111 protein-coding genes, 4 tRNA genes, 1 other RNA gene and 3 riboswitches are annotated in these 110,085 nt (G+C 66.5%); of the genes, 59 read left to right on the top strand and 57 right to left on the bottom strand.

The features are described 5' to 3' along the window. Window position 1: 1 nt before the first annotated feature. Window positions 2-781, top strand: coding sequence for a phosphate ABC transporter ATP-binding protein PstB (pstB, locus tag H9638_RS00580; protein ID WP_191745254.1), 780 nt, complete (start codon window positions 2-4; stop codon window positions 779-781). 119 nt (window positions 782-900) lie between these two features. On the opposite strand, the gene H9638_RS00575 is transcribed toward pstB, so the two are convergent. The 3 genes from H9638_RS00575 to H9638_RS00565 form a co-directional block, all read right to left on the bottom strand. Then, entirely contained in the window at window positions 901-1,911 is a 1,011-nt protein-coding gene (locus H9638_RS00575) for an inorganic phosphate transporter (protein WP_191745253.1), read from the bottom strand. A gap of 1 nt (window position 1,912) precedes the next feature. Then, a complete protein-coding gene (locus H9638_RS00570; protein ID WP_191745252.1) occupies window positions 1,913-2,530 on the bottom strand; it encodes a DUF47 domain-containing protein in 618 nt (205 codons plus the stop codon). 224 nt (window positions 2,531-2,754) lie between these two features. Beyond that, complete coding sequence (locus H9638_RS00565; protein ID WP_191745251.1) at window positions 2,755-3,399, bottom strand: hypothetical protein; 645 nt, start codon at window positions 3,397-3,399, stop codon at window positions 2,755-2,757. Between the two features lie 199 nt (window positions 3,400-3,598). Here H9638_RS00565 and H9638_RS00560 point away from each other — a divergent pair. Then, window positions 3,599-3,674 (top strand) — tRNA-Lys (locus tag H9638_RS00560). Between the two features lie 39 nt (window positions 3,675-3,713). Here the strand turns inward: H9638_RS00560 and H9638_RS00555 are convergent. Beyond that, complete coding sequence (locus tag H9638_RS00555) at window positions 3,714-4,412, bottom strand: helix-turn-helix transcriptional regulator (protein ID WP_191745250.1); 699 nt, start codon at window positions 4,410-4,412, stop codon at window positions 3,714-3,716. A gap of 73 nt (window positions 4,413-4,485) precedes the next feature. Here H9638_RS00555 and H9638_RS00550 point away from each other — a divergent pair, with 73 nt between their 5' ends. After that, a complete protein-coding gene (locus H9638_RS00550; RefSeq protein WP_191745249.1) occupies window positions 4,486-5,211 on the top strand; it encodes an alpha/beta fold hydrolase in 726 nt (241 codons plus the stop codon). Window positions 5,212-5,291: 80 nt separating this feature from the next. Here H9638_RS00550 and H9638_RS00545 read toward each other — a convergent pair whose 3' ends face one another. Genes H9638_RS00545 through H9638_RS00525 form a run of 5 tightly spaced genes read right to left on the bottom strand, consistent with a single transcriptional unit; the run spans window position 5,292 to window position 10,503 of the window. Continuing rightward, on the bottom strand, window positions 5,292-6,497 hold the full coding sequence (locus H9638_RS00545) for a winged helix DNA-binding domain-containing protein (RefSeq protein ID WP_263599395.1): 1,206 nt from the start codon (window positions 6,495-6,497) through the stop codon (window positions 5,292-5,294). A 14-nt stretch (window positions 6,498-6,511) separates the two neighbouring features. Then, a complete protein-coding gene (locus tag H9638_RS00540; protein ID WP_191745248.1) occupies window positions 6,512-6,826 on the bottom strand; it encodes a metal-sensitive transcriptional regulator in 315 nt (104 codons plus the stop codon). A 28-nt stretch (window positions 6,827-6,854) separates the two neighbouring features. Next, window positions 6,855-9,062, bottom strand: a complete 2,208-nt coding sequence (locus H9638_RS00535; RefSeq protein WP_404799614.1) for a heavy metal translocating P-type ATPase — start codon at window positions 9,060-9,062, stop codon at window positions 6,855-6,857. Window positions 9,063-9,121: 59 nt separating this feature from the next. Further along, entirely contained in the window at window positions 9,122-9,418 is a 297-nt protein-coding gene (locus H9638_RS17020) for a CDGSH iron-sulfur domain-containing protein (RefSeq protein WP_318241732.1), read from the bottom strand. Next, window positions 9,415-10,503: an iron-containing redox enzyme family protein gene (locus H9638_RS00525; RefSeq protein WP_191745247.1), complete on the bottom strand. Its 1,089-nt coding sequence runs from the start codon at window positions 10,501-10,503 to the stop codon at window positions 9,415-9,417. Before H9638_RS00525 ends, H9638_RS17020 begins: the two co-directional genes overlap by 4 nt. Window positions 10,504-10,642: 139 nt before the next feature. On the opposite strand from H9638_RS00525, the gene H9638_RS00520 reads away from it, so the two are divergent. From H9638_RS00520 to H9638_RS00510, 3 genes are all read left to right on the top strand, one after another. Next, the gene (locus tag H9638_RS00520) at window positions 10,643-11,233 is read left to right on the top strand and encodes a hypothetical protein (protein ID WP_191745246.1); all 591 of its coding nucleotides are present in this window, start codon (window positions 10,643-10,645) and stop codon (window positions 11,231-11,233) included. A gap of 168 nt (window positions 11,234-11,401) precedes the next feature. Next, a complete protein-coding gene (locus H9638_RS00515) occupies window positions 11,402-12,133 on the top strand; it encodes a hypothetical protein (protein WP_191745245.1) in 732 nt (243 codons plus the stop codon). Beyond that, the gene (locus H9638_RS00510; protein WP_191745244.1) at window positions 12,130-12,870 is read left to right on the top strand and encodes a hypothetical protein; all 741 of its coding nucleotides are present in this window, start codon (window positions 12,130-12,132) and stop codon (window positions 12,868-12,870) included. The genes H9638_RS00515 and H9638_RS00510 overlap by 4 nt, the downstream gene beginning before the upstream one ends. Window positions 12,871-13,035: 165 nt before the next feature. Here the strand turns inward: H9638_RS00510 and H9638_RS00505 are convergent, their stop codons facing one another. From H9638_RS00505 to H9638_RS00490, 4 genes are read right to left on the bottom strand one after another with little or no spacing between them, the layout of a single operon-like run. Beyond that, entirely contained in the window at window positions 13,036-13,314 is a 279-nt protein-coding gene (locus tag H9638_RS00505) for an HPr family phosphocarrier protein (protein WP_191745243.1), read from the bottom strand. Window positions 13,315-13,364: 50 nt separating this feature from the next. Continuing rightward, window positions 13,365-15,059, bottom strand: coding sequence for a phosphoenolpyruvate--protein phosphotransferase (gene ptsP / locus H9638_RS00500; protein WP_191745758.1), 1,695 nt, complete (start codon window positions 15,057-15,059; stop codon window positions 13,365-13,367). Window positions 15,060-15,092: 33 nt separating this feature from the next. Continuing rightward, entirely contained in the window at window positions 15,093-17,255 is a 2,163-nt protein-coding gene (locus tag H9638_RS00495) for a PTS fructose transporter subunit IIABC (protein WP_191745242.1), read from the bottom strand. After that, entirely contained in the window at window positions 17,255-18,316 is a 1,062-nt protein-coding gene (locus tag H9638_RS00490) for a 1-phosphofructokinase family hexose kinase (protein ID WP_191745241.1), read from the bottom strand. The genes H9638_RS00495 and H9638_RS00490 overlap by 1 nt, the downstream gene beginning before the upstream one ends. 147 nt (window positions 18,317-18,463) lie before the next feature. Here H9638_RS00490 and H9638_RS00485 point away from each other — a divergent pair, with 147 nt between their 5' ends. The 3 genes from H9638_RS00485 (at window position 18,464) to H9638_RS00475 (ending at window position 20,410) form a co-directional block, all read left to right on the top strand. Next, window positions 18,464-19,111, top strand: coding sequence for an alpha/beta hydrolase (locus H9638_RS00485; RefSeq protein ID WP_191745240.1), 648 nt, complete (start codon window positions 18,464-18,466; stop codon window positions 19,109-19,111). Between the two features lie 151 nt (window positions 19,112-19,262). After that, on the top strand, window positions 19,263-19,529 hold the full coding sequence (locus H9638_RS00480) for a GlsB/YeaQ/YmgE family stress response membrane protein (protein WP_066300776.1): 267 nt from the start codon (window positions 19,263-19,265) through the stop codon (window positions 19,527-19,529). A 134-nt stretch (window positions 19,530-19,663) separates the two neighbouring features. Then, entirely contained in the window at window positions 19,664-20,410 is a 747-nt protein-coding gene (locus tag H9638_RS00475) for a hypothetical protein (RefSeq protein ID WP_191745239.1), read from the top strand. On the opposite strand, the gene H9638_RS00470 is transcribed toward H9638_RS00475, so the two are convergent. Further along, complete coding sequence (locus tag H9638_RS00470; protein WP_225216903.1) at window positions 20,407-21,612, bottom strand: DUF445 domain-containing protein; 1,206 nt, start codon at window positions 21,610-21,612, stop codon at window positions 20,407-20,409. The genes H9638_RS00475 and H9638_RS00470 overlap by 4 nt on opposite strands. A gap of 320 nt (window positions 21,613-21,932) precedes the next feature. On the opposite strand from H9638_RS00470, the gene H9638_RS00465 reads away from it, so the two are divergent. Together H9638_RS00465 and H9638_RS00460 are read left to right on the top strand one after the other, a co-directional pair. After that, complete coding sequence (locus tag H9638_RS00465) at window positions 21,933-22,817, top strand: glycerophosphodiester phosphodiesterase (protein WP_191745237.1); 885 nt, start codon at window positions 21,933-21,935, stop codon at window positions 22,815-22,817. A 27-nt stretch (window positions 22,818-22,844) separates the two neighbouring features. Beyond that, complete coding sequence (locus H9638_RS00460; protein ID WP_318241731.1) at window positions 22,845-24,713, top strand: glycoside hydrolase family 15 protein; 1,869 nt, start codon at window positions 22,845-22,847, stop codon at window positions 24,711-24,713. A 64-nt stretch (window positions 24,714-24,777) separates the two neighbouring features. Here H9638_RS00460 and H9638_RS00455 read toward each other — a convergent pair whose 3' ends face one another. From H9638_RS00455 to pta, 4 genes are all read right to left on the bottom strand, one after another. Then, window positions 24,778-25,962 carry a zinc-dependent alcohol dehydrogenase gene (locus H9638_RS00455; RefSeq protein WP_191745235.1) on the bottom strand — a complete coding sequence of 395 codons (1,185 nt, stop codon included), beginning with the start codon at window positions 25,960-25,962 and terminating at the stop codon, window positions 24,778-24,780. Between the two features lie 127 nt (window positions 25,963-26,089). After that, on the bottom strand, window positions 26,090-26,491 hold the full coding sequence (locus tag H9638_RS00450; protein ID WP_191745234.1) for a hypothetical protein: 402 nt from the start codon (window positions 26,489-26,491) through the stop codon (window positions 26,090-26,092). A 163-nt stretch (window positions 26,492-26,654) separates the two neighbouring features. Next, window positions 26,655-27,791: an acetate/propionate family kinase gene (locus H9638_RS00445; protein WP_191745233.1), complete on the bottom strand. Its 1,137-nt coding sequence runs from the start codon at window positions 27,789-27,791 to the stop codon at window positions 26,655-26,657. Further along, window positions 27,792-29,864 (bottom strand): phosphate acetyltransferase, encoded by a 2,073-nt coding sequence (gene pta, locus H9638_RS00440; protein WP_191745232.1) that lies wholly within the window; start codon window positions 29,862-29,864, stop codon window positions 27,792-27,794. It abuts the gene before it with no gap. Between the two features lie 165 nt (window positions 29,865-30,029). Between pta and H9638_RS00435 the strand changes: the two genes are divergently transcribed. From H9638_RS00435 to H9638_RS00420, 4 genes are all read left to right on the top strand, one after another. Beyond that, complete coding sequence (locus tag H9638_RS00435) at window positions 30,030-31,547, top strand: amino acid permease (protein WP_191745231.1); 1,518 nt, start codon at window positions 30,030-30,032, stop codon at window positions 31,545-31,547. Window positions 31,548-31,609: 62 nt separating this feature from the next. Then, window positions 31,610-31,960 carry a thiamine-binding protein gene (locus H9638_RS00430; RefSeq protein WP_191745230.1) on the top strand — a complete coding sequence of 117 codons (351 nt, stop codon included), beginning with the start codon at window positions 31,610-31,612 and terminating at the stop codon, window positions 31,958-31,960. After that, the gene (locus tag H9638_RS00425) at window positions 31,960-32,649 is read left to right on the top strand and encodes an O-methyltransferase (protein WP_191745229.1); all 690 of its coding nucleotides are present in this window, start codon (window positions 31,960-31,962) and stop codon (window positions 32,647-32,649) included. Before H9638_RS00430 ends, H9638_RS00425 begins: the two co-directional genes overlap by 1 nt. Window positions 32,650-32,720: 71 nt before the next feature. Next, window positions 32,721-33,596 (top strand): spermidine synthase, encoded by an 876-nt coding sequence (locus tag H9638_RS00420; protein ID WP_191745228.1) that lies wholly within the window; start codon window positions 32,721-32,723, stop codon window positions 33,594-33,596. A 78-nt stretch (window positions 33,597-33,674) separates the two neighbouring features. Here the strand turns inward: H9638_RS00420 and H9638_RS00415 are convergent, their stop codons facing one another. Further along, entirely contained in the window at window positions 33,675-35,105 is a 1,431-nt protein-coding gene (locus tag H9638_RS00415) for an NCS2 family permease (protein WP_191745227.1), read from the bottom strand. A 198-nt stretch (window positions 35,106-35,303) separates the two neighbouring features. Here H9638_RS00415 and H9638_RS00410 point away from each other — a divergent pair, with 198 nt between their 5' ends. Continuing rightward, window positions 35,304-36,299 carry a universal stress protein gene (locus H9638_RS00410; protein WP_191745226.1) on the top strand — a complete coding sequence of 332 codons (996 nt, stop codon included), beginning with the start codon at window positions 35,304-35,306 and terminating at the stop codon, window positions 36,297-36,299. Between the two features lie 19 nt (window positions 36,300-36,318). Here the strand turns inward: H9638_RS00410 and H9638_RS00405 are convergent, their stop codons facing one another. Then, window positions 36,319-37,248, bottom strand: coding sequence for a cation diffusion facilitator family transporter (locus H9638_RS00405; protein ID WP_191745225.1), 930 nt, complete (start codon window positions 37,246-37,248; stop codon window positions 36,319-36,321). A 9-nt stretch (window positions 37,249-37,257) separates the two neighbouring features. Beyond that, window positions 37,258-37,617, bottom strand: a complete 360-nt coding sequence (locus tag H9638_RS00400; protein WP_191745757.1) for a metallopeptidase family protein — start codon at window positions 37,615-37,617, stop codon at window positions 37,258-37,260. Between the two features lie 221 nt (window positions 37,618-37,838). Between H9638_RS00400 and H9638_RS00395 the strand changes: the two genes are divergently transcribed. The 10 genes from H9638_RS00395 to H9638_RS00350 all read left to right on the top strand — a co-directional run bounded on the left by H9638_RS00395 (window position 37,839) and on the right by H9638_RS00350 (window position 43,061). Continuing rightward, window positions 37,839-37,911: transfer RNA gene (locus tag H9638_RS00395), tRNA-Glu, on the top strand. A 61-nt stretch (window positions 37,912-37,972) separates the two neighbouring features. Beyond that, window positions 37,973-38,046: transfer RNA gene (locus H9638_RS00390), tRNA-Asp, on the top strand. A gap of 57 nt (window positions 38,047-38,103) precedes the next feature. Continuing rightward, window positions 38,104-38,179, top strand: a tRNA-Phe gene (locus H9638_RS00385). Between the two features lie 188 nt (window positions 38,180-38,367). Next, window positions 38,368-39,972, top strand: a complete 1,605-nt coding sequence (locus tag H9638_RS00380; protein ID WP_191745224.1) for an MFS transporter — start codon at window positions 38,368-38,370, stop codon at window positions 39,970-39,972. 106 nt (window positions 39,973-40,078) lie between these two features. Continuing rightward, on the top strand, window positions 40,079-40,522 hold the full coding sequence (locus tag H9638_RS00375) for a pyridoxamine 5'-phosphate oxidase family protein (RefSeq protein ID WP_191745223.1): 444 nt from the start codon (window positions 40,079-40,081) through the stop codon (window positions 40,520-40,522). A 353-nt stretch (window positions 40,523-40,875) separates the two neighbouring features. Continuing rightward, window positions 40,876-41,274, top strand: coding sequence for an Asp23/Gls24 family envelope stress response protein (locus H9638_RS16680; RefSeq protein ID WP_318241730.1), 399 nt, complete (start codon window positions 40,876-40,878; stop codon window positions 41,272-41,274). Further along, a complete protein-coding gene (locus H9638_RS00365) occupies window positions 41,271-41,462 on the top strand; it encodes a DUF2273 domain-containing protein (RefSeq protein WP_066300812.1) in 192 nt (63 codons plus the stop codon). The genes H9638_RS16680 and H9638_RS00365 overlap by 4 nt, the downstream gene beginning before the upstream one ends. An 11-nt stretch (window positions 41,463-41,473) precedes the next feature. Continuing rightward, window positions 41,474-41,854, top strand: a complete 381-nt coding sequence (locus H9638_RS00360) for a hypothetical protein (RefSeq protein ID WP_191745221.1) — start codon at window positions 41,474-41,476, stop codon at window positions 41,852-41,854. Continuing rightward, window positions 41,851-42,453, top strand: coding sequence for a DUF6286 domain-containing protein (locus H9638_RS00355; RefSeq protein ID WP_191745220.1), 603 nt, complete (start codon window positions 41,851-41,853; stop codon window positions 42,451-42,453). The genes H9638_RS00360 and H9638_RS00355 overlap by 4 nt, the downstream gene beginning before the upstream one ends. Next, complete coding sequence (locus H9638_RS00350) at window positions 42,450-43,061, top strand: hypothetical protein (protein WP_191745219.1); 612 nt, start codon at window positions 42,450-42,452, stop codon at window positions 43,059-43,061. The genes H9638_RS00355 and H9638_RS00350 overlap by 4 nt, the downstream gene beginning before the upstream one ends. Here the strand turns inward: H9638_RS00350 and H9638_RS00345 are convergent. The 3 genes from H9638_RS00345 to H9638_RS00335 all read right to left on the bottom strand — a co-directional run bounded on the left by H9638_RS00345 (window position 43,058) and on the right by H9638_RS00335 (window position 45,957). After that, on the bottom strand, window positions 43,058-43,867 hold the full coding sequence (locus H9638_RS00345) for a hypothetical protein (protein ID WP_318241729.1): 810 nt from the start codon (window positions 43,865-43,867) through the stop codon (window positions 43,058-43,060). The genes H9638_RS00350 and H9638_RS00345 overlap by 4 nt on opposite strands. A 47-nt stretch (window positions 43,868-43,914) precedes the next feature. Then, a complete protein-coding gene (locus tag H9638_RS00340) occupies window positions 43,915-44,718 on the bottom strand; it encodes an exodeoxyribonuclease III (protein WP_191745217.1) in 804 nt (267 codons plus the stop codon). Between the two features lie 459 nt (window positions 44,719-45,177). Then, window positions 45,178-45,957, bottom strand: coding sequence for an IclR family transcriptional regulator (locus H9638_RS00335; protein ID WP_191745216.1), 780 nt, complete (start codon window positions 45,955-45,957; stop codon window positions 45,178-45,180). Between the two features lie 212 nt (window positions 45,958-46,169). Between H9638_RS00335 and H9638_RS00330 the strand changes: the two genes are divergently transcribed. Genes H9638_RS00330 through H9638_RS00320 form a run of 3 tightly spaced genes read left to right on the top strand, consistent with a single transcriptional unit; the run spans window position 46,170 to window position 48,639 of the window. Then, window positions 46,170-46,817, top strand: coding sequence for a CoA transferase subunit A (locus H9638_RS00330; protein WP_225216900.1), 648 nt, complete (start codon window positions 46,170-46,172; stop codon window positions 46,815-46,817). 5 nt (window positions 46,818-46,822) lie between these two features. Continuing rightward, window positions 46,823-47,473, top strand: a complete 651-nt coding sequence (locus tag H9638_RS00325; RefSeq protein ID WP_191745214.1) for a CoA transferase subunit B — start codon at window positions 46,823-46,825, stop codon at window positions 47,471-47,473. Continuing rightward, window positions 47,470-48,639 (top strand): acetyl-CoA C-acyltransferase, encoded by a 1,170-nt coding sequence (locus H9638_RS00320; protein ID WP_191745213.1) that lies wholly within the window; start codon window positions 47,470-47,472, stop codon window positions 48,637-48,639. Before H9638_RS00325 ends, H9638_RS00320 begins: the two co-directional genes overlap by 4 nt. Window positions 48,640-48,851: 212 nt before the next feature. Here H9638_RS00320 and nadE read toward each other — a convergent pair whose 3' ends face one another. Continuing rightward, the gene (gene nadE, locus H9638_RS00315; protein WP_191745212.1) at window positions 48,852-49,676 is read right to left on the bottom strand and encodes an ammonia-dependent NAD(+) synthetase; all 825 of its coding nucleotides are present in this window, start codon (window positions 49,674-49,676) and stop codon (window positions 48,852-48,854) included. 164 nt (window positions 49,677-49,840) lie between these two features. On the opposite strand from nadE, the gene pyrE reads away from it, so the two are divergent. After that, window positions 49,841-50,410, top strand: coding sequence for an orotate phosphoribosyltransferase (gene pyrE, locus H9638_RS00310; RefSeq protein ID WP_191745211.1), 570 nt, complete (start codon window positions 49,841-49,843; stop codon window positions 50,408-50,410). Window positions 50,411-50,434: 24 nt separating this feature from the next. Next, window positions 50,435-51,442, top strand: coding sequence for a thioesterase domain-containing protein (locus H9638_RS00305; RefSeq protein ID WP_191745210.1), 1,008 nt, complete (start codon window positions 50,435-50,437; stop codon window positions 51,440-51,442). Here H9638_RS00305 and H9638_RS00300 read toward each other — a convergent pair. Next, complete coding sequence (locus tag H9638_RS00300) at window positions 51,439-52,191, bottom strand: HAD-IIA family hydrolase (RefSeq protein ID WP_191745756.1); 753 nt, start codon at window positions 52,189-52,191, stop codon at window positions 51,439-51,441. The genes H9638_RS00305 and H9638_RS00300 overlap by 4 nt on opposite strands. A 204-nt stretch (window positions 52,192-52,395) precedes the next feature. Between H9638_RS00300 and H9638_RS00295 the strand changes: the two genes are divergently transcribed. The 3 genes from H9638_RS00295 (at window position 52,396) to H9638_RS00285 (ending at window position 54,579) form a co-directional block, all read left to right on the top strand. After that, window positions 52,396-53,022 (top strand): TrmH family RNA methyltransferase, encoded by a 627-nt coding sequence (locus tag H9638_RS00295; RefSeq protein WP_318241727.1) that lies wholly within the window; start codon window positions 52,396-52,398, stop codon window positions 53,020-53,022. A 115-nt stretch (window positions 53,023-53,137) separates the two neighbouring features. Continuing rightward, window positions 53,138-54,157, top strand: coding sequence for a class II fructose-bisphosphate aldolase (gene fbaA, locus H9638_RS00290; protein WP_191745208.1), 1,020 nt, complete (start codon window positions 53,138-53,140; stop codon window positions 54,155-54,157). Next, window positions 54,157-54,579 (top strand): DUF3151 domain-containing protein, encoded by a 423-nt coding sequence (locus H9638_RS00285; RefSeq protein WP_191745207.1) that lies wholly within the window; start codon window positions 54,157-54,159, stop codon window positions 54,577-54,579. The genes fbaA and H9638_RS00285 overlap by 1 nt, the downstream gene beginning before the upstream one ends. Window positions 54,580-54,667: 88 nt before the next feature. Here H9638_RS00285 and H9638_RS00280 read toward each other — a convergent pair whose 3' ends face one another. Continuing rightward, window positions 54,668-55,153 (bottom strand): DUF427 domain-containing protein, encoded by a 486-nt coding sequence (locus H9638_RS00280; protein ID WP_191745206.1) that lies wholly within the window; start codon window positions 55,151-55,153, stop codon window positions 54,668-54,670. Further along, window positions 55,069-55,770 carry a hypothetical protein gene (locus H9638_RS00275; protein WP_318241726.1) on the bottom strand — a complete coding sequence of 234 codons (702 nt, stop codon included), beginning with the start codon at window positions 55,768-55,770 and terminating at the stop codon, window positions 55,069-55,071. The genes H9638_RS00280 and H9638_RS00275 overlap by 85 nt, the downstream gene beginning before the upstream one ends. A 184-nt stretch (window positions 55,771-55,954) precedes the next feature. Here H9638_RS00275 and H9638_RS00270 point away from each other — a divergent pair, with 184 nt between their 5' ends. Continuing rightward, entirely contained in the window at window positions 55,955-57,244 is a 1,290-nt protein-coding gene (locus H9638_RS00270; RefSeq protein WP_191745205.1) for an adenylosuccinate synthase, read from the top strand. A gap of 272 nt (window positions 57,245-57,516) precedes the next feature. On the opposite strand, the gene H9638_RS00265 is transcribed toward H9638_RS00270, so the two are convergent. Together H9638_RS00265 and H9638_RS00260 are read right to left on the bottom strand one after the other, a co-directional pair. Then, on the bottom strand, window positions 57,517-57,882 hold the full coding sequence (locus H9638_RS00265; RefSeq protein WP_191745204.1) for a VOC family protein: 366 nt from the start codon (window positions 57,880-57,882) through the stop codon (window positions 57,517-57,519). 133 nt (window positions 57,883-58,015) lie between these two features. Beyond that, entirely contained in the window at window positions 58,016-59,011 is a 996-nt protein-coding gene (locus tag H9638_RS00260; RefSeq protein ID WP_191745203.1) for a DUF2804 domain-containing protein, read from the bottom strand. 103 nt (window positions 59,012-59,114) lie between these two features. Between H9638_RS00260 and H9638_RS00255 the strand changes: the two genes are divergently transcribed. Together H9638_RS00255 and H9638_RS00250 are read left to right on the top strand one after the other, a co-directional pair. Continuing rightward, the gene (locus tag H9638_RS00255) at window positions 59,115-60,233 is read left to right on the top strand and encodes an NAD(P)-dependent alcohol dehydrogenase (RefSeq protein WP_191745202.1); all 1,119 of its coding nucleotides are present in this window, start codon (window positions 59,115-59,117) and stop codon (window positions 60,231-60,233) included. 42 nt (window positions 60,234-60,275) lie between these two features. Next, window positions 60,276-61,082, top strand: a complete 807-nt coding sequence (locus tag H9638_RS00250) for a carbon-nitrogen hydrolase family protein (protein WP_191745201.1) — start codon at window positions 60,276-60,278, stop codon at window positions 61,080-61,082. A 198-nt stretch (window positions 61,083-61,280) separates the two neighbouring features. On the opposite strand, the gene H9638_RS00245 is transcribed toward H9638_RS00250, so the two are convergent. Then, the gene (locus H9638_RS00245; RefSeq protein ID WP_191745200.1) at window positions 61,281-62,705 is read right to left on the bottom strand and encodes an amino acid permease; all 1,425 of its coding nucleotides are present in this window, start codon (window positions 62,703-62,705) and stop codon (window positions 61,281-61,283) included. Between the two features lie 357 nt (window positions 62,706-63,062). Here H9638_RS00245 and H9638_RS00240 point away from each other — a divergent pair, with 357 nt between their 5' ends. Continuing rightward, the gene (locus H9638_RS00240) at window positions 63,063-63,635 is read left to right on the top strand and encodes an RNA polymerase sigma factor (RefSeq protein WP_191745199.1); all 573 of its coding nucleotides are present in this window, start codon (window positions 63,063-63,065) and stop codon (window positions 63,633-63,635) included. Beyond that, window positions 63,607-64,392: a hypothetical protein gene (locus H9638_RS00235; protein ID WP_191745198.1), complete on the top strand. Its 786-nt coding sequence runs from the start codon at window positions 63,607-63,609 to the stop codon at window positions 64,390-64,392. Before H9638_RS00240 ends, H9638_RS00235 begins: the two co-directional genes overlap by 29 nt. A gap of 98 nt (window positions 64,393-64,490) precedes the next feature. Here the strand turns inward: H9638_RS00235 and H9638_RS00230 are convergent, their stop codons facing one another. Together H9638_RS00230 and H9638_RS00225 are read right to left on the bottom strand one after the other, a co-directional pair. Next, the gene (locus H9638_RS00230) at window positions 64,491-64,994 is read right to left on the bottom strand and encodes a CoA-binding protein (protein WP_191745197.1); all 504 of its coding nucleotides are present in this window, start codon (window positions 64,992-64,994) and stop codon (window positions 64,491-64,493) included. Further along, a complete protein-coding gene (locus tag H9638_RS00225) occupies window positions 64,987-66,372 on the bottom strand; it encodes an O-acetylhomoserine aminocarboxypropyltransferase/cysteine synthase family protein (protein ID WP_191745196.1) in 1,386 nt (461 codons plus the stop codon). The genes H9638_RS00230 and H9638_RS00225 overlap by 8 nt, the downstream gene beginning before the upstream one ends. Before the next feature lie 154 nt (window positions 66,373-66,526). On the opposite strand from H9638_RS00225, the gene H9638_RS00220 reads away from it, so the two are divergent. After that, window positions 66,527-66,787: a hypothetical protein gene (locus H9638_RS00220; protein ID WP_191745195.1), complete on the top strand. Its 261-nt coding sequence runs from the start codon at window positions 66,527-66,529 to the stop codon at window positions 66,785-66,787. Here H9638_RS00220 and acs read toward each other — a convergent pair. The 5 genes from acs to H9638_RS00195 form a co-directional block, all read right to left on the bottom strand. After that, window positions 66,784-68,763 (bottom strand): acetate--CoA ligase, encoded by a 1,980-nt coding sequence (acs, locus tag H9638_RS00215; protein WP_191745194.1) that lies wholly within the window; start codon window positions 68,761-68,763, stop codon window positions 66,784-66,786. The genes H9638_RS00220 and acs overlap by 4 nt on opposite strands. Continuing rightward, on the bottom strand, window positions 68,754-69,563 hold the full coding sequence (locus H9638_RS00210) for an ABC transporter permease (protein ID WP_191745755.1): 810 nt from the start codon (window positions 69,561-69,563) through the stop codon (window positions 68,754-68,756). The genes acs and H9638_RS00210 overlap by 10 nt, the downstream gene beginning before the upstream one ends. Window positions 69,564-69,625: 62 nt before the next feature. Further along, window positions 69,626-70,672 carry an aliphatic sulfonate ABC transporter substrate-binding protein gene (locus H9638_RS00205; protein WP_191745193.1) on the bottom strand — a complete coding sequence of 349 codons (1,047 nt, stop codon included), beginning with the start codon at window positions 70,670-70,672 and terminating at the stop codon, window positions 69,626-69,628. A 107-nt stretch (window positions 70,673-70,779) separates the two neighbouring features. Then, complete coding sequence (locus H9638_RS00200; RefSeq protein WP_191745192.1) at window positions 70,780-71,607, bottom strand: ABC transporter ATP-binding protein; 828 nt, start codon at window positions 71,605-71,607, stop codon at window positions 70,780-70,782. A gap of 291 nt (window positions 71,608-71,898) precedes the next feature. After that, entirely contained in the window at window positions 71,899-72,738 is an 840-nt protein-coding gene (locus H9638_RS00195; protein WP_191745191.1) for a hypothetical protein, read from the bottom strand. A gap of 152 nt (window positions 72,739-72,890) precedes the next feature. Then, window positions 72,891-73,005, top strand: a riboswitch (SAM riboswitch). A 34-nt stretch (window positions 73,006-73,039) separates the two neighbouring features. Between H9638_RS00195 and H9638_RS00190 the strand changes: the two genes are divergently transcribed. Then, window positions 73,040-74,437, top strand: coding sequence for an LLM class flavin-dependent oxidoreductase (locus H9638_RS00190; protein ID WP_191745190.1), 1,398 nt, complete (start codon window positions 73,040-73,042; stop codon window positions 74,435-74,437). A gap of 6 nt (window positions 74,438-74,443) precedes the next feature. On the opposite strand, the gene H9638_RS00185 is transcribed toward H9638_RS00190, so the two are convergent. Genes H9638_RS00185 through H9638_RS00170 form a run of 4 tightly spaced genes read right to left on the bottom strand, consistent with a single transcriptional unit; the run spans window position 74,444 to window position 78,426 of the window. Continuing rightward, entirely contained in the window at window positions 74,444-75,193 is a 750-nt protein-coding gene (locus H9638_RS00185; RefSeq protein ID WP_191745189.1) for an SDR family NAD(P)-dependent oxidoreductase, read from the bottom strand. After that, window positions 75,177-75,875 (bottom strand): TetR/AcrR family transcriptional regulator C-terminal domain-containing protein, encoded by a 699-nt coding sequence (locus H9638_RS00180; RefSeq protein ID WP_191745188.1) that lies wholly within the window; start codon window positions 75,873-75,875, stop codon window positions 75,177-75,179. Before H9638_RS00180 ends, H9638_RS00185 begins: the two co-directional genes overlap by 17 nt. Before the next feature lie 49 nt (window positions 75,876-75,924). Beyond that, window positions 75,925-77,340 (bottom strand): MFS transporter, encoded by a 1,416-nt coding sequence (locus tag H9638_RS00175; RefSeq protein ID WP_191745187.1) that lies wholly within the window; start codon window positions 77,338-77,340, stop codon window positions 75,925-75,927. Between the two features lie 18 nt (window positions 77,341-77,358). After that, window positions 77,359-78,426, bottom strand: coding sequence for an MBL fold metallo-hydrolase (locus H9638_RS00170; RefSeq protein ID WP_191745186.1), 1,068 nt, complete (start codon window positions 78,424-78,426; stop codon window positions 77,359-77,361). Between the two features lie 105 nt (window positions 78,427-78,531). Between H9638_RS00170 and H9638_RS00165 the strand changes: the two genes are divergently transcribed. From H9638_RS00165 to H9638_RS00155, 3 genes are all read left to right on the top strand, one after another. Further along, window positions 78,532-79,425 carry a LysR family transcriptional regulator gene (locus H9638_RS00165; RefSeq protein ID WP_191745185.1) on the top strand — a complete coding sequence of 298 codons (894 nt, stop codon included), beginning with the start codon at window positions 78,532-78,534 and terminating at the stop codon, window positions 79,423-79,425. 86 nt (window positions 79,426-79,511) lie between these two features. Then, window positions 79,512-80,285 (top strand): alpha/beta fold hydrolase, encoded by a 774-nt coding sequence (locus H9638_RS00160; RefSeq protein WP_191745184.1) that lies wholly within the window; start codon window positions 79,512-79,514, stop codon window positions 80,283-80,285. An 86-nt stretch (window positions 80,286-80,371) separates the two neighbouring features. Beyond that, complete coding sequence (locus H9638_RS00155) at window positions 80,372-80,788, top strand: CoA-binding protein (protein ID WP_191745183.1); 417 nt, start codon at window positions 80,372-80,374, stop codon at window positions 80,786-80,788. Between the two features lie 15 nt (window positions 80,789-80,803). On the opposite strand, the gene H9638_RS00150 is transcribed toward H9638_RS00155, so the two are convergent. After that, window positions 80,804-81,361: a DUF6434 domain-containing protein gene (locus tag H9638_RS00150; RefSeq protein WP_318241725.1), complete on the bottom strand. Its 558-nt coding sequence runs from the start codon at window positions 81,359-81,361 to the stop codon at window positions 80,804-80,806. 187 nt (window positions 81,362-81,548) lie between these two features. Continuing rightward, a riboswitch (SAM riboswitch) is annotated at window positions 81,549-81,650 on the top strand. Between the two features lie 104 nt (window positions 81,651-81,754). Between H9638_RS00150 and H9638_RS00145 the strand changes: the two genes are divergently transcribed. Genes H9638_RS00145 through H9638_RS00125 form a run of 5 tightly spaced genes read left to right on the top strand, consistent with a single transcriptional unit; the run spans window position 81,755 to window position 86,799 of the window. Next, the gene (locus H9638_RS00145; protein WP_191745182.1) at window positions 81,755-82,564 is read left to right on the top strand and encodes a methionine ABC transporter ATP-binding protein; all 810 of its coding nucleotides are present in this window, start codon (window positions 81,755-81,757) and stop codon (window positions 82,562-82,564) included. Further along, the gene (locus H9638_RS00140; RefSeq protein ID WP_191745181.1) at window positions 82,557-83,222 is read left to right on the top strand and encodes a methionine ABC transporter permease; all 666 of its coding nucleotides are present in this window, start codon (window positions 82,557-82,559) and stop codon (window positions 83,220-83,222) included. Before H9638_RS00145 ends, H9638_RS00140 begins: the two co-directional genes overlap by 8 nt. 21 nt (window positions 83,223-83,243) lie before the next feature. After that, a complete protein-coding gene (locus tag H9638_RS00135; protein ID WP_191745180.1) occupies window positions 83,244-84,677 on the top strand; it encodes an LLM class flavin-dependent oxidoreductase in 1,434 nt (477 codons plus the stop codon). After that, a complete protein-coding gene (locus H9638_RS00130; RefSeq protein WP_191745179.1) occupies window positions 84,674-85,888 on the top strand; it encodes an acyl-CoA dehydrogenase family protein in 1,215 nt (404 codons plus the stop codon). The genes H9638_RS00135 and H9638_RS00130 overlap by 4 nt, the downstream gene beginning before the upstream one ends. A gap of 35 nt (window positions 85,889-85,923) precedes the next feature. Next, the gene (locus H9638_RS00125; RefSeq protein ID WP_191745178.1) at window positions 85,924-86,799 is read left to right on the top strand and encodes a MetQ/NlpA family ABC transporter substrate-binding protein; all 876 of its coding nucleotides are present in this window, start codon (window positions 85,924-85,926) and stop codon (window positions 86,797-86,799) included. Here the strand turns inward: H9638_RS00125 and H9638_RS00120 are convergent. Beyond that, window positions 86,796-87,593 (bottom strand): DUF1206 domain-containing protein, encoded by a 798-nt coding sequence (locus H9638_RS00120; protein WP_191745177.1) that lies wholly within the window; start codon window positions 87,591-87,593, stop codon window positions 86,796-86,798. The genes H9638_RS00125 and H9638_RS00120 overlap by 4 nt on opposite strands. Before the next feature lie 154 nt (window positions 87,594-87,747). Here H9638_RS00120 and H9638_RS00115 point away from each other — a divergent pair, with 154 nt between their 5' ends. After that, window positions 87,748-88,140: an MmcQ/YjbR family DNA-binding protein gene (locus H9638_RS00115; protein ID WP_191745176.1), complete on the top strand. Its 393-nt coding sequence runs from the start codon at window positions 87,748-87,750 to the stop codon at window positions 88,138-88,140. Next, a complete protein-coding gene (locus tag H9638_RS00110; protein ID WP_191745175.1) occupies window positions 88,137-88,712 on the top strand; it encodes a DUF1990 family protein in 576 nt (191 codons plus the stop codon). The genes H9638_RS00115 and H9638_RS00110 overlap by 4 nt, the downstream gene beginning before the upstream one ends. 14 nt (window positions 88,713-88,726) lie before the next feature. On the opposite strand, the gene H9638_RS00105 is transcribed toward H9638_RS00110, so the two are convergent. Beyond that, window positions 88,727-89,263 (bottom strand): GNAT family N-acetyltransferase, encoded by a 537-nt coding sequence (locus H9638_RS00105; protein WP_191745174.1) that lies wholly within the window; start codon window positions 89,261-89,263, stop codon window positions 88,727-88,729. Between the two features lie 221 nt (window positions 89,264-89,484). Then, window positions 89,485-89,598: riboswitch (SAM riboswitch) on the top strand. Window positions 89,599-89,675: 77 nt separating this feature from the next. Here H9638_RS00105 and H9638_RS00100 point away from each other — a divergent pair. Next, window positions 89,676-90,914, top strand: coding sequence for an acyl-CoA dehydrogenase family protein (locus tag H9638_RS00100; RefSeq protein WP_191745173.1), 1,239 nt, complete (start codon window positions 89,676-89,678; stop codon window positions 90,912-90,914). Window positions 90,915-90,974: 60 nt separating this feature from the next. Then, complete coding sequence (locus tag H9638_RS00095) at window positions 90,975-92,252, top strand: acyl-CoA dehydrogenase family protein (RefSeq protein WP_191745172.1); 1,278 nt, start codon at window positions 90,975-90,977, stop codon at window positions 92,250-92,252. A 60-nt stretch (window positions 92,253-92,312) separates the two neighbouring features. On the opposite strand, the gene purL is transcribed toward H9638_RS00095, so the two are convergent. The 4 genes from purL to H9638_RS00075 form a co-directional block, all read right to left on the bottom strand. Then, window positions 92,313-94,622 (bottom strand): phosphoribosylformylglycinamidine synthase subunit PurL, encoded by a 2,310-nt coding sequence (purL, locus tag H9638_RS00090; protein ID WP_191745171.1) that lies wholly within the window; start codon window positions 94,620-94,622, stop codon window positions 92,313-92,315. Continuing rightward, complete coding sequence (gene purQ / locus H9638_RS00085; protein ID WP_404799621.1) at window positions 94,622-95,398, bottom strand: phosphoribosylformylglycinamidine synthase subunit PurQ; 777 nt, start codon at window positions 95,396-95,398, stop codon at window positions 94,622-94,624. The genes purL and purQ overlap by 1 nt, the downstream gene beginning before the upstream one ends. Beyond that, window positions 95,398-95,652, bottom strand: coding sequence for a phosphoribosylformylglycinamidine synthase subunit PurS (gene purS / locus H9638_RS00080; protein ID WP_191745169.1), 255 nt, complete (start codon window positions 95,650-95,652; stop codon window positions 95,398-95,400). Before purS ends, purQ begins: the two co-directional genes overlap by 1 nt. A gap of 223 nt (window positions 95,653-95,875) precedes the next feature. Further along, window positions 95,876-96,301, bottom strand: coding sequence for a hypothetical protein (locus H9638_RS00075; protein WP_191745168.1), 426 nt, complete (start codon window positions 96,299-96,301; stop codon window positions 95,876-95,878). A 142-nt stretch (window positions 96,302-96,443) separates the two neighbouring features. Here H9638_RS00075 and H9638_RS00070 point away from each other — a divergent pair, with 142 nt between their 5' ends. Beyond that, complete coding sequence (locus tag H9638_RS00070) at window positions 96,444-96,974, top strand: DUF4442 domain-containing protein (protein WP_318241724.1); 531 nt, start codon at window positions 96,444-96,446, stop codon at window positions 96,972-96,974. Here H9638_RS00070 and H9638_RS00065 read toward each other — a convergent pair. The 3 genes from H9638_RS00065 to H9638_RS00055 are packed head-to-tail and all read right to left on the bottom strand — an operon-like array spanning window position 96,922 to window position 98,847. Next, complete coding sequence (locus H9638_RS00065) at window positions 96,922-97,416, bottom strand: SSI family serine proteinase inhibitor (RefSeq protein WP_191745167.1); 495 nt, start codon at window positions 97,414-97,416, stop codon at window positions 96,922-96,924. The genes H9638_RS00070 and H9638_RS00065 overlap by 53 nt on opposite strands. 31 nt (window positions 97,417-97,447) lie before the next feature. Next, window positions 97,448-98,389, bottom strand: coding sequence for a 3-methyladenine DNA glycosylase (locus tag H9638_RS00060; RefSeq protein ID WP_191745166.1), 942 nt, complete (start codon window positions 98,387-98,389; stop codon window positions 97,448-97,450). Beyond that, window positions 98,389-98,847: a MarR family winged helix-turn-helix transcriptional regulator gene (locus H9638_RS00055; protein WP_191745165.1), complete on the bottom strand. Its 459-nt coding sequence runs from the start codon at window positions 98,845-98,847 to the stop codon at window positions 98,389-98,391. Before H9638_RS00055 ends, H9638_RS00060 begins: the two co-directional genes overlap by 1 nt. Window positions 98,848-98,919: 72 nt before the next feature. On the opposite strand from H9638_RS00055, the gene H9638_RS00050 reads away from it, so the two are divergent. Both H9638_RS00050 and H9638_RS00045 read left to right on the top strand, forming a co-directional pair. Beyond that, entirely contained in the window at window positions 98,920-99,135 is a 216-nt protein-coding gene (locus tag H9638_RS00050; protein WP_191745164.1) for a hypothetical protein, read from the top strand. Window positions 99,136-99,239: 104 nt separating this feature from the next. Next, complete coding sequence (locus H9638_RS00045) at window positions 99,240-99,476, top strand: hypothetical protein (protein ID WP_191745163.1); 237 nt, start codon at window positions 99,240-99,242, stop codon at window positions 99,474-99,476. Between the two features lie 141 nt (window positions 99,477-99,617). On the opposite strand, the gene H9638_RS00040 is transcribed toward H9638_RS00045, so the two are convergent. After that, on the bottom strand, window positions 99,618-100,904 hold the full coding sequence (locus H9638_RS00040; protein WP_191745162.1) for an aspartate kinase: 1,287 nt from the start codon (window positions 100,902-100,904) through the stop codon (window positions 99,618-99,620). 286 nt (window positions 100,905-101,190) lie between these two features. On the opposite strand from H9638_RS00040, the gene H9638_RS00035 reads away from it, so the two are divergent. The 3 genes from H9638_RS00035 to H9638_RS00025 are packed head-to-tail and all read left to right on the top strand — an operon-like array spanning window position 101,191 to window position 103,990. Next, entirely contained in the window at window positions 101,191-102,126 is a 936-nt protein-coding gene (locus H9638_RS00035; RefSeq protein WP_191745161.1) for an ABC transporter ATP-binding protein, read from the top strand. Then, on the top strand, window positions 102,123-103,193 hold the full coding sequence (locus H9638_RS00030) for an ABC transporter permease (RefSeq protein WP_191745160.1): 1,071 nt from the start codon (window positions 102,123-102,125) through the stop codon (window positions 103,191-103,193). The genes H9638_RS00035 and H9638_RS00030 overlap by 4 nt, the downstream gene beginning before the upstream one ends. Further along, window positions 103,193-103,990, top strand: a complete 798-nt coding sequence (locus H9638_RS00025) for an MBL fold metallo-hydrolase (protein ID WP_191745159.1) — start codon at window positions 103,193-103,195, stop codon at window positions 103,988-103,990. The genes H9638_RS00030 and H9638_RS00025 overlap by 1 nt, the downstream gene beginning before the upstream one ends. A gap of 75 nt (window positions 103,991-104,065) precedes the next feature. On the opposite strand, the gene recR is transcribed toward H9638_RS00025, so the two are convergent. The 4 genes from recR to H9638_RS00005 all read right to left on the bottom strand — a co-directional run bounded on the left by recR (window position 104,066) and on the right by H9638_RS00005 (window position 109,366). Beyond that, window positions 104,066-104,662 carry a recombination mediator RecR gene (gene recR, locus H9638_RS00020; protein WP_191745158.1) on the bottom strand — a complete coding sequence of 199 codons (597 nt, stop codon included), beginning with the start codon at window positions 104,660-104,662 and terminating at the stop codon, window positions 104,066-104,068. A 32-nt stretch (window positions 104,663-104,694) separates the two neighbouring features. Further along, a complete protein-coding gene (locus H9638_RS00015; RefSeq protein WP_191745157.1) occupies window positions 104,695-108,126 on the bottom strand; it encodes a DNA polymerase III subunit gamma and tau in 3,432 nt (1,143 codons plus the stop codon). Between the two features lie 77 nt (window positions 108,127-108,203). Then, an RNA gene (gene ffs / locus H9638_RS00010) (signal recognition particle sRNA small type) lies at window positions 108,204-108,299 on the bottom strand. 167 nt (window positions 108,300-108,466) lie between these two features. Beyond that, on the bottom strand, window positions 108,467-109,366 hold the full coding sequence (locus H9638_RS00005) for an alpha/beta fold hydrolase (RefSeq protein ID WP_191745156.1): 900 nt from the start codon (window positions 109,364-109,366) through the stop codon (window positions 108,467-108,469). Between the last annotated feature and the right edge of the window lie 719 nt (window positions 109,367-110,085).

Here is a 110,085-nt window from a genome sequence, read left to right as displayed (position 1 = left end):
CATGTCCAAGCGAATCGACGTCAAGGGCCTCAACGTCTTCTACGGCGACTTCCTGGCGGTCGAAGACGTCAGCATCAAGATGGAACCGCGTTCAGTCACGGCGTTCATCGGCCCGTCCGGCTGTGGCAAGTCCACCTTCCTGCGCACCCTGAACCGGATGCACGAGGTCCTGCCGGGCGCACGCGTCGAGGGCGAAGTGCTGCTCGACGGCGAGAACCTGTACGGTCCCGGGGTTGACCCGGTGACCGTCCGGAGCCACATCGGCATGGTCTTCCAGCGGCCCAACCCGTTCCCCACCATGTCCATCCGGGACAACGTGCTGGCCGGGGTGAAGCTGAACAACAAGCGTATTTCCAAGTCCGACGCCGATGACCTGGTGGAAAAGTCCCTCACCGGCGCCAACCTGTGGAAGGAAGTCCGGGACCGCCTGGACAAGCCCGGCTCCGGCCTTTCCGGCGGCCAGCAGCAGCGCCTGTGCATTGCGCGTGCGATCGCGGTGTCCCCCGAGGTGATCCTCATGGACGAGCCGTGCTCCGCCCTGGACCCCATTTCCACGCTGGCCATCGAGGACCTGATCGAGGAGCTCAAGAGCGACTACACGGTCGTGATCGTCACGCACAACATGCAGCAGGCTGCCCGGGTTTCGGACAAGACGGCGTTCTTCAACATCGCCGGCACCGGCAAGCCCGGCAAGCTGATCGAGTACGACGACACCACGGTGATTTTCAACAACCCGTCGGTGAAGGCCACCGAGGATTACGTTTCCGGACGCTTCGGATAAGTTTCCCCGGGAGCCGGCGCGGTGTTCTGCCGCCCCTTAGCGTTACAGATCCTGCCCTCGTCCTCGCTCGGCGATGCGGGGCTACACAGAACACCGCGCCACCCCGAAGGAGAGAGGGCTTAGAGAAGCGGACTGAGGGCCAGGAAGAAGATTCCGCCCAGCAGGGCCGCCGCTGGTGCCGTGACCAGCCAGGTGCCCAGGATGTTGCGGAGCTGGATAAAGCGGACTGCGGCGAACCGGCGGTTCGCTCCGGCACCGACAATTGCCGCCGTCATGGTCTGGGTGCTGGAGAGCGGAATGTGCAGCCACAGCCCGCCCAGGAACAGCATCCCGGTGGCCACCGCCTGGGCGCTCATGCCGCGCAGCGGATCGATCCGCACCAGCCGGTAGCCGAGGGTATGGGTGATCCGCCATCCACCGAACAGGGATCCTGCGGCGAGTGCCGTCCCGGCGAAGACCTGCACACCCCAGGGGATCTCCCCGCCGGTCGAATACCCTGCGGCCACCAGCCCGAGCACCAGCACCGCCATGGTCCGCTGCCCGTCCTGCATCCCGTGGCCCACCGAAAACGCCGCGGAGAGCACTGACTGCGCTATGCGGTTCCCAGCGTCACCGCGGCGCAGCGAGCTGTAGCGCATCAGCCACATCACCGGATAGACCAGCAGGTACGCCAGCACAAAGGCAATAGCGGGGGAGAGCAGCAGCGGCAGCGCGATCTGGTCCCAGAGGATCCGGAAGGATTCGGTGATACTGGGGCCGCCGACCAGCGCGGAAGCTGCGCCGGAGCCGACGATGCCGCCCACCAGTGCATGCGTGGATGAAGATGGCATCCGCCGCCACCAGGTCCACAGGCCCCACGCGCAGGCCGAGGCCAGGCCGGCCATGAGAATCCCCAGGCCGCTGCTGCCCGGGGGCAGCTTGACGAACAGGTCCGCCAGTACCAGCGCCAGGGCGGTGCTCATCAGTGCACCCAGGAGGTTGAAGACGCTGGCCAGCACGACGGCGACGCCCGGAGTCAGGGCACGCGTCCGCACTGCTGCGGCAACCGAATTGGAGACGTCGTGGAAGCCGTTGATGAAGGCGTAACAGCCCGCGAAGGCAAAGACGGCGACGAGCAGTGCGGTGGTCAACCTACGATTCCCGCACGAGGATGTTGCCTACGTAGGTGCCGACCCGGCGAAGTTCCTTGGAAGCCGCAGCCAGCTGGTCGGCCAGGTCCCGGTGGCGGATGTAGGAGAGCGCTTTGTGGTCGTTCATCAGCTCGGCCAGCCACATCCGGTGGGTCCGCTCCACCCGTTTGCTCAGGCGCAGCATTTCGATCCAGTAGTCCTCGAGGTCTTCGAGGGAAGCGAGGGTGCGCATCGCGGCGACGGTCAGCTCGGACTGCCGGCCCAGGACCTCAAGCTGCTCGGCGGCCCGGCGGGAAACGTGCGTGAGCTTGTAGAGCGAAATAATCTCTGCCGCGCTATCCAGCCGCTCCATCACGGCCAGCAGGATGAGGGAAAGATCATAGAGGTCTTCGCGGGGCAGCGGATTGATGAAACTGGTCCGCATCTGCGTCATCAGGGCGAAATGCAGCTCGGTGGTTTCCGCCTCCAGGGTGTGCAGCTCCTCGGCGAGCCGCGGGAACTCCGCAGACTCGGCACCCAGCGCTTCCGACAGGGTCGCAGTGCCTCGGACGGCTTGTACCGCCATGCGGGAAAGCAGGTCCAGGCCGGCGCTTTCCTGTGGGAACAGCCGGAGTTTCATCGGACAGGCCGGGTGGGCTGGGAGCTCATCACACCGGTAAGAATATCCGATGGAGAACAAGGGAGCGGTGCCGGACCGGGAGCGCCTCTCGGCGGAAGGCCGCTCGAAGCGGCTCTAAGTTGAAGCCCGGGGGTTCCGCGGTCCGACACCAATTTCAGTTTTCTACTCCCTGTCCCCGATGTCAACTGGAGCGTCCACAGGCCCGGAAGCTGTCCGTGACGGATCTAGTCCAGCTCTCCGCGGCGCCACGCCTCGGCGGAATACTCCAGGTCCTCCGCGGTCACCAGCAGCTGGCGGGCATTCCGGGTCAGTTCGGTGGCACGGGCGCTGCTGCCTGCCTCGGCCGAGTCCGCATGGTGGGTTTCGCCCAAAGAGATGACCCGGCAGAACGCAGCGAACCGTTCCAGGGCGACGTCGAAGTCCCCTTCGAAGGCGCCGGACAGGATTGCGTCCGCCATGGCGCGCACTTCGTCCGCACCGAGGGGCTCAGCCACGCCGGCCACCACTTTGGAGACCTGTGCGGCTTCCTTGCCGGCGGCATACAGCGCTGCAACACGTTCCGGATTCTGCTGGACGGCCGCGCGCAGGGCGTAGAGCCGCCAGAGTGCGCCTGGCAGGGACCGCGCGGGGCTGGTCGCCCAGATTTCCGCTACGGCTTCGAGGCCCTGTTGGTCTGCCAGTTCAACCAGGCGGCGCGTGACCTCGGGATCGTCGCTTTCCCGTCCATGGTTAACCAGGGCCTGGGCCGCCAGATGGGCTGCCTCGGAAACCCTGGCAGGGTCGGCTCCGCCGGGATGGTTGGCGAAGTCCATGGGGGCATAGAGCTTCGGTTTGTGATGGCGGGGGGCTGATGAATCCGGCTCACTCATGTTTCGAGAATACTCCCGCCCGCACAGGGAATCGAGGCGGCTGTCCGCTGCCGGAGCCGGGTCCGGCAGGGCAGCCCGGACAGTCATCCTGGGAAGCGCGGAGAGGGTTTCCACGATTCCTTGGCCGTGCGATAAAGTGGAAAAGTCAACGCGGCAGGTGTGTTCCGTTTCTCGGCTCAGTGCCTGGCGTGGTTGGTGGGGGCCTTTAGCTCAGTTGGTAGAGCATCGGACTTTTAATCCGTGGGTCGTGGGTTCGAGCCCCACAGGGCCCACCAGCCGGCCGCCGGTCAGGAAGACCGGCGGCCGCGGATGTCTCACTCGCCGGCATTGTGCACGGACCTGGCTGTCGCCGGAGGAACGCCAATTTCCTGAATGCCGTGGCCGCTGCAACGCGTTTTCGTGACGCTGGCCCGCTCTATGCGCGTCAGCAGGAACCAGCGCATTTCATTCCGCAGCTGACACCAGCCGATTAGATACCACCGGCCATTCGTAGATGCGAAGATCACCGGCTCGACGTCGCGGATGGTCTGGCTGCCCTCACGCGAGGTGTAGCGGATCCGTACGACGTATTGATCCGCCATTGCCTCCTCAAGGGCAGATCTGACTGCCCGCGCCGGAGCCGGTTCGGTATTGACCCAGACGCGGCGCGCCAGCTCGTCAGCCCTTTTCCGGGTCTGAGGGTCCAGCACATCCAAGATCTTCCGGATGCCGGCTGAAGCAAGGTCAGCGTAGGGGGCGTCGGGGGCAGCTGAGACTGCCGCGAGGAGCGCCACTGCCTGGGCCGGAGACAAGCTGACAGGGGGGAGGCTGGAGCGGGCAGCCAGGCCGTATCCGCCGCCCGGGCCAGGACGCGACCAGATCGGGGTCCCGCTGTTTTCCAGCGCGTCGAGGTCCCGCTTGATCGTGCGCACCGACACGCCAAATTCGCTCGCCAGCCGGTCCGCCGTGCACCCGCGGGCTCCGCTGCGCCGCAGCATCTCCGAAAGTGCGTGGAGCCGCTCTCCTCTTTTCATGTTCCACCCCTCACCAAAATCATGTCAGAAACAGTGACATGCCGCTGTCCAGGAGGGCTGCAAGGATCGTGGCATGACGACTGACACGAACAGCCCGACCATTCTGCTGATTCCCGGACACTGGCTGGGGTCCTGGGCATGGGACGAGGTTTTGGAACACCTGACGGCTAGGGGCCTGAAGGCTGTCCCGATCACTTTGCCCGGCCTCGACGAATCAGACCCGGAAAGAGCGTCCAGGACGCTTGACGATCAAGCAGCGGCGATCGAACAGGCCATGGCCGTGGACTCCGGCCCGGTAGTCATCGTTGCCCACAGCGGGGCCAACGCCCCCGTGAGCCTTGTGCTCGACCGGCACCCGAACCTGATCCGCCGGGTGGTCTGGGTTGACAGCGGCCCGGTCGCGCCCGGCACTGTTTTTGCTCCCGACGCCGCGGAGATGGCAGAGCTTGGGCTGCCGCCCTTCGAAGCGCTCGGACAGCAGGCCAGCCTTGAAGGACTCAGCCCTGCCGCCCTGGAGCGTTTCAGGACGAGGGCAGTCCCCGTACCCGGGCCCGTGTTGCGCCAGGCGGTGGAGCTCAGCAACGCTGCACGCTTCAAGGTGCCGGCCACCCTCGTCTGCTGCTCGCTTCCGAGCCAGCAGATGATGGAGCTGGTCACCTCCGGCCATCCCATGTTCGCCGAAGTCGCCAGACTCGAGAACATGGACCTCATCGATCTCCCGACGGGCCACTGGCCTATGTGGAGCCGGCCCGGAGACCTCGCCGGGGTTCTCGCAGCAGCAGCCCTGCAGGAAGGCTGAAGGGGCGCGCAAGGGGCAGCGGCAGGGCTTGCCCCTACCGGCAGGAAGCGTACCGGGGCGGGGCGGCGGCCGTTACCGGCCTACTGGCCAAGGCCGGCCTGCGAGCCAAAGCCGGGCTGCATGGCTGGCGACGGGTAGACGGTGAACACGCGCTGGCCGTCCAGCCACCGGGTCAGCCGGCTTGCTTCCGCTGCCAGCGCCGCGCGGGCCGCCGTTGGGAGATCGTTCTCGAGAAGCCGCAGCTCGACCACGCCGTCCAGGTCCTGCACCCAAGCGCCGACGACGCGCCCGTTGACCCACGCGGTGGTCCCGGCATTACCGATGCTGTCGAACAGCTGGGGTCCGTGCCCGCCGAGGTAGAAGGACCGTTCCTTCCACCCCATGACCGTCGGATCCAGCAGCGGCAGGAGCGCAGCCCATGGTTCGGGGGCGGCAACGGGCTCCAGATCGTCGGCGCGCAGCCACCCTGCCGAACCGTCCGCCAGGGACACGGCTTCCGCGCCGAGATCATCGAGGGCCGACCGGACCGCACCCTTGGTACCGCCAAGCCACCAGGCGATGTCTTCCACGGTGCCCGGCCCGTAGGACCACAGCCACCGGTCCACCAGCTCGGCATACCCCTCGCGCGGTCCAAGGGCACCGGGAACCGGCTGTCCCCACCACGCCTGCACTGTTGTCCAAGTAGGGCGGCTGGCATACCAGGCCCCTGCATTTCCGGCCCGCGCAACTGCGCCGTCGAAGCCCAGCTGGGCGAGTACGCGAGGTGCGATTGCCACGGGCCCGCCCCAGGACTTCCCCGGTGCCTGCATGATCACGCCCTCGGCTTCGGGTACCTCTTCCCGGATCTGCTTGGAGGACCGCTGCACGCCGTCGGCCAGGCATTCCAGCACCGCATCCTCGGCCGCGGCAAGCCAGGCGGCACCGTGTCCTTCGCCGGCAGGTCCCCAGCGTTCGAGGTCCCGGACCAGCCGCCTGCGGTGGGCTGCTGCCACCCGGGCCGCCGCACTGCCCCAGACCGCGGGCACCAGCTCCCGGGGAAACACGAAGAGGGTCTCGCGCATGGACTGCTGCTTGACGAGCGAACGGGAATCGTAAAGCGCCCGTTCGACGTCGTCGACGCTGAGCTGATTGGTGCGCGCCCAGCAGGACAGGTGCACGCTCGGCGCCTCTGTTGCGTGCAGGCCCACCAGCGCCCGGGCCGCCTCCTCCGGTGATCCGGCCTTTGCCGAGGGGGCCAGTGCGTGCCGCACCCCGATGCGGGCGCGGCGCTCCTCATCGCTGACCAGGCGGATGGGTCGGGTCAGGACTTCACCAGGCGGGCGATGGCGTCGGAGGCTTCCTTGATCTTCTCGTCCGCTTCCGGACCGCCGGCCTTGGCCGCGTTGACGACGCAGTGTTTGAGATGGTCATCGAGCAGGGCGAGGGCCACGTTCTCCAGGGCCGAGGTCAGCGCGCTGATCTGCGTGAGGATATCGATGCAGTAGGTGTCCTCATCCACCATGCGGTGGATGCCGCGGGCCTGCCCCTCGATCCGCTTGAGGCGGGCGAGATAGCGTTCCTTGTCGCTGATGTAGCCGTGTGCGGTTCCGCCGGACGGCTTGGTGCTGGTAGCCATTGTGATGCTCCTGATTCTTAGGTGCTGGTTAGTCGGTGGTGGTGCTGGGCTGTGGGGTGCTGCTGCCGGTGAAGCGGGCGGCGCTGGCTGCCGGGGACAGGTCCAGGCGCCGGAGCAGCTGGGCGTTGAGGGCGACGACGACGGTGGAGGCGGACATGAGGATCGCACCGATGCTCATGGGCAGCACGAACCCTACCGGTGCCAGGACTCCCGCGGCCAGCGGTACGGAAATGAGGTTATAACCGGCGGCCCACCACAGGTTCTGCTTCATCTTCCGGTAGCTGGCCCGGGAGAGGTCGATGACCGAGAGTACCGAGCGCGGGTCCGAACTGGCCAGGATTACTCCGGCGGAGCCGATGGCGACGTCGGTGCCGGCGCCGATGGCGATTCCCACATCAGCCTGGGCCAGTGCAGGGGCGTCGTTGACGCCGTCGCCGACCATGGCGACCTTCTTGCCTTCAGCCTGGAGTTCAGCCACCTTCGCGGCCTTGTCCTCGGGGCGGACTCCCGCGAAGACCCGGTCGATCCCCAGCTCCTTGGCTACGGTACCGGCGACGGCCCGGGCATCACCGGTGATCATGACCACCTGCGCGCCGGCGGCGTGGAGTGCGTCCACCGCCTGCCGGGACTCGGGGCGGATCTCATCGGCCAGCCGGAGGGCGCCGATGACGCTGCCGTCCGCCACAACGTGCAGAATGATGGCGCCTTCTGCCCGCCAGCTATCGGCGATGGGGAGTTCGCCGGAGCCGTGTTCCTCGAGCAGATAGGGCCCGCCGACCTCCACCACTGTGCTTCCGCCGGGGGCGGCGACGGTGGCCCTAACCCCGACCGCAGGAGAGGACGAGAAATCCGACGCCTTGGACACGCTCAGGCCGCGGGCGCGCGCGGCACCGGTGACGGCCTTGGCCAGGGGGTGCTCACTGTCAGCTTCGGCAGCGGCGGCCAGTACGAGGACTTCGTCTTCCGTATGCCCGTCAACGGGTTCGACGGCGGTGACGGTGGGTTCACCCCTGGTCAGGGTGCCCGTCTTGTCAAAGAGCACCGCGTCCACGGAACGCATGGATTCCAGGGCGAGGCGGTCCTTGATCAGCACTCCGCCGCGGGCTGCACGTTCGGTCGCGATCGAGACCACCAGGGGGATTGCCAGTCCGAGGGCATGGGGACAGGCGATGACCAGGACGGTGATGGTGCGGACCACGGCGTCGTCCGGCAGTCCGAGCAGGGACCAGACGGCGGCGGTGATGGCCGCCGATCCGAGGGCGAACCAGAACAGCCAAGCTGCTGCCGTGTCCGCGAGCCGCTGGGCGCGGGAGGAGGAGGCCTGGGCGTCTGCGACGAGTTTCTGGATTCCGGCCAGTGCGGTGTCGTCGCCGATGGCCGTGACTTTGACCCGCAGGCCGGAATCGGTCGCGACGGTGCCGGCAACAACGGAATCGCCGCGCCCGCGGCGGACGGTCCGGGACTCACCGGTGACCATGGACTCGTCCATGCTGGCAGAGCCGTCAACGATTTCTCCGTCAGCAGGCACGGAGGAGCCGGGCCGGACGATGACGACGTCTCCCACCGCCAGATCTGCGGGAGAGACCTTGATGACCTGGTCCCCATCAACCATCTCGGCTTCGTCGGGGAGCAGCGCAGCCAGTGAATCCAGTGCGGAGGTGGTCTGGGCGAGGGAACGCATCTCGATCCAGTGCCCCAGCAGCATGATGACCACCAGCAGGGCCAATTCCCACCAGAAGTTCAGCTCGGCATCGAGCAGGCCCACGCTCGCACCCCAGGAGGCGATGAACGCGACGGTGATCGCCAGCCCGATGAGCAGCATCATTCCGGGTTTGCGCGAACGGACCTCCGAGACGGCCCCGGTGAGGAAGGGCTGGCCGCCCCAGACGTACATAACCGTGCCCAGGACGGGGGAGGCCCACCAGACCCAGGCGGCATCCGGCAGGTGGTAGCCGATGAGGTGGGCGAACATGTCATTGAACCCGACCACGGGAACGGCGAGGACGAGCATGATCCAGAACAGCCGCCGGAACTGCCCAACGTGGTCCCCGTGGCCGCCGTGTCCGTGGCTGTCGTGCGTAGGATCACCGTGGCCCGCATGCCCGTGTTCCCCATGGGCTGCGGGATCCGCCGGTGCGTGGCCGTGATGGTCTACTGACAGCTGGCTGCGGTCGCCGGCGTGGAGGTCAGATGCGGCCACCCGGTCAGGATCGGGATGGTGTTCATGACTGCTCATGCACCCAGCCTATACCCCCTATGGGTATGGGGCCAGTGTTGGAAAACCCTGCGCCCCGCCTAGTCCTTGGCGGAGCCGTGCTTCAGCAGCTTGTGCGTACCGTCGCACCAGGGTTTGATCTTCGAACCGCCGCAGCGGCACAGTGCCACCGTTTCCCGGTTTTTGGGAACCGGGGTGCCATCGGCGTCGACAACCTCAAAGTCCCCCCGCACCAGCAAGGGGCCACCGGGGCATGCCATGAGTGACACCGGATCAAGGCCGCCGTCCCCGCCCGCCTGGCTTTCTGCTGCGGCGACAACCCTCACTCCGGTGGCCTCGACTACTGCGGCTTCAGCGTCCGCAGGGGTGCCGCTCACGGTGAAACCCCGGCTGCTGCCGCGTCGGCGGCCAGGGCATCCGCTGCCGGATGCGGCTCAGGGCCGGCAGCCCGCAGTGCCGAGGAGCCCTCCTTCCACGCCGCCAGCTGGAACTCGCCCTGCAGCGCATCGAGGGTCAGGACGGTTGCCGCACCGAAAAGGATGTCCGGCAGGAGCGCGGGTTCTGCTTCAGCGAGGCCGCCGGCAAGGTCGCGGGCTGCAATCTGCTCATGCACGGCGTCGGCCTCGACATGCTCGTCGAAGTAGAAGGTGACATCGGAGCCGAACCCCGCACGGCGGAAACCCTTGGCATAGAAGGAGTTCGGGATGGAGGAGGTCATCTCGAAGGCTGCGAGGTGACCGGCGATACTGCCCCGAAGGCGGCGGTTCAAACCGAACAGGGACATGGCGTTGGAAGAGGCCAGCACCAGGGCTGGAATCCGGTCCAGGTAGTAGCCGTACCGGGTGTCCAGCCCCAGGCCCTCCATGGTGCGGGCGAATAGTTTCGAGTGCATGCGCTCCGGACGCCCGCCTCCATACTCGTCGGCCTGGATTTCCACCAGGGCTGCCTTGGCCCGCCCTGCCGGAAGACGGGGGATGGCCCAGCTGTGGGGATCCGCTTCGCGCAGCTGGTAGATGGAGCGCAGAACCAGGAACTCGCGCAGCTGGTCCTCGGTGGCGTGGCGGGCAATGAACCGGGATACGGAGGGACCGTCGTCGTCAGCGGCCATCCCGAACAGGGTCTGCGCCACCGCTTCGGCATCCGGTTCCGGCGCTTCCGGAGCGGGGACGATCTTCCGCAGGGTGGCTTCGAAGCCGGCTTCCAGAGTCCGCCGCAGCCGGATCAGCTCCGGCTCCCATTCCATTGCCGGGTCCACGCCCTCCAGTCCGCTGTAGTGCAGCTCGTAGAGGCAGAACAGTGCAAGCTGGATATCGTCGTCGCGAAGCAGGTCCGCGGTAGCGGAAAGGGCACCATCACCCAGGGCAGCGAGCTCGGCGAACTTCTCGGGCCCCGCGCCGTCGCCGGCCAGGAGGGTGTCGAGCAGTGCGGAAGTCAAAACTCCGCGCGGGGCAGGTAGCAACATGTCGTTCCTTAGTTGTGAGGCGTCATGCAATGCTGGAGGTCCAGCGGTTTCCAATGGCAACTCCGGACATAAGCATACTTGGTATTTTGGGGCGATCCCGAACTCTGCCGGTGCCGGCAGGGACAGGAAAGGGGGCGTTATGCCCGGCGTGGATGGCAGTCTCCTGGCAGCGATTCCGGCAATCCTGCTGGCTGCGGCGGCGGTTCTTTTCACTGCGCCCGCGCTGGATGCGGCGCTGCGCCGCGATGACGGCGAACGGCTGTTTTGGGTGGGTTTCACGGGGCTGCTGACCGGAATCCTCGCTGTGGCTTGGGCTGGCCTGGCTGGCACCGGGGCTGCAGCTGCCACTGGTCTGCTCCTGGTGGCGGGTTCTGCGGGCGCATGGATCTGGCTGCGCCGCCGGCACCGGGCCAGGAAACAGGCACGAGCGGAGAGAATCTGGGCTAAGCGGCTCCACGGCCTGGACCGGCGGCGGGAGGCAATCCTGCGAGAGTGGAGTTCCTATGAGCTCGACCCCTGGAAAGGGGTGGAATATCCCGGGCTGGGGGACGTGCGGGAAGCTGAGACGAGCCGGCTGGCAAGGGCGTCCCGGGATGCCCTTGCCGCGCAGGAGGCCGCCCGGGTCCCGTCCCAGGAAACCGCTGCGCTGAGTACGTACGCCGCCGCCGTCGACCGTTTGGAAGAAGCCTGGGAGGCAGCGCGCCACGCCGCGCGGCGGCGGGCCGGGTGAACGTTTGAGCCTTGTCTGCGCTGCGGCCGGACAGGACAGGCCAGCCGCATCAGGCCAGCCGTTTAATTGGAGCTGGCTCCCGCCTCTGCATATGGGGGGAACACAGAGGGGGAGCCAGTTCCAGAAGTATACTAACTGGTAACCGGAGAATCCAATCGAGGAGGGGCAATGGCGGTAGCCGCCAAGGCATTCCAACATTGGCGCGCAACCGTAGCCCCGGATGAGTCCACTACCGACCTGTGCCGGATGACCGGAATCAAGCGTTCGACGCTCGCCCAGCAGCTGGTGCGGAACAAGGTTTCCATGGCCACAGTCATACGGGTGGCACGGGCCTACGGGCAGGACCCGGTCACTGCGCTGTCCTCCTTCGCAGAGTTCGCCGGGCTGGAAGAAGGCAGGCGTGAGCCCACCCAGGCCGAACTCATCAGTCAAGTGGCCTATCCCTGCATCCTGAAGGCGCTTTTGGACCGGTCAACGGCAGGCGAGGGCGGGAACATCCCCGAACCGCAATTGTGCGCGTATCCGTACACCGGCTCCGTGCGGCAATGGTTTGATGCCATTGATCCCGGGGACCTCCGCCTGCAGCTTTCGGCGGCAACCGGTACAGCGCCCCAGAACATCTCCGCGCAGCTGACCGCGGGACGCCTGGCTCCGGAGCTGGCCATTGCTGCAGCCCGGCTTGCCGGCGTATCCCTCACCAGTGGGCTGGTGGTTACCGGCGTACTGCAGCCCGAAGAGGGTGGATGGCCGCCCAAGGGCCGGGAAAAGGCCATCGAGGAGCTTTCCGATGTAGAGCTGGTCACGCTGGCGAGGGATCGCCTCGATGCGCTGTCGAAGGCGCTGCGCAAGCGGGAACAGGATGCAAAGTTCGATCAGGCACTTTTGGAGAATTTGGGATGACCGTAGCTTTAGCCGTGCAGGTGGCGGCCTTTGGACTCAGCGTGCTGTTCGCACTGCTCCGGCTGCCTGGGGCGCTGCGCGGCCAGAACCGCGGTGTCTTCGTCAGCATGGTCCTGATTGCCCTGACGATGGGTCTGAGTCTGGGGGGAATATACACGGTAGTGGACGGCTGGCTTGGGGGCCGGAATCTCGCCAATCTTGTCCTGCGGCTGTCCCTGTATGCCGTCTTCGTCATCCTGGGGGTGAAGGCCGCGGCAGCCTTTGGTGCCGGGTGGGCCCGGAAGCTGATCATTGGGCCGATCGGCCTCGCTGTGCTGGCTCTGGCTGTGGGGCTGACTGTGTACTTCTTTGTGCTTAGCGATCTGCCCGTTACCTCGGTGGGGCTTCAGGCCTACGAGAAGCAGGTTACGGTGCAGTCCTATGCGTCCCTGGGGCGAATGTATCCCGGCTACGTCGCTGCTTGCCTGTGCGCCCCCGTGCTGATGGCGGCGGCAAATTCCCGCCTGCGGGTCCTGCACCGAACGGGCGCCGGACTTCTTGGCGCCGGACTGGTGCTGGTTGTTGCCTTCAGCTTCCTGCAGGAAGTGGTCTACCTGGGTGTCTTCACGGCGTTGGTGCCCTTTACGGCCGTCATCCTGGTGACTGTGGGGTTGACGGTTATGTGGGTTTCCCATCTGCGCCAGCGCAGGCGTCCGTCCCAAAACCTTTTGGCAGAAAGTTACCGAAACGTGAGTTGAATTTCACAGATTTTGTTCACAACTTCATGACCCTGTGCCAGACTAATGAATATGTAACGTCCGCTGCCTGTGGGGGGTCAGCGTGAAGTTACTACCGAAGCCAGCGGCCCCGTGCCGCTGGCTTCGTTGTTTTCCGGATGGAAGCGTGTTCCGGACCTCCCGGAGCTACTCGGCGTCCAGATCTGTCTCCAGTATCTTGACCAGTTCATCCAGTGCCGCATCGGCACCCTCGCCTTCGGCCCGAAGGACGACGACGTCGCCGTGAGAAGCTCCCAGGCTCATCAGAGCCAGCATGCTCGTGGCATCCATAGCGTCTTCTGCCGGGTCGCCCTTCATGCCAATTGTGACTTCCACCGGCTGCGCCGCGGCGGCTTCCGCGAACACGGAAGCGGGGCGGGCATGCAGCCCGACCCGGCTGGCTATGGTTGCAGAACGTTCAGGCATCGGAGATTCCTTCCGGTTGGGTTGGCTGCGGATTGGCGCCGGAGCGCCGGCTACAGTCCGAGTTGTTCGAGGATGGGGAGCTTGGCCCGGACCTGTGTCCTGGCTTCGCTTGCAGTCTGCGACGCGAGTGCAACGCTGGCAAGCTCTTTAGCCTGGGCCAGGGTGACCGATGCCAGCACCGCTCCCACAGTGGACAGGGCGCGCGGTGTCATGGACAGGGTGTTCACGCCCAGGCCGGTCAGGACGACGGCGAGTGCCGGGTCGGCGGCCGCCTCGCCGCAGACTCCCACGTTCCTGGGCTTGCTGTCCGCCGCGGCGGCCTGCGCGGCACCGTCCACCGTCATTCCGATGAGCTGCAGGACGGCAGGCTGCCAGGGATCGTTGAGCGTGGCCAGGGTGCCCAGCTGGCGGTCGGCCGCCATTGCGTACTGAGTGAGGTCATTGGTGCCCAGGGACGCAAACTTCACTTTGGCGAGCACCGCCTGGGCTTTGATCGCTGCCGCCGGAACCTCGACCATCACGCCCGCGGTGGCCAGCCCGGCTGCGGCACACATAACCGCGAAGTCACCGGCCTCATCGGCCGTTGAAATCATCGGTGCCATGACCCACACATCGGCTTCGTGCGCGCCGGCTGCAGCAGCAATGGCTTCCAGCTGACGGGTGAGCACGCCCGGCGAGGAGCGGTCGGTGCGGTATCCCCGGACGCCAAGTGCCGGGTTCGGCTCTGTGGCGTCGGTCAGGAACGGCAGGGGCTTATCGGCACCGGCGTCAAGGGTCCGGATTACCACCTTCCGTCCCGGGAAGGCCTGGAAAACGTCGCCGTAGGCTGCCACCTGTTCCTCCACGGTGGGTTCGGTGTCCCGCCCGAGGAAGCAGAACTCGGTCCGCAGCAGCCCCACACCTTCGGCCCCGGCGGCCGCGGCGGCGGCCGCATCCTTGCCTGAGCCCACGTTGGCCAGCAGCGGCACCCGGTGGCCGTCCGACGTCGTGCCGGTACCGTCAAAGGCGGGGAGCGACGCCCGGGAAGCATACTTCTGTGCCGCTTCCCGTTCAGCGGCACCGGGATCCACCACCACGTTTCCGTTCGCCCCGTCGAGGTAGATCTCTGCCCCGTCGGTAATCGAATCGGCGCCCGCAGCTCCCACGACAGCGGGCAGCCCCAGGGAGCGGGCAAGGATGGCGGTGTGGGACTGGGGGCCGCCGCCGCTCGTGACCAGACCGATGACCAGGGACGGATCCAGCGTGGCAGTATCCGCCGGTGCCAGCTCCTCCGCCGCGAGGATGAACGGAACGTCCGACGCCGGGATCCCGGGAGCGGGCAGCCCGTCCAGCTGCGCCACAATGCGGGCCCGGACGTCCAGGACATCCTGGGTCCTTTCGGCCATGTATCCGCCCAGGCTCTGGAGCATGGCCGCCACCTCAAGCCCGGCCTCCCACACGGCGCGGTCTGCCGACATCCCGTTGTTGATGTGTTTGCCAGCAGCCTTCAGGAGCATGGGGTCCGTCGCCATCATCGCGGTCGCGTCGAGGACGGCCTTGGCATCACCTGACGCTGCGGCGGACCTCCGTTTGAGATCCTCGCGCACACTGTCCGCTGCGTCTTTCAGGCGTTCCTTTTCCGCGTCCACGGAACTCCCGGGACCGAACTTTGACGCCGCGTCGGGTTCCGGAACGGGCGGGGGCATCCGCAGCACCGGGCCGAGGACGCGGCCCGGGCTGACTCCGATTCCCTTGATGGTGCGCATTTCTGTACCTCTCTGTGGACTCATCCCTGGTCCCTAGGCCACAACGGGTTCTTCTGCCGTCTTGGGTGCGGTTGTGCGTTTGAGGCCTACCAACACCAGTGCGGTGACGACCATACCGGCCAGGATGGCGACGATAAACATCAGGATGTTCCCAATGGCGAAGAAGACGAAGATTCCACCGTGCGGTGCCTGTGACGTCACGCCGGCCGCCATGCAGATGGCCCCGGCAACGGCGCCGCCCAGCATGGTGGACGGGATGACGCGGAGCGGATCCGAAGCAGCGAACGGAATGGCGCCCTCGGAAATGAACGCGGCACCGAGCAGCCAGGCCGCCTTGCCGTTCTCCCGCAGGGCCATGCTGAACTGGCGCTTGTCCAGGACGGTGGCGAGGGCCATGCCCAGCGGCGGCACCATGCCGGCAGCCATCACCGCCGCCATGATTTCCCACGGGGCCTGGTTCTCAACCGTGGCTTCGCCCAGTCCGGCGACGGCAAACGCGTAGGCGACCTTGTTGATAGGGCCGCCGAGGTCCGCGCCCATCATCAGGCCCAGGATCACGCCAAGGCCGATGGCCGCCACCCCGGTCAGGCCGGTCAGCCAGTTATTCAGGGCGAGGGTCAGGGCAGCGATGGGTCCGCCCAGGACCAGCAGAAGCAGCCCGGAAGCCACCAGCGAAGCCAGCATCGGAATGATGACCACCGGCATCAGGCCGCGCAGCCAGTTTGGCACCTTCCAACGGCCAATCCACATGGCCACATAACCGGCGAGCAGGCCGCCGGCTATGCCGCCGAGGAAGCCCGCGTCCATAAAGAGGGCAACGGCACCGGCGGTGAATCCCGGCGCGATTCCGGGCCGGTCCGCGAGGGCGTAGGCGATGTAGCCGGCCAGCGCCGGGACCAGGAAGCCCAGCGAGATGGTCCCGATCTTCCAGAACACTGCCCCCAGATACGCCAGCAGGCCTTCCGGCGGCAGGTCGAAGATCCCGGTGCCGGCCAGCAGGGTATCCCCGTTGGCCACGCCGGCCTCGTCGGAGAGGGCGAGTTCATAACCGCCCAGCAGGAATCCCAAGGCAATCAGCAGGCCGCCGCCGGCCACGAAGGGAATCATGTAGCTGACGCCCGTGAGCAGGGCCCGTTTCAGCTGCCCGCCGAAGCTCTCGCCCCCGGCGGCCGCCCGCTCATCTCCGCCGTCCCCTCCGCCGCCGGCAACCTTCCGGGAGTTCGGATCCTTCGCAGCCGCCAGGGCCTCGTCAATCATGACCCCGGGCTCGTCGATTCCCCGCTTAACCGGGCCGCTGACCACCGGTTTGCCGGCGAACCTGCCCTTGTCCCGGACATCAACGTCCACCGCGAAGATCACGGCGTCGGCGTTCTTGATAATTTCCGGATCCAGCGGGGTGGAGCCAGCCGATCCCTGGGTTTCGACCTGGAGGTCGATGCCGCGTTCGGCGGCTGCGGCGGCCAGGGAGTCCGCTGCCATGTAGGTGTGCGCAATGCCGGTTGGGCAGGCGGTGACCGCGACAAGGCGCTGCGGTGTGGTCCCGCCGGCGTGAGTCCCGCCCTCTGCTGCCTGGCTGGTTCCGTCCGCGGGGACACCGGCTCCGCCGCCAGCACCTGCTGCTGTGGCGCCGGCGGCTGTGGCTCCCGCGGCGGCCGCTGCCCCGCCGGCCCGGTGGGATGGGCCGGCGGGGCCGCCGCCCGCTGAGGCGCCGGAGGCCGGTGCCTGGTCCCCTTCCGGCTGCGCCCCCAGGCCGAGTGCTCCGTCGACGAGTTCCACCACTGCCTGCGGCGTCTCGGCGCTGCGCAGTGCAGCAGTGAAATCTTTTTTGATCAGGGACCGCGCCAGCTTGGCCAGAAGCTGCAGATGCTCCTGGTCAGCGCCTTCCGGTGCTGCGATGAAGAACACGATGTCCGCCGGACCGTCTTTGGCGCCCCAGTCCACCGGGGGCTGCAGGCGTGCCATGGCCAGGCTTGCCCGGGTTACGGCGGCGGAACGGCAGTGCGGAATCGCTATGCCGCCGGGGACGCCCGTGGCCGTCTTCTGCTCCCGTGCCATCGCGTCCGCGTAAAGTTCATCGAAGCCCGTGGCGCGTCCGGCAGAGACCACTTTCTCTGCAAGGTAACGGATGACCTGGTCCCGTGACGTGCCGAGGTCCTGGTCCAAGGTGACCAGCTCCGGCGTAATGAGGTCTGACATCAGGATTGCTCCTTAGATGAGGTTGGTGCGGGTCCGCGCCTGGCGCTGGATCCGGGAACCGGCCGCGGGTCCACCGGATGAACAGTGACTTCTTCGGGATGGGTCTCCTCCAGCGAAGGCACCCTGGTGCCGGGCAGTGATGCGGCTGCTGCACCATGCGCGACGGCCTGCCGAAGACAGTCCTGGGGCGGTTTCCCGGCAGATTCAGCCAGCAGATAGCCGGCCAGCGAGGAGTCGCCCGCGCCCACCGTGGACCGGGGCGTGACCGGAGGACGGGTAGCCAGCCACGCGCCGTCGGGCGTTACCAAAAGCGCGCCCCGGGCGCCGAGGGTGGCCAGGACAGCCCCCACACCCCGCTCGATCAGGGTCAGTGCTGCACCAGCGGCAAGTGACGGATCCGACTCAAGCTCGTCACCCGTGGCGATGCCGGTAACTTCCGCCAGTTCTTCGCCGTTGGGCTTCAGCAGGCTGGGCGCCGCCCCGTGCAGCAGCGCACCGAGCAGGGGAGGGCCGGAGGAGTCGATGGCGAGGGCCGGCGTGTTCTGCGGAAAGCGCCGCCGAACGGCATCCGCGACCACCGCGTAGTAGTCGGAGGGGACCCCTGGCGGCAGTGACCCGGCCAGCACCAGCCAGCGGGCCGCCTGGGTATCTTCCGGTCCCGTGCAGGCCTCCAGCGTCAGGGCCAGCAGATTCTCCTGGACCTCCGGGCCCAGCTCCGGCCCGGGCAGATTGACCTTGGTGGTGGTTCCATCCGGTTCAGTGAACGTGAGGTTGGCGCGCAGCGCTGCACCGATGGGCAGATTCCGGTGATCGATACCCGCAGACCGCAGGCCCGCCACCACCGGATCTCCGTTATCCCCGGGCAGTACTGCCACGCAGGCGGTACCGGAGGCCTTGAGCGCCCGGCAGACGTTGACGCCCTTCCCGCCGGGTTCCTCATGGAATCCCGCGGCCCGTTGGACAGCCCCTCGGGCCAGGACTCCGGAGAGTTCCACTGTCCGGTCCAGGCTGGGGTTGGCGGTCAGCGTCACTATGGCGCCCCGGTTCGTCCCTGAGTACATGAGCCCCCGCTATCAGCAGCCGCGGCGCACATCTATGCGCTGTTTGAAACTTTAGGTTCCTGCCATGCCCAACACAATGGTCGGCCGCCGGCCTGGCGGACGCGGGGGCAAACGCGCGCGGAGGCGCTCCGGCCCTACTCTGGAGGCATGCATCACCTCATCTGGTCAGCCCCCGCCGCCGAGCGGCCGGGCACCCACCTCCTGGTTATGCTTCACGGCTACGGCTCGGATGAAACGGCAATGCAGGCACTCTTTCCCTCCCTGCCGCCCGGGGTCACCGGGGTGGCGCTGCGGGGCAGGTTCGACGTCGGCGGAAGTTTCGGGTGGTTCCTGCTGGATCCGATGCTGGCCTCCGACGCAGCGGAGGTTCTCCAGGCAGGCTCGGAGCTGCTGGCCACGATCTCTTCGCTTGAGCAGCAGGGGAGCTTCACCGGCGTATCACTGCTTGGGTTCTCCCAGGGAATGGCGATGGCCGTGACCGCGTTGCGGCTGCGTCCAGCGGCGTTCACCAGCGCCGTCGGGCTCTCCGGATTCGTGGTCGAAAGTGAACTGCTGGCAATGGCGGAGCCCCTGGCCCGCCGGGTCCCGTTTTTCTGGGGAAGGGACCGGGCCGACTGGGTGATCCATCCCGACGCCGTCGCAGCCGCCGGCAGGTGGCTGGAACTCAACACCCAGCTGACTGCCCGGACGTACCCGGGTATGGGGCACCGGATCGAAGCGGATGAAATGCGCGATATTGCTGTCTTCCTGCGCCGTTTCGCCCTGGCACCACAAAAAAATAAGGTCACTGAGTAACGCTCTGACTAGGCACGATACCTAAAACAGGGATAATTTTGTGCGAATCCGACTTCGCATAAGCATGCTTATGAAGTAGGCTTATGGAAAGCGCGGCCCACAGGCCATGCTGACTTTCACCAGTCACTCACACACAGCAAGGAGTATTCACATGGGTATCATTGCTTTCCTTATTCTGGGACTTATTGCAGGTGCTATTGCGAAGGCTCTGCTTCCGGGACGCCAGGGTGGCGGATGGGTTATCACCCTCGTTCTCGGCGTTGTTGGCGCCCTGCTGGGCGGTTTCATCGGCAACGCCATCTTCAACGTTGGCCTCGAGAACTTCTGGTCGCTGCAGACGTGGATCGTAGCCATTCTTGGCTCGATCGTCGTCCTGCTGGTTTACGGCATGATCACCAAGCGCGGTGCTCGCGCCTAGCCAGGGCAGGCAGCGGGATGCCCCGCAGCCACCGAACGGGCCCACGGGAGTATTTCCGTGGGCCCGTTCGTCTTTAACTTCGTCCGCGTAAGCTAACCGTGCGGATAAATCCGGCAGACGTAAGGAGCAAGTCCATGGGCTTCAAGACCACCAGTGCACTCCGGCTTGCCGGCGGCGCTGTCTTCGACCGGGACGGCAAGCCAAAGTCCCACATTGCCCGCGGCATCGAGCGTGCCGTGGAAGTGCAGCGGCCGCTGGTGCTGGCCAATATCCGGCGCCTCCAGCGCAGGCATCCCGATGCGACGGCAGCGGAACTGGTCAAAATCCTTGAGCACCACTACCTTGCGGCTGTCGCCGGAGGCGGAGCAGCCGTCGGCGCGACCGCCGTCGTACCCGCAGTGGGAACCGCTGCCGCGCTCGGACTGTCCGCCGCCGCCACCTTCGGCTTCCTGGAGGCCACCGCGCTCTACGCCCAGTCCGTGGCGGAGCTGCACGGCGTCCGGCTCCAGGATCCGGAGCGGTCCCGCACAGTGGTCATGGCGATCATGCTGGGCGAAGAGGGAACGGCGATGATGCAGCAGCTGAGCAAGGGAAAGCCCTGGGGCAGTGCCATGGGCAGCGCTTCCTCGGGAATGCTGGGCAGCATCGGTGCCTCCATCCGCAAACAGTTCATGCGGAAAATGCTGGCCCGGCAGGGATCGGTCATCATTGGCCGGGCACTTCCCCTGGGTATTGGCGCCGTGATCGGCGGAGCCGGGAACTACACGATGGGCCGCTCCGTCATCAAGGCAACCCACCGGGCCTTCGGCGAAGCCCCGGGTGCTATTCCGGGTGAACTCGCCGCGGACATCCTGGCCCTTCCGGAACGCCGGTCCGCCTAGCCGAATATCGCGTGGGCCACCGTGAAGATGGCCAGCCCGGCAAGGGAACCCACCACGGTTCCGTTGATCCGGATGAACTGCAGGTCCTTGCCGACCTGCAGTTCGATTTTCTCCGAGGTTTCATCGGCGTCCCAGCGTTCCACGGTTTCCGTGATCACGCCGGCGATGTCCTTGCGGTAGGTGCGCACCAGGTAGCCGGCTGCATCCGCAATGTAGGCGTTGACCTTCGCTGCCAGCTCCGGATCGCTGACCAGCCGCGAACCGAAGTCCTGCACAGCTGCCTTGAAGTTGGTGCTGAGTTCACTGTCGGGATCATCCACCGCATCGGACAGGGCCGTCTTGATGGTGCTCCAGGTCTGGGTCACCAGTTCCCGGACCCTGGGATCATCCAGCACCTGTTCCTTGATGCGCTCAGCCTTGGCCATCGCCTCGGGGTCATGCTGCAGGTCCCTGGCCAGGCCGCGGAGATAGTTGTCCAGCGCCACCCGGACCTGATGGTTCGGGTCCTCCTGCACGGCAGCGAGGAACCGGTTCAGTTCCACCTGGACCCGGTCGCCCACCAGATCATCCAGGAAGCTTGGCACCCACGACGGGGAGCGTTCGGAGACCAGCCGGGAAACGACGTCGGGGTTCTGCCGGACCCAGTCGCTCAGGCTGTCCACCAGCAGGTCAACCAGCTGGTGGTGGTGGCCTTCATCGAAGATGCGTTCAGCCATGCGGCCGGCCGGAGGTCCCCAGGGCACATCCACCACGTGCCTGCGGAACATGGATTCAAGGACGTCCCGGACGGCATCGTCGTCGAGTACCCGGAGGATGCCGCGGATCGCCGCGGCTCCTTCCCGCGCAACCCGGTCTGCGCTCTCCGGACGGGCCAGCCACGCGCCGGCACGCTGGGCTATGCCAATGGAGGTCAGTTTGGCCTCCACAACCTCATCGGACAGGAAATTGTCCTCCACGAAGTCACCCAGGGTGGCGCCGATCTGGTCTTTGTTCCGCGGGATGATCGCTGTGTGTGGGATCTTGAGTCCGAGCGGATGCTTGAACAGCGCGGTGACGGCGAACCAGTCCGCCAGGGCACCGACCATCCCGCCCTCTGCAGCAGCCCGGACATACTGCAGCCACGGGTACTGGTCCTGCAGGGCGAAGGCAACCACGAAGATGATGCCCAGAAGTACCAGCAGGCTGGTGGCCAGGAGCTTCATCCGGCGCAGGGCGGCGGCCTTCACTGCATCCTTCTCCAGCAGCGGCGTGCTCACCGGCGTGCCCTGAATCCGGCTGCGGGCCGAGCGGTCCGCAGGTTCGCGGCAATCCTGGAATACGGGCGACCAAACATGTGCAGCAACTCCTGGGTTAGAGTGCGGGAGCGCGTATTCCAGGCGTCCGGCTCTTCCGGTGCCTGCGCGAACCGGCACTGCCATCTAACCAGCACCGGGGACCCTCGCGCCACGCGCGGGAGGACTTAACGCGGCGCGGCTCGCGTAGCGTGGAGCGCGTGCAGGAAGACAGCGGCGAAAGGCCTGACATGCAATCCCTCATCTATGCCCACCGCGGTTCCAGCGGCGCCTACGCGGAGCATACGCGTGCTGCCTACCTGCAGGCACTGGCCGACGGCGCTGACGGAGTTGAGTGCGATGTCCACCTCAGCGGTGACCGCCAGCCGGTGCTCATCCACGATGCGGCGGTTGACCGCACCTCAAACGGGACGGGGCCGGTCGCTTCCCGTGCCGTTGAGCAGCTGCGGAAGCTGGACTTCAGCGGCTGGAAACAGGTCCCGGTTCCGGCTGCCTACGGGACCCCCGCCGAACAGTTCCTCACCCTGGCCGAACTGCTGGACCTGCTCACCGGTGCAGGCCGCCGGATTTCCCTGGCGGTCGAGTTCAAGCAGCCCGGCCCCTTCGGGCTGGACCTGGAGGACACCGTCCTGGCCCTGCTCAAAGCCCGGGGCTGGGAACCGGAGACCTCCCGGCTGGGTCTGATCACGGTCAGCTTTATGAGTTTCAGCCCGGAATCCGTCCGCCAGCTGCGCCGCACCGTGCCGGCAGCCTTTGTGTGCCAGCTGCTGGCCGACGTGGACGACGCCGCCATTGCCGAGGCAGCGCCGCTGCTCCCGCCCGGCTTCGATACCGCTGGAATGCTGAACCGTGCGCTGGCCGAGGGCGAAGAGCTCGTGTCGACGGGTGAGGCCGGCATTGCTGGTCCGGGCGTCGAGTACCTGCGGGCGCATCCGGAACGGGTCGCCGGGTGGGCTGCGGCGGGCACCACCATCCGGGCATGGACGGTTGACGATCCTGCTGATGCGCAGGCAGCGCACCGGCTGGGCGTGCAGGAATTCACCACCAATTATCCGCGCGCGCTGCGCAGTGTCCTGGCCGCCCTGGGGCGGGCGGACCAGGCCGGGAACGGCTAAGTCCGGACCATAGGCCGCGGGCGCGGTGTGTGGTTGAGTGGTGCAATGGCCACTCCGATCGAGGACTACGCCCTTATTTCAGATCTCCACACCGGAGCGCTGGTATCCCGTGCCGGGAGCATGGACTGGCTTTGCCTGCCACGCTTTGATTCGCCCTCGGTCTTCGGTGCGCTCCTTGGGACCAAGGATCACGGCCGCTGGCTGCTGGAACCGGTCGCCGAAGGTGCCAGGGTGCTTTCCCGCACCTATCTGGACGCCACCTTCATCCTGCAGACCGTCTGGCGGACCGACGGGGGAGAGGTCCTGGTCACGGACTTTATGCCTGTTGGCGACCGGCGGGCGTCGGTGATCCGGCGCGTGCGGGGACTGTCCGGCACGGTTCATATGCGCCAGGAACTGGAGGTCCGCTTCAACTACGGGGACACTGTCCCCTGGATGCGGCGGGAAAGCCCGGCCGGGACCGAGCAGCTGCTGGCTATCGCCGGACCGAGCGCCATGGTGCTGCACGGCGGCAATATCCCCCACGGCAGCGACCACCGGCATACCGGCGAGTTTACGGTCAGCATGGGTGAGACCGTGGACCTGGAACTGCTGTGGTACCGCTCGCACCGGCCTACGCCGGCAAAAACCGACGTGGATGCTGCCCTGGCGGCCACCAGACGGTACTGGCAGGACTGGGCCGGGCACTGTGTGGACCTGGACCGCTACCAGGAGCCGGTGCGGCGCTCGCTGCTGGTGCTGCGGGCGCTTACCCATGAGGACACCGGCGGAATCGTGGCGGCACCCACAACGTCCCTTCCGGAGGAGTTCGGCGGCACCCGCAACTGGGACTACCGGTACTGCTGGCTGCGGGATGCGGCGCTCACGCTGGAGGCCATGATGACCCACGGCTACCAGGATGAGGCCCTGCACTGGCGCAACTGGCTCCTGCGCGCGGTGGCCGGGGACCCCGAAGACCTGCAGATCATGTACGCGGTGGACGGCGGCCGGGACCTTCCGGAGCGGATTCTGCACCAATTCCCCGGTCATTCCGGTTCCCGCCCGGTCCGGCTCGGCAACGGTGCCGTGGGTCAGTACCAGGCCGACGTCGTTGGCACCGTGATGGTGTCCCTGGCCCGCCTGCGGGAGCGGGGTGTGAAGGAGGACAATTTCTCCTGGGCGCTGCAGCGCGCCCTCCTGGGTTTTCTGGAACGGCATCTGGAGGACCCGGACCACGGCATCTGGGAGGTCCGCGGGGAACCGCGGTTCTTCACGCACTCCCGCGTCATGATGTGGGCGGCCTTCGACCGCGCAGCGCGGGCGGTGCGCGAAGACGGCCTGGACGGACCGGTGGAGCTGTGGGAGGCCCTGCGGGACGGTCTGCGTGTGGAAATACTGGCGCGGGGCTATGACCCGGAACTGAATTCGTTCGTGCAGTGTTACGGCAGTACCCTGCCGGATGCCTCCCTGCTGCAGCTGCCGCACGTGGGTTTCCTGCCGTACGACGATCCCCGGATGCTCGGCACGGTGGCCCGGCTCGAGGACACGCTCCTCAACCCGGACGGCCTGCTGCTGCGCTACGAAAGCACCTCCGGGGTTGACGGGCTGGAGCCGGGAGAGAATCCCTTCCTGGCCTGCAGTTTCTGGCTGGCTGAGCAGTATGCCCGCACCGGCCGGATGCGTGAGGCCCTGGACCTGATGGACCAGCTGGTGGGCTACGCGAACGAGGTTGGGCTCCTCAGCGAGGAATATGACACGGTGAACGGGCGCATGGCCGGAAACTACCCGCAGGCCTTTTCGCATCTGGCGCTGGTCCGGGCGGTGGACGCCATTCATGTGGCCGAAGCGCAGCGGCGCGGATCCCCCGCCCGGTCCGCGGACCCCGTAGACGCAGCGTCCCTGGACAGAAGCATCTGAAGAAACACAGCCGGGTCCGCTGCCCTGCCCTGCGCCGCAGAGGCGAAGGGCAGGGGTGGGTGGCCTAGTTCAGGCCCGGCTGGAAGACCACCTTGATGCAGCCGTCCTCCTTCTTCTGGAACTTTTCGTACAGCTCCGGAGCTGCGTCCAGACCGGCACGGTGGGTGACCAGGTCCGTGACTCCCAGCGGATCCGCCGGGTCCTCCACCAGCGGCAGCAGGTCATCGACCCAGCGCTTTACGTTGCACTGGCCCATGCGCAGGTTCAGCTGCTTGTCGAACATGGTCATCAGCGGCATGGGGTCAGCGGTGCCGCCGTAGACCCCGCTCAGCGAGATGGTGCCGCCGCGGCGCACGGCATCGATGGCGCTGTGCAGGGCCGCCAGACGGTCAACACCGGCGGTTTCCATGGCCTTCTGGGCCAGGGCATCCGGCAGGATTCCGACGGCGGCCTGGGCAAAGGCACCAGCGCCGGAGCCGTGCGCTTCCATTCCCACAGCGTCCACGACTGCATCCGGACCGCGGCCCTGGGTCATCTCCCGCAGCTCGTCCCCGAGGTCCTTGGACAGGTCCAGAACCTCGGTGCCATAGCGGGCTGCAAGGTCTCGCCGTTCCGCCTGGGGCTCGACGCCGATCACGCGGTAGCCGAGGTGGGTTCCGATCCGGGCTGCGAACTGTCCCACCGGGCCCAGCCCGTAGACTGCCAGGGTGCCGCCGTCGGGCACATTGGCGTACTTCACGCCCTGCCACGCGGTGGGGAGGATGTCGGAGAGGAACAGGTAGCGGTCATCGGGGAGTTCGGATCCGACGACGATCGGACCGTAATCCGCGTGCGGCACCCGCAGGTATTCGGCCTGGGCGCCCGGCACCGATCCATAGAGCTCTGAATAGCCGAACAGTGCGGCGCCCATGCCCTTGTCGCGGACCTGGGTGGTTTCACACTGCGTCTGCAGCCCCTGCCGGCACATAAAGCACTGTCCGCAGGCAATCTGGAACGGAATCACCACCCGGTCGCCGCGCTTGAGGTTGGTCACCGCGCTGCCGACTTCCTCGACGATGCCCATCGGCTCATGCCCCACAATGTCCCCGGCATTCATGTAGGGGCCCAGGACTTCGTAAAGATGCAGGTCGGAGCCGCATAGTGCGGTGGAGGTGATCCGGATGACCGCGTCCGTGGGCTGCTCGATCACCGGATCGGGGACCTCCTCGACGCTGACCTTCCGCTTGCCCTGCCATGTCACTGCCTTCATGCCGGCCTCCTGATCGTTGCTTGATGAATTGGCTCCATCCTGCCAATTCATAAGCCTGCTGACACAATTCATAAGCCTGCTGACAATTCGGGGAGGGGGATCCGCGGCCCGAAGCCCCGAATTCAGGTCAGCCGGGCCTCCGGGAGGGCCGAAGAGCGGCAGCATCATGCTGCTGGAAGGCCAGCTCGAACGCCTGCGTGTTGCCCAGGGGGTGCACGGGTGCCCGGAGCCGGGGAGGTTCACAGGACGGGAGGCGGGAGGGCAGGCGCACCGAGACGGTGGTGTGCCCGCCGTCCAGGGGCAGGCACGGGACCTGGCCCGCCTGCAGGAGCAGCTCGTCGAGAACGGTTGCCTCCAGATGCAGGGCCTTGGTCAGGTTGACGGCCACATGGGTGCCGAGGGTGGCAGTGTGCCGGAGGATTTCCAGCAGGTCCGGGCAATTGGCCTGCACCAGGCACCCGCGCACCTCAATGCAGGCAGACGAGCTTGCCGTATCGATACTTACGAGTACCCGCAGGTTGTGTTCCATGCCAACTCCACGCACGAGGGGATCCGCGGCTTCTGCTTAACCTGCCGAGAATGCTAGCAAGGCCGGGCACCCGTGTCGCGCCGTAATTACCGCTCCCCGGACTTTCGCCGGGTACCGGCCGGTAGGGGTTGCTGTGCCGGAGCGGCGTGCCCATTATTGGCGGCTATTCACGCCCGGCAGCCAGTACGGTTTCCGCCGTTGCCTCCGCAATCGCTTCCTCTTCGTCCGTGGGAACCACCAGTACCTCGATCGCCGAATCGGCGGTGCTGATCCGGCGGACCTCGTTTGACCGGACACTGTTGGCGGCCTCATCGATCCGGACGTCCAGGGCGCCGAGCAGCGCCACGACCCGCGCGCGGAAGGCGGCGTCGTTCTCTCCGATTCCGGCGGTGAAAATGATGGCCCGCGCTCCGCCCACGGCCACATGGTAGCCGCCAATATATTTGGCCAGGCGGTAGGCGGAGATCTCCAGGGCCAGTTCCGCCTGCTGGTCTCCCGCCTCGGCAGCGCTGGTGATCTCCCTCATGTCCGTGTTGCCGCTGAGGGCCAGAAGCCCCGACTCCCGGTTCAGCAGCGAGTCGATGTCATCAGCGCTGTACCCTTCACGGGCCAGGAACACCAGGATTGAGGGGTCGATGTCGCCGCTGCGGGTGCCCATCACCAGTCCTGCCAGCGGGGTGAAGCCCATGGAGGTATCGATGCTCCGGCCTCCCTGCAGGGCAGTCACCGATGCGCCGTTGCCCAGATGGGCCACAACGGCGTCGAACTCCTCCAAAGGTATGCCCAGGAAATCGGCGGCCAGTTCGCTGACGTAGCCGCAGCTGGTGCCGTGGAAGCCGTACCGGCGGATCCCGTACCGGCGGTAGAGGGGTGTCGGGATCGCATACCGCCAGGCGCGCGGGGGCAGGGTCCGGTGAAACGCGGTATCAAAAACAGCCACCTGGGGGATGCCCGGATAACGTTCGGCGACCGCCCGGATGCCCATGGCGCTGGCCGGGTTATGCAGCGGCGCCAGCGGGCTAAGCCGTTCAATGGCGCGGGTGATCTCATTGTCCACCAGGACGGGCTGGCTGAAGCGCTCGCCGCCGTGGACCACGCGGTGGCCTACGGCTTCGATCTTTTTCCCCTGCAGAGCCTGCCCGACCTCCTCGCTGAGCCGCAGCAGCGCGGCCCGGTGGTCCGGCACCTCCGACTCGCCGATCCGGTCGATGAGCCCTTTGGTCAGAATTTCGTGGGTGTCGGTATCACGCACCTGGTATTTCAGCGACGAGGAGCCTGAGTTAACCACCAGAATCAGCATTTAGTCCTCCTGCGCCTGGATGGCCGTGATGGCCACGGTGTTAACAATGTCCTCCACCGTAGCGCCACGGGAAAGGTCGTTGACGGGTTTGCGCAGGCCCTGCAGCACCGGCCCGACGGCGACGGCCCCCGCAGACTGCTGGACCGCCTTGTAGGTGTTGTTGCCGGTGTTCAGGTCCGGGAAAATGAACACGGTCGCCTGCCCCGCCACGGAGGACCCCGGCGCCTTGGACGCCGCCACCGAGGCATCCACTGCGGCGTCGTACTGGATGGGCCCTTCCACGGGAAGCTGCGGCCGGGCTTTGCGCACAATCTCCGTGGCGGTCCGGACTTTGTCCACCGCCTCCCCGTACCCGGAGGTGCCGGTGGCGTAGGAAAGCATGGCTACGCGGGGAGCGACGCCGAACTGTGCGGCAGTGTCGGCAGAGGCCTGGGCGATATCCGCCAGCTGCTCGGCATTGGGGTCCGGGTTGACCGCGCAGTCACCGTAGACCAAAACCCGGTCCTGGAGCAGCATCAGGAAAACCGAGGAAACGATCTGTGAGCCTTCCTTGGTGCGGATAAACTCCAGGGCCGGCCGGATCGTGTTGGCAGTGGTGTGCGCGGCGCCGGAGACCATGCCGTCCACCCGGCCCAGCTTGACCATCATGGTTCCGAAATATGCCCCCTGGGCCATACGTTCCTGGGCGTCCTCCAGGGTGACACCCTTTTTGGCCCGCAGCTGCTGATATTCCCGGGCGAAATCGTCCCGCAGTCCGCTGGTCGCAGGATTGATGATGGTGATTCCCGTCAGGTCGATGCCCTCGCTGGCGGCGAGCTCGCGGACCTCAACTTCGGGGCCGAGGACCGTCAGGGCGCAGACATCCCGGCGGCGCAGGATCTCCGCCGCCCGCAGGATCCGCACGTCCAGCCCTTCCGGAAGCACAATATGCCGGCGTTTGGTCCGGGCCCGGACGATCAGTTCGTTCAGGAAGCGCAGGGGAGTGGTCTTTTCCGGACGGGGGAGTTCCAGCCGCTCCAGCAGTTCCTGCTCGTCCACGTAGCGGGACCAGACACCGAGTGCCGCTGCGACCTTGCGGCGCTGGCCGGTGGCGATTTCGCCGCGGACCTGGCTGACGTCCCGGGCCGCGGTGTACGTGTCACTGTCCACGGCAAACACGGGGAAGGGGGCCTGGGCGAGCAGCGCCAGGATGCCGGGGTCAAGGGGCAGGCCCCCGGTGAGGATCATCCCGCTGGGCACGGGGAACTCCGCCGAGAAGGAGGATGCCAGTGCCGCGACCATCACGTCTGCGCGGTCGCCCGGGGCGATCACCAGGGACCCGTCGACGAGCTGGGTGATGAAGTTGCTGACAGTCATCGCCGCGACCTTGATGCCTGTGACATCGCGTTCCAGGGACCTGCTGCCGGCAATCTGCCGGGCGGAAAGGGCCTTGGACACCTCGGAGATCGACGGCTGGGAAATTTCGTTCAGCTCAGGGAGCACGTAGACCGGCCGGTGGGAGGCGCCGGGCCGGACGTTCGCCCGGACTTCGTCCACCGAAGATTCTTCGGCCCGGTTGACCATTATGGCCAGCAGGTCGCACTTAGCGGCAGCCAGCTGGCGGCGGGAGACATCCACGGCGTCGGCAACCTCATCGACGGACATATCCCGTGCGTTGACCACGGCCATGACCATGGCGCCCAGGTTATTGGCCAGGCGGGCGTTGAGATCGAACTCGAGGGCGACGTCGTGCCCGGAAAGATCTGTTCCTTCCACGATCACCACATCGCAGTTCGCCGCGATCTCGCTGTAGATGGCCATGCAGCGCGCGTCGACTTCGCCGCGCTCCCCGGCCACCAGCAGCGCCCTCAGCTCGGGCCGGGTCAGGCCGCCGCGGCAGTTCGAGGTGCTTAGGTTGAAGCGGCGCTGCATCAGGCGGACCACCGGATCGTCCTCGCGGTCGGGTCCTTCGACGATGGGCCGGAAGAAACCCACCCTGTCGGCGTGGCGGTGGAGCATATCCGCCAGCCCCAGACTGATCAGCGTCTTTCCCGATCCCGGCGTCATCGCGCTTACGTAGATTCCGCGGGCCATTGGAGCATCCGATCTCTAGGAGGGGCCCGCACCCGGTCCTCGTGGGGCAAGCCACCTCTATCCTCCCAAATGCCCACTGCACTTCGCTACCGCCCTGTGCCTACACTTGTACCCCTTGGCCCCACTGGGGCCTTCCTGTCAGCGCCCCACAGCAAGGATCCCGGAGTGAGTCTTTTCCGAACCAAGCCCATTGAGAAATCACTGGCCGACGCCGACGAGGAAGGCCGCCGGCTTCGGCGCTCGCTGACCACGTGGGACCTGATGATCATGGGAGTCGCCGTCGCCGTCGGTGCCGGCATCTTCTCCGTGGGCGCCAAAGCCGCAGCCGAATTTTCCGGCCCGGCCGTGACGCTCTCCTTCGTGCTTGCTGCGATCACCTGCGCGCTGGCGATCATGTGTTATGCCGAGTTCGCCACCGCGATTCCGGTGGCCGGCTCCGCCTACGTTTTCAGCTACGCCACGATGGGGGAGCTGGTCGCCTGGATTATCGGCTGGAACCTGATCCTGGAGCTGTTCACCGCGGCGGCCGTGATCGCCAAGTACTGGGGCATCTATCTCAGTGAGGTTTTCGCCCTGATCGGCTGGAACATTCCGGCCAGCATTTCGCTGGGGCCGATCGAAATGACCTGGGGTCCGTTCCTGATCGTGGCAGTCTTCACCGTGCTGCTGGTGATGGGGACCAAGCTCTCCGCACGGGTTGGCAACGTCTTCACCCTGATCAAGATCGGCGTCGTCCTGTTCGTGATCGTCGCCGGCTTCTTCTACATCGACTTCGATAACTACACCCCGTTCATTCCGGACGCAGTCTCCACCGCGGCCGCCGGAACGGAGGGTGTGATGGCGCAGTCGCTCTTCTCCTTCCTGACGGGCGCTGCCCCGGCCCAGTACGGACTCATGGGCGTCTTCGCCGGCGCCGCCGTCGTCTTCTTCGCCTTTATCGGGTTCGACGTCGTCGCCACCTCCGCCGAGGAGGTCAAGGACCCCGGGCGCACCCTGCCGCGCGGTATCTTCGCCGGCCTGGCCGTGGTCACGGCCCTGTATATCGGGGTTTCCCTGGCCCTGACCGGAATGGTCTCCTACACGGACCTGGCGGCGGCGGAAGCGCCCAACCTCGCCACAGCGTTCACCCTGGTCGGCAATACGGGGGCCGCGCAGGTCATCGCCATCGGCTCGCTGATCGGCCTCACCACGGTCATTATGGTGCTGCTGATGGGGCTGGCCCGGGTGGTGCTGGCCATGTCCCGCGACGGCCTGCTGCCCCGCGCCCTGTCCAAGACCAGTTCCAAGCACGCCACCCCTGCCCGCCTGCAGATCCTGTGCGGCGTGCTCGTGGCGCTGGTGGCTGGGTTCACCCAGGTGGATGTCCTGGAGGAAATGATCAACATCGGCACGCTTTCGGCCTTCGTGGTGGTCAGCGCCGGGGTGCTGGTGCTGCGGCGGAAGCGCCCGGACCTGAAGCCGGCGTTCCGGGTGCCCTTCGGTCCGGTGCTGCCGGTGCTGTCCACCCTGCTCTGCCTCTACCTGATGACCAACCTCTCGGTGGAAACCTGGATCCTTTTCGCCGGCTGGCTGCTTCTCGGGTTTGTGGTGTACTTCGGCTACAGCCGCCGCCGCTCACGGCTGAACCCGGCAGTGGAGGAGAAAGAGGCTGCCGCCAAGCGGACGGCGGCCGGGGAGGCCTAGGCTGTGTTGCGCGGTGCTACGGAGTGGTTCAGCTTTGTCCGGACCGGTGGCAGACTGGGCGCATGCTTGTAGCCTTCTCAGTTGCCCCTTCCGGCGTGGGTCCGGAGACCGGCCCCGCCGGTCCGTCCGCAGACGCTTCGGTGCACGACGCCGTTGCCGCCGCCGTGAAGATCGTCCGCCAGTCCGGCCTGCCGAACCGCACCGACGCCATGTTCACCACCATCGAGGGTGAATGGGATGAGGTCATGGACGTGATCCGGCGCGCCACCGAGGCCGTGGGCCGGTATGGCAGCCGGGTCTCGCTGGTGCTGAAAGCCGACATCCGGCCCGGCCACACCGGTGAACTGACCGGCAAGGTCGAGCGGCTGGAAAAGGTCCTGGACGCCGAAGACGAATACCGCGGGCACTCCTGATGGCCGGCCAGCACCAGGGCATCAGGGCAGAGCACGGCAGCGGCGACTGGGCCGACGTCGATTCCTACCTCACCGGCGTCGTCGTCCACCCTGACGCGGCGCTGGTGGCCGCGGTGGAGGACGCCGCCGCAGCCGGCCTCCCGCCCATCGAAGTGAGCCCGGGGCAGGGCAAGTTCCTCATGCTGCTGGCGCGGCTGGCCGGCGCCCGCCGGATCCTGGAGATCGGCACCCTCGGCGGGTTCAGCACGTCCTGGCTGGCGCGCGGACTGCCGGCGGACGGCTCCATGGTGACCTGCGAATACGTGCCCCTGCACGCGGAGGTGGCGCGGAAGAACCTGGACCGCGCCGGCGTCGGGCACCTGGTGGACATCCGGGTCGGCGCCGCCCTGGACACCCTTCCCGGGCTGGAAGGCAGCGAACCGTTCGACCTCGTGTTCATCGACGCGGACAAGGAAAGCAACCCGGCCTATCTGGAGTGGGCCATCCGGCTTTCCCGGCCCGGCACGGTGATCGTCCTGGACAACGTGGTGCGCTACGGCGGAGTGCTGGATCCCGACGGCGACTCAGCCATCCAGGGCACGCGCGCCGCACTGGAACTGATGGGTTCGCACCCCCGGCTGGAATCGACGGCGCTGCAGACCGTGGGCGCCAAGGGCTGGGACGGCTTCGCCTTGGCCATCGTGACCTAGGCACCCGGCAGGTTCCGCCGCGCCTAAGCTGGAAGCATGAGCTTTGCGCATTTCCCGATGGCTGACGCCTGATGGGCAGGAAACGTCCCGGCCGGGCTGCCCCGGACCAACCATCAAGTGACAGCGCCGGTCCCGTGCCCGGCCGGCATGAGATTGATACCGGAACGTGCGAACTGCTTCCGGACCAGTTTTCCTCCTCCGGCTGGCTGCTGAAGATCAACGGCGTGCACTCCTCCCATATTGACCTGGAGGATCCGCGGGAACTCGACTTTGAGTACATGCGCTGGATCGCCGCCCTGGTTGAGTCCCGGTTCGATCCGGAGACCAAGCTGCGGGCGCTCCATCTGGGCGGCGGGGCGTGTTCCATGGCCCGCTACTTCGCTGCTGTCTACCCGAATGCCCGGCAGGTGGTCGTGGAACTGGACGGCCGGCTCGCGGAACTGGTGCGCGGCTGGTTCGACCTGCCGCGTGCTCCGCTGATGCGGCTGCGCGTGGGCGAGGCCCGTGAGGTTACCGAGTCGCTCAGCGAGGACAGCAGGGACCTGCTGATCCGCGATGTCTTCGCGGGAGATAAAACTCCGCTGCCGCTGACCACTGCCGAATTCCTGGGCCATGCCAAGCGGGTGCTCGGCCCCGGCGGACTGTACGTGGTCAACTGCGGGGACGCCCCGGACCTGCGCACCGCCCGCCGGGAAGCGGCAACCATTGCCGCGGCCTTCCGCCACACGGCGATCATCGCGGATCCCGCCATGCTCAAGGGCCGCCGCTACGGCAACATCATCATCGCCGGAGCGGATGTGCCCTTCGCGGAGGATCCGGGGCTGCCGCGCAGGCTGCTCGGCGGGGCCGTGCCGGCCCAGCTCTGGGACGACGCCAAGGTGCGCGGGTTCGCCCGCGGTTCCCAGGTGCTCCGGGACGCCGAAGCGGGGCTCCCGGCAGCCGGTTAGCAGCTTCCTCAACCAGGAATGGTGCCCCCGCCGGATCGGCAGGGGCACCATTTTTGTGTGGTTCTGTTCAGCTGGAACCTACACGCCGAGGGCTGCTTCGATCGGGCCGACGCAGAAGAAGACGGCAAACGCGGCGGCGACAATCCACATCACAGGATGGATTTCCTTCGCCCGGCCCTGGAAAACGCGGATCAGTACGTAGGAAACGAACCCGGCACCAAGACCGTTGGCGATCGAGTAGGTGAACGGCATCAGGGCGATGGTCAGGAAGGACGGCAGTGCCAGTCCGATGTCCGACCAGTCGATCTTGCCGACCTGGCTGACCATCAGGTAACCGACGACGACGAGCGCGGGGGCCACGGCCTCGAACGGGACCAGGTAGATCAGCGGGGTCAGGAACATGGCCGCAATGAACAGCAGGCCGGTGACGATGGACGCCAGGCCGGTCCGGGCGCCTTCACCGATGCCGGCACCGGATTCGACGAACAGCTGGTTGGAGGAGACGCTGGCGCCGCCGCCGGCGATGGCACCCGCGGCGTCCACGAGGAGCACGCGCTCCACGTTGGGGATGTTCCCGTCCTTGTCGATGCTTCCGGCTTCGCTGGACAGGCCAACCATGGTGCCCATCGCATCGAAGAAGATGCTCAGGAGGATCACGAACGCCAGCAGGGAGGCGCCGATGATGCCCAGCTTCTCGAAGGAGCCGAAGAGGTTGAAGTTGCCGATCAGGGACAGGTCCGGCGCACCCCACTCCGGCATGCTCGGCGTGACCAAGGACCAGCCGGTCGCCTTGCCCGCGCCCTGGCTTCCCGGCGATGCCACAGCCTCGATGATCACGGCGAGCACGGTGGAGGCCAGGATGCCGATCAGGATCGCGCCGCGGACCTTGCGGGCCATCAGCCCGATGGTCAGGATCAGGCCGAAGGCGAACACGAACGTGGGCCAGCCCAGCAGTTCGCCGCCGTCGCCGAGCTGCACCGGCACGGTGGTGCCGGCGGCGTCGGGGATGCGGCGGACAAAGCCGGCGTTGACAAAGCCCAGCAGTGCGATAAACATGCCGATGCCCACCACGATCGCGGTCTTCAGGCTCGCGGGAACGGCTTTGAAGACGGCTGTCCGGAAGCCGGTGAGGACCAGGATGAACATGGTGATGCCCGCCAGCACCACCAGGCCCATGACATCCTGCCAGGTGAGGTTGTCATTGGTGGCCACTGTGACGGCTACGAAGGCGTTGACGCCCAGGCCCGTGGCCATGGCGAACGGGTGCTTGGCCCAGGCGCCCATGATGATGGTGAGGACGCCGGCCACCAGCGCGGTCGCCGCTGCGATGGCAGGGCCGCCGAGGGATCGGCCGGTGCCGTCTTCGCCGCCGAGGATCAACGGGTTCAGCACCACGATGTAACTCATGGCAAAGAAGGTGGCCAGACCTCCACGGATCTCCGTCCCTACCGTGGAACCGCGCTTGGAGATTTCAAAATACCGGTCCAGTCTGGAACCTTGCTTGAGCATGGCGGATTTCCTCTGAAGATGTTGTGGTGTCTGGGAGAGCGGACAGGCCGCATTCCGATAATAGTCCTGCGTGGAAGCAGGCCCTTAACCGTGTGTACGCGTGTTTGACCTAAGTCACAGTGCCGGTGCCCTGCGCAGTAGGCTGGTTTCAGGAGCACAACCGATGACGGTTGGGCGCGTATCCGAAGGGAGCCGGTAATGTCCGATTCAGAGTGGAATGCGGCCACAGCCCGGTCCGGGATTGTAGTAGGCGTTGACGGTTCGGATCAAAGTATCTGCGCGCTGACCTGGGCGGCGCGGGAAGCCCGGCGGCGGGGGGTTCCGCTGCACGTGGTGACCGCCTACACAGTTCCCATCTTTGCTGCGTCTTCGATGGACGCCGGTTACACGGCCATTGACGACGCCGTGATCCGTGACGGTGCCCGCTCCGTGCAGGAGAAAACCCTGGCCAGGGTGTCCCCGCACGGCCTGGAAATCGTCCCCCGCGTCGAAAGCGGAGACGCCGCCGCCGTCCTGCTGGAGCTCTCCGAAGATGCCGAACTGATGGTTGTGGGCTCGCGTGGCCGCGGCGGATTCGTAGGACGGCTCCTCGGCTCCGTCTCCAGTGCGCTGCCGGCCCACGCAAAGTGCCCCACCGTCATCGTTCCGCTGCGGACGGCTGGCCGGCTGCCGGAATCCGGCGTGGCCGCACCGGCGGGTTCTCCGGTGACCGACGACGTGCATCAGGCTGTAGTAGTCGGCGTGGACGGTTCCGAACACGCACGCGCGGCTTCGCTGGCTGCAGCCGAGCAGGCCCGCAGCATGGGCCTGCCGCTGCGGATCGTGTGCGCGCTGCCCCCGTTCAGCGGCTCCCTGGCCTGGGTGCCGGCGCCCTTGGATGTCGAAGCGCTCCACGAAGAACTGATGGTGCAGCTTTCTGCGGGGCGGGAATGGCTGCAGAGCCACTTCCCGGACCTGGAGATGTCAGTGGAATTGGTGGATGGCCCGCCCGCGGAGATTATGGTCGAACGCACGGCGAAGGCCGAACTGGTGGTCCTGGGTACCCGGGGCCGCGGCGGATTCACCGGGATGCTGCTGGGTTCCACCAGCCAGAGCGTGCTGCACCATGCCAAGGGCCCGGTCATGGTGGTTCCCGATCATGAGGACCCCCGCCTGACTGACCGTCCGAAGTTCGGTCCGATGGTGGAGCAGTAGCCCGTCCGGAGACAGATGCCTAGGCGTGCCGTTCACCCTCGTGGACGGCATGCCGCTCGGGCTCGAGCTGGAAGGTGCAGTGCTCGGTGTCGAAGTGGCTTGAGAGACAGGTCCCCAGCCGGTCCAGGATGGTGTCCATCCCGTGCGGCGTCAGGTATTCCTCATCCACCACCACGTGCGCGGAGAAGACCGGAACGCCGGAGGTGATCGTCCAGATATGGATGTCATGGGCGTCGCTTACGCCTGCGACCGAGACAATGTGCTCGCGGATCATTTCCACATCCACACCCTGCGGAGTGGCTTCGAGCAGTACGCCAATCACCTCCCGCAGCAGCGACCACGCGCGCGGCAGGATCATAAACGCGATCAGGAATGATGCCCAGACATCCGCCTGCTGGTAGCCCGTCAGCATAATGACGAGGGCGGAGACCACTACGGCGGCGGAACCCAGCAGATCTCCCAGGACCTCCAGGTAGGCTCCGCGCACATTCAGGCTTTCCTTGCGGCCGCTGCGGAGGATGAACAAGGACACCAGATTGGCCAGACCGCCAATGACCGCTGCGAAGAGCATGATGCCCGTCTGCACCTCGGGGGTGTCCCCGATCCGCCGGATCGCTTCAGTGAAGATCACGACGGCAATCACGATCAGCAGCAGCGAATTCGCCAGGGCGGCCAGGACCTCGGCGCGCTGGTAGCCGTAGGTCCGTTTCGACGTCGCCGGCCGTCCCGCAATCCAGGCCGCGAGCAGGGCGATGGAGACGCCGGCGGCGTCGGAAAGCATGTGTCCGGCGTCGGCCATCAGGGCCAGGGAGCCGGAGACCAAGGCGCCCGCAGCCTGAATGAAGACCACGGAGAGTGTAATCAGAAAAACGGCAAGCAGCTTGCGGCGGTGCCTGCCGGTGGCAGTGCCCTGCGGCAGGCCATGGCTGTGGCCGGAGTGATTCCCCATACTTACAGGCTAGCCCCAGCCGAGTTCGTGCAGCCGCGCGTCGTCGATCCCGAAGTGGTGGGCCACTTCGTGGATGACCGTGATCCGGATTTCGTCCACCAGTTCCGCCCGGGTTTCGCACATCCGGGTCAGGGGTCCGCTGAAAATAACGATTCGGTCCGGCAGGGAGCCGGCTCCCCACCAGGAATCCCGTTCGGTGAGCGGCGTTCCGTCATAGAGTCCCAGGAGTTCAGTTCCGGGGTCCTCGCCTGGTCCGGGAACGTATTCGTCCTCGACGAAAACGGCCACGTTGTTCATGGCCTTGGCCAGGTCGGCGGGAATGGAGTTCAGGGCGTCGTCGACCGCTGCTTCGAAGTCGTCGGGAGTCATCTCGATCGGCACGCTTCCACTCTAGTCTGTGGCACTCTGATGGCTCAGGGGGACGCTATGGCAGCCCTGTCTGCGGCCGTTTTTGCGCCGATTTTGGAAATCCGGGAAGTAGGCCCTATAGTTTTATAGGTCCGCAGCCGGGAAATCTGACTGACACCGAACTGACACGCAGAAGTGCTTAGATGTTCGGGGTTAGCCAAGTTGAACGCTGCGTGTTCTGAGCCCCCATCGTCTAGCGGCCTAGGACACCGCCCTTTCACGGCGGCGGCACGGGTTCGAATCCCGTTGGGGGTACTCACGAAAGTGGTAAATCACCGGCTGAAAAGCTGGTAGAGTTGACACTCGTGAAATGCAAGGCCCTGTAGCGCAGTTGGTTAGCGCGCCGCCCTGTCACGGCGGAGGTCGCGGGTTCAAGTCCCGTCAGGGTCGCTCAGATTTTCTGAAGCGATTTGGAAGATCTCGGTGATCATCGATTCGATGATGCCCGGCTCTGTAGCTCAGTTGGTAGAGCGTTCGACTGAAAATCGAAAGGTCACCGGATCGACGCCGGTCGGAGCCACCAGCTAAAAACCCCGTACTCATTGAGTGCGGGGTTTTTCTTTGCCTTCCGGTTTCTTCCCGGTTGTGGTTGTGTGTACCTGCACGTGCAGGAGCATGCAGCCGGTGCGCCTGCCAGGGCCACGCCAGAGGAGGCGACATGCCCGGCTGCAACACGAACCCGCACCCGGCGGGCCGGGGAAAGTTCCACCGATGAACCCGGCGGACCCGGCGAACGACGGCGACGCTCAGGCTGCGCCATTCAACGGGCGGCTTGCGCTGCTGCTGGCCATGGCGATGTTCGTGCTCGTCGTCGACACATCGATCATGAACGTCTCGATCTCCGCCGTGGTGCGGGACGTCGGGGCCACCGTCAGCGGCCTTCAGTCGACGATCGCGCTCGAGGCACTGGTCTCCGCTGCCTTTATCCTGATCGGCGGCAAGATCGGCGACCTGATCGGACGCAGGCGCGCCTACGTGATCGGGCTGGTTTGCTATGCGGTCGGGGCCGTGGCGATGACGCTGGCCCAGACCCTGCTCCCCATCATCATCTTCTGGGCCGTGATCGGCGGCCTGGGAGCATCTCTGCTCCTTCCCTCCATTCAGTCCCTTATCCACGGCAATTTCGAGGGAACGGCGCAGAAACGGGTCTATGCCCTGGTCGGAGCCTCGGCTGCGATCGCCGCGGCAGTCGGGCCGCTCCTCGGTGGCTTCATCACCACGTTCCTGTCCTGGCGTGTTGCCTTCCTGCTCGAGGCCCTGGTCATCGCCGTCGTGCTTGCCGGCATCAAGCTGGTTCACGACGTCCCCTATCTGGGACCGCGAACGCTGGACATCATCGGATCGCTGCTGTCCATCGTGGGCATGGGCGGAATCGTCCTCGGCATCCTGGTGTGGCAGGAGGGCGGCGAAGCGGTGGGCGCCCTCCTGGCCGTCGGTGCCGCCGGGCTGGCCGGGCTGGTCTACTGGCTCGTTCGGCGCAAGCGCCGGGACAAGCCGACACTGCTGGACCCGGGTCTGTTCGGCTCGAAAGCCTTCCGGTTTGGTGCCACGGGGCAAATGCAACAGCAGATCGCCCTGGGCGGCACCATGATCGTTCTGCCCATCTACCTCCAGATGGTGCTTGGATACAACGCGATGCAGTCTGGGTTGTCGATCGCCCCGCTCTCGCTGACCATGTTCGCGGTCGCCATGCTCGCGGGTAAGCGGACCGGGAAGCGGCGTCCGGCCAGCCTCATCAGGTGGGGCTTCCTGCTCCTGGTCGTGGGGCTCGGGGTGCTCGTGCCGATCGTGCCGCGCGCGGACTCCGGCTGGTGGCTCCTCCTCCCGCTGGTCATCGCGGGAGGCGGCCTCGGACTGCTGGTGTCCCAGCTGAACAACTACACGCTGTCCCCGGTCTCGGACGAACGGGTCAGCGAGGCTGCGAGCGTGAACTCGGCCGCCGGGTCGTTCGGCTTATCCTTCGGGCTCGCATTTGCCGGCGGCGTTATGCTGGCGGCCCTGTCCCTCATCTTCACCAGCATGGCGGAGTCGAGCACGATGCTCCCGCCCGATGAGCAGCAGCAGGTTGCCCGGGTGCTCGAAGACGATGCCCAGGTGCTGAGCAACACACAGCTCGAGGTGCTCCTCGCCACCCAGCCCGAGGAGATCCGGGACGAGATCGTGCGCATCAACACGGAGGCTCGGCCGATCGCCCTGCAAATCGCGCTGTTCATTCCCATCCTCGCCGGGCTCTTAGGCCTGCTCACGTCCTTCCGCATGATGCGGCTTCCGGATCCCAAGCCCTCCGCTTCCGGGGAGGGGACAATTCTGGGCTGAACCGCCCAATTCCGGGTTGGTGGCTCCGCCGTGGACAGGGGTGCCCTGTTCAACTCCTCCTTTAGCGGGTTCACTGGGACGCCCGACCACTACCTGGAGGACAAAGATGTTTCCAAGCAGCGAGAGATTCGAATGGGAGTCCGTCAGCCCCCACGAAAGCCAGGCGCTCAGTGAGGCGGAGTGCTGGGCCCTGCTGACCGGCGAGAGCACCGGACGCATTGCGTTCCTGCAGGATGGCCGTCTGCTCGTCTTCCCAGTGAATTATCTGGTGAACGGGAACTCTGTCTACTTCCGGACCAGCAGCCAAAGCGGGCTGGCGCTCCTGCCGGGGGACCTCAACACCTCCTTCCAGGTGGATTCCCATGACGGGGAGCGCATGGAGGGCTGGTCGGTCCTGGTCAGTGGACGCGCCAACGCTGTCCGGGACGAATCCCTGCTCACCACGCTGTGGGGTCTGAGGGCCGCGGCGCCCTACGGCGGCGGAGAGCGAAACCTGTTTGTGGGCATCGATCCAACCGAGGTGACGGGCAGGCGGGTGCGGATGGCCTGACCCCTTCCCTGCCCAACAAAGCAGGTGAGGGGCTAGGCTTGGCTGTTATGGATGACGCCCAGAACACGCCGGGGTCCGGTCCCGCCGATCCCGGAGCACAGCCAGCATCACCGTTGCCGCCGCAGCCGGGCAAACCGGCCAGCCGCCCTGTTCCTCCCGCTGGCCAGCGAACCCCCGCCGGCCAGCCCGCTCCCGCAAACCAGCACGGTCTTGCCGGGGCATCGGCTCCGCCGCCCGGGCCAGGACCCAAACCGCAGGAGCCAGGCGGCCACCCGGCAGCTGCAGTTCCGCCGGCCCCAGCCGCAGCGGCCCCCGCCACCCCCGTCCCCGGTACCGTTGCGCCTGCTGCGGCCGTGCCTGCAGCAGTCCCTGCTCCCTCCGGTGCAGAGGCAGGCGGCCGGACCGCTATCTCCGAACAGGCCGTCGCGAAAGTTGCTGCCATTGCCGCCCGCGCTGTTCCGGGCGTCCACACGCTGGGATCCGGCGGGGGACGGACGCTTGGCGCGGTGCGTGACGCCGTCGCCGGTTCGGACAGCAGTGCCACCGCCGGCGTGAACGTCGAAGTGGGGGAGACCGAGGCAGCCGTGGATATCACCCTCGTCGCCGAGTACGGCACGCCGCTGACCGGTATCGCCGACAACGTGCGGCAGGCCGTCTACACCGCGGTGGAAGACCTGGTGGGATTGAACGTCGTCGAGGTCAATGTCTCCATCGCTGACGTACATATCCCCGAAGTGAGGCAGGAACTATGAAACCGACCGTGGTGGGCATGGCCGTAGGTGCCGTGCTGGCCTTCACCGCCCTGATTTTCGACTTCTGGGGCTTCCTGCTGATGGCCCTGTTCATAGCAGTCGGAGCCTTCCTGGGCCGGGCGGCAGAGGGCAAGGTCGACTTCCGCAGCGTGCGGGATGCGCTGACCGGACGCCGTTCGTCCTCGTGAGCAGTGCCGTGATGACAGCCCCCGCCGGGACCCGAACGGCAGCCAAGCTGGCCGGGCACAACCGGATCAGCACCCAGGCGCTAACCAGCACCGCGCAGGCGATGGCCGCGGAACACTTCGGCATCCCTGCCTCGGCGATCCGCGTCACCTGGAGCGATGATGAGGGCCTGCTCGCCCTGTCCCTGGCCCTGCCCGTGACGATGCCGCCGCTGGACGCCGTCGTAAAGGACCCAGGACTGGTGGAGCGCACCGGCGGGTCAGTGTGGCAACGGGTCCACGCAGCCAAGCCCCTGCTGCTGCAGCGCATCACCTACCTCACCGGCTCGATCCTGTCCCTTGTGGACATCCGGGTGACCGGGATCCGGGTGCAGGAAGGGAGCCGGGTCCGTTGAGCGGGACAACCTCTGCGCCGCCGGCCGAAGGCACCATCAGGCGGATCGTGCGGCGTGAAACCCATGCCGCCCGCACAGTTCCCGCGATCATCGCCGCGGTCCTGGGCATCCTGTTCTGCCTCTACGTCCTGCTGGAATCGGTCCTGCAGTCGCTGGGCCAGGAGGAATGGCTGATCGATCCGCCAACCTTCGCGCACTGGCTCGCCGGCCTGCCGCGGGACGCGGATCCGGTGTACCTGGGACTGGCCGGGGGCCTGATCTTCCTGGCCGGGCTGTGGTTTTTCCTTATGGCCGTCCTCCCGGGGCGCCGCGCCCGTTACGCCATCCCCAACCCGCGTGCCGCCGTCGTGGTCGAAGCCGAAGTGCTGGCAGCCTCGCTGGCCCGCCGCAGCCGGTTGACCGCCGGTGTCGCCGCAGGCCAGGTCCTGGTGACGGTGGGGCGTACCCGCGTTGAGGTCCGCATCCGCCCCACGTCCGGGATTCCCGTGGACGCCGACGCCGTGCGGGCCGCGGTGGAGGACGAACTTGCGCTGACCGGGCTGGAACCCCAGCCCGCCGTCCACATCCAGGTTTCAACGATGGGGGCGATCGGCCAGTGAACCGCACACCACGAACCCTGAACCGGGTCCTGCTGGGGCTGGCAGGCCTGCTCCTGCTGGCCGTCGGCAGCGGCCTGGTCCTGCTCAGCACCAGCCCCGCCGCGGCCCGCTGGTGGCAGGACACTGCGCCGTCGCTCGTGGCCGATGCCGGGCGGGTGCTCGAGGACACGGCCATGCCCGGCCAGTCGCAGAGCTGGCTGTGGCCGCTGCTGGCACTGACCATGGCGGTGACCGCTGTGCTGCTGGTCCTCTGGATTTCCGCCCAGGGCCGCGGCCGGGTGGACACGCTGGTGGCGGAGTACGACGACGACGGCGCCCCCGGCCGCATCGCGGTCAGCGGCGCTGTGCCGGAGCAGGCGCTGCGGGCAGCACTGCAGCAGGACCCGGACGTGATGTCGGTGGCGGTGAGTACCTGGGCACTGCGTTCGGGAACCGGGCTGCGGGTCCGGATCACGCCCCGCCAGGGGGCGGCGCCGCACCTGGTCGCCGCCGACGCCACGCACTTGGTTGATGCCCTGGACAGTGCCCTCGGCCGCAGCTCCACCGTGCTGATCAGCCTGGAGGCCGGACCGCGCTACCGGCTCGGCCGCGAGGACCGGGTGCGCTAGGAGGCGCGGGCCAGCTGGCGGATGGGAATCCAGCGTCCGGCCAGCCGGCGGTACGCAGCGGCGGCGCCCGTCATGTCTCCCTCGGCGAGGGATTCGATGCCCAGCCGCACGTCCGACGGGGAATCGTCCGGATAGACCAGCTCCGCTACCGGCCCGTAGTCCAGCTCCAGCACCGCGTCCGGGGAGAAAACGTCCAGCCAGGCCACAAGGTCGGTGAGCTCATCCAGCAGATCCAGCTCCGGTGCCGCCAGCGCAAGGGCCGCGGCGGCATGCCGGGCCCGTTCGATGCACTGCTGGATCGGCGCGGACAGACGGACGGTGAGGACCCGGCCGTCGTCCTCAATGACCTCTGCCTGGTCGTCCTCATGAATCAGGACGAACCAGCCGAACGGCACGCCCCAGGTGGCAGAGCGGGTGTGCAGCTTGGCGAGGGAATCAGCGAAGGCGTCCGGATCGATGCGGGCTGCATGGGCTTCCCTGGCGACCTCCGGCAGCAGCACGTTCACCAGCGGCCCGTTGACCGTCTCGCCAAGTGACTCGGCCGCCAATGAGGTCCGCACGGCCAGCTGGTTGGGGCAGTAGAGGCGGGTGGTGGTTCCATCCGGCCGCGGATGGTGCAGCACGCGGACCAGGTCAGTCGAATTGTGCGGGAAAGGATCCGACACAGCCCGGACCAGGCGCCGGACAGCGTCGCTGCGCTCCAGCACCTCAGTCTCATGCCGCGCACGGGAGCGCTGGTCCAGGATCCTTAGCTGCTGGTCGTCGTCGAAGGCATCCAGCGGTTCATAGACGCGGAGATAGGACACGTACGGGAACGTGCGCCACGCGGTACCCCCGGATCCCCCGGCCACGGCTAATCCAGCTCCACGATCACGGGCGCATGGTCAGAGGCGCCCTTGCCCTTGCGTTCTTCCCGGTCGATGTGGGCGCCGGTGACCCGTTCCGCCAGGGCAGGGGAGCCCAGGGCGAAGTCGATGCGCATGCCCTGCTTCTTCGGGAAACGCAGCTGGGTGTAATCCCAGTACGTGTAGACGCCCGGGCCTTCGGTGTAGGGCCGCGAAAGGTCCTGGAAACCCGCATCCAGGAAGGCCTGGAAGGCGGCGCGCTCCGGTTCGGTGACGTGGGTGGCGTTCTGGGCGCGGAACCAGTCGATGTCCCACACGTCCTCATCGCGGGGAGCGATGTTGAAGTCACCCATCAACGCCAGGTTGAGCTTGGGATCAGCTTCCACCCAGGCTGCTGCCTGGTCCTTGAGGACCTTCAGCCATTCCAGCTTGTACGGCATGTGCGGATCACCCACGGCCCGGCCGTTGGGAACATAGAGGCTCCAAATCCGGACTCCGCCACAGGTGGCGCCGATGGCCCGGGCCTCAGCGGCGGTGGTTTCCTCGGTCTTGCCGAAGTGCGGCTGGCCCGGGAACGTGCGTTCGACGTCGTCGAGCCCCACCCGGGACGCGATGGCGACGCCGTTCCACTGGCTCAGCCCAAAGTGCGCAACTTCGTAGCCGTTGGACTCGAACATGTCCCACGGAAAGTTCTCATCCTTCGCCTTCGTTTCCTGGATGGCGAGGACATCCACGTCGGAGCGCTGCAGCCAGGCTTCAACGCGGTCGGCACGGGCACGGATGGAGTTCACGTTCCAGGTAGCAATCTTCACCCTTGCTACGTTACCCAATCCGGGCATCTGCGTCCTGCGGTGCGGGGTCGCGCGTCTCTGGGGTTCGAGCGTCCCTGGCGAGTCCTGGGTGGCCCGCGCCGGGTGCCCGCCCGTTGGGTGCCGGGTACGTGGGCGCCCGCCCGGCGGGCGGACCGGAACGGCGGCAACGAAATTCCTCGCTCGCAGGGCTCGCTAGGAATATTAAAGCCGCCTCACCCGGCCCGTCCGGCGGGCTGGTTCTGCGTCCGGATCCGGGGTACCGGGTGGGCAGGTATGGCGGGTTCTGCCCGGTGTAGGTCACCAGAGCTGCGCATCCAGCGTGTGGAAGTCCGCCGGGAGGAGCCGCACGTCGGGGAAGCCCGGCCAGGGGTGGGGGAGCTGCATGATGCGAGTCGAAAACCCATGCGGTGCCGTCCTCTGCGACACGCGTTCCTACTCCACTGCGTACTGGGGCTGGTGCTATACGGAGCCGGAGGACCGCAGCCTTGTGGTGAGCGCGTGGGCGTGCTGCAGCAGCAGGCTGCCGAGCTCCGGACGCCGTTCGGCCGTGAAGCGGGACTCGATGCCCGTGAGGCTCAGTGCCCACGCCGGCTGGCCCGCCCGGTCGAAGACTGCTGCTCCCATTCCCCAGCTGCCCGTGACGATCAGTTCCGGGTTAACCGCGTATCCGGCAGCACGGGTGTCGGCAATCCGGGCCCGGAGGGACTCCCGGTCGTGCTCGGCCCCAAAATCCTTGGAGAGGTCGGCGTTCGCCAGGTAGCGCTCAATGGCGTCTTCCCGCAGGAAGGCCAGGATGGCGAGGCCCGCCGAGGCAACTCCTAGGGGAAAACGCTTGCCTTCGTACAGAACGAACGAACGGATGGGGAAAGCGCCGTCCTCCCGGAGCAGGCAAACGCTCTCGTCCCCGCGGCGCACGGAGAAAAAGGCGCTCTCCCCGGTCGCGTCGGCCAGGGCTTTGACGTGTTCCCGGGCAATGCCGGTGACGTCATACCGCTCTGCAGCCACCGAACCCATCAAGTAAAGCTCTGGCCCCAGGAGCCAGCGGCCGGTCCGCTGATCGTGGTCCAGGAAACCCTCGGCAGTAAGGGATGCCAGGAGCCTGTGCGCGGTGGGACGCGGCAGCGAGGTGCTCCGGGCGACGTCGCTTGTGCCGATGCCGTGCGGCATAGCGGCACTGACCGTCCGCAGCACCTGTGAGAGGCGATGCACCACCTTGGCGCCTTGGACCGTTTCGTTCATGTCCACATTATGAACGCATTGCCGGCTGTCACTCACCTTATGAGCAATTTCCTTCCCTGAGTGGCCTTTCCTTGACCACGAATTAGCGGCTATCTAGCGTCATTGCCAGGACCACGACCGGGTCCACAATGTGGTCCGAGAGGTGGGAACAAGTGGGTTCAAAGACTTTTAGCAGTGCGGTGGAGGCCCTCGCGGGCACCGTGCGCGACGGGATGACGATCGCAGTGGGGGGATTCGGCCTCAGCGGGATCCCTACGAACCTCATCCAGGCGCTGCGGGACAGCGGCGCCACCGGGCTGATCATCGTTTCCAACAACATGGGCGTGGATGGCAAAGGACTCGGACTGCTGTTGGAAAACAAGCAGGTTTCCAGGGTGCTCGGCTCCTATGTCGGCGAGAACAAGCTGTTCGCTGAGCAGTATCTGTCCGGGGATCTTGAGGTGGAGTTCGTCCCGCAGGGAACCCTGGCTGAGCGGCTGCGCGCCGGCGGCGCAGGAATTCCGGCCTTCTATACGCCCACCGGAGTGGGGACGCCGGTGGCGGAGGGAAAGCCCGAAGCAGTCTTCGACGGAAAGCGGGCCATTCTTGAGCGCGGTATCACCGCCGACATTTCACTGGTGCGGGCACATCAGGCAGATCCGGAAGGCAACCTGCGGTACCGGATGACGGCGCAGAACTTCAACCCGCTCGTCGCCACGGCCGGACGGCTCACCATCGCGGAGGCGGAAGAGCTGCGGCAGGATTTCCTGGACCCGGAGCAGATTCATACCCCCGGCATCTACGTCCAGCGGGTCATTGACGCGGGAAACACCGAAAAACACATCGAGCAGCGGACCGTTCGAGTCCGGACGGGAGCCTAGGACCTATGTGGACACGAGAAGAGATGGCGGCCATCGCCGCGTCCGAGCTGCAGGATGGCCAATACGTCAACCTGGGCATCGGCATTCCCACCCTGGTGGCGAACCACCTGCCCGACGGCGTGAGAGTGTCCCTGCAGAGCGAAAACGGGTTGCTGGGGATGGGGCCGTTCCCCTTCGAAGGGGAGGAGGACGCTGATCTGATCAATGCCGGCAAGCAAACCGTGACCGTGCTTCCGGGTGGCAGTTTCTTCGACTCGGCGACGTCTTTCGGAATGATCCGTGGCGGCCATGTAGAGACAGCCATCCTGGGCGCACTTCAGGTATCCGCCGCCGGAGACCTGGCGAACTGGACCATCCCCGGCAAACTCGTCAAGGGGATGGGCGGGGCGATGGATCTGGTTGCAGGGACTCCGCGCGTCATTGTGATCACCGATCATGTTTCCAAGGACGGGGAACCCAAAATCGTGCAGCAGTGCAACCTGCCGCTGACGGGTGTTGGCGTGGTTGACCGCATCATCACCGACCGTGCCGTTTTTGACGTTGTTGACGGCGGACTGGTGCTTCGGCGCACAGCACCAGGGGTCCAGCCGGCGGACCTGGAAGGCTGCACTGCCGCACCCTTTCTGGTCGACTTGGAGACGGCGGCCGCAGCATGAAGGCGCTGGTAGCCGGCTACGCCCGGACCCCGTTCACCCGTTTCAACGGCGTGCTGGGCTCCGTTCCGGCAACGGTCCTGGGAGGACACGCGGCAGCAGCCGCCCTGCGGCGGGCGGGTGTCCGCCCCGACCAGGTGGACCGGCTGGTAGCAGGGCAGGTGCTCCAGGGCGGAGCCGGCCAGAACCCGGCCCGCCAGACCGCTGTGGCGGCAGGTATCGCGTTGAACGTCCCGGCCCTGACGCTCAACGCTGTCTGCCTCTCCGGGATGGAGGCCGTTGCCGAAGCCGCCAGGCTGATTGCCGCCGGCGAAGCTGACGTGGTGGTCGCCGTCGGCCAGGAGTCCATGACCCGGGCGCCGCACCTTTTCCACGGCAGGCAGGGGCAGCGCTACGGGTCGCTGGAAGTTCTGGACTCCCTGGAACACGACGGGCTCAGCGATGCGTTCGAGCGCCGCTCCATGGGGGCATCGACCGAGGAGGGGAACGCTGAGCTCGGCCTGGACCGGGAATCCCAGGATGCCTGGGCTGCCCGGTCACATCAGTACGCGGCAGCCCATGCGTCTGCTCTGGCGGAAGAAACAGCCTCCTATTCGGGAGCGTCCGGGCGCGGAGAAGCCGTGGCCGACGTCGACGACGGCGTCCGCCCGGACACCACCGCCGCTTCCCTCGGGAAACTGCGGCCCGCCTTTGCCGGGGACGGAACGATCACCGCCGGCAACTCATCCCAGATCAGTGACGGCGCGGCGGCGGTGGTAGTCGTCAGCCCTGAAGCTGCCGGACGTCTGGGGCTGAACCCGCTGGCGGTGGTTGAATCCCATGCGCTCGTGGCGGGGCCGGGGGTGCGGCTGCACGCCCAGCCGGCCAACGCCATCCTTGCCGCGTTGAAGGGATTGGAGGCCGAGGTCGAGGACCTGGCCGTGGTGGAAATCAATGAGGCCTTCGCCGCCGTCGCCGTCCACTCGACGCAGCTGCTGGGCATGGACCCGCTGCGAGTGAATCCGCGGGGCGGGGCAATCGCACTGGGGCACCCCATCGGTGCCTCCGGAGCCCGCATCGTCGGTTCCCTGGCGCTCCAGCTGGCCGCGAAGGGCCCCGGAGCATGGGGCGCCGCTGCGATTTGCGGCGGCGGCGGGCAGGGCAGCGCCGTGGTCCTGCGCTCAGTCTAAGCACCTCGCCCGGGCCAGCAACCGCCGCAGCAGTACTAACGGCCTGCGCTCCCATATCTGGCCCGCGCACCACTGTGGGACCCAGTCGACAGCCCTCCGGACGGGGCGGATAAGGCGGCTTTAATACTCCGGCGAGCTCTGCGAGCAAGGAGTTTCGTTGCCGCCGTTCCGTCCCGCCCGGCGGGCGGACCGGAAACACGGGCGTGGGGAACCTACTTCCACCAGGAATCGAGAATGGAAACCGGCGTGGTGCGCTTGTGGCGGGTCGCCAGGTACCGCTTCTCTATCTTCTCGGCGGTTTCCCCGGAGACGCCGCGGCCCTCGAGGTAGTCGTCGATCTGGTCGTAGGTGATGCCCAGTTCCGTTTCGTCCGTCTGGCCGGGGACACCGTCAAGCAGGTCTGCCGTCGGGACCTTGCCGACCAGGGCGTCCGAGGCACCCAGGGCGGAAAGCAGCTGACGGACCTGGCGCTTGTTGAGGCCGAACAGCGGCAGGATGTCCGCGCCGCCGTCGCCGTACTTGGTGAAGAACCCGGTGACCGATTCGGCGCCGTGATCGGTGCCGATGACCAGCAGGTTGTGCTGGCCGCCGACGGCGTACTGGGCGGTCATGCGCACCCGCGCCTTGATGTTGCCCTTGTTGAAGTCGCTGATGGTCTCGCCGCCGGACATGGCGGCGTACTCCTTTTCGAAGCCGTCCACCGCTTCCCCGATGTTGTAGACCCAGGAGGTTTTGGGCCGGATGAAGTCCAGGGCGGCCTGCGCATCGTCCTCATCGTGCTGCACGCGGTAGGGCAGGCGGAGGGCGATGAAGTTGGCGTCGGTGCCCTCGGCGTCCAGCTCTTCGACGGCCAGCTGGGCCAGCCGTCCGGCCAGGGTGGAATCCACCCCGCCGCTGATGCCCAGCACGAATCCCGCGGTGCGGGAAGCGAGCATGTACTCCTTAAGGAAGTCCACCCGCCGGCGGATCTCCGCGGCCGGATCGATGCTGGGCTGCACACCCATTTCGGCAATGATTTGTGCTTGTAGTTCACGCATGGCGTTCAGCCTATCCAACGCAGGCTCAATCCAGCAGGTTCAGTCCCGGCGGTTCAGTCCAGCAGGCTCAGCGCAGCGCGTGATGCGAATCACTGGGCCCGGAGGGGGTGGGTGCGGCTGGCCTGACCCGGGACGGGCCGGGGTGCTCCGATAGGATTGGGACCATGACTTCCCCGCAGACCGCCGCGTCCCGTGCCCGCCTCCTGGAACTGATCAAGGAACTGGCGGTGGTGCGTGGAAAGGTGATCCTCTCCAGCGGCAAGGAAGCCGATTACTACATTGACCTGCGCCGCGTCACGCTGCAGCACGAGGCCTCCCAGCTGGTTGGCGAAGTCATGCTGGACATGATCGAATCCGCAGGCATCAGCTTCCAGAGCGCCGGCGGCCTGACAATGGGCGCCGACCCCGTCGGCACAGCAGTGATGAACGCTTCGGCCCGCAGCGGCGGCACCGTTGACGCCTTCGTCGTCCGCAAAGCGCAGAAGTCCTACGGCATGGGCCGCCAGGTTGAAGGCCCGGACGTCTCCGGCCGCGACGTCGTCGTGCTGGAAGACACCTCGACCACCGGCGGATCCGCGCTGGCCGCCGTCGAAGGTGTCCGCAAGGCGGGCGGTAACGTGGTGGCCGTCGCGGTAATCGTGGACCGCGACACCGGTGCCAAGGAACGGATCGAAGCCGAAGCCGGAGTCCCGTACCTGTTCGCGTTCGGTAAGGACGAGCTCGGACTCGACTAGGTCCAACACCTGCAGCGGGAGCCTATGACCGATGACCCAAAAAAGGTCCTGCGCTCGGCGTCGGACCTTGGACGCTACTCGCGGCGGCGGTTCCTGGTGGGAGCTGCCGCGGGCCTGACGCTGGCCACGGACCTGTTTGTCACCCGGCTCATCCAGGAGGGCCGAGAGGAACTGGAAATCCTCCCGGTGCGCGACGACGAAGCGGCCGCCCGCTTCCCGCGGGCCATGTGGTTCCTCTTTCCCGGGTACAAGACCAGTTGGGAAGAAGCCGTCTGGATCCTCAACTCGCTGCGCCCGGCCCTGGCCAGCCGCGGGCAGATGGCCGCCGTCGGCTACTCCAATAAGGGCCTGGACGTGGACACCGTGGAGGCCGAGGTGTTCCGCTACATCCGCAACCGCCGGATTAACCGCGTCTACTTCTACGGGCACAGCTTCGGCGGGATGCTCGCGGTCGAAATTGCCGCACGGCTGCTGGCCCGCGGTGTGCAGGTGGAAATCATCATCCTGGACTCCAGCCCGTCCGGCCGGTTCGATGTGCTGGACGCCGGCATGATCCGGGGCGTGGTCTTCCTCTACGAGGCCGGCGCGCGGATCCCCAGTGCCCTGCGCGGCGGGTACGAGCTGGGAGAGCGGATCCTGCACAAGGACGAACGCAGCTGGAGCACCATCGCGGACCAGACGCTGGAGCAGCTCTCGCCGCTGGCTCCGTCGAGCACCCTGATCCAGTCGGAATCGTCCTACATTTACCACTACAACGCAGCAGCCTTCGCCGGCGGCATCGGGAAGGCCGAGCTGGCGTTCCTGGGCAACCCGGATGACACCACGGTGAATTATTACACCGCCCGGCAGCGCTGGACCGAACTGTTCCCGCAGAACATGGTGTCCAACGCCCTGATCACCGAGGGCGCGCGTCCGGCCCACGCCAGTCCACAGTGGAATCCGGTGATCTATCAGCGGGTGGTCCAAAACATCCTGGACACTTACGCACCCCTGCCGGCCACCGGCGGGGGCGGCAGCAAAACGCCGTTCTAGACCGTGTTGATCAGGTCCGCCACGGAGTTGATCACCTGGGACGGGCGGAACGGATAGCGGCTGATATCTTCCCGCTGCGTGATTCCGGAGAGCACCAGCACGGTGGTCAGCCCGGCCTCGATGCCGGCGACGATGTCCGTGTCCATCCGGTCCCCGATCATGCCGGTGGTTTCCGAGTGCGCGTCGATCTTGTTCATGGCCGAGCGGAACATCATGGGATTCGGCTTGCCCACAATGTAGGGCACGCGGTCCGTGGCGGCGGTGATCAGTGCCGCAATCGCACCGGTCGCCGGGATAGGTCCCTCCGCGGAAGGGCCGGTGACATCCGGATTGGTGGCAATGAACCGGGCGCCGTCCAGGATCAGCCGGATGGCCTTGGTGATGGTGCCGAAGGAGTAGGTCCGGGTTTCGCCCAGGACCACGTAGTCCGGGTTCGTGTCGGTGAGGATCAGCCCCGCCTCATGCAGCGCCGTCGTCAGTCCCGCCTCGCCGATCACGAAGGCGCGGCCCGGAGAAGAGGAGTTCTTGAGCTGGTCCTTCAGGAACTCCGCAGTGGCCAGGGCAGAGGTCCAGAGGTTCTCCTCCGGGACCTCCAGGCCGGAAGCATGCAGCCGGGCGGCCAGGTCCCGGGGCGTGTAGATCGAGTTATTTGTCAGCACCAGGAACCGCTTGGAGGTGTCCACCCAGCGGTTGATCAGCTCCGAAGCCCCGGGGATCGGCTGGTTCTCATGAACCAGCACCCCGTCCATGTCGGTCAGCCAGCACTCGATGTTTTCGTTTTCGCCCACGGTTCCCTCTTCCTGCGCTTACTCCTGGCAGGACTGCGTGCGCCCTAACGGCGCCGGCACAGACCTGCTCCGCCCGGTGCGGATGCGGGATGGTCCAGTCTTTCACCTTACGCTGGAAGGGTGATAGAGAGCCCTGAAACATTACCCGTTCCCGAACCCGGACCGGTGGACCCCGCAGTCCCCGAGGTCGGCGTCGGGCCGTGGGAAGGGCCCTGGCCCGAGGGGGAGCACTGGGACCCTGAACTGCTGGCCGCCGGCGACCGCCGGAACGTGGTGGATGAATACCGCTACTGGAAGCAAGACGCGATTGTTGCGGACCTGGACACCAAGCGCCATGAATTCCACGTCGCCATCGAAAACTGGCAGCACGACCTGAACATCGGGTCGGTGGTGCGCACGGCCAACGCTTTTATGGCCAAGGAAGTGCACATCATTGGACGACGCCGGTGGAACCGGCGCGGAGCCATGGTCACCGACCGCTACCAGCACGTCCGGCACCACCCGACGGTGGAGGACTTCACCGAATGGGCCCGGTCCGAGGGTCTGGCGATCATCGGGATTGATAACTTCCCGGACTCCGTGCCGCTGGAAACCTACGACCTGCCGCGTAACGCTGTCCTGGTCTTCGGCCAGGAAGGCCCCGGCCTGACGCCGGAAGTCCACGCAGCGGCCGAAGCCACCCTCTCGATCGCGCAGTTTGGCTCCACCCGCTCCATGAACGCCTCCGCGGCGGCCGCCATTGCGATGCACGGCTGGGTCCGCCGGCACGTCTTCGGGCAGAAAGTCTCCTGACCCCGGGGAAGGACTTTAGCCACCCTGCTGCTCCCGGGGCACTTGTGGCTAGGATGGGAGGAGCCAAAGAGGGCCCGGCCCTGCCGCATTTTCTCAACTTCGCTAAGGAGTCAGCATGCCTATTGCAACCCCCGAGATCTACGCAGAGATGATCGACCGGGCCAAGGCGGGGGGATTCGCATACCCGGCGGTGAACGTCACCTCCTCCCAGACGCTGAACGCTGCGCTCGCAGGCTTCGCCGAGGCCGGTTCTGACGGCATTGTCCAGGTCTCCACCGGCGGGGCCGCCTACTGGTCCGGAGCCTCCGTCAAGAACATGGTCACCGGTTCGGCGGCCTTCGCCGCGTACGCCCGCGAAGTAGCCAAGAGCTACGACGTGAACATCGCGCTGCACACCGACCACTGCCCCAAGGACAAGCTGGACGACTTCGTTCTGCCGCTGCTGGCCATCTCCGAAGAGCGCGTCAAGCGCGGTGAAGATCCCCTCTTCAACTCGCACATGTGGGACGGTTCCGCCGAAACGCTGGACGAAAACCTCAAGATCGCGCAGGACCTGCTGGCCCGCACCGCGGCCGCCAAGATCATCCTCGAAGTTGAAATCGGCACCGTCGGCGGTGAAGAAGACGGCGTGGAGAACGAGATCAACGAGAAGCTCTACACCACCGTGGAAGACGGCATGGCCACCATCCAGGCCCTCGGCGACGGCAGCAAGGGCCGGTACCTCACCGCTCTGACCTTCGGCAACGTGCACGGCGTGTACAAGCCCGGCGGCGTGAAGCTGCGCCCGGAGATCCTGCAGGAGATCCAGACCGCCGTTGGCGCTTCGATCGGCAAGGAAACCCCGTTCGACCTGGTCTTCCACGGCGGCTCCGGCTCCTCCGCCCAGGAGATTGCCGACGCCGTGTCCTACGGTGTGGTGAAGATGAACATCGACACCGACACCCAGTACGCCTACACCCGCCCGGTGGCGGATCACATGTTCCGCAACTACGACGGCGTCCTGAAGGTCGACGGCGAGGTTGGCAACAAGAAGCAGTACGACCCCCGCGTCTGGGGAGCCTCCGCCGAGAAGGGCATGGCCGCGCGCGTGGTCGAAGCAGCACAGTCCCTCGGATCGGCAGGAAAGCACCTCTAATGTCAGACGAATTCCGCAAGAACCTGCTTGGTCCCGAGCCCACCTACCTGCCCGAGGAAACGGACGTCCTGGCCCGCCTCGCCGCCGGGGATGAGCCCGTGGACCTGGCAGCTCAGTTCCCCACGTCCTCCCTGGTCTGGGCGCTGCTGGCCGACGAAGCCTACGCCGAGGGCCAGCCCGTGGAGTCCTACGCCTACGCCCGCGTGGGCTACCACCGCGGTCTGGACGCCCTGCGCCGGGCCGGCTGGCGCGGCGCCGGACCCATCCCGTGGGAGCACGAACCGAACCGCGGGTTCCTGCGTGCGCTGTACGCCCTGGGCCGCGCGGCCGCCGCTATCAATGAGGCCGAAGAAGTGGACCGGATCGAGAAGTTCCTGGACAGCTCCGACCCAGCCGCCAAGGCCGCGATCGAAGCCGCATAACTGAACAGCACCAGCTGAAACATCACCGGAGGCGCCTTCCCCAGCGGGAGGGCGCCTCCAGTGTTTAGCCGGTGAGGGCCGACGGCGGTTACCAGCCCCAGGTGCCCGGCGGGCCCTTGAACGGGCCGGTCACGCGGCTGGTAATCCAGCCGCCGTAAAAGTCGCCGTCCTGCGGCTGCACCTCCTCGCCGTCCACCCGCACAGAGTCCATCAGCCCCGGGTACAGGGCGGCCGTATCGGCCAGCTCCTCGTAACCGGGGGCCGGGTGCGGATAGGCCCAGGCGGCCCGCGCGGCACGGTGGCCGCCGGAGACGACGTCGTAATAGGAGGCAGCACCTTTGAATTCGCAATGGGTCACGCCCGGCACCGGGTGCAGCACCCCCGGGGCGAAGGCGTTCAGGGGCAGGTAGTAGACCGGCGGATGGCTGGTTTCCAGCACCCGCAGCGCCGAGGAGGTCTGCGCCACCAGCGTCCCGCCCAGCCAGACCTCTACGGACTCATCGCTCGGTTCGACCCGGGGCGGGCGCGGGTAAGACCAGACGGATTCGGCATGCGGATGAAAACGGTTCTCCATGGCCCACTCACTTCGGTTCGCGCCTCGCGGGCGGTGATGGTGGTGGTGACGGCGAGGATCTGCGGCCGGACCGGCACCGATGAGAATCCGAACCGCACCGGCGGGCTGACCGGGGCCAGCTGCCCAAGGTCCTTCCCATTCCAGGAACACTCCGCCGCGGTGACACGCCGGATGGAGCGTACGCCGTAATACTCCAGCCGGTCCCCGGTGGTTCCCGCGGTCTGCACGCCGCGCACGATCAGGCCGGCCAGCGGGTTCAGGGCCCGCAGCCAGAGTGGATGCACTGCCAGCGGCGCCGGCACGGTCTGCAGCATGCGGCCCAGGAAAGTCACCCGGCCCAGTTTGGCCCGCAGGCGCAGCGGACCGCCGTCGACAGTCAGAGTCCCGCCCTCGAGCCGCGCGCTGACGGGGACAACGTCCACAGCGTCGAAGGAATACGTGGCGGAAACGTACCGGGCAATGTTTTCGTCAGGGGCCAGCAGCAGGCGGGAACCGAAGCGGTTCTCCACCATCACGTCGGTGAAAGGACCGAACGGAGAGTCGGGCCAGTGGCCCACAACCAGGCGGGTTCCGGAGGCGGTGCCCAGCCCGGCAATATAGCCGCGGAAGCGCTCCATGGCTTAAACCGTACGCCCGGCGGGCCGCTTCCGGAGGGGGCGGGCTGGAGATCGGCTAAACTTGACTGGTAAGAGCCCCGCAGCTTGAGCGTGTTCCACGCCACGAGTGCAGGGGCGTTCTCATGCACGGTAGCGGTTCAGCGCCTGGCGCGGCTCCCTAACGTAACTAATGGGGGAGGATCCCATGCCAGCAATTGTCATCGTCGGCGCCCAGTGGGGCGACGAGGGTAAAGGTAAGGCCACCGACCTTCTCGGCGGCCGCGTCGATTACGTCGTCAAGCCCAACGGCGGAAACAATGCCGGCCACACCGTCGTCGTCGGCGGTGAAAAGTACGAACTGAAGCTGCTGCCCGCCGGCATCCTCAGCCCCAACGCAATTCCTGTCATCGGCAACGGCTGCGTGGTGAACCTCGAGGCGCTGTTCGCCGAAATCGACGGCCTTGAGGCACGGGGGGCGGATACCTCGAAGCTGCGGATCTCCGCCAACGCCCACCTTGTTGCTCCGTTCCACCAGGTCATGGACAAGGTCACCGAACGCTTCCTGGGCAAGCGTGCCATCGGCACCACCGGACGCGGCATCGGCCCGGCCTACATCGACAAGGTGGCGCGTCTCGGCATCCGCGTGCAGGACATCTTCGACGAGTCGATCCTGCGGCAGAAGGTCGAAGGTTCGCTGCGGCAGAAGAACCAGCTGCTGCTGAAGGTCTACAACCGCCGCGACGTGGACGTCGAAGAAACGGTGGAGTACTTCCTCTCCTACGCGGACCGGCTGCGCCCGATGGTCATCGACTCGGTCTACGAGCTGAACAAGGCCCTCGACGAAGACAAGGTCATCCTGATGGAAGGCGGCCAGGCCACGTTCCTGGACGTTGACCACGGCACCTACCCGTTTGTGACCTCCTCCAACCCGACCGCCGGCGGCGCATCGGTGGGCTCCGGCATCGGCCCCACCCGCATCAACCGCGCCGTGGGCATCATCAAGGCCTACACCACCCGCGTTGGCGCCGGCCCGTTCCCCACCGAACTCTTCGATGACATGGGCCTGTACCTGCAGAAGACCGGCGGCGAGTTCGGTGTGAACACCGGGCGCCCGCGCCGCTGCGGCTGGTACGACGCCGTGCTGGCGCGCCACGCTTCCCGCGTCAACGGCTTCACGGACTACTTTGTGACCAAACTGGACGTGCTCACCGGCATCGAGAAGATCCCGGTCTGCGTTGCCTACGACGTCGACGGCGTTCGGTTCGACGAGATGCCGATGACGCAGACCGACTTCCACCACGCCAAGCCGGTCTTCGAGTACTTCGACGGCTGGACCGAGGACATCACCGGCGCCAAGACGCTCGATGACCTGCCGGAGAACGCCCGCAACTACGTGCTGGCCCTGGAAAAGCTTTCCGGCACCCGGTTCTCCGCGATCGGCGTTGGTCCGGACCGCGACCAGACGATCGTGATCCGCGACCTGATCAGCGAATAGTTTCCTTAGCAAAGGCCCCGCAGCCGTTTGGCTGCGGGGCCTTTGCTATGCCGAGGGCGAGGAGAAAACACGGCCGTACCGCACTTCGGAGACAGGAGGATCAAACCGGCAGTCCTCCCAAGTACCGCCGTCGTCGACCCAGCCGTGACTGGTGTAGCTGCCCGCCACGCTGCAAGGTGAATCGCGGCCAGGCGTCGGGCGTCATTCTCGGCGGGAGGCCGGACAGATATCTCGACGGTGTTCATGTGTTGGATGGTACAGAGCCCCGCGCCCTACTCCGTTCTCCCCGAGAGGATGCAGAACTCGTTGCCCTCCGGATCGGCCATCACAACCCAGGACACATCCGGTCCCTGGCCGACGTCGGCCAGGACAGCGCCAAGGGCGAGCAGCCGCTCGACTTCCTCCTCCTGGGTGCAGCCATCCGGCACCAGGTCCAGGTGCAGCCGGTTCTTTGCTGTTTTGGGTTCGGGGACGGGGAAGATGTCGAGTGGCGGGCCCAGGAAACCATTTCGCGGGGCCAGGCTGATACCACCGTCGAGCTCCTCGGCCACCCGGTAGTCCAGCGCCCGGGTCCAGAACCCGGCCAGCAGAGGGACGTTAACCGCATCGAGGGCGAGGGATGAGAATCTGCTGCTCACGGCTGGCTCCTTCGACGGCGCGTAAAAAGTACCTGCGAACCTAGCAGCGGCGTTCTTCGGGAGTCAACGGACCAGTCTCCCATCCACGGACCGAGCGCGTAAGGGCGCCTACGCTGCCACATCACCCGGACAGCTACCAGCGGTTCCGTGCCTCCTCCACCCAGCCTTCCAGGCCGTCGAGCCGGTAGCGGGTGCCGTCCGGCGACGCAGCCCAGCCGGACCAGGAACCGAAGGCCTGCCAGATTTTTGAGGCCACCAGCACGGCGTTCGTGGCGGCCCGGCGCCGGTGGAACGGGGTCAGCACCGCGTCGATCCAGTCCCCGCGGACCTGCCACGGTCCCATGGGATTGGTGAGGTCGTAGCTGAACTCCAGCTCGCCGTCGTAGTGGTGCAGCACGCCGTCCACGATCAATGCGTTCTCCGTGGCCGGCGTGCCGCCGGTCCACAGCCCGCCCAGCTGCAGGCCGAGCCGGGATCCGCCCACGGTTCCGGAGCCGGCCGCCCAGATCCACCGCTTGGAGTAGGGCCAGCGGCCCCGGCCGCGGTCCAGCACGGCGAAAGCGCCGTCGCCGCCAACCGGGTACTCCCGGCCATCCACGGTGACGGTACCGCTGACGTCCCGGGCCACGTCCTTGAGCGTGTACTGGTAGCGGGTATCCGACCAGGGGACCACTACGCCGAGCACGTCGCCGGCGGCGGGTGCATAGAGTTCGACGCCGATGCGTTCCGAAACAGCCCGAAGATGCGTGCCGCCGTCGTCGTCGTGAAAGCGCAGATGCGTCCCGCCCATGGTTCCGACAGCCGTCAGCGGGGGTGCAGCGTTGGGCAGGATGACGGTGGAACCGGGCGGTATGGTCAGCGGGTCATAGCTGATCTCCTTGCCGGTGGCCCGCTCCAGGACATAGAGCTGCAGGGCGGCCGCGTAGTCCAGGTGCACGATCGTCATGTCGACCGCAAGCTCCGGTGTCAGCACACCCCAGTACTCCCAGCGCTTGGTCCGCCAGCCGTGCCGCAGGCCCGAGGGCAGGTGCGCGAAGCTGTGCAGGGCAGTGCGGGAGAAGCCTGTGGCGGCGGGATTCAGGGTGCCGTCCGCGCGGGACAGCTGCACCGGTTCCTTGATCTCTTCCATGCCGCCACAGTCTAGGACGCAGGCGGCACAAACTCCGGCTCATCCGGGCTCCATACTCCCGCAGGTCCTGACGGCTGCTGCGGCGGCGGCGTAGCGTGGCCCTATGACTACTCAGGCGCGTGCCGCGATCCTGCGCGGTGTCCACGAACCCTTTGAAATCACCGACGTCACCCTGGATGATCCCCGGCCGGACGAGGTCCTGGTCCGGGTTACCGCCGCGGGCGTTTGCGGAACCGACCTCGGCGTCCAGGCAGGGCACATTCCCTTTCCCCTGCCGGGAGTCCTTGGGCATGAGGGCGCAGGCATCGTGGAGGCCGTCGGATCCGGAGTGACCTCCGTGGTGCCCGGCGACCAGGTTCTGCTGAGCTTTTCCAGCTGCGGAGTCTGCCGGAACTGCCGCCTGGGCCACCCGGCCTATTGCACGGACTTCCTGGACCTGAACCTCATTGGTGGGCAGCGCATGGACGGCACCGCCACCATCACCAAGGATGGCAAAGGGGTCCACGGACATTTCTTCGCCCAGTCATCCTTCGCCAACTACGTCCTGGCCGATGCCCGCGGTGTCACCAAGGTGGACCCGGACGCGGACCTGAGCCTGCTGGCCCCGCTGGGCTGCGGCATTCAGACCGGAGCCGGAGCCGTGCTGAACGTCCTGCGGCCGGAGCCTGGATCCATCCTCGCCGTGTTCGGCGCCGGTCCCGTGGGATTGGCCGCGGTGATGGCCGCCGCGCTGTCCGGTTCCACCCGGGTTGTGGTGATGGACCTGGTGGACTCGCGGCTGGAGCTGGCCCGCGAACTGGGGGCCACCGACGTCGTGAATTCCGGCAGTACCGACGCGCTGCAGGCCCTCTTCGAACTGACCAACGGCGACGGTGTCACGCATGCCCTCGAAACCACGGGCAGCACCCGGGTGGCGGCCACTGCCGCGGATGCGCTGGCGCCGCTGGGCAAGCTCGGGCTGATCGGCGCTCCGGCCGCCGGATCCACCGTGGAACTGGACGTGAACTTCATGCTCAACGGCCGCCAGGTCATTGGCATCACGGAAGGCGATGCCACACCGCAGCTGTTCCTGCCCGCGCTCGTGGAACTGGTCCAGCAGGGCCGGTTCCCGCTGCAGAAGATGATCACCCGGTACGGGTTCAACGAGATTAACGACGCCGCCGCTGCAGCCAAAGCGGGGGAGGTGCTGAAACCTGTGCTCCACTTTGAGGACCTGCACTAGGCTGGAAGAAAGTCCGGTCCTCAAAGGCAAGGCGGTAGTCCAATGTTGGTCAGCGTAGGTCAGTTCAGCCCCACGGGGGACGTCGTGGAAAACCTGGCGGCGATGCGCTCGCTGGCTGAGCAGGCCAAGGGCGAGGGTTCGGAGCTGATCGTGTTCCCGGAGGAGTCGATGTTCAGCATCGGCAAGGTGGAGGGGACCCTGGCTGCAGCGGTCGACGCCGGTTGGAGCACCTTCGTCCAGCAGCTTTCCCTCCTGGCCGCGGAACTGAAAATCGCAGTGATCGCCGGGGGTTACGAGTCCTCGGGAGAGGAACGGCCCTACAACACGCTGGTGGCGATCGAGTCCGACGGCCGGATCGCAGCGACCTACCGGAAGCTCCACCTCTACGATGCGTTCAGCTACCAGGAGTCCACCCGGATCAAAGCAGGTGACCGCGGGATCCAGGTAGTGGAACTCGGTGGCCTGCGGGTGGGCCTGATGACCTGCTACGACCTCCGGTTCCCCGAACTTGCCCGGGCACTGGCCGTCCAGGGTGCGGACCTCATCGCGGTTCCGGCCGCCTGGTTCAAGGGCGAACACAAAATCGACCACTGGGAAACGCTGCTCAAGGCACGGGCGATCGAGAACACCGTGTGGATCGCAGCCGCAGGCACCTCCAGCGGCCACACCATCGGGCACTCGGCCATCCTGGATCCCATGGGCGTGCCGCAGGTTTTCCTGGCTGAGGAGACCGCCGGGGTGGCCACGGCGGAAGTGACGCGGAACCGCATCGAAGAGGTCCGGGAATTCCTGCCCGTGCTGCAGAACCGACGGTTCGCGGTCAACGAGCAGATCGAGGCTGCCAACTAGCTTTAGTACCGCAGCGGTCTCTGCCCCCTATGGCCTGCGGCTCGCTCCGGTTTGGGACAAATCGCACGCCATGGGACTTTCCTGCCGTGGCGCCACGCAGGAAAGTCCCCAACTGGCAGGGATGTCCCAAAGGGCAGGGAAGCTGCCTCCCGCGGTGTCCCCAACTGGCAGGGATGTCCCCAAGGGCAGGGAAGTCAGCTAGCTCCGAGGAGCGTCGGCAGACGGCGTCGGCAGCTCGATCGGCTGCCGGCCTTTCCCCTTGACCAGGAACTGGTAGGCGGCCAGCATCAGCAGGAGCCACACCACACCGACGATCAGGGCCGTCCGTCCAGGGCCGGTGAAGGCGAGGATGACGGTCACCAGGCCCATGAAGGCCAGCGTGGCGTAGTTCAGGACCGGCCAGCCCGGGAAGGGGAAGCCCGCCGACGGGGTCCCCTCCCGGCGCATCTGGCGGCGCATGCGGTGGTGGCTGAGCAGGATGGAGGACCAGGTGAAAATGGTGGCAAAGGTGGCGGTGGAGGCAACCACCAGGAAGAGCTGCTCAGGGATCCACAGGTACAGGCCCAGTCCGCCGAGAAGGCTGGCCATGATGATCGCCACGGGCCAGACAGGAACACCGAACCGCGAGACGCGGGTGAATTCCTGCGGAGCGTGTCCCTGTTCGGCCAGGCCGTACATGGTGCGGGAGGCCGCGTAGAAGATTGAGTTCATCGCGGAGAGGGCTGCGGTGAGGACAACGGCATTGATCAGGTGTTCGGCGAAGGGGATGCCCAGCCCGGCGAAGACCTGAACGAAGGGGCTGCCCTCCGAGCCGATCCTGTCCCAGGGCAGGAGGCAGAGCATCACTCCCAGCGAGAGCACGTAGAAAAGCAGGATCCGCACCGGCACGGTGTTAACAGCCTTGGGGATCGCACGTGTTGGGTCGCCGGTTTCGCCGGCAGTCACACCGAGGGTTTCGACGCCGCCAAACGAGAACACCACGATTCCCAGGCTCATCACGATGCCCCACACCCCGAACGGTGCAAACCCGCCGTGATCCACCAGGTGGTTGACGCCGGGCTCGTAACCGCCGGTGCTGACGCCGAACACAATCAGGTAGAGCCCGCCGGCAATCATCGCGACGATGGTGGAGACCTTGATCAGGGTGAACCAGAACTCCAGTTCACCGAAGACGCTGACCCGCATCAGGTTGAGCCCGCCGATCAACAGCATGGCAGCAATCATCCAGAGCCAGCCCGGAGTGTCCGGGAACCACAAACCCATGTACATGCTGACCGCTGTCATGTCCGCGATGGCAACAATGACCATTTCGAACGCGAAGGTCCAGCCGGTCAGGAACCCCATCCGGGGGCCAAGGTAGCGGCCGGCGTACTGGGCAAACGAGCCCGCGACCGGGTGGCGGACCGCCATCTCACCTAGGGCACGCATCACCAGGAACACGGCGCAGCCAGCGATGATGTAGGCGATGAGCACGGCGGGACCGGCGGCCTGGATGGTCTCGGAGGAACCATAGAAGAGACCGGTGCCGATAGCCGAGCCGAGGGCAATAAAACGGATATGCCGCAGTGAAAGACTGCGTCTAAGCTCTGTGTCGTGGTGCGTGCTGGAGTTGCTGAGGGTCATCAATATCCTGTGCCGCGGGGCTTGGCCGCGGGTTGCTGGTCCGGCGCGCAGCGGGCCTTGTTGATCCCGGCCGGCCGCGCCGCCTCCGCCGTCGGGAAGGCGGAGCCCGGTTAATTCTCCCACATTCCCTGTGCGCCGGCTCCGGCGGGGCGGACGGAGAGCCCACACCCGGAGGGTGGAAAAGAAACTTTGGCTGCCGCGTAACCTTTTCGGCGTCCACTGCGATTACCCCTGTGTAATGGCCGTGCCGGGGCTTATCCCCCCAGCAAGCTCCGGCACGGCTATTTCCCAGCGGGACCTGCCTTGGCGGGGTACGATTTGGTTCGCCCCAACGTCCCAGATCGAAAAGACCCCGCCTTGGCTGACCCGCTGACAGAGCAGATGGTCTCCGAGGCGCGCGCAAAAAATCCGGTGGCCCTGCGGGCGGTTTATGAGTCCCTGGCACCAGGGGTCCTTGGGTATCTGAGATCCAAAGGCTGCGAGGATCCGGAAGCCTTGGCGCAGGAGGTCTTCCTGACAGTCTTTTCCCAGTTGCCAACCATTACCGGTGGAGCGGCCGGACTGCGGACCTTCGCCTTTTCGGTCGCCCACGCCAGGATGGTCGATGACCACCGCCGGCGGGAACGCCAGCCCGTGGCAGCGCCGTACGATCCGCTGGCGGACACCCGGTACACCCCGTCCGCCGAAACGGCGGTCCTGGAATCGGTGCTGGCAGCGGAGCCGCTCCTGGCAGGCCTCACCGAGCAGCAGCGCGAGGTCCTGCTCCTGCGGGTGGTGGCGGATCTGTCCCTCGAGGATTCCGCCGTGATTATGGGGAAGACGGTTAACTCGGTCAAACAACTTCAGCGGAGGGCCCTCATCGCCCTTAAGGAACGAATCACAGGAAAGGAGGCAACGGAGCATGAACAGTATGTCCAGCAACCCCAATGACGAGGAAGCCATCCGACGCCTCTTGACGGAATCAGGCGTAGAGGCCACTCAGGAGCTTGAGGCGGCGCTTCTCCGCATGCGCGAATCCGGCCGGGAAGCGGCACCGGCGCCGTGTGCAGAACTCGAAGCCCTCTTCACCGCCGGGGTAACGCCCCTGCGGAAATCCACCCGCAGGCGGGGCTTCCTGCTCGGCGGCGCGGTGATTGCCGCGATGGCAGCGGGCACCACCGGTGTGGCGGCAACCAGCCATGACTTCTGGGTTACGGCCGAGACATCGCACGAAGCGCCCGCTCCTTTCACCTACGAAGAGGTTCCGGCCCCCACACCGGAACCTCCCCTGGAGCCCGCCATCCCGGCCCCGGCCGAGACGGCTGCGCCGGCCCCGGTCCCGGTGCCCGCGGAGGAAACCCCAGCTGAGCCCGTCCCTGCTGTGCCGGCCCCTGCGGCAGATGAAGCGCAGCCCGGTCCCGGCGCAAACCAGGACTGGTCCACCAGCGACCGCGGGCAGGGTCATGGACAGGGGAACGGGCGCGCGGAACGCCCCGAGAGTCAGTGGCACGACGACGACGACGATGATGACGACGACGACGGGTTCCGCGGCCAGCACCGGGCTGAACAGTCCGGCGGTTGGCAGCAGCGAAACCCAGGCAAGGGTGCGGAGGATTCGCGCAGCGGCACATCCAACGTGTGGCAGCCCATTGGCGACGGGAGCCGGAACCACGGCGGAAACTCCGCTTGGGGTCCCGGCTCCCGCTAGGGCATCGCTTCCGGACAGACCTTCACACCGGCCAGATCTTCACGCCGGATAAGACCCTCACTCCGGATAAGGCCCTCACTCCGCATAAGGCCCGGAAGCTACGCCGTGAGCTGGCGCTTCGAGGAGATCACCCCGGTGTTGAAGCCGGCCAGGTTCAATCCGCCGTGGAACCGCGCGTGCTCAATCTTCACGCAGCGGTCCATGACCACGTTCATTCCGGCGGCTTCGGCATCCCGGGCCACTTCCTCATGCCAGGAACCCAGCTGCAGCCAGAGCGTCTTCGCGCCCACGGCCTTCGCCTCTTCCAGGACGGTCGGCAGGTCATCATGCCGGCGGAAAACGTCCACGATGTCCGGGGTTTCCGGCAGGTCCGCCAGCGAGGCGTAGACCGGCTGGCCCAGGATTTCCTTGGCCACCGGGTTCACGAAATACACCTTGTACGGCGAGGAAGAGAGCAGGTACGTCGCCACGAAGTAGGAGGCCCGGGACGGTTTGTCCGAGGCACCCACAATGGCGATCGACTTGGCCGAGCGGAGCAGGGCGAGGCGTTCAGGGGCGCTGGGGCCTACCCAGCTCCCGGTGTCAGTGCGGTTCTCAGACATTGGCGGACTCCTGGTTTTCGACGGCGGCCGGGGCGGGCACGGTGCAGGACGCGGCTTCAGCGGCGGGGACTGCAGTGGCAGCGCCGGACGCTGCGGCAGCGGCAGCGGTGAGGCCCTGGTCCAGGTCCCAGAGGATGTCCTCCAGGTCCTCCAGGCCCACGGAAATCCGCACCAGGTCCTCCGGAACACCGGCTGCGGCCATCTGCTCGGGGGAGAGCTGCTGATGGGTGGTCGAACCCGGGTGGATCACCAGGGTGCGGGAATCTCCGATGTTTGCCAGGTGTGAGGCGAGCTGCAGGGATTCGATGAACACCTGCCCGGCAGCGCGGCCGCCCTTCACCCCGAAGCTGAAGACGGAGCCTGCGCCCTTGGGCAGGTAGTGCTTCGCCCGCTCGTGGTGCGGGTGTGATTCCAGGCCGGCGTAGGAGACCCAGGCCACGCGGTCATCAGCTTCGAGCCACTCGGCCACGGCCTGGGCGTTGCGCAGGTGCTCATCCACCCGCTGGGCCAGGGTTTCCACGCCCTGCAGGAGCTGGAAGGCGGACTGCGCGGAGAGCGTGGGTCCAATGTCGCGCAGCTGCTCGGAACGCAGCTTGGTCAGGAAGCCGTACTCCCCGAAGTTCCCCCACCAGGAGATGTTGCCGTAGGACGGCACCGGCTCGGTCATGGCCGGGAACTTGCCGTTGCCCCAGTTGAACGTGCCGGCCTCGACGACGACGCCGCCCAGGGTGGTGCCGTGGCCGCCGATGAACTTGGTGGCGGAGTGAATGACAATGTCCGCGCCGTGCTTGAACGGCTGGACCAGGTAGGGCGTGCTCAGGGTGGCGTCGAGGATCAGCGGCACACCGGCGTCGTGCGCCACCTTGGCCAGGCCCTCAATATCGGCGACCTCGCCGCTGGGGTTGGCGACTACCTCGGCGTACACGGCCTTGGTGTTTTCCTGGATGGCCGCCGCGTAGTCGGCGGGATCGGTGCCGGGAACAAAGGTCGTGTCGATGCCGAAGCGGCGCAGTGTGACGTCCAGCTGGGTGACCGTGCCGCCGTAGAGCTGGGACGCGGCCACAATATGGTCCCCGGCCTGGCAGAGCGCCGCGAAGGTGACGAATTCGGCGGACATGCCCGACGCCGTCGCCACCGCACCGATGCCGCCCTCCAGGGAGGCGATGCGTTCCTCGAACGCAGCCACCGTGGGGTTGCCGATGCGGGAGTAGATGTTCCCGTACTTCTGCAGCGAGAAGAGGTTGGCGGCGTCGTCGGTGTCCTTGAAGACAAAGGACGTGGTCTGGTAGATGGGGACGGCGCGCGCACCGTGGATGGCATCGGGTGTGCCGCCCGCGTGCAGGGCGCGGGTACGGAATCCGAACTGGCGATCACTCATGGGACTGAGTGCTCCTTCCTTAGGGGGACCGCTGCGAAGCGGTAAGGCAATGGTTGCTTTATTGGGCGGTGGAAACCAACAATGTTGAGGACAGTTGCGCTGAGCGCGGGGTCTACTCCGGCCGGTGCCGGAACCCCACAACCCGGGAGCGGGCATGGAACAGTACGTGATCGTCGTCGAAACCGGTTACAAACTGGCCTCCGCCAACCACAAGATCACCCCCACGGATCCCATGGACCGGACGGACGCGCAGCAGCTGTTCATCGAGCTGATGGAGAACGGGCATCCCGACCTGCTGCCGGAGAAAAAGGACACATCGATCCTGGAGGTCTCCCCGGTCGAGTTCATCCGGCTGCACCGTGCCATGGGCGGCGCCGTGGAGCTGGACCGGGTGACCCTTGCGCGGGTGCATTAGACGCCACTTCCAGTCCTGCGGACTTGGCAGGCGGCGTGAATCGCCGGAATGCACGGTTCGTTCTGCAGGCTGGTGGTGTCGCCGAGCGTGGTGCCCTCGAACAGCTGGGTCAGCAGCCGGCGCATGATCTTGCCGGAGCGCGTCTTGGGGACATCGGGAACCACGACGACGGCGGCGGGCTTGGCGATCGGCCCGATTTCCTTGGCGACGTGGTTCCGCAGTTCCTTCGTCACCTCGCCCGCATCCTTCGATGCAGTCTCGGTCAGCACCACGAACGCGGCGATCGCGTGCCCGGTCTTCGGATCGGCGACCGGGCAGACCCCTGCCTCCACGACCCAGGGGTGGGACACCAGGGCCGACTCGATCTCGATCGTGGAGAGCCGGTGCCCGGAGACGTTCAGGACGTCGTCCACCCGGCCCAGGATCCAGGTATCGCCGTCGTCGTCATACCGGGCGCCGTCGCCGGCCAGGAACCAGCCCTGTTTTGCGTACTGCCGCCAGTAGGAGGACAGGTAGCGCTGCGGATCGCCCCAGCAGGTGCGGGCCATGGACGGGCCGGTCCGGTCCACCACGATGAAGCCCTGGGTATTGGCCGGGACGTCATTGCCGTCCTCGTCGACGATCCGGGTGGAGACGCCGGGCAGGGCACGGGAGGCGCAGCCGGGCTTGAACACGGTGTCGGTCTGGCGCGGGGAGAGGATGGTGGCGCCGGTTTCGGACTGCCACCAGGTATCGATCACCGGGACTTCGCCGCGGCCGACGTTTTCCCGCAGCCAGCGCCAGGCCTCCGGATTCACGGCCTCGCCCACGGTGCCGAGCAGCCGGATGGAGGACAGGTCCCAGGTGTCCGGGACGCCGTCGGGGAACCAGCCCATCAGGGAGCGGACCAGGGTGGGGGCGGTGTAATAGCTGGTGACCTTGTAGCGTTCGATGATTTCGAAGTGCCGGCCGGGGTGCGGGGTGTTCGGAGTGCCCTCGAAAATCACCTCGGTGACGCCGTTGGAGAGTGGACCGTAGATTTCGTAGGTGTGCGCGGTGACCCAGGCCAGGTCCGCGGTGCACCAGTGGACGTCGTCAGCGCGGGCGGCTTCGTCCGGGTTGGCGAAGAGGAACTCGTAGCTCCACGAGGCCTGCGTGAGGTAGCCGCCCATGGTGTGCACCAGGCCCTTGGGCTTCCCCGTGGTCCCGGAGGTGTACATGATGAACAGCGGGGTTTCGGCGTCGAACGCTTCCGGTTCGTGCACGTCGGAGGCGGTGTCAACGGTCTCGTGCCACCAGATATCCCGGCCCTCGGTCCAGGCGATGTCGCAGCCGGTCCGCTTGACCACCAGGACGTGCTCGATCGAGTTCTCGCCGGACACGGCTTTATCCGCGTTGTCCTTGACCGGGACGGCTGCCCCGCGCCGGTACTGCCCGTCCGTGGTGACCAGCAGCTTGGTGCGGGTGTCCTCCACCCGGAACTTCAGCGCCTCCGCGGAGAACCCGCCGAACACCAGCGAGTGCACGGCCCCGATGCGGGCGCAGGCCAGGGTGATGATGACGGTTTCGGCGATGACCGGCAGATAGATGACCACCCGGTCGCCCTGTTCGATGCCGAGGGCCAGCAGAGCGTTGGCGGCGCGGGAGACCTCTTGCTGCAGGTCGGCGTAGGTCAGGGTGCGCCGGTCGCCGGGCTCACCCTCGAAGTGCAGGGCAACCTTGTCTCCGTGGCCGGCGGCGACGTGGCGGTCCACGCAGTTCACGGCGACGTTGAGCTTGCCGCCAGCGAACCACTCGATCTCCGGAACGCTGTATTCTGCGTCGGCTTCGGGAACCTCCGGCCCGCTGAGGCGCTGCGGCGGGGTGAACCGGTGCGCGGTGTGCCACGGTTCCTCCCACTGCAGCCGCCGCGCGGCTTCCTCCCAGAACGCGATGCGTTCCGCTTCAGTGGCGAACTCCGGCTCTGCGGCCGGCTGGGGTGCTGTTCTTACGCCCACTTCTTCACTGCCCACTTTTCTGCGAGGCCCAGCAGGGCATCGGTTGTCTTACCAATAACTGCCAGCAGCACGATTGCCAGGAACATGCGGTCGGTGCGGCCGTTGTTCTGCGAGTCCGTCAGCAGGAAGCCGAGCCCCATGGAGGAGGCGATCAGCTCGGCCGCCACCAGGAACAGCCAGGACTGCGCCAGTGCCAGCCGCAGCCCGGAGAACACGGCAGGGACGACGGCGGGCAGCTGCACAGTGGTGAGCAGCTTGACGCCGTTCAGGCCAAACGCCCGCGCGGCTTCGACGAGGTTCTTGTCCACGTGCCGCAGCGCCAGGGACACGGTGGTGAAGACCGGGAAGAACGCACCGATGGTGATCAGCGTGACCTTCGAGTCCTCCCCGATTCCCATCCAGAGGATCAGCAGCGGCACCAGCGCCAGCGACGGTACGGCACGGAGCGCGCCGAGCAGCGGGCCGAGCAGGACATCGGCCAGGCGGGAAAGGCCCAGCACGGCGCCGAGCACCAGGCCCAGCGCGGCGCCGGCGGCAAAACCGGTCAGCACGCGCTGGGTGGAGATGGCGATATGTGTGCCCAGTTCCCCGCGGTCAAACAGGTCGACGGCGGAGGACAGGACAGCGCCCGGCGAGGGCAGCTGCACGGCGCTGAAGACCCCCAGCACCGAAACCAGCTGCCAGAGCGCAAGGACCAGCACCGGGACCACCAGGCCCAGGAGCACTCGGACCCAGCCCCGGGAGAGCGGTCCGGAGGCCCCGGAGATCCGCTCCGGGGCAGCGGGTTGGGACGGGAGCACTGCCGGGGGGCCCTGCAAGCCGCCGGGTACTGCCGAGCTTCCGGTCAGGTACGAATTGCTCACTAGGATTCCTTGATGGCTTCCGGATCGGCCTTCTTCACGAAGGAATCGTCCAGCAGGTTGGCGATGGCGTCGTCAATGGTGGACTGCTCCGCGACGTCACCGGTCTCCACAAACGTGGGGCCGATCTTTTCCAGGACCGCACGCTGCGCGTCACCCGGGGCGGCGTCAACGTCCAGGTTGCTGCGCTCCAGGATCACGGTCTTGGCTACCTCAAGGTCCAGGCCGGCGACGTCGGCCAGGATCTGCGCGGTTTCCTCCGGGTTTTCGGCGGCCCAGGCGCGGGCCTTCTCATACGCGTTCACAACCACCTGTGCCAGCTCGGGCTTTTCCTTGAGGAAGGATTCGGTGGCATTCAGGAAGCCGTAGGTGTTGAAGTCCAGGTTGCGGTACAGCAGCTCCGCACCGGCCTGCTCGGCGCCTGCCATGATCGGATCCAGCCCGGCCCAGGCGTCAACGGCACCGTTTTCCAGTGCGGTGCGCCCGTCGGCGTGCTGCAGGTTCTCCACCGTTACGTCCGAGGTGCTCAGGCCGGCCTCCTCCAGGGCCTGGACCAGGAAGAAGTACGGGTCGGTGCCCTTGGTCGCAGCGACCGACTTGCCGGCCAGGTCCGCCACCGAGGTGATGTCCGAGTCCGGGCCGACCACCAGGGCAGCCCACTCCGGCTGGGAGTAGATGCTGATGGTCGTGATCTCCGAGCCGTTCGCGCGGGCCAGCAGGGCGGCAGAACCTGCGGTGGAGCCGACGTCGATCGCCCCGGCCCGCAGTGCCTCATTCGCCTTGTTGGAGCCGGCGGACTGTACCCAGTTCACGTCCACGCCCTGCTCGGCGAGGGTGGCTTCCAGCCAGCCCTGGTCCTTGATGACCAGGCTCAGGGGGTTGTAGGTGGCGAAGTCGATGTTCAGCGTGCCGCCGTCGGCAGCTTCACTGGCGGCACCGGCGGAGGAATCCTCACCGGCGACGCAGCCGGTCAGGGCCAGGGAGACCGCGGCGGCGGTGGCGGCGATTACCGCGAGGGGGCGGCGGGTAAAGCGGGAACGGCTGTTCATGGGGATTCCTTTGGATGAGCGGGGTGGGGAAGCAAAGCTGGTGCGGGCACAAAACGTCCGCGGAGACGTCCCGGCACGGCCGGGACGTGGGACAACGGGTGGGAAGGCTAGTGGCGCTCGACGCCGAGGCTCGCCAGGAGCTCGCCGCGCATTCGCGCCAGTTCGGCCGAGGCACGGTCCCGGGGACGTGCGCCCGGGACGGTGATGGTCTGGGTGATGGTGGCGCCGGGTTTGCCCGGTTCGCGGCCCAGGACGATGATGCGGTCTGCGAGCTGCAGCGCCTCGTCGACGTCGTGGGTGACCAGCAGGACGGTGGCCGGGGCGGCGCGGTGCACGTCCAGCAGCAGATCCTGCATCTTCAGGCGGGTCAGCGCGTCGAGAGCACCGAACGGTTCATCCAGCAGCAGCACCCCGGGCCTGCGGGCCAGGGCCCGTGCCAGGGAGGCGCGCTGCGCCATACCGCCGGATACCGCGCGGGGCTGGTGCTTGGCGAAGCTGTCCAGCTCCACCAGCTTCAGCAGTTCGGCAACCTTCGCCTTGCCCTCGCTGGCGCTGGTGCCCTTGGGGAGGCCGATCGCAACATTGGCCTGCAGGGTCTGCCAGGGCAGCAGGCGGGGTTCCTGGAAGGCCACGGCACAGCGGTCATCGATGCCGCGGACGGCTGTTCCGTCGATCCGCACGCTGCCGGTCGAAGCGGCGTCGAGCCCCGCGGTGGCCCGCAGCAGGGTGGATTTGCCGCAGCCGCTGGAGCCAAGGATGGCGAGGACTTCACCGGGGCGCACCTCGAAGTGAATGTCCCGGAGCACCACGTGGGCGTCCGGGCCGGAGCCGAAGCTGCGGCCCACGCCGTCGAAGGTCACGGACAGGGCGGTGTCTGGTGCGGGGCCCGCGGCAGCGGACACGGCATGGGACCCGGAGGAAAGTACTGCAGTCATTGAACACTCCATCGGTCCTGGCAGTAGCACCCTACGGAAAACGTCCTGGGCCGGCTTACCGGCCTCCTGCGACGTCCACCTCGTTATCGCCGCGCCTCAAGGAGGAAACGCGCCGACCAGGGTTGCTGCGGCTTCACTGATCCAGGTCTCTCAGCCGCTCGGGATGGTCAAGCCATAACTAAACGCCCTCGGGCTGCCCGCGGGCAAGTCCCGGCGTAACAATTCGCCGCGCCGGATTCGCGGCGAACCCGGCTCCCGCCGCCGGGCATTACGCCGCCGTGCGCCGGATGATTAACCGCGTAGGGACCCCAGCGCAGGATGGCTGGTGAGGCCATTTGCGCCGTAGAGCGCCCAGACAATGTAGGCCGCCGCAAGTGGCGCTTCCGGTCCGCCGATCAGCAGCGGATCGCCCTGATGGAATTCCAACACCACACTGTTGTTTTCCGGCTCGGGATAGCAGGCCGCGACGTGGGAATAGTAAAAGCTCAACCAGCGGCCATCCACCTGGCAGAGGATGCGGCGGTCAGTCAAAAACATTGCCGTGCGTCTTGCGTCGCGCCAATGCTGGCGTGAGGCAGCTTCTGCCGACCGGCGCCGAGAATTATTGGACAAGGCAGTTACTCCCATCCCGGCAAGCACAAAAGCCGGCTGACCCCAAAAGAAACCGCTCGTGTGGACATATGTACCGGGCGAGCCGTAAAAGCGGGCATAGTCAGCGGTGATTTGGAGGTGGAGGTTTTCGCCCGGTTCCAGAACCACGCCCCACACCTGCATGGCGGGAGGGAGATGGCCTTCACTCAATTGTCCGGTCAACGCCTGCGCTTTATTCCAAGAATCTTCATAATGCAGCTGGAGGTCCCGCTGTGCCTGTTCCGTGCGGGTGTAATGGCCTTTTCCCCGTCGGAACGAGCGGAATACCCGGTGCGCGTTCGTAATTGCCTTGATGGTTAGGTAAATGGTGCCGACCAACCAAACCCCAAGGGCAGCAAGAAGTAAGAGGGCATATCCAAGATCCATCGAAGCGCCACTGTCCGCATCATTCTCACCGTATGCAGTGAAAACCAGCCGCAAGGCGATATAGGCAATGGGGATGAGCGCCAAGGGAAGAATCCAGGTGAGGTGTCTTCTCATTTCGCTACCCTAAGGGATTCTTCGCCGACAGGCAGCTACGCCGGACCTGCCTGTTGAGAACGGATTCCCCAGCGCCGCCGTCGGGCATTACGCCGCGTGACACAGTCCGGCTTGCGCGCCACCGGGGGCGGTGTTCCATACTGGGCGGGCAGGATCATGAGTCCCAACGCAAAGCTCTGGCTGGTTGGGCGGCAACCCTCTCCCGTGGCGGGGTGCCCCAGATGACGATCCGGTCGCAGGCGCTTTCGCCAGTGGCAAGTACGGCGCTCCTTGACGGTGCGTCAACCCGAAAAGGACTTACATGGCAAACTCGCCCGCACCCCGTCAGATCCGCTTCAATGCCTTCGACATGAACTGCGTGGGCCACCAGTCGCCCGGCCTGTGGCGCCATCCCGAAGACCAGTCCTCGCGGTACAACGACATCCGCTACTGGACCGAGTTGGCCAAGATCTGTGAACGCGGGCTCTTCGACGGCATCTTCATCGCCGACGTGCTGGGCACCTACGACGTTTACGGTTCCTCGAATGAGGCCACGCTGCGCCAGGGCACCCAGGTGCCGGTCAACGACCCGCTGCTGCTGGTCTCTGCGATGGCCCTGGTCACCGAGAACCTGGGCTTCGGCGTCACCGCGGGCACTGCCTACGAGCACCCGTACCCGTTTGCCCGCCGGCTCTCCACCCTGGACCACATCACCAACGGGCGGGTCGGCTGGAACGTGGTCACCGGCTACCTTCCCTCCGCCGCACGAAACATGGGCCAGGAAGACCAGCTGGAACACGACGAGCGGTACAACCATGCCGATGAGTATCTCGAAGTGGTCTACAAGCTGCTTGAGGGCTCCTGGGAGGACGACGCCGTGGTCCGGGACCGCGAGTCAGGCGTCTTCACCGACCCCTCGAAGGTGCACGACATCAACCACGAGGGCAAGTACTTCAAGGTTCCCGGCATCCATATTTCCGAGCCGTCCCCGCAGCGCACCCCGGTGATCTTCCAGGCGGGCGCCTCGCCCCGCGGCATCGCGTTCGCCGCCGAGAACGCCGAGGCCGTTTTCGTGGGAGCCCCCACGGTGGAAAAGCTCAAGGCCACGGTCACCAAGATCCGCGACGCCGCTGAAGCCGCCGGCCGGGACCGCTACTCGATCCGGATTTACACGCTGCTGACCATCATCACGGCAGCGACTCCGGAAGAGGCGCAGGCCAAGCATGAGGACTACCAGCGCTACACCAGCGACGAAGGGGCGCTGGCCCTGATGTCCGGCTGGATGGGCGTGGACCTTTCCACCTACAACCTGGACGAGCCGCTGGGCAACGTGAAATCCAACGCCATCCAGTCCGCCGCCGGAAACTTCCAGAAGGTGAAGGATGACGGCGAGCCCTGGACCGTGCGGGACATCGCCGAATCTGCCGGGATCGGCGGGCTGGGTCCGCGGCTGGTCGGTTCCGGTGCCGAGGTTGCCGAGGAACTGATCCGCTGGGTTGAGGAGACCGACGTCGACGGTTTCAACCTGGCCTACGCCGTGACGCCCGGCACGTTTGAAGACGTGGTGGAGTTTGTGGTGCCGGAGCTGCAGAAGCGCGGTGCCTACCCCACGGAATACGCTCCCGGAACGCTGCGGAACAAGCTCTTCGGCGCCGGCGACAAGCTGCCCGAAACCCACCGGGGCGCGAAGTACCGCTTCGCCCCGGCGGTCAACGGCTAGGGCTGGCTAGTACAGCTTGATGGAACCGCCGTCGGCCATCAGCGTCTGGCCGGTCATGTACTTGGACTGTTCGCTGGCCAAGAACACAACGATCGGTGCGATGTCCGTTTCGGGATCGCCGAGGCGGCCCAGCGGGACGGCATCCACGACTTCCTGGTAGGCCTCGGGGAAGGCCTGGCTCCACTGGACGATGCCCGGCGTCAGGGCAATGGGAGAGACCACGTTGACGCGGATGCCGTCCGCAGCCCACTCATTGGCAGCGGTCCGGGAGATGGCGCGGATGGCTTCCTTCGCCGCGGCGTAGGTTGCCTGGTTCGGCAGGCCCTTCATGCCGGCGCCCGAAGCGAAGTTGACGATGCTGCCGCGGGTCTTCTTCAGCTCCGGGTAGGCGGCGCGCATCAGGTGGAACGTTGCCATGGTGCCCGTGCCGAAGGAGAGGTCCCACATTTCCTGGGTGGTCTCCATGATCGGCGCCTGCTTGGAGGCATGGGCGTTGTTGACCAGGATGTCCAGGGCGCCGAAATGCTCCACGGTTTCGGCCACGATCGCGGCGGCATTCTCCTCCTTGGAGATGTCCTTGGCGATGAAAATGACATCGCCCAGGCCGTCGAGGTCAGCCAGGAGCTGGTCGCCCTGGGCCTGGTCGATGTCGACCACGGCCACCTTCGCGCCCTCGGACAGGAATCGGCGGACAATTCCGCGTCCGATTCCGCCGGCACCGCCGGTGATGATTGCAGTCTTATCCTTCAGTTGCATTTTCTTCCTTCCATGAAACCGGGCGCATTGCGGAGCCGGGGAATTGCCCAAGCGCCTGTTCGACGCCGCGGATAAAGTTGGCGACGACGAAGTCCAGAGAGCGGCGGGAAGCTGCGGAGCTGATGCCCTGGTCCTGGAACCGGGCCGCCAGCGGGAACCGTGCCACGGCCCCGGAGTTCCACTGCGCATGGTCGTCAGGTCCGGACTGTTCGGGGCCGGACTGCGCCGCCGCCGTGATTGAGGCTGCGCCGATAACAGCCGCAGAGATCCCCAGCAGGCAGTCGAAGCCCTGCTCCTCGGTGAGGCCGGCGCCGCGCAGCCGGGCGAGCAGCAGCTCCACCTCACCCGGTGTCGCCAGGTTCACCAGCCGACGGGGGGTCAGTACGATGTGCAGCAGCCAGGGATGGGCCTGGAATGCCTGCCACTGGGCGTCGGCCATGTGTTCAAGCGTTGCCTGCCAGGTGGCCACGCCGGGAGGCAGGAGCGCGAAGTCCTTGGCGGCGTCGGCCATCAGCAGCAGGAGGGCGCGGCGGTCCGCGACATGGCGGTAGAGGGCCATCGCAGAGACGCCCAACGTCCCCGCCACCCGGCGCATGCTGACGGCGTCCAGGCCCTCGGCGTCGGCAATCCGGACGGCGGCAGCGGCAATGGTATCGGGGTGCAGCGGGAGGGACCGGGCCATCGGCACCCCTTTCGTAAACGTCGGTGTTTACAGTGTATACCTTGTTTGTTTACGGTGTACGCACAGGTTCGGCAGACGCCGGGACGGGCTCCGGCTCCTCCGCGGCCGCTGCGTGGGTGCTGCCCGGGCCGTCGAGTTCCTGGATGTCCTCGCCGGAACGGTCCTTGGCGGCCAGCAGAGAGATCAGCGACATGCCGGAGAACGCTGTCCACAGTCCGGCGACCAGCCACAGGGAGCCGCCGCCGGCGATGACCAGGGCGGTGGCGATCATGGGGGTGAAGCCCGCACCGAGGGTGGCCGCCAGCTGGTAGCCGATCGAAGCGCCGGAATAGCGCACGGAGGTGGGGAACAGCTCACCGGCAAAGGCGCCGTAGGGTCCGGAGGTGAAGCCCTGCACCAGGGACAGACCCAGGAAGATGGCCAGCATAAACGCCACGGTGGACCCCATGTCCAGCAGTGCCATCACGGGGAAGGCCAGGATCATGGCACCGATGTTGCCCCAGATGAGCACGCGGCGGCGGCCCATCCGGTCTGAGAGCTTGGACGCCACGATGATCACGAGGATGGTGCTGACACCGCCGAGGGCCTTGATGTTGAGTACTTCGGTCTGGGCCAGGACGGCCTGCTGTACGGCGTAGGAGATTGCCCAGGCGCCCATCAGTCCCTGGGCCATCTGCCCGGAAAGCCCGGCGCCCACGGCGATGAGCAGTGCCTTGGGGTGTTCGCGGAACAGCTCGGCGGCAGGGACCCGGCGCTTCTTGGTCTCTGCCTTAGCGGAGAGCTCATTGAAGATCCGGGATTCAGAGACCTTCATGCGGATGAAAATTGCCAGGCCCATCAGGACTGCGGAGAGCAGGAACGGCACGCGCCAGCCCCAGGACAGGAACTGCTCCTGCGGCAGGGTGGACATGGCCGAAAGCATCAGGGTGCCGAGGATCGTGCCGGCGGGGGCACCCATGTAGGCGAAGGCTGATGCGAAGCCGCGGGATTCCTTCTTGGCATTTTCGAAGGCCAGCAGCATGGCTCCGCCCCATTCTCCGCCCACGGCGATGCCCTGGAATAGGCGCAGGGACACCAGCAGGATCGGGGCCCATACCCCGACCTGTTCGCTGGTGGGCAGCAGTCCGATCAGGGTGGAGGCAATGCCCATCATGAGGACGGTGGTGACCAGGATGGTTTTCCGCCCGACCCGGTCGCCGAGGTGGCCGAAGATAAAGCCGCCCAGGGGCCGCGCGACGTAGCCGACGGCGAGGGTGCCGAAGGAGACGAAGATGGCGACCTGCGGGTCCATTCCGGCGAAGAAGACCTGGTTGAAGACGATGCCGGCTGCGGTGGCGTAGAGGATGAAGTCGTAATACTCGACGGCGGTGCCGAGGAAGCTGGAAAGCAGGATCCGGCGCATTTCCCGCGGGGAGGCGTGGTAGCTGCCGGCCGGCGTGGCCGGAGTATGGGGCTGGGTGCTCATGGTGGTTTCCTCGAAATCCTAAAGGGCGGCGGCTGACGCGCCGGAAACGGACCGGCAAACGGCAGCGCTGCCGGTGCTGCCGAAGGGAATGACCTCCAGGTCCTCGGGGATGCTGAGGTTCCCGGTGAACGTTGTGCGGGCCTCGGCCCACGCCTCGGGCGGGGAGTAGCTCGGCACCAGATGGTGCAGCGCGAGGTGGCGTACCCCGGCCTCGGACGCAATTCGGCCGGCCTCTGCAGCAGTGGTGTGGGCACGGCGGTGGTGGTCCATGGTGGCCTGGAGCATCTGCGCGTCCGTGTACTGGCGGGCCAGGATGTCGAGGTTGATGGCCTCGTGCAGCAGGAGGTCAGTTCCGCGGGCCAGCCGCACCATGTTGGCGCACGGGGCCGTATCGCCGGAAATGGTCACTGAGCCGGATTCTGTCTCGAAGCGGAAGGCAAAGGCCGGTGCGGTGGGGTGGTGATCGACCAGGACGGCGGTCACGGTGACGTTCTTGTCCCGGAAGACTTCGATCGGCTCCATTTCCGGGGTGACGTTGGTGTCCGGATCGAACCCGAGGCCGGCCGGAAGGGTGATTTCGCGGGGCTGGAACTGCTCTGCCGGGCTCTTGGCCAGGGAATCGAAGATCCTGTCGTTGCAGTCGGTGGCGTAGGCGGCCAGCAGGCCCTCAACCAATCCGGCGACTCCCGGCGTCGGCCGTTCGGGCGCAACGGGGACCGGAACCGCGGTGGCCCGCGGCGACAGCGGCGGCAGCTTGCCCCGGTCGCCTGGCCCGACCACGGGGATCGGGCCCCGCGGCGTGTTCTTCAGTTCGAAGGCACCGAAGAGCAGCAGGGAGGGCAGGTCCACGGTGTGGTCGGAGTGCATGTGGGTGATGAAGATTCCGCCGAGGTTGGCCATGTCCAGGCCGGCGGCGTTGGCCTGGCGGCCCGCTCCCTGGCCGCAGTCCACGAGGTACCAGGTGCCGTTGACGACTACCGCCGTGGCGATGCCGAAGCGCGGGGTGCCCTGGTGGTCCTTCCACCAGCGGGGGCCGCCCGCGGTGCCGAGGGTGATCACGTGGGGAAGGGAATCCTGTACATCCATAGGGGTTGCTCCGTGGGGTTGCTGTTTTGCGGGCTTCCTCAAGGATGGTGTCCTACATCACATTTACCTAGCTATAATTACTGGCTAGACCCATAAGATGGCCTTATGAGCGAAATCACACTGCGCCAGCTCGAGTACTTCGCGGCCGTTGCAGAGACCCGGTCGATCACTGAGGCGGCACGGCGCTGCCATGTCTCTCAGGCGGCCGTGAGCCTGGCGCTGTCCCAGTTGGAGCAGGCGCTCGGGGTGACCCTGGCTATCCGGCGGCGGGGCAAGGGGGTGGCCCTGACCCCGGAAGGACAGGTGGTAGCCACCCGGGCCCGGCAGATGACCGGCCAGATCGCGGATCTGGCCGCGGTGCTCGATCAGGTGCACGGCCAGCTGTCCGGCCGGCTGGTCATCGGAGTGTTCAGGACGCTGGCCATGCACGCCATCCCTGCACTGGTCGACTGGTTCACCACCCGGCATCCGCAGGTTGAACTGGACTTTGTGGAAGGCAGCGGACCCGATATCCAGGAGGCCATGCTCGCCGGCCGGCTCCAGCTGTGCGTGGTTTACGAGGCACAGGTGCTGCCCGACTGCACGGCCGAGCTGCTCAAGGAGACCCGGCGGCAAGCCGTCCTCAGCCCGGACCATCCCCTGGCCGGGCAGCCGTCGGTGAGTCTGGCGGAGCTGGCCCGCTTCCCCGCGATCCTCATGGATGAGGAGCCTGCACTCCAGCGGACCATCGCCGAGTTTGCCCGGGCCGGTGTGGAACCGGATGTCCGCTGGCGGTCGGCGAGCGTGCAGGCCATCCACAACGTGGTGGGCCGGAACCTGGCCTACTCCCTGCTGATGCAGCCTTCTCCGCTCAGCCCGGAGGGGCGGCCGCTGGAGTTCCTGCCGCTGACTGGGAGCAGCCCCACCAATTCCGTGATGGCCGCGCTGCCGGCAGGCGTGACCCGCAGCGCCCTGGTGGAAGAGTCCCTGGCCGCGCTCCGCGCTCATTGGCAGCCGTAAGCAGCAGCCCATTGACCCCGCCCGGGGGCCCTCCTACCGTGGAATGACGGCCTGCCAGTGGCCCCAACTCCAACAAAGGAGAAGCCATGGACCCCTCAGACGGCGCCTCGGGGCGCGTGCTGTCCGCCGATGGAACACCAATCGCCTGGGAGCGGCACGGTGAAGGTCCTCCCCTGGTGGTGGTGGACCCGATCATGATGGACCGGACCACCTCGGGAATGGCCGGTGTTGCCGAGCGGCTTGCCGCAGGCCATACCGTCTACACGTATGACCGCAGGGGAAAGGGCGAAAGCGGGGACGGGGAGGAATACACCGCCGAATCCGAGGTCGATGACCTTCTTGCGGTCGTGGAAACTGCCGGGGGGACAGCGGATGTGCTGGGCACCTCTTCCGGAGCGATCCTGGCGCTGCGGGCGGCTTCGGAATCCGCCGTCATCTCCAGCGTGGTGGCGGTTGAACCGCCCCTTTTCGGTGACGGCGGCTCCGGCGCAGACTTCCGTCCGCAGCTGGCAGCGCTCATCGAGGCAGATGACCGTGCCGGCGCGATCCGGCTTTTCCAGGAGTCCATCGGGGTCCCCGAGGAGATGATCCGCTCCTCCGAGCCCAGCCCGTTTGAGCCTGCCGCGCACACTATTTCCTACGACCTCACGCTGATGATCGACACTGATGTGCGGAGCCTGACCGGAGTCCGGGTGCCAGTGCTCGTCCTGGCCAGCAGCGGAAGCGATGAGCGGCTGCAGGACTGGGCGCGGAACGCTGCGGAGATGCTCCCCGAAGGATCATTCCAGCTCCTGGCCGGCGGATGGCACGGCATCGAAGATGCCGAACTGGCCGCCGCCGTCGACGCTTTCCTCGACTAGGATGCGACTCCGCACCTCCACGGGCACGCTGCCTGGCGCGTAAGGTGGGAATGTCTTCAGCACGACCGACCGGAGGAGGCGGCCCTATGACGCACCGTAACGATCCCGAGGTCATTTCCCGCCTGCTCTCCGCCCGGGGCCGATGGGCCGTCGTGGGGCTGTCCAATAATCCGCTGCGCCCAGCCGTTGGCGTGTCCCGGTTCATTCAGGACGCGCTGGGGATGGAAGTTATCCCCGTCAACCTCAAGGGCGAGGACGTTCACGGGAACACCGGCTATACCCGTCTCGCGGATATCCCCGGCCAGATCGACGTCGTTGACTGTTTCGTGAACTCCGCGAAGGTGGGCAGCATCGTGGACCAGGCCATCGACGCCGGCGCGAAGGCGGTGTGGCTGCAGCTGGGTGTTATCGATGAAGCGGCTGCCCAGCGTGCGCACGACGCCGGGCTCGACGTCGTGATGGACACCTGCCCGGTGATCGAAGCCGGGCGCTACGGACTGTAGGTCAGCCGCAGGTCCCTATGTTCGCTGATCCACCGGCAGCGACCGGTGAACCTGCCATGCCGCGAGCATCTGCTCCCGGCTGCCGGACGGATTGGCAGCATGCCACTCGCGGGAAAAACGGTTCAGCTCAAACTGCTTGCCGATCGGCCGGGGTGCCTCTCCCCGGGTGGCGTGCCAGTGATCGAGTGCCGCGCCCATGGTTGCGGTGCCGTCATTGCCGGCGAAGAACTCCCGCATGGGTGCGTCGAACCGGAACCCGGGGCCGAGGGCGTTCACGAAGAATTCCCGCAGGACCTGGCTGCAGGGATGCCCGGCCGGGATCACGGTATGGATGGTCAACGGGGGCACTAAACGGTGGACCCTGTCCTTCCTGCCCGCCGGGGCAGGCACGGCAGGGAGGGGTTTTCCGCCCAGCAACGCAGCAATCCGTTCGCCCAGGATCTCCTTGGAGCCGGAGGCGGGGATTCCCTGGGTCCGGGCAAAGACCAGCAGCTCCTCTTTCAGCCAGTACCAGCGGCGGAACTCGGCCGCGCTCAGAGCAGGGGAGAGGGCAGGGCGTTCCGGAAGAGTCACTGCCCTATCCTCCCTGACCCGGGCGGATATCCCGGTGACCCTAGGCGTCAAAGGTGTTTATGTCGGGCCGGTCCGGGTTACGTAACAAAGGCGCTGTGTGACGCCCGAAGCGTCACACAGCGACGTGCCGGGCCATACACCGACATGTTCTTGCCGGGCTGGGGCTGTCCCGGCTTACATGGACCAGTAACCATCCAGAGCGGCTGAGAGACCTGGCTCCATGACGCCGCAGCAACCCCTTCCGTAATCCTGCGGAGGAGAGGGGTGCTACCGCCAGGACCGATGGAGAAGCACCCGCTTTCTTTTGGTCCCCTCATGGGTGCGCCTCAGCGCATCCATGAGGATGCCGTGCGGTGCTCACCTCTTCCCGGGCAATGACCGAAGGAGGACGGCATGATTCGGATCGAGAATGTTTCGACCGTTTTTGGCACCGGAGAATCCAGTTTCACCGCCGTGGATGACGTGTCACTGGAAATCCCGCGTGGCAGTATCCAGGGAATCATCGGCTTCTCCGGAGCCGGTAAATCCACCCTGCTGCGCAACATCAACCTGTTGGAGCGTCCCACCTCCGGACGGGTCCTGGTGGACGGCGTGGACGTGACAGCTCTGGATGACGCGGCCCTGCGTGCAACCCGGCACGGGATCGGCATGATCTTCCAGCACTTCAACCTGCTGAACAACCGCACCGCGGCGCAGAACGTGGAACTTTCGCTGAAGTTCTCCGGGGTCAAAAACGCCGCCGAGCGCCGCCGCCGGGCACTCGAGGCGCTCGCCGTCGTCGATCTGTCCGACAAAGCGGGAGCGTATCCGGCCAAGCTTTCCGGCGGCCAGAAGCAGCGGGTGGCAATCGCCCGGGCCCTGGCCACCGAGCCGAAGGTGCTGCTGTGCGACGAGCCCACCTCCGCCGTCGACCCGCGGACCACTGCCTCCGTGCTGCAGTACCTCAGCGATGTGAACGCCCGCTTCGGCATCACGATCGTGGTGGTGACCCACGAAATGAACGTCATCAAGGCGATCGCAGACAATGTGGCCGTGATGGAGGACGGGCGGGTAGTGGAACAGTTCGCGCTCACGGACCTGCAGCAGCCCGGTTTCAGCCCCGCCACCTCGATCGGCCGGTACCTGATCTCCGACGAAATCAGTCTGGACCGTGCCGAAAGAAAGCCGGCCGGCCGCCGGCTCGAAGGAGCCCACCGTGCTTGAGCGCATCATCGAAGTCTGGCCCGAGCTGCTCACCGCGCTGGGCCAAACCGGCATCATGCTCCTGGTGGCCATTCCCCTGGCCGTGCTGATCGGCACCCCGCTGGGTGTCCTGCTGTACACGCTCGGCCCCAACGGGCTGGTCCACAAGCCCAAACTGCACCGGGTCCTGGATTCGCTGGTCAACCTGGTCCGGTCCTTTCCGTTCCTGATCCTGCTGATCGCGATCATCCCGTTCACCCGCTTCGTCGTGGGCACCACCATCGGCACGGCGGCGGTGATCGTGCCGCTGACCATCAACGCGATCCCGTATTTCGCCCGGTTCGTGGAACAGAACATCACCGCTCTCGGCGGGGGTGTGGTGGAGGCTGCCCGGTCCATGGGCGCCACCCGGGGGCAGATTGTCCGCGACGTCCTGCTCGTGGAAGCACGGCCGGGGCTGATCAGCTCCGTGACCATCATGACGGTCAGCTTCATCTCCTATTCCGCGATGGCCGGGCTTGTCGGCGGGGGCGGAATCGGCGACTTCGCCATCCGCTACGGCTATTACCGCTACGAAACCGGGCTGATGATCACCGCGATCGTCCTGATGATCCTGCTGGTGCAGGCCGTCCAGCTGGGCGGCTCCTGGATTTCCCGGCGCGCGGACAAGCGTCTTTAGCCTTCAACCGAAAGAACCACCATGCCTATCCCCAGCACCCGTTTTTCCGGGCCCAGGCCGCGCCTGCTGCTCAACGCGTTCCTGATGAATACCACCAGCCACATCCGCGGCGGCCAGTGGCGCCACCCCGAGGCGGAGCAGCACCGCTTCAACGAGCTCGGCTTCTGGACGGACCTGGCCCGGCAGCTCGAAGCGGCGAAGTTCGACGCCCTCTTTTTCGCCGACGTCGTGGGCCTGTATGGAAACCACGACGGCGGCTGGGCGTCCCATGTGCGCCGCGGCCTGCAGGTGCCGGCCAACGATCCCGTGCTGCTGCTCGCGGCGCTGGCCGGAGCCACCAAGGACATCGGACTGGCCGCGACATCGTCGGTGGTGCAAAGCCACCCCTTCCAGTTCGCCCGGCAGATGTCCACGCTGGACCACCTCTCCGGCGGCCGCGCCGGCTGGAACATCGTCACCTCGGTCCTGGAGAACGCGCACCGCAATTTCGACGGCGCCGGGCTCACGGAACATGACCGCCGGTATGACTGGGCGGATGAATACGTCGAAGCTGTGTACAAACTCTGGGAAGGCTCCTGGGACGAGGGCGCGCTGATCCAGGACAAGGCCAGCGGTGTGCACGCCGACCCGGAGAAGGTCCACAAGATCCATCACCGCGGCGAGCGCTACTCCATTGACGGGCCGCACCTGAGCGCACCGTCGGCACAGCGCACCCCCGTGCTCTTCCAGGCCGGCAGCTCCGGACGCGGCCAGCAGTTCGCGGCGGCCAATGCCGAAGCCACGTTCATCTTCGCGCCGAACCCCGCCCATGCCGCCAAGGTGGCCGCCGGGGTCCGGTCCCGGGCCGTCGAGGCCGGGCGGTTGCCGGACGATGTCAAGGTCTTCACCGGACTGTCCTTTGTGGTCGGCGGCACCGAAGCCGAAGCCCGGCGCAAAAAGGCCGAACTGGACGAATACCTGGACCTGGACGCCGTGATCGCGCACATCGGCGGCGGCCTGGGAATCGACCTCGGCGGGCTCGATCTTAAAACCCCGCTCGGCGACGTGCAGACCGAAGGCGGCCGCGGCGTGCTGCAGGCCATCATCGACTCCACCCCCGGAGGCAACCCGACCCTGGCTGACGTCGCCCGGTACCGGACCGAAGCGCAGCAGATCACCGGCACCCCGGAGCAGATCGCCGATGAACTCGAGCGCTGGCAGGACGCCGGCGTGGACGGCATCAACATCATCAATGCTGTGCTGCCCGGCTCCTACACCGATTTCATTGACGGGGTGCTGCCGGAACTGCGCCGCCGCGGGCTGGCCCAGAACGAGTACACGCCGGGAACCCTGCGCGAAAAGCTCTTCGGCAACGGGCCGCTGCTGAACGAACGCCACCCGGCCGCCCGCTTCCGCGGAGCCTTCACAGCCGCTGCCCCCGAAGCCGGCCTTGCAACCGCAGGAGAAACCCGATGACCGCCAGCCTGCTTCACCGCTACGGCCGCAGCACCAGTGCCGGCCAGGAACACTGGTTCGCACTGGCCGACGAGGTTGCCGCGATCCTCGGTGCCGACGCCCTGGAACGGGACCTGGCGAACAAACCGCCCTTCACCGAGGTGGAAATCCTGCGCCGGTCCGGCCTGCTGCCGCTGACCATTCCCACCCGCTTCGGCGGCGCAGGAATTGACTGGCCCACGGCGTTCGAGATTGTGCAGCGGATCGCCCGGGCGGACAACTCCATCGGCCAGCTGCTCGGCTACCACTACATTTTCCAGTCCTTCCCGTACATCGACCTGGACGAGGTACGCGGGCAGGCACTCGCAGACGAATGCCTGGCCCAGCAATGGCTCTGGTCCTCCACCGGCACCCCGCAGGGACCGCAGGCCACCGCCCGCCGCGTCGACGGCGGCTACCGGGTCACCGGTAAAAAGCCGTTCTCCACCGGCAGCCGGGTCGCCGACAGGATTTACGGCCGGGCAATTGTCGACGGCGGAGACCGGCTGGCGCTGATCATCGACACCGCATCCGAGGGAGTGGTCCGCCACGACGACTGGGACGTCCTTGGCTCCCGGCTTACCGCAACGAACACCATCGAATTCCGCGACGTTTTTGTGCCGGATGGGGACGTGATTACGAATCTGGGAGCGCACGACGGCGAACGCCGTCCACACCAGGTCCTCACCACCCCCGCCTTCCAGCTGCTCTTCGCGCATGCCTACCTGGCCGCAGCCGAAGGCGCCGTCCTCGCAGCCCGGGACTACACGCGCAGCAGTGCGCGGCCCTGGTTCCACGCCGAGGTGGAGTCCGCTGCGGAGGATCCGTTTATCCAGAACCACTACGGCTCCTTCACGGCCGCGCTGCAGACGCTGGCCGCCGTCGTCGACCATGCCGCCACGGCGCTGCAGTGGGCCTGGGATGCCGGGGAGGAGCTGACCGCGGCGGACCGGGCCGGAGTGGCCGAACAGATTGCCGCTGCGAAGGTTACCGCCCACGAAGTGTCCCTGGACGTCACCGCACGGGTTTTCGACGTCACCGGGGCACGCGCTGCGGGCAGCAAATACGGCTTTGACCGCTACTGGCGGGACGTCCGCACCCACACCCTCCATGATCCGGTGGCCTACAAATACAACGAACTCGGCCGCTACTTCCTCAACGGCACCGAACCCGTTCCCTCCGCCTACCGGTAACCACTCACGTCACCCACCCCTTACGAAGGACAACCATGGAACGCAGGAACTTTCTCAAGCTGGCCCTGGCGGGCGCAGGCGCCGCCTCGCTCACCGCCGCCACCGGCTGCGGCCTCACCGGCGGGGCGTCCGCCTCGGATGACAAGACCATCAAGATCATCGTCACCGAGTCCGCCCCCTATCAGGAGCCCACGAAGATCGCCGTCGAACTGCTCAAGGCCAAGGGCTGGACGCTGGAACCCACGTACGTCACCGACATCGTGCAGCCGAACCTGGCCGTCTCCAACGGCGAATTCGACGCCAACTACTTCCAGCACGGCGCCTACCTGCAGCAGTTCAACGTGGACCAGAAGCTGGAAGTTCAGCCGCTGTTCTACGTCTACGGCTCACCCGGCGGCATCTGGTCCGAGCGCTACTCCAGCCTGCAGGAACTTCCGGACGGCGCCCGGATCGCCTTGCCGGTGGACCCCTCGAACAACGGCCGCGCCCTCCTGCTGCTGCGCGACGCCGGGCTGCTGGAACTGAAGGACGGTGTGGGGGTGATCCATACGTCGCAGGAAACCATCACCGCCAACCCGAAGAACCTGACCTTTGTGGAAGTGGACCAGCAGTCGCTGTCCAAGACGCTGCCCGACGTCGACGCCGGGTTCCTGTTCGTGCGCCTGGCCGCCGAAATTGGACTCTCACCTGATGACGCCCTGGCGTTCGAGAAGGAAGCGGACCAGATTCCGTTCCGGTGCGTCGTCGCCGGAACAGCGGAATTCGCAGAAACCGAAAAGGCGAAGGTACTCAAGGAGGCCTACCAGTCACCCGAGGTCAAGGAGTGGTTTGCCGGCTACATGGACGGTGTGCTGCCCACACCGTGGGACGCTGACCCGCTTGAGGAACTCGACTCCTGGTGGCAGGCCTAAAGCTTGCCGAAGCGGGCCCGCATAATGCCCAGGTACAGGCCGTAGCAAATCAGCCCCACCCCGACGGCGCCCAGCGCCAGCCAGCCCTGGGGCGCCTCCTTCAAGGCGTGCAGGGCGCCGTCCAAACCGGTGGACTTCTGCGGGTCCGCGGTGGCGGCGGCAGCAATGACCAGGCCGCCCAGAATGAGCAGTGAGAGGCCCTTCGCGGTGAAACCCGTGATCCCCGTGATGGTCACTGCACGCTGCCAGGGCCCGCTCGGGATCGGTCCGAGGTTCTTCCGGAACGTCCGCATCACGCCCTTGTAGACGAAGTAAATCCCGATGCCGGCGACCACCGCACCGATCAGGCCCACCAGGATCTGGCCTGCGGGCTGGCTGAGAAGCCGGGCCGTCCAGGTGGCCTGGTTCTGCCCGCTGTCACTGGAACCACCGAGCGCGAAAACACCGAAGCTGATGCCAATGGCGCCGTAGACAACGGCTGAACCGGCATCGGTCGCCCGTTTCTTCCAGACTTCCTTCCGGCTGCCGGCCGAGTCAAGGAACGCGCGGCTGACCTGGAACAGCGCCAGCGCAAGGCAGCCAAGGAAACAGGCCCAGATCAGGAAGATGCCACCCGGCCGGGAAGCGAGCGCGGACATCGCACCGGAGGAGTCGGCACTGCCCCCGTCACCGAACGCGATCTGCAGCGCAATGAGGCCAATCAGGGCGTGCAGCAAGCCACTGGCCACGTAGCCCATGCGCGCTGCCCGCTCAAATGACTTGGAGTCGGCAGCACGCTCTGCGGCCTGCGTCATCCTGCCCCCGCCGGCGTTTGCCCGGTCCTTGCCCAATCCATCCTCCAAAGGTTGCCGGCGCCCGGTGGGGCCGCCGAAGTAGTGCGTGTGCTTAGTGGTTTCTCCATCCTGCCATCTGTGGTGCGCGGGACCTACGCGGCGCTAAGGTCAATTCATGGACGCCGCAACCCTGAGGCAGTACTGCCTGTCCCTGACCGGAGCCTATGAGGACTTTCCGTTTGGCCCCGAATCCTCGGTGTTCAAGGTGCGTGCAGCCGGTGCAGGGCGGCCGGCCAAAATGTTCGCCCTGTCCGCCCTGGCCGGCGATCCGCTGACCATCAGCCTCAAATGTGAACCCGAGCTCGCGCAGCAGCTGCGGGCCGCCAATCCGGAAATCACCGGGGCCTGGCATATGAACAAGACCCACTGGAACCAGCTGGACCTCACCGGAAACCTGGCTGATGACGTGGTGCGGAACCTGGTGGAGGATTCCTATGACCTGGTGGTGGCCTCCCTGCCCCGCCGGGACCGGGAATCCCTGGCCTGGAAGGGGCTGGCCGGGGGATGACACAGCGGAAACTGACCTACCTGGATCCCGGCCGGACCGAACGCCCGTACCCGGTGCCGCTGGAGGGCGGCTGGCCTCCGCGGTACCGGCTGGTGCTGCGAGAGGAACGCATTCCTGTGAAGGATCCGGCGCTGGGGTTCCTGCGCCTGGTCGACGGCGTGCTCGGCTGGGACCTGCACCGCGGCAGCGGACTGTGGGTGGATCCCGGTACACCCCGCGCCCGTCCGGGATTGGAAATGTCCTCCGGCGTGGGGATCGGCCCGCTGCGCTGGCACGCGCCGTGCCGAGTCCTGTGGAGCACTGAACCCATGCTCGACGACGGCGGCCGTCCGGTGCCTGGCCAGCGGGCAGGTTTCGGGTACGGCACGCTGCGCGGACACCCCGAGGCCGGCGAGGAAGGGTTCTACGGTGAGCTCAGCGAAGACGGGCAGCTGTATTTCCGGATTGCCGCGTTCAGCCGGCCCGCGAACCTGCTCATCAAAGTCGGCGGTCCGCTGAACCGGCGCACGCAGCAGATGTTTACGAACCGGTATTTCCGGACCGCCCGGCGGCTGGCGGCGGGAAAGGCGTAGGCCGACCTACCAGCTCACCCCTCGGCGTCGGGCAGCTGAGTCCTGTGGTGGAGGACAAAGGCCAGGTCCGGGCCCGAGGATTCCACCGGCATAAAGCCCGCTGTCAGGAGCAGGGACATCGAGGCATCGTTCTGTTCGTCGGTATACGCGGTCACCCGTTCAACACCCGGCTGGGCCAGCGCGAAGCGGCTGAGCGCAATCAGAGCCTCGGTGGCATACCCGCCGCCCCGCCGTGAGGGAACAATGTTGTAGGTGACTTCCACGGCGCCGTCGACCGGAGCGCCCAGGAAACCGATGGTCCCAATGACGGCCCCACCGCGCTCGCGGATCAGCCGGGCACCGAAAATCCCGGCCCGCGGGCCAAGCAGCCCGGCCTGAAAGTACTGCGTGGCCGCGTCCTCGTCGACGGCCTGCGGAAAGTCCTCAGCCCAGGACGGGCACCGGACACCGACAATCAAAGCGTCAACGTCTGCCGCTGACATCTCCGCCAGCTCCAGCCGGTCGGACAGCAGGCTGCCCGCGGGCACCTGCTCCTCAGAAATTGTGGTCACGATGAATATTCTTCCCTATGGATTCACCCGGAAACGTCCATTCGACGGCAAAATATACAGTGTCCACGGTTTCTGCAAGCTCCGGGATTCCACTGGTTCCCCGGGCGAATCCCGCCCCCGGCTCCGGTATGGCAGCACACCGCGTAACACGGGGCAGCAGGGCGTCATTGACCTTCATTTCCTACCCTTTACGGCCGCTGCAGCGGCATACTCGTCTCCAAGATCAAGAGTCCCAACGACAAGCTCTGGCTGGTTGGGCGGCAACCCTCTCCCGTAGCGGGGTGCCCCAGATGAGGATCCGGCCGCGCACAGACCGTGCCAGGCAAGTACGGCCCCCCTTCGGCGGCTCCCCCCAACCGGGTGATTGCTGCGCGCCGTCGGCAGGCGGGTGCCTTGGACTGAAGGACGCGATATGACCATCGTCGACAACGAAGTAGAGCTGCAGGCCGCCCGTTCGCCCTGGAACGGGCATGCTTCCCCCGAAGAGCTGGATCACTGGAGCAGGACCGCTGAGGATGTTGCCGCCGCACTGGCCGCGGACGTCCTGGAACGGGACCGCCGGAACGCCGACCCGCATGCCGAGGTGGAACTGCTGCGGCGTTCCGGGCTGCTCAACCTGATCATCCCCGCGGAGTGGGGCGGCCGGGGCGGACACTGGGAAAGCGCGCTGCACGCCGTACGCATCCTGGCGCGCACTGACGCGTCGATCGCCCAGATCCTGGCCTACCACTACGCCAACCTCGGATCCGTGGTTTTCTACGGCAGCGCATCGGTGCAGGAACGCCTGTTCCGCCGCTCGGCCCAGGCCGGCTGGTCCTGGGGTGATTCGGTGAACCCCGTGGACCCCAACCTGGAACTGGTTCCCGACGACGGCGGCTTCCGGCTGGAGGGCATCAAGCACTTTTCCACCGGCGCGTCCGTAGGCAATGCCATCCTGGTCAACGCGGTCATTTCCGCCGGCGAAAACCAGGGGAAATTCCTGGCCCTCGTCGTGGACCATGACCGTAGCGGCATCGAATACCTCGGCAACTGGGACGCGCTGGGCCAGCGCCTTTCCGCCAGCGGTTCGGTGAAGTACAGCGGTGTGCGGATCACCGCGGAAGACATCATCGGGGAAGTGGGGGAGGAACCGTTCTCCACCCTGGTTACGCCGTACATCCAGCTGGCCTTCGGCAACCTCTACCTCGGCATTGCCCAGGGAGCGCTGGCGCGTGGACGCGAGATTACGCTGGGCCGCAGGAACTCCTGGTTCCTGTCCAGTGCCGAAACCTACGCCCAGGACCCGCTGACCCAACGGATCTACGGTGAACTGGACTCCCGGATCGCAGCCGTGGAAGCTCTGGCAGACCGGACGAACCGCCGGTTCGACGGCGTGATTGCCGCCGGCGGCCAGCTGACCGCCGAAGCGCGGGCGGAGCATGCCATTGAGATCGCCCGGCTCAAGGTGGTCTCCAGTGAGGTGGGCGTGGACACGGCCAACCGTATCTTCGAGGTGACCGGATCATCCTCGGCGAAGTCTGCGGTAGGCCTGGACCTCTTCTGGCGCAACATCCGCACGCACAGCCTGCATGATCCGGTCGACTACAAAAAGGTTGAGGTCGGGGCCAACTACCTGCTCGGTGAAGTCCAGCCGATTTCGCTCTACACCTAAGCCCGGGCTGCGGCGCAGCACCACCACCCTGCCCGGACGGGCGAAACCAGGAGCACCACTATGACTGACACTCTCACCGACACCTCCACGGCCCATGCCAGGGCCGCCGCCAAGTACCGGCCGGTCTTCGAACGCATCGCGGCCGGGGCGCTGGACCGCGAGCTGGCCCGGGAACTTCCGTTCGAACAGATCAACTGGCTGCGGGAGGCCGGCTTCGGGGCCGCCCGCATCCCCGCTGAGTTCGGCGGGGACGGCCTGGGCTGGGCGGAATTCACCGATCTGCTGATCGAGCTGGCAACGGCGGACAGCCATATTCCACAGGCCCTGCGCGGACATATCGCACTCGTGGAGGACAGCCTCTACCACCACGGCCGGGGTGACGACCGCAGCGGCTGGCTTCGGCGCTTCGCAGCCGGCGAGCTGGCCGGCAACGCCTGGACCGAACCCGGCGCCGGCGGCACGGCCACGGTCCTGGCCGAAACGGACGCCGGGCTGGTGCTCGACGGGCGGAAGTTCTACACCACGGGCACCATCTTCGCCGATTGGATCGACGTCACCGCCAAGCGGCCGGACGGCTCCCACGTCTCGGTGATCGTCGCCACCCGGACCTCCGGCGTCGAGACCTATGACGACTGGGACGGTTTCGGCCAGCGGCTGACCGGCAGCGGGACCACGGTTTTCACCAATGCTGCAGTGGACCCCGCCCACGTGTTTGCCTTCGAAAACCGGTTCCCGTACCAGACCGCGCTGTACCAGCACATCCTGCTGGTGGTCCTCGCGGGAATCGCGCAGGCGGCCGTTACCGAAGCCGGCACCCAGGTGCGGGAGCGCAAACGGGTTTTCGGCAACGGTAACGCACCTCTGGTCCGGCAGGACCCCCAGATCCTGCAGGTGGTCGGCGAGATCAGCGCAAAAGCCTACGTAGCCAGGGCCGCAGCACTCAGCGTGGCGCACAGCCTGGACCGGGTCTTCGCGGCCCGGGAGCAGGGCGCCGACGTCGAGAAGGCGGCGAATATTGCCGCTGAGCTGGAATCTGCCCGGGCCCAGACCGTACTGAGCACGCTGGTGCCGGAGGCGGCTGGAGCGATCTTCAACGCCCTCGGCGCGTCCTCCACCAGCGCCAGCAAGGCCCTGGACCGGCACTGGCGGAACGCGCGCACGGTGGCGACCCATAATCCGTTCATTTACAAGGCCCGGATCGTGGGGGACTGGGAAGTCAACGCCGCTGAGCCCCCGTTCATCTGGGGCATCGGGGAAGCGGCGGCACAGGAAGCTGCCGGCGCCGCGGGGCTACCGCTCCCGGCCGGTACGCGGGACCAGCCGGGGACGGCCGGCTGACCCCGCAACGCAGAACACCCGCCCGGGAATCCCGGGCGGGTGTTCTGCATGGTCGAAAGGTTAGCCGAAGTACTTCGGCAGGGTCCCTTCGTGGGCTGCCTTCAGCTCGTCCAGGGGCAGGGTGAAGTGGCCCTGGAAGTCCAGTGCGCCGATCTCGGTATCCACCACGCCGATGCGCGAGTGCGCGAAGCCGCGGGCGGAGCACATGTCCTTGAACCGGACCTCTTCGCTGCGGGCCACGGACACGACGGCGCGTGCCTGGGACTCGGAGAAGAGCAGCGTGAAGATGTCCACGCCGTCGCGCTCTGCCACTTCGTCCAGGCCGATCCGGGCGCCAACACCGAAGCGCAGTGCCATCTCGGACAGGGCCGCCGCGAGGCCGCCTTCAGAGAGGTCGTGCGCGGAGTCGATCATGCCGTCGCGGGAGGCGTTGATCAGCAGGTCGCCGAGCAGCTTCTCCGCCTGCAGGTCCACCTTCGGCGGCTGTCCGCCCAGGTGGCCGCGCAGGTTCGCGAACTCGGAGCCGTCCAGCTCATCGCGGGTGACGCCCATCAGGTAGATGGCCTGGCCGTCTTCGCGCCAGCCCGACGGCGTGCGGCGGGAGACGTCGTCGAACACGCCGAGCACGCCCACCACGGGGGTGGGGTGGATGGCGACGCCGCCGGTTTGGTTGTAGAGCGAGACGTTGCCGCCGGTGACGGGCACGCCGAGTTCCTGGCAGCCGTCTGCCAGGCCGCGGACGGCTTCGGCGAACTGCCACATGACCTCGGGATCCTCGGGGGAGCCGAAGTTCAGGCAGTCGGTGACGGCCATCGGGCGGGCGCCGGAGGTGGCGACGTTGCGGTAGGACTCGGCGAGGGCCAGCTTGGCGCCTTCGTACGGGTTCAGGTAGGTGTAGCGGCCGTTGGCATCGGTGGAGATCGCCACGCCCAGGCCGGTTTCCTCGTCAACGCGGATCACGCCGGCGTCGTCGGGCATGGCGAGGGCGGTGTTGCCCTGCACGTAGCGGTCGTACTGGTTGGTGACCCAGGACTTGTCGCACATGTTCGGGGAGGCCATGAGCTCCAGGATGGCCTGCTTCACGGCTTCGCCGCCGAACGGGCGGTCGGCCTTGAAGGAATCCGCCTGCACGCTGTCCTGCCACTCGGGCCGGTTGAACGGACGGTGGTAGACCGGACCTTCGTGGGCAACGGTGCGCGGGTCGACGTCGACAATCGTCTCGCCGTCCCAGTCGATGACCAGGCGGCCGGTGCCGGTAACTTCACCCAGCCAGGAGTACTCAACGTTCCACTTGTCCATGATCGCCTCGAACGCTTCCACGTTCTCCGGCGTCACCACGGCCATCATGCGTTCCTGTGACTCGGACATCAGGATTTCGCCCGGAGTCAGGGTCGGATCGCGCAGCAGGACCTTGGTCAGCTCCACGTGCATTCCGCCGTCGCCGTTGGAAGCCAGCTCCGACGTCGCGCAGGAAATGCCAGCGGCGCCGAGGTCCTGGATGCCCTCCACCACGGAGGCCTTGAACAGTTCCAGGCAGCACTCGATCAGGACCTTCTCGGCGAAGGGATCGCCAACCTGCACGGCGGGGCGCTTGGACGGCTTGGCGTCGTCGAAGGATTCGGAGGCCAGCACGGAGGCGCCGCCGATGCCGTCGCCGCCGGTGCGGGCACCGAAGAGAACCACCTTGTTGCCGGTGCCGGAAGCGTTGGCCAGGCGGATGTCCTCGTGGCGCATGACGCCCACGGCCAGTGCGTTGACCAGCGGGTTGCCCTGGTAGACGGAGTCGAAGACGACCTCGCCGCCGATGTTCGGCAGGCCCAGGGAGTTGCCGTAGCCGCCGATGCCGGAGACGATGCCGTGCACCAGACGCGCGGTGTCCGGGTGGTCAATTGCGCCGAAGCGCAGCGGATCCATCACGGCAACCGGGCGGGCGCCCATGGAAATGATGTCGCGGACAATGCCGCCGACGCCGGTCGCAGCGCCCTGGTAGGGCTCCACGAAGGACGGGTGGTTGTGGGACTCCACCTTGAAGGTCACGGCCCAGCCGTCACCGATGTCGACGACGCCGGCGTTCTCACCGATGCCGACCAGCAGGTGTTCCTTCATCTTCTCGGTGACCTTCTCGCCGAACTGGGAGAGGTGCACCTTGGAAGACTTGTAGGAGCAGTGCTCGGACCACATGACCGAGTACATGGCCAGCTCCGCCGCGGTGGGGCGGCGGCCCAGGATTTCGACGACGCGGTTGAACTCGTCTTCCTTCAGGCCCAGCTCAGCCCACGGCAGCGGGGTGTCCGGGGTGGACGCCGCATGCTCAACGGTGTCGATGTTGAACTTCTTCTGCTCGGCAGTGGAGTTAGCAGACGCGGTCATTATTTGCCTCCGGCAACGAGCGAGGTGAGTACTGAGGTGAAGATGCCGATCCCGTCGGTGCCGCCGCCCAGGGCAACGTCACCGTACGCGGAGGAGTCCGGGCCGAAGCCGGCTTCGATGGCGTGCTCGGGGTGCGGCATCAGGCCGACGACGTTACCGGCGGCGTTGGAGATGCCGGCGATGTCGCGGCGGGAGCCGTTCGGGTTGAAGCCGTCGTAGCGGAAGACCACGCGGCCTTCGCCTTCCAGCTCATCCAGGGTCTTTTCATCGGCGACGTACTGGCCGTCCTGGTTCTTCAACGGAATGACCATCCCGGAACCCTGCCCGTAGGCGGAGGTCCACGCGGTGGAGTTGTTTTCCACCCGCAGCAGCTGGTCACGGCACATGAACTTGAGGTGGTCGTTCTTGATCATCGAGCCCGGCAGCAGGTGCGCTTCGGTGAGGATCTGGAAACCGTTGCAGATGCCCAGCACGGGCATACCGCCCTTGGACGCATCCACCACCTTTTCCATTAGCGGCGCGAAGCGGGAGATGGCGCCGGCGCGCAGGTAATCGCCGTAGGAGAAGCCGCCGGGAATGATGACGGCGTCCACGCCTTGCAGGTCTGCGTCGCCGTGCCAAAGTTCGACAGCGGTGCCGCCGGCCAGGCGCACGGCCCGGGCGGCGTCGCGGTCATCGAGGGTGCCGGGGAAGGTGATCACGCCAACCCGGACCGCACGCAGGGCGGAGTTTTCCGGCGCAGCGGAGTAATCGCCGATCAGCGGGGTGCTCAAAATCAGGCCTCCGAAATAACTTCGACGCGGGTGACGTCTTCGATCACGGGGTTGGAGAGCAGCGTGGCGGCCGCGGCGCGGGCCTGCTCCAGGATTTCCGGAGTGACATCTCCGTCAACGGTGAGTTCGAAGCGCTTGCCCTGGCGGACACCGGTGAAGCCGGTCAGGCCCAGGCGGGGAAGGGCGCCGGCAATGGCTTTGCCCTGCGGATCCAGGATTTCGGGCTTGGGCATAACATCAACAACGATCCGGGGCATCCGGTGACTCCTGTGAGTAAAGAGGGGTGTGGCCGCGGATGTGCCGTCTCACGCTGATCCAGCGCTCCGCGAGCTTGCCGTTTCATTCTAAGGCTAAGCACCACGTAACGGCGCATCGGCGGTGCCCTGATGAAGACACGGGAAAGCGCCCCGTTCAAGCCTGAACGGGGCGCCTTCCGGCGGGCTTCCGGGCGGAGCCCCGGGTCCCGGTAACGGGATGCTGTTAGGCGGGCAGCTCGATCTGGAACCCGCAGGCGCAGCGCAGGATGCTGGTTTCGAGCCGGACATCCTGGGCGGCTTCATGACGCTCGGTGCTGAGGGGCTCGAAAAGTGAAACGGTCCCGGTGTCCTTCGGCTGCATCGGTTCGCCGCAGTGGAGGTATTCCGCCTCCGTGGGTTCGGACGTGGCGCGGCGGGCCCACAGCGGCGAGTGCCGGACCGGGTGTCCGTAGAAGCGGTCGCATTCGCCGCAGGTATAGCTGATCTCCAGGAATTCGGCTGCGTCTGCCGTCGTCGAGGTCTCAACCGACTCAATAATCAGGAATTCATCTGTTCCGCAGTAGGAGCACCAGGGCACCAGCTCGGCGGGAGCTTCCGCGGCGGCCGGGGCCATCATCCGCGGGTCTTCGGGTGTTGCTTCGATCGACAATCTGGGTTCCTCCGGTATTTCCCGGCGCCCCGGGGGGCGCGGTCCGTTTCGTGGATAGTAAGCAAGCTGATTCAATAATAGAACACGTGCAGGGAAATTCGGTACTTAGAATGACGCAGGTCACATTCTGTAAGGTGGAGCGGTGAAACTCCTTGCCGCCAAGCCCGCCGCCGTGCGCCGGTCCATGAACCTCTGGCCGCCCTTTGCCTTCTCCGGTATCCGGATCACGGACCTCCCGCCGGACTTTATGTCAGTAACCGTCCGGCTGCGGCTGCGCTGGTGGAACCGCAACGTCGCGGGTGTGCACTTCGGCGGATCGCTCTTTGCGATGACGGATCCGTTTTGGATGATGCTGCTCCTGCGCCACCTGGGCGGGGAGCACGTCATCTGGGACCGCGCGGCCGAGGTGGACTTCCTGAAACCGGGCAAGGGTGATGTCTACGCCCGGTTCCGCATTAATCCTGAGGACGTCGTCCGGCTCCGGGATGAGGCCGCCGGGGGTGCCAAGGTCCTGGAATGGTTCACGGTGGAGGTCGTGGACGCAGATGGCGACGTCGTTGCCCGGGTGCGCAAGCAGGTTTACCTTCGCCGCAAGCGGGAAACCCCGGGGAAGGCCGCCGCTACTGCATTCCCGCCGGGCCGAGCAGCCCGCTCAGCGCGTCCCAGCGGCTGATCTGGCAGCCGTCGCTGTAGGCGAACGCGGCGTCAACGTTTTCGCCGTCCACCGTTCCGGTGACGGTGGCCCGCTGCGGGCCACCGTACTGCATGGTGCAGGCAGCTTCCGGGCCGGGTTCAGCCATCAGCGCCGTGCCACTCTCAGCCAGCGCAGCGCAGGCTGCCGCCGGATCGGGGGCCCCGGAATCGCCCACCGGTGCGGCGCCGTCGCACTCCAGGGTCCAGGTGTCAGTAACCGCTTCGCCCTCCGCCATCAGCTCCACGGTCAGCGACGTAGCGCCCGCAGCCGGGGAGGCACTTGGCGTGGCCGCCGGGGAAGAGGAAGCGGACGACGGCGGTTCCTGGCCTGCGCCCGGATCGGAACCTCCGCAGCCGGCCAGGACAAACGCGGCGGCGGCAAGCAGTAGAGCGGTGCGGGACAGGCGGATCGTGTGCGGCATCGGTGAGACCTCCCGGTTGGTTGCGTACAGCCTAGCCGCAGAGCTGTTCCTGGAGTGGTTCCAGCAGGTTCAGGATGCGGGCGCGCAGCCGCTGGGATTCCTCGGAGAATGCCCGCTGAGCGGACGCGTACTGCGCCCGTCCGGCCGGCGTCTCCACGGGAATCGGTTCATAGCCCCAGTCCTGCAGGTCGTAGGGGGAGGCTCGCATGTCCATTTCGCGGATTCGCCAGGCGAGTTCAAAGCAGTCCATCACCAGTTCACCGGGAAGCAGCGGCACCAGCTTGTAGGCCCATTTGTACAGGTCCATATTGGCGTGCAGGCAGCCGGGCTGCTCCAGGTCCCGCTGGTTCTCGCGGCTGGGGGTGAGCTCGTTCAGCCCTACGGCCTGCGGTGCGTAGAACCGGAAGGCGTCGAAATGCGTGCAGCGGATCCGGCTTTGTTCCACCAGGGCATCGGTGCCCTCGGCGCCCAGGCGCAGCCCCAGGTACTCGTGGCGGACGCCGTTGACATCGGATTTATAGGCCATTGCCCACTCGTGCATTCCGAAGCAGCCCAGCGACGCTTTCCGGGCTGCGGTCCGGGAAAGAAGCATCCGGGTGAACTCCAGCGCCGGTCCGCGGGCGCCGGCGAAGGCACCGAGGTCCACGGTGACAGCGGTGCCGCCAGGACTCAGTCCGGCAGCGGCGAGTTCCCCATCCGCCAGCGGGCGGTAAAACTTCCAATCGAGCCGCTGTGCCGCTGCGGCTCCGGTGAGGACGACGCCGGCGCCCGGATGCCAGCGCAGCAGCTGGCCGGGTTTCTGCGAGTAATAGGTGAAGAGGAAGTCCTCGACCGGGTGTTTCCGGCCAGCCGACCGGCGCTGCAGGTAGCCGTCAGTGAAGGGGCGGACCCGTTGTTCATAGGCCGCCTGCCGGGGGAGCCACTGGTCCTCGGAAAGGACCGTTACGGCGGGGAAGTGCTGCACACCGCCCATTATCCCAGCTGCGGCTGCCGGGTGGCCTCGATGAGCCGGCGCATGGCGGCATTAAGTTCGAGCACCTGTTCGCGGGTGAGCTGCAGACGCGCCATCATGGCCCCGGGCACCTCCACCGCCTTGTCCCGCAGGGCCAGGCCGGCATCGGTCAGGTTCACCGCCAGGGCGCGGTCATTGCCCGGGGCGCGGTCCCGGGTCACCAGCCCGGCCGCTTCCAGCCGCTTAAGCATGGGGGAGAGCGTGGCCGGTTCCATCAGCAGGGTGTCGCTGAGGTTGCGGACCGTCCGCGGACTGTCCTCCCACAGGGCCAGCAGCACCAGGTACTGCGGGTGCGTGATGCCGAGGTCTTCCAGGACCGGGCGGTAGGCTCCAACCACGGACCGGGACGCCACGGACAGGGCAAAGCAGAGCTGGTGTTCCAGCAGCAGATCCTCTGCCTGGTTCACGGGGTTCGTCACGGTTCTCCGATCCTTAGTGCACTAACAATTAGCGTACAGTAGGTTACTGATACACCTCGGAAGGGACGTCAGATGGCAGGCAAGGAAAGCTTAACCGCGCGGTTCATGCGGACAACGGGCAAAGCCCGGTTGATTTTCGGCCCCGCGCAGAGTTCTTCGCTGAACCACGCCATGACCGAGGAAAACAAGCGCCTGCTCGAAGCCCAGCAGGCCGAGGAAAAGGCCAAGTGGGAGACCGTCACGCGGGCCGACGGCAGCAGTTACATCCTGCCCCGCAAGGCTGACTGAACTGCACCGCTGAGCGTGCTCGGTTTTTTGTGTGCAGGGGGTTCCCCCGGGGCCGCGGAAATCTATTCTTAAGGGACACCTTTGCCTCTAAGGAGGGGTTCCCAATGGCAACAATCGTGCCGGATCCGGGCGACGGCGGTGAGCCCCGTCTGCCCAGCGACGAAATCCCGCAGATGGCGGAGTTCGACGAGTCGGAAATCATCGTCGAAACCGACAGTGAAGGGCACCATTATGGAGTGGACCGCGACTTTGCCGACGGCAAACCGCACCGTGACCCGGCTGAGCCGGTGATCTACAAGGACTATTTCCACGCCCCTGTCTTCCGCGAACACCTGTACTAGGCCAGCCGGCCGCCATCCAGACTTCGCGGAGGGCCCCCGGCCCGGACACCAAATCACGGCCGGACACAGCACCGGACACAGCAAAGGGCGCCCGGGTAGCCGGACGCCCTTCGTGGCTGTGTTGGCCTGGGCCTGCTGCCTCTAGCGGCCGGTGCCGCCGTACACGGTAGCCTCAGCTTCGCCGTCGAGCCCGAACGCGGCATGCACCGCGCGGACCGCGTCATCCAGCAGCGCTGCGCTGGTCACCACGGAGATGCGGATTTCCGACGTCGAGATCATGTCGATGTTCACGCCCGCCAGGTGCAGCGCTTCGAAGAACCGGGCTGAGACGCCCGGGTTGGAGCGCATGCCCGCGCCGATGAGGGAGAGCTTGCCGATCTGCTCGTCGTAGTCGATGGCGTCGAAGCCAATGGTGGCCTTCGCGGCGTTGAGCACGTCCATGGCGGCCTGGCCGTCCACCATCGGAAGGGTGAAGGAGATATCCGTCTTACCCGAACCCTTGGTGGAGACGTTCTGGACGATCATGTCGATGTTGGTGTTCGCGCCGGCGACGATCCCGAAGATCTCCGCAGCCTTGCCGGGAATGTCCGGGACGCCGACGACCGTGAGCTTCGCTTCGGAGCGGTCATGTGCAACGCCGGAGATGATGGGCTGTTCCAAGGGTTCTCCCTCTTGAATCTTGATCTTGTCGTCCGGGCTGGGCAGTACCCAGGTCCCTTCGTGCTGGCTGAAAGAGGACCGCACATGCAGCGGAACGCCGAAGCGACGGGCATATTCCACGCAGCGCAGGTGCAGGATCTTGGCGCCCGAGGCTGCCATTTCCAGCATTTCCTCGCTGGAGATCTTGTCGATCTTCTGCGCGCTCGAGGCCACGCGGGGATCCGCGGTGTAAACGCCGTCCACATCCGTGTAAATCTCGCAGACATCGGCATTGAGCGCGGCGGCGAGCGCGACGGCGGTGGTGTCGGAGCCGCCGCGGCCCAGGGTGGTGATGTCGTGGCTGTCCCGGCTCATGCCCTGGAAACCGGCCACAATGGCGACGTCGCCCTTGTCGATCGCGGTTTTGATCCGGTGCGGGGAGACGTCGATGATCCGGGCCCGGCCGTGGATGGCATCGGTAATCATGCCGGCCTGGCTGCCGGTGAAGGACTGTGCGGAGGCGCCGAGTTCGTTAATGGCCATGGCCAGCAGTGCCATGGAGATGCGTTCGCCCGAGCTGAGCAGCATGTCCATTTCACGCGGGTGGGTGCCGGTGGTGATCTGGCCGGCCAGGTCCAGCAGTTCATCGGTGCTGTCGCCCATGGCGGAAACGACGACGACGACGTCGTTCCCGGCGCTCTGGGTGTCCACCACGCGCTTGGCGACGCGCTTAATGCCTTCGGCGTCCGAAACGGAGGAACCGCCGAATTTCTGCACTATCAGGCTCATGCGTACACGCTCTCTGGAACTCTTCTTCGTTGCTGCCCGGCGGCGCTGCGCCGCACCGGCACTATCCGTGGAAAAGGCCGCCCGCGCGGCCGATGCTCAAAAGTCTATAGCGGCCCTGCGGCGGCACCGAAATGCCGCCGAAATGTCCGCTCAATCTCTCCTTAACGATCTCATGCCACCGGCCGGGACGCGCCAACCCGTGCCGGCACGCCCCGGCCGCAACTCACCGGGGCAGTATTACCGCGGAAACACCGGCCGGCAAGGCCCGCCCCTATAGTCTGGCCGCATGGGGACAACAGAGCCCGGCGGAATTTCCGCGGAGGGCGTGCAACGAAGCTTTGGAACGGTCCAGGCTGTCCGGGGGATGGATTTTACCGCTCCGCCCGGGTCAGTCACTGCCCTGATTGGGCCCAACGGATCCGGCAAGACCACCCTGCTGCTGATCCTGGCCTCGCTGCTGGCCCCGGACACCGGCACGGTCCGGATCAACGGTGCGGACCCGCTGACGCAGCCGCAGGCCGTGCGCCGTGCCGTGGGCTGGATGCCGGACACACTCGGTGTCTGGGATTCGCTGACGGCCACAGAAATCCTGGTCACCGTGGGGAAGCTCTATGGCATGGCGCCGGCAGCGGCCGCCGCCCGGGCCGCTGAACTGCTGGCCGAGGTCCGGCTCTCCGAATTCGCGGACCAGCCGGCGCGTGTGCTTTCCCGGGGGCAGCAGCAGCGGCTAAGCCTGGCCCGGGCGCTGATCCACGATCCGTCGGTGCTCCTGCTCGATGAACCTGCCTCCGGCCTGGACCCGGGTTCCCGGGTGGAGCTGCGCCTGCTCCTGCGCCGCCTGGCCGGGGACGGCAAAACCATCCTGGTCTCCTCACATGTGTTGTCCGAATTGGACGAGATGGCCGACCGTGCGGTGTTTGTTTCCGGCGGGAAGACGGTCAAGACCCAAACCCTGGAGGACGCCGGGAGCCAGCTGCGGTGGTACGCCATCCGGGCGGGGCGGACGGGTGAGCTCATGCGGGCACTCGATGCGCACGGGCTTCCGCACCAGGCCGGCGACGGTCCACGCCGCGGGCAGGTGCGTGTCCAGCTGGCCGGCGAGGAGCAGGCGGCGGCCCTGCTGCGGGACCTGGTGCTGGGGGGCGTCGACGTTTCGGCCTTCGCTCCGGCAACCGGGGCGCTCGAGGAAACCTACATGAGCCTGGAGGCGGAGAAGCCATGAGTATTGCCGAGGCCTCCCAGCGGCAGGACCGCCTGGGGTATTGGAAGGGCATCAGCACGGTCTTCGCGCTCGAGATGAGGCAGCGGGTGCGCTCACGCGGCTGGTACGTGCTGCTCGGCGTGTGGTTCGTCGTGATCGGGCTGGTGGCAGCCTTCACCGCCTGGCTGGCCGGTGAGGCCACGGGTGCCGGGGAAACCCTGTTCGAACTGATGATCGGCTTTGTCCTGTTCTTTGGACTGCTGGTGGCTCCGGCACTGTCGGCGAACGCGGTCAACGGGGACCGGGCAGCCGGCACGCTCGCGGTGCTGCAGGTAACGCTGCTGCGGCCGGGCCAGCTCCTGGCCGGCAAATGGCTGGCCTCCTGGGTGGCGTCACTGGGGTTCCTGCTCGCGAGCGTCCCGTTCCTGATCTGGGCGCTCGCGCTTGGTGGCGTCCGCCCAGGCGCAGCCGTGGTCTCGCTGCTGATGCTCGGCGTCGAACTGGCCATCGTCTGTGCCCTGGGGGTGGGGGTGTCCGCGCTCGCGAACCGCCCGCTCTTCTCGATCGTGGTGACCTACATGCTGGTGGCGCTGCTTTCGATCGGGACGCTGATCGCTTTCGCGCTGAGCATGCCGCTGGTCAAGGGCACGGTCCAGGCAAATTTCGCGCAGTACGAGCGGTACCAGCCGTACACGGCGCCGGACGAGACCTTCAACGACAGCTACACATGCACCGGGCCGCTGGTGGAAATGGAAGTCAACCACACCGAGCGCTCGGCCTGGCTGCTGGCGGTGAACCCCTTCGTGGTGGTGGCCGACGCCGTGCCCTACGACACCCGGGACGTCGCCGGAGGGCCAATGGAAAGCATCAGCCAGTCGGTCCGCTATGTCCAGGCCGGCCCGGAATTCAGCGGACCGCAGTGCATCAACGGCGAGGTGCGCCAGGACCGTGACCTCCCGGCGTCGTTCCCCATCTGGCCGCTGGGCCTCACGGTGCAGCTGGGCGGAGCCGCCCTGTTGCTGGCACTGGCACGACGGCGGCTGGTGACCCCCGCCCGCCGGCTCGCGTCGGGTACAAGGATCGCGTAGTGGCCGCCGAGCCCCTGCACCTGACCGTTCTTGGGTCTGCCTCCCCGTACCCCAGCGCGGACAACCCCTGTTCCGGGTACCTGGTCTCCCACCGCGGTACCCGGATCTGGGTGGATGCCGGCAGCGGCACTTTGGGGCCGCTCCAGCAACACGTCAGCTTGGCGGACCTGGACGCCGTCTGGATTTCGCATCTGCATGCCGATCACTGTGCCGACCTGCTGACGGCGTACTACGGCCTGCTGTTCGCTGACGTTCAGCGCTCCGCGCCGCTTCCGCTGTTTGCCCCCGCCGGGACTGCCGATCGGCTTGCCGGTTTCCTGACGAACAGCTCCTCCACCCACACGGCGCAGCGCAGCCCGGTCGAGTCTGCCTTCCAGATCAGGGAACTGTACGACGGGCACCAGGCCGACGCCGGAACCCTGCGGCTGACCAGCCGGGCCGTGGAGCACGGCATGCCGGCGTTCGCCCTGCGGGTTGAGGCCGACGGCAGCTCGCTGGTCTATTCCGGGGACAGTGCGCCCTGCCAGGCGTTGACGCAGCTTGCCGGCGGGTGTGACGCGCTGCTCTGTGAAGCGGACAGCGCTGGCGGTCCCATGGACGGGGAGAAGGTGCACCACACGCCTGAGGACGCCGGCGCTACAGCGCTCGCCAGCGGTGCCGGACGGTTACTCCTCACGCACGTGGGCCCGTTCCTCAGCCCGGCAGAGGCTGTGCAGCGCGCCGCGGACCGGTACGACGGCGCCGTCGACTACGCGGCACCGGGCAGCAGCTTCACTGTCGGGGCGGCTGCGCTTTAGGTGAGCTGCGGCTTAGGTGAGCTGGGCCTAGGTCAGGCTGCGCCTTAGGTGGGCTGTGCCTTAGGTGAGTTGCGCCTAGGTGAGGCTGCGGCGGCCTTCGAAGGCGCGTCCGAGAGTAATCTCGTCGGCGTACTCGAGGTCCCCTCCCACCGGCAGCCCGGAGGCCAGGCGGGTGACGTTGATGCCCAGGGTCTTGAGCATGCGCACCAGGTACGTCGCCGTCGCCTCGCCCTCGAGGTTGGGGTCCGTGGCGATGATGATTTCCTCGATTTTCTCGTCGGAGAGCCGGCTCAGCAGTTCGCGGATGCGCAGCTGGTCCGGGCCGATGCCCGCAATCGGGTTAATCGCTCCGCCGAGCACGTGGTACCTGCCCCGGAAGGAACGGGTGCGTTCCACGGCAATAACGTCCTTGGACTCTTCCACCACACAGATCATGGTGGGATCGCGGCGCGGATCGCGGCAGATGTTGCAGGTCTCCTGCTCAGTGACGTTGCCGCACACCTGGCAGAACTTCACCTTTTCCTTGACCGTGGTGATCGCGGACGCCAGACGGGACATATCCTCGGGATCCGATTCCAGAATGTGGAACGCGATCCGCTGCGCCGACTTGGGACCCACGCCGGGGAGGCGTCCCAACTCGTCGATCAGTTCCTGAACCGCACCTTCGTACACGTGGCCTTCTTAGGGAATAGTTGTTGGACCGGTCAGCGGCGCATGTCTTGTCCGTCGAGGCTGCGTTCCTCGATCAGCCGGCCGCCCAGGATGCGTTCGATGGCCTTGCGGCCCACCAAACCCGAGTCCTCGAGAGTTACATCGTCGGCGCTTGGCACGTCTTCGACGTAGGCCAAGTCTACGTTGCCCCGTCCTGCGGCATGCTGCGCCGTGCCATTGCGCTGGGCAGCCTCATTGAGCAGTTTCTGGTAGCGGCTCAGCGGACGGTTGCCCTGGCTGCCCGCCGGGGCGGCAGGCGTTTGTGCTGGTTGTGACCGGGTCGGCTGCGGTGCCGTCTGGACTGGTGCCTGCACCGTCGAGGAACCGGATCCGTGTGCTGAAGATCCCTGCCCTCCCTGCGCTCCCTGCGCTGCCGGTGTCCTGGCCGGAGAGCCCGTGGAAGCGCCGGAAGGAGCTCCGGCAGGAGAGTCCTGGCCGGACATCTGGCGGCCGGGCGTCTGTCCCCATGCTGCGCCGGCGGACTGCCCCGCGGGACGCGTGGCTGTGGTTCCGGCCCAGTTGGTGTTGGCCCACTCGTCGTCGCTGACTGCGCTGCTGACATGGATGTCCTCAGGCGGTGCAGCGTGTTCCCAGGCATTGCTCTCCGGCATGTCAGCCGGATCGGAGGGCTCTTGCGGCCAATCGTCGGGCAGTGGTGCTGCGGAACGGGGTGCTGCCGGTCGGCCCGGCCCGGGACGTGACGGCGCTGGACGTGACGGTGTGGGACCGGACGCCGCCGGATCGGACGCCGCGGAAGAACCTGGTGCGGGCTGCGCCGTCGGTGAGCCCGGGGCAGAAGCCTCCGCGGAAGAACCTGCTGCGGGAGTCACCGCGGAAGAACCTGCTGCGCGCTGTCCCATGCGTGAGCCCGGGGCAGATTGCGCGGTTGGAGCATCCGGTACGGGAGCCGCCGCGGGAGCACCCGCAGCGGGCCTGGCATGAGCCCCCGGGCCCGCCTCGGAGATGTGGGACTCCGGGCGTACATTCGGCCGGGCTTCAGGTCCGGCGCCGGCTGAGGGTGCTGACGCCGGCGGGACCGTGGTGGCCGCGGCACCTGCTGCTGGCTGTCCGTTCATTCCCGGGGCAGGCTGCGGCTGTGAAGCCTGCTGGTCCGAGGGCTGCGACGACTGCGGACCAGCAGGCTCACGCTGAGCGGGAGGCACCGGGTGCGCAGGCGCACTGGCGGGCACAGGAGCAGCGGCACCTCTCGCGGGCTGCTGGGGAGCCGGTGCCGGAACCTGTGCCGGCGGGTTAGGCCGGCTACCAGCTTTTGGGCCGGGTTCACCCGCTGCCGCGGTGCTGTCGTGGACCGCGTTGACCTGGCAATCCACACCAAGGACCTGGTGGATGGCCTTGCGGAGGTTCTCCAGGTGATCGGGCCGGTTGAAGTTTGTTGCGGCACCGGGATTCGAGAACGCGAGTTCCAGTACCCGGCCGTCAAAGGCACGAGGCGAAGCGTTCTTGCTGACGTTCAGCCAGGTCGCCCGGCGAATGCTGGTGAGGGCGTCCATGATTTCCGGCCAAGCCCGCCGGATCATCTCAATTTGCCCGCCGCCGCCAGCGCCGCCAGCGCCGCCAGCGCCGCGGCCGGCTTCCTGCGGAGCTGATGGAGCAGACGGAGCTGATTGAACTGACTGCGAAGCAGCTGCTGCCGACTCCGGCCGGGAACCTGCTGACGGACCTGACTGGGAAACCGCTGCCGGAGCACCGGACTGTGGTGCGGAGGCCGGGGCCCCCGGCTGTGGTGCGGAGAACGGAGCCCCAGACGGAGCGTCGGAGGGCGCCCCGCCACCACGGCTCTGCGTGGCCGGCGCGGTGTCGCGGGAAGGGTCGGTGGCCTGAGAAGGGTCGGTGGCCTGAGAAGGGGAACCCTGCGTATGGAGAGAGTCCTGGGATGCAACGGGTGCAGCTGACTGCTGGGCTGCAGGCTGTTGTTCGGCCGCTTCGCGGGAAACATCGTCCCACGTCCGGCTCGATCCGCCGGGGGCCGCTGAGGTCCCGGAGGCGGACTGCCCTGCAGCAGGGGAGGAAGGAACGGTGGGAGCAGGTGTCGCCCAGGTTCCGCCCCAGTCCGCGGCCGCTGGTGCGGATTCTGCGGGAGCCGGCTGTGGCGCTTCCGGCTGGGAAGCCGGCCGGCTGGGGGCAGCGGCCGGTGCCGCTGCTGCGGGACGCTGTGCCGCCGTCGGGCGTTCAGCTGCTGGAGCGGATGCCTGTGCCCCCTGCCCTGTCTCGCCGCCAGCATAGGCCGGGGCGCCGTCGCCGGCGTAGCTGAGCCGGCGTTCGAGCCGGTCCACGCGTGCTGCCGTGCCGCGCTCGGACTGATCGGCGGCGGGCAGCAGGATCCGGGCACAGAGAAGTTCCAGGTGGAGCCTCGGTGAGGTTGCACCCGTCATTTCGGTCAGCGCGGTGTTGGTGATGTCCGCGGCGCGGGAGAGCTCGGCGCCGCCGAACTGGGCCGCCTGCGTGTGCATCCGGTTGATCTGGTCTTCCGGAACGCCGCGGAGCACAGCAGCTGCACTGTCCGGCATCGCATTGACCACAATGAGGTCACGGAATCGCTCCAGCAGGTCCTCGACGAACCGGCGGGGGTCCTGACCGGTCTGGATCACGCGGTCGATGGCGCTGAAAACGGTGGTTGCATCACCGGCAGCGAAGGCATCAACGACGTCGTCGAGCAGTGCCACGTGGGTGTAGCCGAGCAGGTTCACGGCCAGCTCGTAGTCCAGACCGGATTCACCGGCACCGGCCATCAGCTGGTCCAGTACGGAGAGCGAGTCACGGACGGATCCGCCGCCGGCCCGGATGACGAGCGAGAGGACGCCGGGCGCCACCGCAACGTTCTCCTGCTGGCACAGCTTTTCCAGATACGCGATCAGCGGCTCGGGCGGAACCAGGCGGAACGGGTAGTGGTGGGTCCGGGATCGGATGGTGCCGATCACCTTGTCCGGTTCCGTGGTGGCGAAGATGAACTTGATGTGTTCCGGCGGCTCTTCGACGATCTTGAGCAGTGCATTGAACCCGGCCGAGGTGACCATGTGGGCTTCGTCGATGATGAAGATCTTGTAGCGGTCGCGCACGGGGGCGAAGGTGGCGCGTTCACGCAGATCGCGGGCGTCGTCCACACCGCCGTGGCTGGCCGCGTCGATTTCGATGACGTCCAGGCTGCCGGAACCGTTGCGGGCAAGCTCAACGCAGCTGTCGCACTTGCCGCACGGGGTCGGCGTCGGGCCTTCAGCGCAGTTCAGGCACCGAGCGAGGATGCGGGCTGACGTGGTCTTGCCGCAGCCGCGCGGGCCGGAGAAGAGATAGGCGTGGTTGACGCGGTTCTTCGAGAGGGCCGCCATCAGCGGCTCGGTGACATGCTCCTGGCCGATCACGTCCCCGAAGTTCTCGGGACGGTAACGGCGGTAAAGGGCTGTACTCACAGATAGAACCCTATCGGTTGGCACTGACGGTTCGCATCCGGCGCCGGGGCGGTTCAACAGCCGCTGTTTCCGGATAAATTAAAGACCCCCCATGCACCTGCCAGAGCCCGCTTACCCTTGCTACCTTCCGGTCCTGGGGGAGTTCACAGGATGACACCACATGAGGGGCCGCCAACAAGTCTACCCGATTTTTTGCCTGCCCATTCCGAGGTGGTTTGCGGGGACAGTGCCGGGTGGCTGCGGTCCGGCAAGTACCGAATAGGTGCCTGCTTTAGCGGGGCACTCCTTATGTCACGCGGTCAGGCTTAACCCATGCGGACCTCGCATAACCCATCCATACTCACGCCGACGCGAAGAACTCCAAAGCGAGGGCCGCCGTGGCATCCGGGTCCTCATCGACGATGAAGTGGCCGGCCCCTGCGACTAATGCGAGCCGCGCGTCCGTGCCGATGACGGAGGGGTCGGCGAAGAGTTCGCGGGTGATGTGCGGAGGAAAGCCAACATCCGCAGTGCCGAAAACGAAGAGGGACGGCATCGTGAACCGTTCCTGCCGGTACGTCCCCCGGATAATCCTCACCAGTTCAGGGAGCACCATCCTCCGGCACAGAGGGCCCGAAGCCTGCGCGAGTTCGGGGTCCCGCAGCAACGCTATATACAGTGCGAGAACCTCCGGCTTTAACGGGCGGCCAGAGAAACGTGAGAACAGTTGTGCCGGCAAATGTCCCTCGCGCAGCAACGCGGGCCCGAGACCGGGAATTGCCAGGACCTCCTGATGCCAAAGATGCCGCATACCGGGGAGGAGGCCTATCGAGAACCTCATCTGCGGGGGCGGCACCGCCAGCATCATCTGTGCGGAGAACCGTTCAGGGAGGGCCAAGGCGAGCTGGAAGGCGGTGATCGCCCCCATGTCGTGGCTTACGATCCGGACACGGTCAAGTTCGAAGGCATCGAGTAATGCGATGACATCCTCGGCGCGGCGCAGGCGGGTGACCGCACCGGAGGGCAGCTCGCTCCACCCCTCGCCTCTCAGGTCCGGCGCTATCGCCCGATATCCTGCGCCGGCCAATGCGGGCATCAGATCGCGCCATTCCCACCAAGTTTGCGCAAACCCCGAAAGCAGCAGGACAGGGGTTCCCGTCCCCATGGTGGCGACGTGCATTCGTCCGTCATGCAGGTCGACAAATGTGTGGTCTACCCCGGGTACTACCGGCATGGGTGGTTTGGCCGTCAATATCGTCATGTCGGTACCTGCCTCGACACCTAGGTTGGCTGTGTGTCAACGGTACAACCAGGGGCAGTACGGGAGTAGGGAGCGCAAGGTTGCGCCTCCGTCCGGAGATCATCCCGTGTGTGGACGCTGATGAAAAGACGTTGCAGGCGCCGAAGTGCTGGTGCCCGGTGCTTGTTGGCTGTTCGTTGGTCGTTCGTATACGGGGTTGGAGGCCGGGAACAGGCATGCCACTGGCGGGCGGTATAAAGGCACCAAAAAAGCCGGGGCTGCCGGGCGAACGGGTGCTGTTCTCAGTGTTATGTAGGGCGTGGTGCAGGACACCTTGATTCGATTTGCGCGCCCGCCCGGCACCGTGTAATGTTTTCTGAGTCGCCGCGGCAGGGACGCTGAGAAAGCGCCCGAAGCATGGCGGCCAAACCCCAACAAACATTTGATGGTGGATCCACTGCGCGCCTGGTGCGCCGGCGGAAAGCCTGACACTGAATGCTGGGTTCGGACAGCCGGTTTGAACGGTTCGGAACGATTTCCACGGAAATCCGCCGAATTGCAAAAACCGGAAAGATGAAATAGAATTATGAAACACCGCAGCGGTGCGAAAAGAAAGACAATGATCCGGAAACGGAATAGTTTTTCTGAGTAGACCGGATGCGACTGTTGTTTGAGAACTCAATAGTGTGCCAAGTTTATTGATACCAATTATTTTGATTGGTTGAATTGGCTGTCCCGCC

The sequence above is a fragment of the Arthrobacter pullicola genome (assembly GCF_014836875.1).
GTDB lineage: Bacteria > Actinomycetota > Actinomycetes > Actinomycetales > Micrococcaceae > Arthrobacter_B > Arthrobacter_B pullicola.
The sequence above is the reverse complement of the archived record's forward strand: the minus strand, read 5'-3'. Positions and strand labels throughout refer to the sequence as shown.

Bases quoted from the DNA above. Each gene is read 5' to 3' on its own strand.
- pstB (WP_191745254.1), top strand. From the start codon at position 2: ATGTCCAAGCGAATCGACGTCAAGGGCCTCAACGTCTTCTACGGCGAC.
- H9638_RS00570 (WP_191745252.1), bottom strand. From the start codon at position 2,530: ATGAAACTCCGGCTGTTCCCACAGGAAAGCGCCGGCCTGGACCTGCTT.
- H9638_RS00565 (WP_191745251.1), bottom strand. From the start codon at position 3,399: ATGAGTGAGCCGGATTCATCAGCCCCCCGCCATCACAAACCGAAGCTC.
- H9638_RS00555 (WP_191745250.1), bottom strand. From the start codon at position 4,412: ATGAAAAGAGGAGAGCGGCTCCACGCACTTTCGGAGATGCTGCGGCGC.
- H9638_RS00550 (WP_191745249.1), top strand. From the start codon at position 4,486: ATGACGACTGACACGAACAGCCCGACCATTCTGCTGATTCCCGGACAC.
- H9638_RS00540 (WP_191745248.1), bottom strand. From the start codon at position 6,826: ATGGCTACCAGCACCAAGCCGTCCGGCGGAACCGCACACGGCTACATC.
- H9638_RS00535 (WP_404799614.1), bottom strand. From the start codon at position 9,062: ATGAGCAGTCATGAACACCATCCCGATCCTGACCGGGTGGCCGCATCT.
- H9638_RS00525 (WP_191745247.1), bottom strand. From the start codon at position 10,503: ATGTTGCTACCTGCCCCGCGCGGAGTTTTGACTTCCGCACTGCTCGAC.
- H9638_RS00520 (WP_191745246.1), top strand. From the start codon at position 10,643: ATGCCCGGCGTGGATGGCAGTCTCCTGGCAGCGATTCCGGCAATCCTG.
- H9638_RS00515 (WP_191745245.1), top strand. From the start codon at position 11,402: ATGGCGGTAGCCGCCAAGGCATTCCAACATTGGCGCGCAACCGTAGCC.
- H9638_RS00510 (WP_191745244.1), top strand. From the start codon at position 12,130: ATGACCGTAGCTTTAGCCGTGCAGGTGGCGGCCTTTGGACTCAGCGTG.
- H9638_RS00505 (WP_191745243.1), bottom strand. From the start codon at position 13,314: ATGCCTGAACGTTCTGCAACCATAGCCAGCCGGGTCGGGCTGCATGCC.
- ptsP (WP_191745758.1), bottom strand. From the start codon at position 15,059: ATGCGCACCATCAAGGGAATCGGAGTCAGCCCGGGCCGCGTCCTCGGC.
- H9638_RS00495 (WP_191745242.1), bottom strand. From the start codon at position 17,255: ATGTCAGACCTCATTACGCCGGAGCTGGTCACCTTGGACCAGGACCTC.
- H9638_RS00490 (WP_191745241.1), bottom strand. From the start codon at position 18,316: ATGTACTCAGGGACGAACCGGGGCGCCATAGTGACGCTGACCGCCAAC.
- H9638_RS00485 (WP_191745240.1), top strand. From the start codon at position 18,464: ATGCATCACCTCATCTGGTCAGCCCCCGCCGCCGAGCGGCCGGGCACC.
- H9638_RS00480 (WP_066300776.1), top strand. From the start codon at position 19,263: ATGGGTATCATTGCTTTCCTTATTCTGGGACTTATTGCAGGTGCTATT.
- H9638_RS00475 (WP_191745239.1), top strand. From the start codon at position 19,664: ATGGGCTTCAAGACCACCAGTGCACTCCGGCTTGCCGGCGGCGCTGTC.
- H9638_RS00470 (WP_225216903.1), bottom strand. From the start codon at position 21,612: ATGAAGCTCCTGGCCACCAGCCTGCTGGTACTTCTGGGCATCATCTTC.
- H9638_RS00465 (WP_191745237.1), top strand. From the start codon at position 21,933: ATGCAATCCCTCATCTATGCCCACCGCGGTTCCAGCGGCGCCTACGCG.
- H9638_RS00455 (WP_191745235.1), bottom strand. From the start codon at position 25,962: ATGAAGGCAGTGACATGGCAGGGCAAGCGGAAGGTCAGCGTCGAGGAG.
- H9638_RS00450 (WP_191745234.1), bottom strand. From the start codon at position 26,491: ATGGAACACAACCTGCGGGTACTCGTAAGTATCGATACGGCAAGCTCG.
- H9638_RS00445 (WP_191745233.1), bottom strand. From the start codon at position 27,791: ATGCTGATTCTGGTGGTTAACTCAGGCTCCTCGTCGCTGAAATACCAG.
- pta (WP_191745232.1), bottom strand. From the start codon at position 29,864: ATGGCCCGCGGAATCTACGTAAGCGCGATGACGCCGGGATCGGGAAAG.
- H9638_RS00430 (WP_191745230.1), top strand. From the start codon at position 31,610: ATGCTTGTAGCCTTCTCAGTTGCCCCTTCCGGCGTGGGTCCGGAGACC.
- H9638_RS00425 (WP_191745229.1), top strand. From the start codon at position 31,960: ATGGCCGGCCAGCACCAGGGCATCAGGGCAGAGCACGGCAGCGGCGAC.
- H9638_RS00420 (WP_191745228.1), top strand. From the start codon at position 32,721: ATGGGCAGGAAACGTCCCGGCCGGGCTGCCCCGGACCAACCATCAAGT.
- H9638_RS00415 (WP_191745227.1), bottom strand. From the start codon at position 35,105: ATGCTCAAGCAAGGTTCCAGACTGGACCGGTATTTTGAAATCTCCAAG.
- H9638_RS00410 (WP_191745226.1), top strand. From the start codon at position 35,304: ATGTCCGATTCAGAGTGGAATGCGGCCACAGCCCGGTCCGGGATTGTA.
- H9638_RS00405 (WP_191745225.1), bottom strand. From the start codon at position 37,248: ATGGGGAATCACTCCGGCCACAGCCATGGCCTGCCGCAGGGCACTGCC.
- H9638_RS00400 (WP_191745757.1), bottom strand. From the start codon at position 37,617: ATGACTCCCGACGACTTCGAAGCAGCGGTCGACGACGCCCTGAACTCC.
- H9638_RS00380 (WP_191745224.1), top strand. From the start codon at position 38,368: ATGAACCCGGCGGACCCGGCGAACGACGGCGACGCTCAGGCTGCGCCA.
- H9638_RS00375 (WP_191745223.1), top strand. From the start codon at position 40,079: ATGTTTCCAAGCAGCGAGAGATTCGAATGGGAGTCCGTCAGCCCCCAC.
- H9638_RS00365 (WP_066300812.1), top strand. From the start codon at position 41,271: ATGAAACCGACCGTGGTGGGCATGGCCGTAGGTGCCGTGCTGGCCTTC.
- H9638_RS00360 (WP_191745221.1), top strand. From the start codon at position 41,474: ATGACAGCCCCCGCCGGGACCCGAACGGCAGCCAAGCTGGCCGGGCAC.
- H9638_RS00335 (WP_191745216.1), bottom strand. From the start codon at position 45,957: ATGAACGAAACGGTCCAAGGCGCCAAGGTGGTGCATCGCCTCTCACAG.
- H9638_RS00330 (WP_225216900.1), top strand. From the start codon at position 46,170: ATGACGATCGCAGTGGGGGGATTCGGCCTCAGCGGGATCCCTACGAAC.
- H9638_RS00325 (WP_191745214.1), top strand. From the start codon at position 46,823: ATGTGGACACGAGAAGAGATGGCGGCCATCGCCGCGTCCGAGCTGCAG.
- H9638_RS00320 (WP_191745213.1), top strand. From the start codon at position 47,470: ATGAAGGCGCTGGTAGCCGGCTACGCCCGGACCCCGTTCACCCGTTTC.
- nadE (WP_191745212.1), bottom strand. From the start codon at position 49,676: ATGCGTGAACTACAAGCACAAATCATTGCCGAAATGGGTGTGCAGCCC.
- pyrE (WP_191745211.1), top strand. From the start codon at position 49,841: ATGACTTCCCCGCAGACCGCCGCGTCCCGTGCCCGCCTCCTGGAACTG.
- H9638_RS00305 (WP_191745210.1), top strand. From the start codon at position 50,435: ATGACCGATGACCCAAAAAAGGTCCTGCGCTCGGCGTCGGACCTTGGA.
- H9638_RS00300 (WP_191745756.1), bottom strand. From the start codon at position 52,191: ATGGACGGGGTGCTGGTTCATGAGAACCAGCCGATCCCCGGGGCTTCG.
- fbaA (WP_191745208.1), top strand. From the start codon at position 53,138: ATGCCTATTGCAACCCCCGAGATCTACGCAGAGATGATCGACCGGGCC.
- H9638_RS00285 (WP_191745207.1), top strand. From the start codon at position 54,157: ATGTCAGACGAATTCCGCAAGAACCTGCTTGGTCCCGAGCCCACCTAC.
- H9638_RS00280 (WP_191745206.1), bottom strand. From the start codon at position 55,153: ATGGAGAACCGTTTTCATCCGCATGCCGAATCCGTCTGGTCTTACCCG.
- H9638_RS00275 (WP_318241726.1), bottom strand. From the start codon at position 55,770: ATGGAGCGCTTCCGCGGCTATATTGCCGGGCTGGGCACCGCCTCCGGA.
- H9638_RS00270 (WP_191745205.1), top strand. From the start codon at position 55,955: ATGCCAGCAATTGTCATCGTCGGCGCCCAGTGGGGCGACGAGGGTAAA.
- H9638_RS00260 (WP_191745203.1), bottom strand. From the start codon at position 59,011: ATGGAAGAGATCAAGGAACCGGTGCAGCTGTCCCGCGCGGACGGCACC.
- H9638_RS00255 (WP_191745202.1), top strand. From the start codon at position 59,115: ATGACTACTCAGGCGCGTGCCGCGATCCTGCGCGGTGTCCACGAACCC.
- H9638_RS00250 (WP_191745201.1), top strand. From the start codon at position 60,276: ATGTTGGTCAGCGTAGGTCAGTTCAGCCCCACGGGGGACGTCGTGGAA.
- H9638_RS00245 (WP_191745200.1), bottom strand. From the start codon at position 62,705: ATGACCCTCAGCAACTCCAGCACGCACCACGACACAGAGCTTAGACGC.
- H9638_RS00235 (WP_191745198.1), top strand. From the start codon at position 63,607: ATGAACAGTATGTCCAGCAACCCCAATGACGAGGAAGCCATCCGACGC.
- H9638_RS00230 (WP_191745197.1), bottom strand. From the start codon at position 64,994: ATGTCTGAGAACCGCACTGACACCGGGAGCTGGGTAGGCCCCAGCGCC.
- H9638_RS00225 (WP_191745196.1), bottom strand. From the start codon at position 66,372: ATGAGTGATCGCCAGTTCGGATTCCGTACCCGCGCCCTGCACGCGGGC.
- H9638_RS00220 (WP_191745195.1), top strand. From the start codon at position 66,527: ATGGAACAGTACGTGATCGTCGTCGAAACCGGTTACAAACTGGCCTCC.
- H9638_RS00205 (WP_191745193.1), bottom strand. From the start codon at position 70,672: ATGAACAGCCGTTCCCGCTTTACCCGCCGCCCCCTCGCGGTAATCGCC.
- H9638_RS00200 (WP_191745192.1), bottom strand. From the start codon at position 71,607: ATGACTGCAGTACTTTCCTCCGGGTCCCATGCCGTGTCCGCTGCCGCG.
- H9638_RS00195 (WP_191745191.1), bottom strand. From the start codon at position 72,738: ATGAGAAGACACCTCACCTGGATTCTTCCCTTGGCGCTCATCCCCATT.
- H9638_RS00190 (WP_191745190.1), top strand. From the start codon at position 73,040: ATGGCAAACTCGCCCGCACCCCGTCAGATCCGCTTCAATGCCTTCGAC.
- H9638_RS00185 (WP_191745189.1), bottom strand. From the start codon at position 75,193: ATGCAACTGAAGGATAAGACTGCAATCATCACCGGCGGTGCCGGCGGA.
- H9638_RS00180 (WP_191745188.1), bottom strand. From the start codon at position 75,875: ATGGCCCGGTCCCTCCCGCTGCACCCCGATACCATTGCCGCTGCCGCC.
- H9638_RS00175 (WP_191745187.1), bottom strand. From the start codon at position 77,340: ATGAGCACCCAGCCCCATACTCCGGCCACGCCGGCCGGCAGCTACCAC.
- H9638_RS00170 (WP_191745186.1), bottom strand. From the start codon at position 78,426: ATGGATGTACAGGATTCCCTTCCCCACGTGATCACCCTCGGCACCGCG.
- H9638_RS00165 (WP_191745185.1), top strand. From the start codon at position 78,532: ATGAGCGAAATCACACTGCGCCAGCTCGAGTACTTCGCGGCCGTTGCA.
- H9638_RS00160 (WP_191745184.1), top strand. From the start codon at position 79,512: ATGGACCCCTCAGACGGCGCCTCGGGGCGCGTGCTGTCCGCCGATGGA.
- H9638_RS00155 (WP_191745183.1), top strand. From the start codon at position 80,372: ATGACGCACCGTAACGATCCCGAGGTCATTTCCCGCCTGCTCTCCGCC.
- H9638_RS00145 (WP_191745182.1), top strand. From the start codon at position 81,755: ATGATTCGGATCGAGAATGTTTCGACCGTTTTTGGCACCGGAGAATCC.
- H9638_RS00135 (WP_191745180.1), top strand. From the start codon at position 83,244: ATGCCTATCCCCAGCACCCGTTTTTCCGGGCCCAGGCCGCGCCTGCTG.
- H9638_RS00130 (WP_191745179.1), top strand. From the start codon at position 84,674: ATGACCGCCAGCCTGCTTCACCGCTACGGCCGCAGCACCAGTGCCGGC.
- H9638_RS00125 (WP_191745178.1), top strand. From the start codon at position 85,924: ATGGAACGCAGGAACTTTCTCAAGCTGGCCCTGGCGGGCGCAGGCGCC.
- H9638_RS00120 (WP_191745177.1), bottom strand. From the start codon at position 87,593: ATGACGCAGGCCGCAGAGCGTGCTGCCGACTCCAAGTCATTTGAGCGG.
- H9638_RS00115 (WP_191745176.1), top strand. From the start codon at position 87,748: ATGGACGCCGCAACCCTGAGGCAGTACTGCCTGTCCCTGACCGGAGCC.
- H9638_RS00110 (WP_191745175.1), top strand. From the start codon at position 88,137: ATGACACAGCGGAAACTGACCTACCTGGATCCCGGCCGGACCGAACGC.
- H9638_RS00100 (WP_191745173.1), top strand. From the start codon at position 89,676: ATGACCATCGTCGACAACGAAGTAGAGCTGCAGGCCGCCCGTTCGCCC.
- H9638_RS00095 (WP_191745172.1), top strand. From the start codon at position 90,975: ATGACTGACACTCTCACCGACACCTCCACGGCCCATGCCAGGGCCGCC.
- purL (WP_191745171.1), bottom strand. From the start codon at position 94,622: ATGACCGCGTCTGCTAACTCCACTGCCGAGCAGAAGAAGTTCAACATC.
- purS (WP_191745169.1), bottom strand. From the start codon at position 95,652: ATGCCCCGGATCGTTGTTGATGTTATGCCCAAGCCCGAAATCCTGGAT.
- H9638_RS00065 (WP_191745167.1), bottom strand. From the start codon at position 97,416: ATGCCGCACACGATCCGCCTGTCCCGCACCGCTCTACTGCTTGCCGCC.
- H9638_RS00060 (WP_191745166.1), bottom strand. From the start codon at position 98,389: ATGGGCGGTGTGCAGCACTTCCCCGCCGTAACGGTCCTTTCCGAGGAC.
- H9638_RS00050 (WP_191745164.1), top strand. From the start codon at position 98,920: ATGGCAGGCAAGGAAAGCTTAACCGCGCGGTTCATGCGGACAACGGGC.
- H9638_RS00045 (WP_191745163.1), top strand. From the start codon at position 99,240: ATGGCAACAATCGTGCCGGATCCGGGCGACGGCGGTGAGCCCCGTCTG.
- H9638_RS00040 (WP_191745162.1), bottom strand. From the start codon at position 100,904: ATGAGCCTGATAGTGCAGAAATTCGGCGGTTCCTCCGTTTCGGACGCC.
- H9638_RS00035 (WP_191745161.1), top strand. From the start codon at position 101,191: ATGGGGACAACAGAGCCCGGCGGAATTTCCGCGGAGGGCGTGCAACGA.
- H9638_RS00030 (WP_191745160.1), top strand. From the start codon at position 102,123: ATGAGTATTGCCGAGGCCTCCCAGCGGCAGGACCGCCTGGGGTATTGG.
- H9638_RS00005 (WP_191745156.1), bottom strand. From the start codon at position 109,366: ATGACGATATTGACGGCCAAACCACCCATGCCGGTAGTACCCGGGGTA.